At 68.1% G+C, this 102111-nt stretch carries 91 protein-coding genes, 1 tRNA gene and 3 pseudogenes; 47 read left to right on the top strand and 48 right to left on the bottom strand.

Features of this window, described 5'->3' with window-relative positions; all coding sequences use genetic code 11:
- Nucleotides 1-39 precede the first annotated feature (39 nt).
- On the bottom strand, nt 40-375 hold the full coding sequence (locus tag ACWF9G_RS22605) for an RNA polymerase-binding protein RbpA (protein ID WP_188827104.1): 336 nt from the start codon (nt 373-375) through the stop codon (nt 40-42).
- Between the two features lie 231 nt (nt 376-606).
- On the opposite strand from ACWF9G_RS22605, the gene ACWF9G_RS22600 reads away from it, so the two are divergent.
- Nucleotides 607-933 (top strand): hypothetical protein, encoded by a 327-nt coding sequence (locus ACWF9G_RS22600; protein WP_379307266.1) that lies wholly within the window; start codon nt 607-609, stop codon nt 931-933.
- A 46-nt stretch (nt 934-979) separates the two neighbouring features.
- Here ACWF9G_RS22600 and ACWF9G_RS22595 read toward each other — a convergent pair whose 3' ends face one another.
- Both ACWF9G_RS22595 and ACWF9G_RS22590 read right to left on the bottom strand, forming a co-directional pair.
- Nucleotides 980-2038 (bottom strand): hypothetical protein, encoded by a 1059-nt coding sequence (locus ACWF9G_RS22595; protein WP_452517646.1) that lies wholly within the window; start codon nt 2036-2038, stop codon nt 980-982.
- A gap of 110 nt (nt 2039-2148) precedes the next feature.
- Nucleotides 2149-3000, bottom strand: coding sequence for an SDR family oxidoreductase (locus tag ACWF9G_RS22590; protein ID WP_452517644.1), 852 nt, complete (start codon nt 2998-3000; stop codon nt 2149-2151).
- A gap of 109 nt (nt 3001-3109) precedes the next feature.
- Here ACWF9G_RS22590 and ACWF9G_RS22585 point away from each other — a divergent pair, with 109 nt between their 5' ends.
- Nucleotides 3110-3712, top strand: a complete 603-nt coding sequence (locus ACWF9G_RS22585; protein ID WP_452517642.1) for a TetR/AcrR family transcriptional regulator — start codon at nt 3110-3112, stop codon at nt 3710-3712.
- Here ACWF9G_RS22585 and mqo read toward each other — a convergent pair.
- The gene (gene mqo / locus ACWF9G_RS22580) at nt 3696-5135 is read right to left on the bottom strand and encodes a malate dehydrogenase (quinone) (RefSeq protein WP_452517640.1); all 1440 of its coding nucleotides are present in this window, start codon (nt 5133-5135) and stop codon (nt 3696-3698) included. The genes ACWF9G_RS22585 and mqo overlap by 17 nt on opposite strands.
- 90 nt (nt 5136-5225) lie before the next feature.
- Between mqo and ACWF9G_RS22575 the strand changes: the two genes are divergently transcribed.
- Nucleotides 5226-6128, top strand: a complete 903-nt coding sequence (locus ACWF9G_RS22575; protein WP_452517638.1) for a LysR family transcriptional regulator — start codon at nt 5226-5228, stop codon at nt 6126-6128.
- A gap of 6 nt (nt 6129-6134) precedes the next feature.
- Here ACWF9G_RS22575 and ACWF9G_RS22570 read toward each other — a convergent pair whose 3' ends face one another.
- The gene (locus tag ACWF9G_RS22570; protein WP_452517636.1) at nt 6135-6830 is read right to left on the bottom strand and encodes a M23 family metallopeptidase; all 696 of its coding nucleotides are present in this window, start codon (nt 6828-6830) and stop codon (nt 6135-6137) included.
- Nucleotides 6831-7092: 262 nt separating this feature from the next.
- Between ACWF9G_RS22570 and ACWF9G_RS22565 the strand changes: the two genes are divergently transcribed.
- Nucleotides 7093-7425 carry an ArsR/SmtB family transcription factor gene (locus ACWF9G_RS22565; protein ID WP_379307278.1) on the top strand — a complete coding sequence of 111 codons (333 nt, stop codon included), beginning with the start codon at nt 7093-7095 and terminating at the stop codon, nt 7423-7425.
- Here the strand turns inward: ACWF9G_RS22565 and ACWF9G_RS22560 are convergent.
- The gene (locus ACWF9G_RS22560) at nt 7407-8381 is read right to left on the bottom strand and encodes a glycosyltransferase family 9 protein (protein ID WP_452517633.1); all 975 of its coding nucleotides are present in this window, start codon (nt 8379-8381) and stop codon (nt 7407-7409) included. The two genes, ACWF9G_RS22565 and ACWF9G_RS22560, sit on opposite strands and share 19 nt — an antisense overlap.
- Before the next feature lie 162 nt (nt 8382-8543).
- Here ACWF9G_RS22560 and ACWF9G_RS22555 point away from each other — a divergent pair, with 162 nt between their 5' ends.
- Nucleotides 8544-9128, top strand: coding sequence for an HdeD family acid-resistance protein (locus ACWF9G_RS22555; RefSeq protein WP_379307282.1), 585 nt, complete (start codon nt 8544-8546; stop codon nt 9126-9128).
- A 78-nt stretch (nt 9129-9206) separates the two neighbouring features.
- Nucleotides 9207-9557, top strand: coding sequence for a hypothetical protein (locus tag ACWF9G_RS22550; RefSeq protein ID WP_379307284.1), 351 nt, complete (start codon nt 9207-9209; stop codon nt 9555-9557).
- 31 nt (nt 9558-9588) lie between these two features.
- Here the strand turns inward: ACWF9G_RS22550 and ACWF9G_RS22545 are convergent, their stop codons facing one another.
- From ACWF9G_RS22545 to ACWF9G_RS22535, 3 genes are all read right to left on the bottom strand, one after another.
- On the bottom strand, nt 9589-10389 hold the full coding sequence (locus ACWF9G_RS22545) for a HugZ family pyridoxamine 5'-phosphate oxidase (protein WP_452517631.1): 801 nt from the start codon (nt 10387-10389) through the stop codon (nt 9589-9591).
- Nucleotides 10386-11642, bottom strand: a complete 1257-nt coding sequence (locus ACWF9G_RS22540; RefSeq protein WP_452517629.1) for a lipase family alpha/beta hydrolase — start codon at nt 11640-11642, stop codon at nt 10386-10388. The genes ACWF9G_RS22545 and ACWF9G_RS22540 overlap by 4 nt, the downstream gene beginning before the upstream one ends.
- Before the next feature lie 214 nt (nt 11643-11856).
- Entirely contained in the window at nt 11857-12573 is a 717-nt protein-coding gene (locus ACWF9G_RS22535) for a metal-dependent hydrolase (protein ID WP_452517626.1), read from the bottom strand.
- Nucleotides 12574-12694: 121 nt separating this feature from the next.
- On the opposite strand from ACWF9G_RS22535, the gene ACWF9G_RS22530 reads away from it, so the two are divergent.
- Together ACWF9G_RS22530 and ACWF9G_RS22525 are read left to right on the top strand one after the other, a co-directional pair.
- On the top strand, nt 12695-13105 hold the full coding sequence (locus tag ACWF9G_RS22530) for a nitroreductase family deazaflavin-dependent oxidoreductase (RefSeq protein WP_452517624.1): 411 nt from the start codon (nt 12695-12697) through the stop codon (nt 13103-13105).
- 57 nt (nt 13106-13162) lie between these two features.
- Nucleotides 13163-13630, top strand: a complete 468-nt coding sequence (locus ACWF9G_RS22525) for an SRPBCC family protein (protein WP_452517623.1) — start codon at nt 13163-13165, stop codon at nt 13628-13630.
- 65 nt (nt 13631-13695) lie between these two features.
- Here ACWF9G_RS22525 and katG read toward each other — a convergent pair whose 3' ends face one another.
- The 13 genes from katG to ACWF9G_RS22460 all read right to left on the bottom strand — a co-directional run bounded on the left by katG (nt 13696) and on the right by ACWF9G_RS22460 (nt 26403).
- Nucleotides 13696-15924 carry a catalase/peroxidase HPI gene (katG, locus tag ACWF9G_RS22520; RefSeq protein ID WP_452517621.1) on the bottom strand — a complete coding sequence of 743 codons (2229 nt, stop codon included), beginning with the start codon at nt 15922-15924 and terminating at the stop codon, nt 13696-13698.
- A gap of 11 nt (nt 15925-15935) precedes the next feature.
- Nucleotides 15936-16370 carry a Fur family transcriptional regulator gene (locus ACWF9G_RS22515; RefSeq protein ID WP_378854658.1) on the bottom strand — a complete coding sequence of 145 codons (435 nt, stop codon included), beginning with the start codon at nt 16368-16370 and terminating at the stop codon, nt 15936-15938.
- Between the two features lie 127 nt (nt 16371-16497).
- The gene (locus ACWF9G_RS22510) at nt 16498-17103 is read right to left on the bottom strand and encodes a GTP-binding protein (RefSeq protein ID WP_379307298.1); all 606 of its coding nucleotides are present in this window, start codon (nt 17101-17103) and stop codon (nt 16498-16500) included.
- The gene (locus ACWF9G_RS22505; RefSeq protein WP_379307300.1) at nt 17084-17458 is read right to left on the bottom strand and encodes a DUF742 domain-containing protein; all 375 of its coding nucleotides are present in this window, start codon (nt 17456-17458) and stop codon (nt 17084-17086) included. Before ACWF9G_RS22505 ends, ACWF9G_RS22510 begins: the two co-directional genes overlap by 20 nt.
- 10 nt (nt 17459-17468) lie before the next feature.
- Nucleotides 17469-17876 (bottom strand): roadblock/LC7 domain-containing protein, encoded by a 408-nt coding sequence (locus ACWF9G_RS22500; protein WP_189022716.1) that lies wholly within the window; start codon nt 17874-17876, stop codon nt 17469-17471.
- A gap of 1 nt (nt 17877) precedes the next feature.
- Nucleotides 17878-20226: a nitrate- and nitrite sensing domain-containing protein gene (locus ACWF9G_RS22495; protein WP_452517618.1), complete on the bottom strand. Its 2349-nt coding sequence runs from the start codon at nt 20224-20226 to the stop codon at nt 17878-17880.
- Nucleotides 20227-20441: 215 nt separating this feature from the next.
- Complete coding sequence (locus tag ACWF9G_RS22490) at nt 20442-20849, bottom strand: DUF779 domain-containing protein (RefSeq protein ID WP_379307305.1); 408 nt, start codon at nt 20847-20849, stop codon at nt 20442-20444.
- Entirely contained in the window at nt 20849-22366 is a 1518-nt protein-coding gene (exaC, locus tag ACWF9G_RS22485) for an acetaldehyde dehydrogenase ExaC (RefSeq protein WP_452517614.1), read from the bottom strand. The genes ACWF9G_RS22490 and exaC overlap by 1 nt, the downstream gene beginning before the upstream one ends.
- 87 nt (nt 22367-22453) lie before the next feature.
- The gene (locus ACWF9G_RS22480) at nt 22454-23698 is read right to left on the bottom strand and encodes a transcriptional regulator (protein WP_452517612.1); all 1245 of its coding nucleotides are present in this window, start codon (nt 23696-23698) and stop codon (nt 22454-22456) included.
- Nucleotides 23699-23826: 128 nt separating this feature from the next.
- A complete protein-coding gene (locus ACWF9G_RS22475) occupies nt 23827-24147 on the bottom strand; it encodes a hypothetical protein (protein WP_379307311.1) in 321 nt (106 codons plus the stop codon).
- A 67-nt stretch (nt 24148-24214) separates the two neighbouring features.
- Nucleotides 24215-25369 (bottom strand): alkaline phosphatase family protein, encoded by a 1155-nt coding sequence (locus ACWF9G_RS22470; protein ID WP_452517610.1) that lies wholly within the window; start codon nt 25367-25369, stop codon nt 24215-24217.
- Entirely contained in the window at nt 25366-25683 is a 318-nt protein-coding gene (locus tag ACWF9G_RS22465; RefSeq protein WP_379307314.1) for a nuclear transport factor 2 family protein, read from the bottom strand. The genes ACWF9G_RS22470 and ACWF9G_RS22465 overlap by 4 nt, the downstream gene beginning before the upstream one ends.
- Nucleotides 25684-25779: 96 nt before the next feature.
- On the bottom strand, nt 25780-26403 hold the full coding sequence (locus ACWF9G_RS22460; protein ID WP_379307316.1) for a TetR/AcrR family transcriptional regulator: 624 nt from the start codon (nt 26401-26403) through the stop codon (nt 25780-25782).
- A 122-nt stretch (nt 26404-26525) separates the two neighbouring features.
- On the opposite strand from ACWF9G_RS22460, the gene ACWF9G_RS22455 reads away from it, so the two are divergent.
- A complete protein-coding gene (locus ACWF9G_RS22455; RefSeq protein WP_452517607.1) occupies nt 26526-27578 on the top strand; it encodes an NAD-dependent epimerase/dehydratase family protein in 1053 nt (350 codons plus the stop codon).
- Nucleotides 27579-27581: 3 nt separating this feature from the next.
- Here ACWF9G_RS22455 and ACWF9G_RS22450 read toward each other — a convergent pair whose 3' ends face one another.
- The 4 genes from ACWF9G_RS22450 to ACWF9G_RS22435 form a co-directional block, all read right to left on the bottom strand.
- On the bottom strand, nt 27582-29111 hold the full coding sequence (locus tag ACWF9G_RS22450) for a polyamine aminopropyltransferase (RefSeq protein ID WP_452517605.1): 1530 nt from the start codon (nt 29109-29111) through the stop codon (nt 27582-27584).
- On the bottom strand, nt 29111-29536 hold the full coding sequence (locus ACWF9G_RS22445; RefSeq protein WP_379307322.1) for a DUF350 domain-containing protein: 426 nt from the start codon (nt 29534-29536) through the stop codon (nt 29111-29113). The genes ACWF9G_RS22450 and ACWF9G_RS22445 overlap by 1 nt, the downstream gene beginning before the upstream one ends.
- 41 nt (nt 29537-29577) lie before the next feature.
- Complete coding sequence (locus ACWF9G_RS22440; RefSeq protein WP_452517603.1) at nt 29578-30015, bottom strand: DUF4247 domain-containing protein; 438 nt, start codon at nt 30013-30015, stop codon at nt 29578-29580.
- Nucleotides 30016-30155: 140 nt separating this feature from the next.
- Nucleotides 30156-31079 (bottom strand): LysR family transcriptional regulator, encoded by a 924-nt coding sequence (locus ACWF9G_RS22435; RefSeq protein WP_452517601.1) that lies wholly within the window; start codon nt 31077-31079, stop codon nt 30156-30158.
- A gap of 101 nt (nt 31080-31180) precedes the next feature.
- On the opposite strand from ACWF9G_RS22435, the gene ACWF9G_RS22430 reads away from it, so the two are divergent.
- Genes ACWF9G_RS22430 through ACWF9G_RS22420 form a run of 3 tightly spaced genes read left to right on the top strand, consistent with a single transcriptional unit; the run spans nt 31181 to nt 33809 of the window.
- Entirely contained in the window at nt 31181-32104 is a 924-nt protein-coding gene (locus ACWF9G_RS22430) for a zinc-binding dehydrogenase (RefSeq protein WP_452517600.1), read from the top strand.
- Complete coding sequence (locus ACWF9G_RS22425; RefSeq protein WP_452517598.1) at nt 32101-33069, top strand: alpha/beta hydrolase family protein; 969 nt, start codon at nt 32101-32103, stop codon at nt 33067-33069. The genes ACWF9G_RS22430 and ACWF9G_RS22425 overlap by 4 nt, the downstream gene beginning before the upstream one ends.
- A complete protein-coding gene (locus ACWF9G_RS22420) occupies nt 33066-33809 on the top strand; it encodes an SDR family oxidoreductase (RefSeq protein WP_452517596.1) in 744 nt (247 codons plus the stop codon). Before ACWF9G_RS22425 ends, ACWF9G_RS22420 begins: the two co-directional genes overlap by 4 nt.
- On the opposite strand, the gene ACWF9G_RS22415 is transcribed toward ACWF9G_RS22420, so the two are convergent.
- The 3 genes from ACWF9G_RS22415 to ACWF9G_RS22405 all read right to left on the bottom strand — a co-directional run bounded on the left by ACWF9G_RS22415 (nt 33797) and on the right by ACWF9G_RS22405 (nt 36487).
- Nucleotides 33797-34387 (bottom strand): class I SAM-dependent methyltransferase, encoded by a 591-nt coding sequence (locus ACWF9G_RS22415; protein WP_452517595.1) that lies wholly within the window; start codon nt 34385-34387, stop codon nt 33797-33799. The genes ACWF9G_RS22420 and ACWF9G_RS22415 overlap by 13 nt on opposite strands.
- A 71-nt stretch (nt 34388-34458) precedes the next feature.
- Nucleotides 34459-35073: an HAD family hydrolase gene (locus ACWF9G_RS22410; RefSeq protein ID WP_379307336.1), complete on the bottom strand. Its 615-nt coding sequence runs from the start codon at nt 35071-35073 to the stop codon at nt 34459-34461.
- Nucleotides 35074-35332: 259 nt separating this feature from the next.
- Nucleotides 35333-36487, bottom strand: coding sequence for an LLM class flavin-dependent oxidoreductase (locus tag ACWF9G_RS22405; protein ID WP_452517593.1), 1155 nt, complete (start codon nt 36485-36487; stop codon nt 35333-35335).
- Nucleotides 36488-36701: 214 nt separating this feature from the next.
- On the opposite strand from ACWF9G_RS22405, the gene ACWF9G_RS22400 reads away from it, so the two are divergent.
- The 9 genes from ACWF9G_RS22400 (at nt 36702) to ACWF9G_RS22360 (ending at nt 48063) form a co-directional block, all read left to right on the top strand.
- On the top strand, nt 36702-38201 hold the full coding sequence (locus tag ACWF9G_RS22400; RefSeq protein WP_379307340.1) for a flavin-containing monooxygenase: 1500 nt from the start codon (nt 36702-36704) through the stop codon (nt 38199-38201).
- Between the two features lie 178 nt (nt 38202-38379).
- On the top strand, nt 38380-39651 hold the full coding sequence (locus tag ACWF9G_RS22395; protein WP_452517591.1) for a hypothetical protein: 1272 nt from the start codon (nt 38380-38382) through the stop codon (nt 39649-39651).
- Nucleotides 39648-40622 (top strand): glutamate ABC transporter substrate-binding protein, encoded by a 975-nt coding sequence (locus ACWF9G_RS22390; RefSeq protein ID WP_379307344.1) that lies wholly within the window; start codon nt 39648-39650, stop codon nt 40620-40622. Before ACWF9G_RS22395 ends, ACWF9G_RS22390 begins: the two co-directional genes overlap by 4 nt.
- Complete coding sequence (locus tag ACWF9G_RS22385) at nt 40619-41791, top strand: hypothetical protein (protein WP_379307346.1); 1173 nt, start codon at nt 40619-40621, stop codon at nt 41789-41791. Before ACWF9G_RS22390 ends, ACWF9G_RS22385 begins: the two co-directional genes overlap by 4 nt.
- Nucleotides 41788-44181, top strand: coding sequence for a tetratricopeptide repeat protein (locus tag ACWF9G_RS22380; protein ID WP_452517588.1), 2394 nt, complete (start codon nt 41788-41790; stop codon nt 44179-44181). The genes ACWF9G_RS22385 and ACWF9G_RS22380 overlap by 4 nt, the downstream gene beginning before the upstream one ends.
- The gene (locus ACWF9G_RS22375; RefSeq protein ID WP_379307350.1) at nt 44178-45194 is read left to right on the top strand and encodes a PP2C family protein-serine/threonine phosphatase; all 1017 of its coding nucleotides are present in this window, start codon (nt 44178-44180) and stop codon (nt 45192-45194) included. Before ACWF9G_RS22380 ends, ACWF9G_RS22375 begins: the two co-directional genes overlap by 4 nt.
- Nucleotides 45191-46480 carry a vWA domain-containing protein gene (locus ACWF9G_RS22370; RefSeq protein WP_379084320.1) on the top strand — a complete coding sequence of 430 codons (1290 nt, stop codon included), beginning with the start codon at nt 45191-45193 and terminating at the stop codon, nt 46478-46480. The genes ACWF9G_RS22375 and ACWF9G_RS22370 overlap by 4 nt, the downstream gene beginning before the upstream one ends.
- A 1-nt stretch (nt 46481) precedes the next feature.
- The gene (locus tag ACWF9G_RS22365; RefSeq protein ID WP_379307352.1) at nt 46482-47174 is read left to right on the top strand and encodes an FHA domain-containing protein; all 693 of its coding nucleotides are present in this window, start codon (nt 46482-46484) and stop codon (nt 47172-47174) included.
- A 34-nt stretch (nt 47175-47208) separates the two neighbouring features.
- The gene (locus tag ACWF9G_RS22360) at nt 47209-48063 is read left to right on the top strand and encodes an SDR family oxidoreductase (RefSeq protein ID WP_452517586.1); all 855 of its coding nucleotides are present in this window, start codon (nt 47209-47211) and stop codon (nt 48061-48063) included.
- A gap of 19 nt (nt 48064-48082) precedes the next feature.
- Here the strand turns inward: ACWF9G_RS22360 and ACWF9G_RS22355 are convergent, their stop codons facing one another.
- Nucleotides 48083-49030, bottom strand: a complete 948-nt coding sequence (locus tag ACWF9G_RS22355; RefSeq protein WP_452517584.1) for a threonine/serine dehydratase — start codon at nt 49028-49030, stop codon at nt 48083-48085.
- A gap of 291 nt (nt 49031-49321) precedes the next feature.
- On the opposite strand from ACWF9G_RS22355, the gene ACWF9G_RS22350 reads away from it, so the two are divergent.
- From ACWF9G_RS22350 to thpD, 5 genes are all read left to right on the top strand, one after another.
- Nucleotides 49322-50035 (top strand): response regulator transcription factor, encoded by a 714-nt coding sequence (locus ACWF9G_RS22350; RefSeq protein WP_379307358.1) that lies wholly within the window; start codon nt 49322-49324, stop codon nt 50033-50035.
- 68 nt (nt 50036-50103) lie between these two features.
- The gene (gene ectA / locus ACWF9G_RS22345) at nt 50104-50655 is read left to right on the top strand and encodes a diaminobutyrate acetyltransferase (RefSeq protein ID WP_452517582.1); all 552 of its coding nucleotides are present in this window, start codon (nt 50104-50106) and stop codon (nt 50653-50655) included.
- The gene (gene ectB, locus ACWF9G_RS22340) at nt 50655-51923 is read left to right on the top strand and encodes a diaminobutyrate--2-oxoglutarate transaminase (RefSeq protein WP_452517650.1); all 1269 of its coding nucleotides are present in this window, start codon (nt 50655-50657) and stop codon (nt 51921-51923) included. The genes ectA and ectB overlap by 1 nt, the downstream gene beginning before the upstream one ends.
- Nucleotides 51920-52324, top strand: coding sequence for an ectoine synthase (locus ACWF9G_RS22335; RefSeq protein ID WP_189022653.1), 405 nt, complete (start codon nt 51920-51922; stop codon nt 52322-52324). Before ectB ends, ACWF9G_RS22335 begins: the two co-directional genes overlap by 4 nt.
- Nucleotides 52317-53231: an ectoine hydroxylase gene (thpD, locus tag ACWF9G_RS22330; RefSeq protein WP_379307364.1), complete on the top strand. Its 915-nt coding sequence runs from the start codon at nt 52317-52319 to the stop codon at nt 53229-53231. The genes ACWF9G_RS22335 and thpD overlap by 8 nt, the downstream gene beginning before the upstream one ends.
- Here the strand turns inward: thpD and ACWF9G_RS22325 are convergent.
- Complete coding sequence (locus ACWF9G_RS22325; RefSeq protein WP_452517580.1) at nt 53228-54652, bottom strand: hypothetical protein; 1425 nt, start codon at nt 54650-54652, stop codon at nt 53228-53230. The genes thpD and ACWF9G_RS22325 overlap by 4 nt on opposite strands.
- Before the next feature lie 204 nt (nt 54653-54856).
- Nucleotides 54857-55876, bottom strand: a complete 1020-nt coding sequence (locus ACWF9G_RS22320) for a hypothetical protein (protein ID WP_452517578.1) — start codon at nt 55874-55876, stop codon at nt 54857-54859.
- Between the two features lie 57 nt (nt 55877-55933).
- Between ACWF9G_RS22320 and ACWF9G_RS22315 the strand changes: the two genes are divergently transcribed.
- On the top strand, nt 55934-56365 hold the full coding sequence (locus ACWF9G_RS22315) for a MarR family winged helix-turn-helix transcriptional regulator (RefSeq protein ID WP_452517576.1): 432 nt from the start codon (nt 55934-55936) through the stop codon (nt 56363-56365).
- Between the two features lie 142 nt (nt 56366-56507).
- Nucleotides 56508-57782: a glycosyltransferase 87 family protein gene (locus ACWF9G_RS22310; RefSeq protein ID WP_452517575.1), complete on the top strand. Its 1275-nt coding sequence runs from the start codon at nt 56508-56510 to the stop codon at nt 57780-57782.
- A gap of 235 nt (nt 57783-58017) precedes the next feature.
- Here the strand turns inward: ACWF9G_RS22310 and ACWF9G_RS22305 are convergent.
- Nucleotides 58018-58102: transfer RNA gene (locus ACWF9G_RS22305), tRNA-Leu, on the bottom strand.
- A gap of 553 nt (nt 58103-58655) precedes the next feature.
- On the opposite strand from ACWF9G_RS22305, the gene ACWF9G_RS22300 reads away from it, so the two are divergent.
- From ACWF9G_RS22300 to ACWF9G_RS22285, 4 genes and pseudogenes are all read left to right on the top strand, one after another.
- Entirely contained in the window at nt 58656-59111 is a 456-nt protein-coding gene (locus ACWF9G_RS22300; protein ID WP_452517573.1) for a hypothetical protein, read from the top strand.
- 60 nt (nt 59112-59171) lie between these two features.
- Nucleotides 59172-59545: pseudogene (locus tag ACWF9G_RS22295) on the top strand (helix-turn-helix domain-containing protein); the annotation flags it as partial.
- 1499 nt (nt 59546-61044) lie between these two features.
- The gene (locus ACWF9G_RS22290) at nt 61045-61413 is read left to right on the top strand and encodes a tyrosine-type recombinase/integrase (protein WP_452517648.1); all 369 of its coding nucleotides are present in this window, start codon (nt 61045-61047) and stop codon (nt 61411-61413) included.
- A 69-nt stretch (nt 61414-61482) separates the two neighbouring features.
- Nucleotides 61483-61764 (top strand): hypothetical protein, encoded by a 282-nt coding sequence (locus ACWF9G_RS22285; RefSeq protein ID WP_452517571.1) that lies wholly within the window; start codon nt 61483-61485, stop codon nt 61762-61764.
- A gap of 209 nt (nt 61765-61973) precedes the next feature.
- On the opposite strand, the gene ACWF9G_RS22280 is transcribed toward ACWF9G_RS22285, so the two are convergent.
- Complete coding sequence (locus ACWF9G_RS22280; RefSeq protein WP_452517570.1) at nt 61974-62591, bottom strand: TetR/AcrR family transcriptional regulator; 618 nt, start codon at nt 62589-62591, stop codon at nt 61974-61976.
- Nucleotides 62592-62634: 43 nt separating this feature from the next.
- Here ACWF9G_RS22280 and ACWF9G_RS22275 point away from each other — a divergent pair, with 43 nt between their 5' ends.
- Both ACWF9G_RS22275 and ACWF9G_RS22270 read left to right on the top strand, forming a co-directional pair.
- Nucleotides 62635-63468, top strand: a complete 834-nt coding sequence (locus tag ACWF9G_RS22275; RefSeq protein WP_452517569.1) for an oxidoreductase — start codon at nt 62635-62637, stop codon at nt 63466-63468.
- Nucleotides 63469-63706: 238 nt separating this feature from the next.
- The gene (locus ACWF9G_RS22270; protein WP_452517567.1) at nt 63707-64246 is read left to right on the top strand and encodes a hypothetical protein; all 540 of its coding nucleotides are present in this window, start codon (nt 63707-63709) and stop codon (nt 64244-64246) included.
- 72 nt (nt 64247-64318) lie between these two features.
- On the opposite strand, the gene ACWF9G_RS22265 is transcribed toward ACWF9G_RS22270, so the two are convergent.
- Nucleotides 64319-66619 (bottom strand): hypothetical protein, encoded by a 2301-nt coding sequence (locus ACWF9G_RS22265; protein ID WP_452517566.1) that lies wholly within the window; start codon nt 66617-66619, stop codon nt 64319-64321.
- Nucleotides 66620-66728: 109 nt separating this feature from the next.
- Nucleotides 66729-67361, bottom strand: coding sequence for a class I SAM-dependent methyltransferase (locus tag ACWF9G_RS22260; protein WP_452517564.1), 633 nt, complete (start codon nt 67359-67361; stop codon nt 66729-66731).
- An 836-nt stretch (nt 67362-68197) separates the two neighbouring features.
- On the opposite strand from ACWF9G_RS22260, the gene ACWF9G_RS22255 reads away from it, so the two are divergent.
- Nucleotides 68198-69364 carry a LysM peptidoglycan-binding domain-containing protein gene (locus tag ACWF9G_RS22255; RefSeq protein ID WP_452517562.1) on the top strand — a complete coding sequence of 389 codons (1167 nt, stop codon included), beginning with the start codon at nt 68198-68200 and terminating at the stop codon, nt 69362-69364.
- Between the two features lie 126 nt (nt 69365-69490).
- Here ACWF9G_RS22255 and fbiC read toward each other — a convergent pair.
- From fbiC to ACWF9G_RS22230, 5 genes and pseudogenes are all read right to left on the bottom strand, one after another.
- Nucleotides 69491-70041, bottom strand: a pseudogene (fbiC, locus tag ACWF9G_RS22250) (7,8-didemethyl-8-hydroxy-5-deazariboflavin synthase); the annotation flags it as partial.
- A 431-nt stretch (nt 70042-70472) separates the two neighbouring features.
- Nucleotides 70473-71696 (bottom strand): hypothetical protein, encoded by a 1224-nt coding sequence (locus tag ACWF9G_RS22245; RefSeq protein WP_452517560.1) that lies wholly within the window; start codon nt 71694-71696, stop codon nt 70473-70475.
- Nucleotides 71697-71792: 96 nt separating this feature from the next.
- Nucleotides 71793-73829 carry a C39 family peptidase gene (locus ACWF9G_RS22240; protein WP_452517558.1) on the bottom strand — a complete coding sequence of 679 codons (2037 nt, stop codon included), beginning with the start codon at nt 73827-73829 and terminating at the stop codon, nt 71793-71795.
- 104 nt (nt 73830-73933) lie between these two features.
- Nucleotides 73934-77284, bottom strand: a complete 3351-nt coding sequence (locus ACWF9G_RS22235) for a DUF4185 domain-containing protein (protein WP_452517556.1) — start codon at nt 77282-77284, stop codon at nt 73934-73936.
- Between the two features lie 176 nt (nt 77285-77460).
- Complete coding sequence (locus tag ACWF9G_RS22230) at nt 77461-77601, bottom strand: hypothetical protein (protein WP_379307393.1); 141 nt, start codon at nt 77599-77601, stop codon at nt 77461-77463.
- Between the two features lie 281 nt (nt 77602-77882).
- Between ACWF9G_RS22230 and ACWF9G_RS22225 the strand changes: the two genes are divergently transcribed.
- From ACWF9G_RS22225 to ACWF9G_RS22185, 9 genes and pseudogenes are all read left to right on the top strand, one after another.
- Nucleotides 77883-79961 carry a transposase gene (locus tag ACWF9G_RS22225; protein WP_452517554.1) on the top strand — a complete coding sequence of 693 codons (2079 nt, stop codon included), beginning with the start codon at nt 77883-77885 and terminating at the stop codon, nt 79959-79961.
- Nucleotides 79958-83584, top strand: coding sequence for an nSTAND1 domain-containing NTPase (locus tag ACWF9G_RS22220; RefSeq protein ID WP_452517552.1), 3627 nt, complete (start codon nt 79958-79960; stop codon nt 83582-83584). Before ACWF9G_RS22225 ends, ACWF9G_RS22220 begins: the two co-directional genes overlap by 4 nt.
- A 351-nt stretch (nt 83585-83935) precedes the next feature.
- Entirely contained in the window at nt 83936-84298 is a 363-nt protein-coding gene (locus tag ACWF9G_RS22215) for a hypothetical protein (protein WP_452517550.1), read from the top strand.
- Between the two features lie 140 nt (nt 84299-84438).
- Complete coding sequence (locus ACWF9G_RS22210) at nt 84439-85128, top strand: IS30 family transposase (RefSeq protein ID WP_452517548.1); 690 nt, start codon at nt 84439-84441, stop codon at nt 85126-85128.
- Nucleotides 85129-85665: 537 nt separating this feature from the next.
- The gene (ltrA, locus tag ACWF9G_RS22205; protein WP_452517546.1) at nt 85666-86976 is read left to right on the top strand and encodes a group II intron reverse transcriptase/maturase; all 1311 of its coding nucleotides are present in this window, start codon (nt 85666-85668) and stop codon (nt 86974-86976) included.
- 270 nt (nt 86977-87246) lie between these two features.
- Nucleotides 87247-87648 (top strand): annotated as a pseudogene (locus ACWF9G_RS22200) (IS30 family transposase); the annotation flags it as partial.
- A gap of 838 nt (nt 87649-88486) precedes the next feature.
- A complete protein-coding gene (locus tag ACWF9G_RS22195; protein ID WP_452517544.1) occupies nt 88487-88855 on the top strand; it encodes a beta-ketoacyl synthase N-terminal-like domain-containing protein in 369 nt (122 codons plus the stop codon).
- A gap of 204 nt (nt 88856-89059) precedes the next feature.
- Complete coding sequence (locus ACWF9G_RS22190) at nt 89060-90295, top strand: pentapeptide repeat-containing protein (RefSeq protein WP_452517542.1); 1236 nt, start codon at nt 89060-89062, stop codon at nt 90293-90295.
- A gap of 119 nt (nt 90296-90414) precedes the next feature.
- Nucleotides 90415-90960, top strand: a complete 546-nt coding sequence (locus ACWF9G_RS22185) for an HD domain-containing protein (protein ID WP_452517540.1) — start codon at nt 90415-90417, stop codon at nt 90958-90960.
- Here the strand turns inward: ACWF9G_RS22185 and ACWF9G_RS22180 are convergent.
- The 7 genes from ACWF9G_RS22180 to ACWF9G_RS22150 form a co-directional block, all read right to left on the bottom strand.
- Nucleotides 90953-91240: an NUDIX hydrolase gene (locus ACWF9G_RS22180; protein ID WP_452517538.1), complete on the bottom strand. Its 288-nt coding sequence runs from the start codon at nt 91238-91240 to the stop codon at nt 90953-90955. The genes ACWF9G_RS22185 and ACWF9G_RS22180 overlap by 8 nt on opposite strands.
- 603 nt (nt 91241-91843) lie before the next feature.
- Nucleotides 91844-92974, bottom strand: a complete 1131-nt coding sequence (locus ACWF9G_RS22175; protein ID WP_452517537.1) for a GTP pyrophosphokinase — start codon at nt 92972-92974, stop codon at nt 91844-91846.
- Nucleotides 92975-93024: 50 nt separating this feature from the next.
- Entirely contained in the window at nt 93025-93480 is a 456-nt protein-coding gene (locus ACWF9G_RS22170; protein WP_452517535.1) for a tyrosine-type recombinase/integrase, read from the bottom strand.
- Nucleotides 93481-93838: 358 nt separating this feature from the next.
- Nucleotides 93839-94522, bottom strand: coding sequence for a hypothetical protein (locus tag ACWF9G_RS22165; protein WP_452517533.1), 684 nt, complete (start codon nt 94520-94522; stop codon nt 93839-93841).
- A 303-nt stretch (nt 94523-94825) separates the two neighbouring features.
- A complete protein-coding gene (locus tag ACWF9G_RS22160) occupies nt 94826-95581 on the bottom strand; it encodes a glycosyltransferase family 2 protein (RefSeq protein ID WP_452517531.1) in 756 nt (251 codons plus the stop codon).
- 278 nt (nt 95582-95859) lie between these two features.
- Nucleotides 95860-96306 carry a hypothetical protein gene (locus ACWF9G_RS22155; RefSeq protein ID WP_452517529.1) on the bottom strand — a complete coding sequence of 149 codons (447 nt, stop codon included), beginning with the start codon at nt 96304-96306 and terminating at the stop codon, nt 95860-95862.
- 95 nt (nt 96307-96401) lie between these two features.
- Nucleotides 96402-99443, bottom strand: a complete 3042-nt coding sequence (locus ACWF9G_RS22150) for an AfsR/SARP family transcriptional regulator (RefSeq protein WP_452517527.1) — start codon at nt 99441-99443, stop codon at nt 96402-96404.
- Between the two features lie 78 nt (nt 99444-99521).
- Between ACWF9G_RS22150 and ACWF9G_RS22145 the strand changes: the two genes are divergently transcribed.
- From ACWF9G_RS22145 to ACWF9G_RS22135, 3 genes are all read left to right on the top strand, one after another.
- Complete coding sequence (locus tag ACWF9G_RS22145) at nt 99522-100076, top strand: carboxymuconolactone decarboxylase family protein (RefSeq protein ID WP_379309837.1); 555 nt, start codon at nt 99522-99524, stop codon at nt 100074-100076.
- A gap of 105 nt (nt 100077-100181) precedes the next feature.
- Complete coding sequence (locus tag ACWF9G_RS22140) at nt 100182-100685, top strand: DoxX family protein (RefSeq protein WP_452517525.1); 504 nt, start codon at nt 100182-100184, stop codon at nt 100683-100685.
- Nucleotides 100686-100757: 72 nt separating this feature from the next.
- A complete protein-coding gene (locus ACWF9G_RS22135; RefSeq protein ID WP_452517523.1) occupies nt 100758-102068 on the top strand; it encodes an FAD-binding oxidoreductase in 1311 nt (436 codons plus the stop codon).
- Nucleotides 102069-102111: the final 43 nt, after the last annotated feature.

The raw sequence follows: 102111 nt of genomic DNA, 5'->3' as shown, positions 1-102111 counted from the left end.
GGTTCGGGAGGCGGCCTTCGCCGTTGTGGCGCTGGGCTCTTATCCGCGGCGGCGCGTCTTGAGAAGGTCGAGGCGCTCCTTGAGCAGCTCCTCGAGCTCTTCCTTGCTGCGCCGTTCCAGCAGCATGTCCCAGTGGGTGCGCGGCGGCTTGACCTTCTTGGTCTCCACCGTGGTGCCCTCCATGAGCTGCCCCTCCTGGCCGTTGCGGCACAGCCAGGTGGGCGGGATCTCCGCGTCGTCGGCGAACGGGACGTCGAACTCCTCACCGTTGTCGGTGCGGTAGCGGGCGATCCGGCGCGGGGCCAGGTCGTGGTCGCGATCGGTCTCGTAGCTCACCGCTCCGAGCCGACTGCCTCGGAGTACGCGATCTGCCATGTGTGCTCCCTGTCTTTGGCGGCTGGCGCCGCGGGTTCGCGGCTTCGGCGGTTCTCAGGCCCTGCGAACTGGTCGTGGTCCTACCGTTAACGCGCGGGACGTCTGAACTGTTCCATTGTAGTCGCAATGGTGATCTGACCGAGCGGGCCCTGAGCCGTCGGCCCGGCACCGTGCCCGCTCAGCGAGACCTGTGCCGCTGGATCGGGCATCGGGCCGATAGGGTTTCGCACCATGTCGCGCAGTCGCCTGCTGTCCTGCCTGTGGTGCGGGCGGGAGATCGTGGATTCGGAGTCGGGTCGCCGGCGTCGCTATTGCCGCCAGTCGTGCCGTCAACGGGCTTACGAGCACCGCACCAGCCTCAAGGGAACCGGGATTCCGGAGGACGCGGTGGTGCTGTCCGCGCAGGAAGCCTCGGATCTGGCCGACCGCTGGTTCGCCGCCCGGTGCGCAGCGGAAGACGTCGCCACGGCGGTGGCCGAAGGTGCCGAGCACGTCGAACTGGCCGAGCTCAGCGCCGCGCTGGTGAAGCTGGCCAGGGAAGCCGAACGGTTGCGCTGAATCCCCGTGGCGCCCAAGGCGAGTGGGCGACCAGGGGGATGGGCGGTCACGCTTCGGCGTGGCGATCTTCGACGGGGAACCCGGTCGAGGTCTCGCGGGCCCGCAGGTACACCGCCGTCACACCGCCCGCGACGAGCAGCGCGAGTGCTGTCGCCGCTCCGGCGGTCGCGAGGTCGGGGCTGGTCAGTGGCTGACCGCGCAGCGCCTGCCAGAACACCAGGGTGAGCAGCCCGAAGTAGCCGAGTACGGCGACGCCGAGCAGGGCGGCACGGACGGTTTCGGTGCGCAGCCAGCGATAGCGGGGTGCGAGGGCGACCAGGACGACGGCCAGCAGCAGCAACACCTGGATGCCGTGCAGGCCGACGAAATGCGGGATGCGCAGGTCACCGCCGGTGGTGCTCCAATGGGTGATCGGCATGGCGCCGACGCCGTCGCGCGCCGCGTCACCGTGCGCGCCGCCCGCTCGGACGGTGTGCCCGGCCATCAGGCCGACCACGGTGCCGTCGGACTGGCGGACCAGTTGCGGTCCGGTGAAGCCCATCAGATAGCCCAGCATCATGCCAGCCACCGCGAGCCACAGCCCGGCCTTCAAGGCGATCCTGGTCGGCCGGTCGGCCAGCTTCTGCCACGAGATGATCACCGCCAGGACGAGATTGGCGAGGAACAGACCGGGGACGCCGGAGGCGAACACCTGCTGGCCGATCTGGTTGACCGGGTCATCGGCGGTGTTGAAATGACTGAAGGTGCCGCGCGCGGCCTGCAGCGCGATGAAGCCGACATCGGCGATCCCGGTGACGGCGAAGACGGTGCCCAGCCACCAGGTGACCCGCCGCCCGCGATGCGGCAGCCGCAGGATCCACGCCAGCGTCACCCCGTAGAGCGCGAAGGCGAGCCCGAACTTGGCGGGCTTGAGCCACACCGATTCGCCGAGCAGCAGGCGGTCGTCGACCAGCATGCCGACGACCGACACGACCACGAGCCCGGCCATGAGGGCGGAGTTCACCAGCAGCGGGCCGTGCCAGGGTGCGCGGTCGGTCCCGTCGCGGACCGGTGCGGCGGGAACCCGGATGCGGGACAGGGTGCGGGAGAGATCGATCGTCGCCATGATTCGACGGTAGAAATCCGGTGTGCCGCACCGCCTCCCACTGCCGAACGGTTCGGCACCCGTACCCGGGTAGGGGCCTGCCCTACCCGGGTGCGGTCACGACGGGCTCGTCAGATTCCCAGGCGCCAGATGACCGCGTCGACCGCGCGCGGTGAGATGGTCGCGACGGCCTGCAGGATCCGGGTGTAGCGGGGGTAGAGCTCGATCGGCCGGGTCCGGATCGCGGTGCAGATCCAGTCGGCGGCCTGCTCGGCACTCAGCGCGGCCGACTGGTCGTAGGCGCCGGTGGGGGCGATCATCTCGGTGCGCACCAGCGGGAACCCGACCGTGGTGACATGCACACCGCGCGACCGGGTTTCGGCGCCGAGGCTGCGCCCGAACGCGCCGAGCGCGGCTTTGGACGCGTGGTAGGCGGTGAACATCGGCATCGTGCCCGCCGCGACACCCCAGGTGGCGACATTGACGACATGCCCGTTGCCTGCCTCGAGCATCGAGGGGAGCAGTCCCATGGTCAGCCGTGCCGCGCCGAAGTAGTTCAGCGCCATGGTCCGTTCGTAGTCGTGGAACCGATCGGTGGCATCGGCCGCGCGACGGCGGATCGACCGGCCCGCGTTGTTCACCAGGACGTCGACCGTGCCGTACTGCTCGAGCACGGTTTTGACCAGGTCGTCGACGTCGCCGGGCTCGGACAGATCGCAGGTGATGCTCTCGGCCACGCCGCCCGTCGCGCGCACCGCGTCGCGGACCTCGAGCAGGGGTTCGGCGGTCCGGGCGACCAGGATCAGCCGGGCGCCGTGGCGGCCCAGCGCGTGCGCGGCGGCGCGGCCCACCCCGGACGACGCGCCCGTCAGCAGGACGGTCTTGCCCGCGATCTCGTGCCGCTCGCCGAGTACGAGCCGCGCCACGGTACGCGGCAGCGCGGGCGGATTGAGCAGCAAGGACTGCGCGAGGCGGTCGAGCACGGGGACTCCTGGGCGTCGAAGGGGTTACCGATTCAATTTACTATCTAGTAAATTACAAACGGGTCAATTGAGTGTCAACCGGTGCGGCCGTGATGGTTGGATGGGTCGGGTGAGCACAGCTGGAACCAAAGGTGTCCCGCGCCCCGAGCGTGAGCAGCAGATCCTCGACGCCGCGGTCGCCGAGATCGGGCGAGTCGGCTACGCGGGCCTGTCACCTGCCGATGTCGCGCGGCGAGCCGGGGTGTCCAAGCCGCTGGTCTACACCTATTTCCAGTCCAAGGACGGGCTCTACATCGCCTGTGTCGAGCGCGCAGCCACCGTCATCTACGACGCGATCGAGACGGCCATCACCGGGGCGAGTGGCCTGAGCAAGGCCGAACGAACCCTCGACGCGCTCTTCGTCGCCCTCGCCCCGCGACCGCACGACTGGACCGTCGTCTTCGACCGTTCCCATCCCGACGAGGGCCCCGCCGCCGACGCCGTGCGCGCGGCCCGCCGTCGCATCGCCGCCCAGGCGGCCCGTGGCGTCGCCGACGCGCTCAGCGCGCTCGCCCTCACCGACCCCGACGACCTGTCCGCGCTCACCGATGTCTGGATGGGGTCGGTGACCTCGCTGGTCCTGTGGTGGCTGCGGCACCCCGAGCAGACGGCGGGCGAGATGAGCGCGCGCAGCCACCGCCTGATCGGGGCCCTCGTCAACGCGCCGCGCTGACCGGCGCTGTCTCCGGCAGCAGTTCCGCCAGCAGCGGCGACCACTCGTAGCGCCGTTCGGGGAAGCAGCGCTCCAGCAGGTCGCGCATGATCGACGGCGCGATCGAGGCGCCGGGGGAGGCGCCCAGCAGCCCGGCGACGGTGCCGTCGGCCCCGGTCACCAGTTCGGTGCCGAATTCGAGCACACCGCCTCGCCGGGGATCCGGCTTGACCAGCTGGGCGCGCTGCCCGGCCTGGATCAGCTCCCAGTCGCCGGGATCCGCGGTGGGATAGAAGCGCTGGAGCTGCGCGAACTTCCGGCGCCGCGACGCGAGCAGTTCGGTGATCAGGAAGCGGACCAGATCGAGATTCTGCAGACCGGCGGCCATCAGCGGCACGATGTTGTGCGGTCGCAGCGTGGTGAACAGGTCGGTCAGCTTGCCGTGGCGCAGCAGCCGCGTGCTGAAGGTGGCGTAGGGGCCGAACAGCAACGACGCGCTGCCGTCGACCTCGCGACGGTCCAGGTGCGGCACCGACATCGGCGGAGCGCCGAGTGCGGCCTGGCTGTAGACCTTCGCGTGGTGCTCGGCGACCACGTCGGGATTGTCGGTACGCAGGAACTGCGCGCCGAGTGGGAACACACCGTAGCCACGCACCTCCGGCAGCCCGGCCCGTTGCAGCAGCCGCAAGGCGTAGCCGCCCGCCCCGACGAACACGAACCGGGTGCGCACCCGAAAACGCCTGCCGCTGTCCAGGTCTCGTCCGCGCACGGTCCACAGCCCGTCCTTGCCGCGGGTGAGTCCGGTGATCTCGCGATGCAGCCGGACCGCATTGCCCGCCGCGGTCATCGTCGACAGCAGTGATCTGGTCAGCGCACCGAAGTCGACATCGGTGCCCGCGGTGTGCCGGGTGGCCGCCATCGCCTCGCCGTCGGCGCGGCCGCGCACGAGCAGTGGCGCCCACTCGGCGATGACGGCGCGGTCCTCGGTGTACTCCATACCGGCGAACGCGGGCTGGTCGCGCAGTGTCGCGTACCGCTGCCGCAGATAGGCGATGTCGTGATCGCCGAACACCACCGTCACGTGCGGGGTCGCCGTGACGAAGGTGGCCGGGGCGAGCTCGCCGCGGCGGGCCAGTGCCGACCAGAACCGCCGCGAGAGCCCGAACTGCTCGGCGATCCCGGCCGTTTTGCTGCCGTCGCGGGGATCGGGCATGTAGTTCAGCTCGCAGAGGCCCGAATGCCCGGTGCCCGCGTTGTTCCAAGGATGGCTGCTTTCGGCGGCGGGTTCGCCGAGCCGCTCGAACAGGGCGATCGACCAGTCCGGCGCGAGCGTGCTGAGCAGTGCGCCGAGCGTGGCGGACATGATGCCGCCGCCGATCAGCACGGCGTCGAGAACGTCGTCGCCACCGGCGGATTCGGGGTGGATGGGTGTCGTCTCGGTCATCGTCGAACCTCCCGTGAGCTGTGTACCGCCATCGTCACGCCACCGGGAGTGATCCGTCCAATACGGAATCGCCGACTATATGATCCGAATATGGATGATTCGGGCGACGGGGGAGCGCAAGCCCTGGCACCGCTGCTGGCGGCCTTCGAGGCGGCGGCCGACGAAGGGCACTTCACCAGGGCGGCGCAGCGGCTCGGGGTGCCACAGTCCTCGCTGAGCCGCCGGATCAAGACGATGGAACAGGCGCTGGGCGTGGCCCTGTTCCAGCCGGTCGGGCGCGGCGTGACGCTCACCCCGCAGGGGCGCGAGCTCTACGAACACACCCGTGGCCTGGTGCGCGCTCTCGGCGACGCGGTGCGCCGGGTGCGCGCCGACGCCGATCCCGACAGCGGTCTTGTCCGCTTCGGCTTCCCGCTCACCCTGGGCCCGGTGAGCATTCCGACGCTGCTGGCGCAGTTCCACACCAGGGCGCCGAGGATCCGGCTGCACCTGGTGCAGGCACACGGCGAGGCACTGGCCGAGCAGGTCCGTGACGGCCGGCTCGATCTGGCGGTAATGATCCCGCCGCCCGCCGATCTGCCGACGGTGCCGCTCGGCAGACAGCGCATCGACTTGCACGTGGCGCGCACGCACCCGCTGGCAGGCCGCACCCACATCGACCTCGCCGAACTGGCCGACGCCGCCTTCATCGCCAACCCGCCCAGCTATCAGCTGCGATCCCTGCTCGATACCTGGTGCGCCGCAGCGGGTTTCACGCCCCGGGTGCTGTTCGAGATCACCGAATTCGAGACCCTGCGCGAGCTGGTCGCGCTCGGTCTCGGCGTCGCGCTGCTGCCCGCCGCCGAGATACCGCATCCCGATCTCGCGGTCGTGCGCATCGATGGCGAACGCGACCGCGAGATCGGCCTGGTCTCGGGAGACCATGGGCCGACGCTCGCGGTCGCGCGGCTTCGGGATTTCCTGATCGCGCACACGGCGCGGATCAGTCTGTAGTGCGGATCAGTCCTGGGCGACACCGGCGTCGACGCCGCGGGCGGCGAGCCACGGGTGCGGGTCGATCGGGGCGCCGTAGAGGGAGCCGTCCGGCACGTGCACCTCGTAGTGCAGGTGGGGGCCGGTGGATTGGCCACGGTTACCGACGGTGGCGATGACGTCACCGGCGTTCACGTGCTGACCCGTCTCGACCAGGATCTCGTTGACGTGACCGAACACGCCGATGGTGCCGTCGTCCTGCTGGATGCGGACCCACAGGCCGAAGCCGGAGGCAGGGCCGGTCTCGATCACGGTACCGTCGGTGACGGCGAAGACGGGGGCGCCGATCGGGTCACCGAAGTCGATGCCGTTGTGCGACTCGCCCCAGCGGGCGCCGTAGTAGGAGGTCAGCCTGCCGTTGACCGGGCGGACGGTCTGCGGGCGCGGCGGCGGCGGGGGCGGCGCGATGACCGGCATCGGCGGCAGCTCGGGCAGCGCGAGGGCGACCGCTTCGCGGTGCTCTTCCCACGCGATCGGGGCCGAGGCCGGGGTCTCGCCCTGCGGGCCCTGGGCCTCGGCGGGGGTGTAGGCGACGAAACGGTACGGTGACTCGCCCGCGGTGATGGCCTGGGTGGCGCCCGCGGTGATGCTGGTGTCGGAGGTCGGGGTCTCGGGCTCACCGAAGGTGGCGACGGAGGTTCCCACGAGTGCGGACAAAGCCACCGCACCCGCGACAACGCCTCCCCAACGGCCGGCGAAGGCGTCGGAGACTCGAGCAGATAACGGGTTGGTCACGAACATATTTCGAACGTAGCGAAACCGTGATGTCGACGGCGAGTGATGTGGCTGTCATCACTGCAGGCTATAACCCCAGTTGATCTATAACAGCAGCATAACAAAAACGGAAATTCCGAGGATCGACCGGGAGGAATTCCCAGGTCGCAAGATCATTGCCGAATATCCCCGTCCGGAGGACACTGATTCAGTGGACACTAACGGAGTTCGGGCCATTACGGCCCTGTCCGACCCCACCCGGCGCGCGATCTTCGAGTCGTTACCGCAGGGCCCACGCTCGGTCGCCGACCTGGCCGCGGCCACCGGCATCACCAGCTCGGCGGCCTCGCAGCACCTGCGCGTGCTCCGCGAAGCGCACCTGGTCACCATGCGCCGCGACGGCAACCGCCACCTCTACTCCCTCGACCCCCGTGGCCTCAGCGACGCCCGCGACTATCTCGAGCAGTTCTGGCCGAGCGCGCTGGCCGCCCACGCGGCGGCACTGCGCGAAGCCACCGCCCCGGCTCAGCCCACCCGGCGATAACGCGACCGGGTCGAGTCCGCCCAGTCCTGCTTGTCCAGCTGCGCGTCCACGGCGGCCACCACCTCGGGCACGCCGATGCGCAGCAGACCCGGGTCCGGCGCGCGGCCCTCGGGATCGCCCACCTGTCCCGCCCACAACACCGCGTGCCTGCCCAGCAGGTGGGCGGGGGGCCCGCCCCGGCGCGGCGGCGTCGGCCCGAACAGCAGCACCGTGCGGGTGCCGAAGGCGGTCGCCAGATGCGCGACACCGGTGTCACCGCTGATCACCAGCGAGGATTCGGCCACCGTGGCGGCCAGATCGGTGAGGTTCTGCCTGCCTGCCAGCACCCGATCGTCGGGCAGGCCCGCCTGCGCGGCCACCTGGACGGCGATCTCGCGTTCGAACGGGTCGCCGGTGAGCACCACGTCCCGGCCGAGCACCAGCAGATGCCGCACCACGGCCGCGAACCGCTCCGGCGGCCACCGCCGGGCGGGAGCGCCCGCGCCGATGTGCACGACGACGCAGTCCCGGCGGCTCAGCGACGCCACCGGCGGCACCAGCCCGAGATTGCGGCGATCGGCCTCTATTCCCGCCGACTCCAGCAGCCGACACCACCGATCCACCACGTGCGCCTCCGGATCCCAGCGTGGACCCGCGAGCTTGGGGAGTGCGGGGGAGCGGTGGCCGATGATCCGGTCGGCGCCGGTATCGGCCAGCGCTCGCGCGCTCGCGCCGTCCGCGCCGTGCAGGTTCACCGCCAACTCGGGCGCAGGCCCGTCCCAGATCAGTGCGGCCGGATCGGCGGTGGGCACCAGTTCATCGACCGAGGAGATCAGATCGACGATCTGCTCCAATCGATGCGGCGCCGCCAGCACGATCTTGCTGCGTGGTTCGGCCCGGCGCAGAGCACGCAGAGCCGGGACCGCGGCGAGGAGATCACCGAGGCCCCGAGCTTGCAGCACGAGTACAACCGACACTTCCATGACCTACCCGGGAGCAGGGCAAGCCAAACGTTCGCGTGGGCAAGGACGTGGCGGCTGTCAAGGAACCCCCGCTCGGCGCGATGTCCGCGGTAGCGACACGGTCACGACCCCAGCTAATGTCCGGAAAACCAGAGCATGCGGGCATAACATCTCGTCATGACGACAAATACCGTGCCGGAGAGCCCGTTTTCGGCTCTTGCCAAGAAAACCTGGCAAACAATCCTGGTCACCGGCCTCCTCGCGGTGGTCCTCGGCATCATCGTGCTCGTGTGGCCCGATAAGACGCTGCTCGTGGCGGGCATTCTGTTCGGTATCTACATGGTTGTCAGCGGCATCTTCCAGTTGATCGCCGCGTTCACCCACCTGCCGAGCACCAGCTTCCGGGTGCTGTCCTTCATCAGTGGTGTGCTGTCGCTGATCATCGGTGTCTTCTGCTTCCGCGACGATCTCGCCTCGATCGTGCTGCTCGGTCTGTGGATCGGCATCAGCTGGCTGTTCCGTGGCGTCGCGATCCTGTTCGCCGCCATGTCGGAGAAGGGTGTTCCCGGCCGCGGCTGGCAGATCTTCTACGGCATCGTCAGCGCCATCGCCGGTGTCATCCTGATCGTGTGGCCGATCAGCTCGCTCACGACCCTCACCCTGGTCGTCGGCATCTTCCTGATCGTCATCGGCATCATGGAGATCATCACCGCCTTCGGCGTCCGCAAGGATTCGCGCGTGCTGGAGCAGCAGGGGCTCTGACGCCACGGAAAAGTTCGTCGGAAAACGGCCGACGCCTTCGGGCATCGGCCGCTTTCGGGTGAACTACGCTCGGCATTCATGGAATTCGTCTACAACCTGGTGGTTGTCACGCATTTGCTCGGGATGGCCGCCGTCGTCGGTGGCTTCGCCGCCTCGCGTCCTGTCGTGTCGGAGCTGATGGTCTGGGGCGCGCGTGCGCAGCTGGTCACCGGTGTGATCCTGGCGGGCCTTGCCTCGGGCGTCGATTCGCTCGACAAGGACCCGGACACGACCAAGCTGGCGGTGAAGCTGGCGATCTCGGTGATCGTGGTCGCGCTCGCCGAGATGGGCAGGGCCGATGCCAAGCGCGGCAAGCAGATCGACTGGATGACCGATGTCGCGGGCGGACTCGCGATCGTCAACGTGCTCGTCGCCGCGCTCTGGACCTGATCCTCCCAGCCCGGCAGGCCGGCCCCGCGGATCAGCCCGCCGCGCGGGCCCGGCGCGCCAGTTCGACCGTCGCCGACCGCAATTCGGAGATCTCCGACAGGGGTGCGGCATAGCCGACCCTGGTGCGAGCCACCCCGCGCGGGGTCTCGACCCGCAGTTCCAGCCCGTAGCGGTCGGCGCGTTCGCAGGAGGCCGCGGTCGCGTCGGGGAATCCGCCGAGTTGGTTGGCCATCGCCAGCAGCGCGTCGGCGTGGTCGGCGTTGAGGTGTGCGATGCCCGGCGCGGCCTGCGGCACGATCGGGTCCGGCTGCGCGTCCAGGTACTCCTGCGCCGAGGCCGAATCCATCCGCCCGTATCCGCCGACCCAGCGCACCCGCTGGACCCGCAGGATCCACAGCGTGAAATCGCTGTAGTCGATGTAGTACTTCGCGGCGGGGATGGCGGCCAGGTGCGCGGAGCGCGCGGCCTCGGCCTCGGCGCCCACCGGCTGCTCCACCACGCCCGCCAGGGTGATCCGGGTGCCCGCCAGCGGATCGGCCGGGATATCGGGCGTCACGATGGCGATGCTGGCGCGCGGATCGGCGGCCAGATTGCGGCCGTGCTCGGCCAGTCGCGAGACGCTCAGCACGGGCGCGCCGTCGAGCAGTCCGTACGTGATGAACGACGCCCACGGTGCACCGTCGGCCGTCAGGCTGGCCAGGGTGCCCGTATTCGTAGCCGCCGCAATCGTTCTGGCCTCCTCGGCCGCCGAGGGGCGGGCCTCGTTGGCCAGGGGAGCGGTCGGCAGCGGGATGGAGGGTGCGTCGCCGGGGTCGCCGTGGTCGAGAGTCATGGCCACAGCGTATCCACCCGGACTGCCTTGCGTGGGGTGCTCGACAGCCAGCTGTGCAATGCCGCGTAGACCACGTCGTGATTGAGCAGGCTGAAATGGTTCGCCTCGGGCACATGCAGGCTGTCGACGCCGTCGAAGCCGATCCGGCGGGCCCAGCCGCGACCCGAGCCGCTGCCGCTCAGCACCAGGCCGTCGCCCACGATCAGGCCGAGCGGATGCTTCGGGCTGCGGGTGAACGTCGCGGTGACGAAGTAGTGCTCGGCGCCGGCGATCAACGGCACCTCACGCACCGCTCGCGCCCGCAGGGCGTCGACGTCGAGATCGCGCCAGTCCTCGTCGACCAGGGAACCGTGGCGCAGGTCCCGGATGCCCGCGCTGCGCCTGCGTAGCAGTTTGCCCAGCGGACGGGTCTCGGGTAGCAGGTCGAACGCGGCCGCGGCGTAGTGGGCGAGCTGCTCCAGGGGAGCGCCGAGGTGTGGAGAGCCGAGGCACACCACCTGCCGGACCGCGCGCACCCACGCTTCGCCCGCCTCGTCGGCCTGATGGCACGCGCTGCGCGCGACCAGCCCGCCCATCGAATGGCCGATCAGGCAGATCTCGTGCACCGGCAGCGGCCAGGCCGCGACGAGCCGCGCCAGCAGGGCGCTGAGCTCAGCCGCGTTCTCGGAGATGTGCAGGCCCGAGTTGTACCGCACGAAAACCGGGGTGTAGCCGAGTTCGGTTTCCAGCCGTTCGCCGTAGGTGGGGCGCCCGCCGAGGCGCCACGCGTGCTCGGTCTCCACCAGTCCGTGCAGGTGCACGACCAGCCGGGTCGTCGGCACGGCGAAATGCGCGGCCAGCAGCTCGGGCGGTACCGGCGCGCCGTCGACGCGAAAGGTCATGGGGGAGGCCAGGATCGGTTCCTCGTCCGCGAGCGCGTCGCCGATCAGTCCCTGCACCGCGGCCAGGATGCCCGCGCCCCACACGGTGCGCGACGGTGCGGTGACACCGGGAACCTGGACCGCGCTCGCGACCTCGCCCACCACGAACCCGGTCCCGCCGACCACCGCGTACACGCCGTCGGTGATCGCGTCGTGCACGAGCTTCACCGGATCGGCGGCCGGGCCGACGCCCACCCGCACGGCCGCGAACACCCGATCGGAGATGGCGCGGTGGATGGCCGCTATCCCGTCGACCGCGCCGACGAACTCGTCGCCTGCCAGCCGCGTGAGCGCCTGTACTTCGGCCTGGGATTGGGGGAGCTGCTGGGTCACAGGGTTGAGAGTACAACTGTGCACTGAAAGGTGCTGGGCTTGGGGCGGCTTCGGGAAGATGCAGGGGTTCTCCCGCTCGTTTTCGTTATCGATCACAATCAACATGCCGATACTGCGATATGCGCATCTAACCATGTAAGTGTGCTCTGTCGAACTGCGGAAAGAAGACAAGGACGGCGGGGGAGGGCCCGCCGTCCTCACGAGCGATCGCCGATCACGGCCGATGCATGATCGCGTACCAGAGCGCACCCATCGTGCCGAGCACGAAAAGCGGAGAGATGACCCAGGTTTCGACCCGGTTCCCGGTCCGCTCGATCAACGGCACCCTGGTGCGCAGTGGGAACGGCCACAGCAGCCGGCAACCCCGATCGGTGAGGCAGTCGCCGAGCAGGTGCGCCAGACACCCCAGCCCGACACAGATCGGCAGCCACGCCGGCCGGTCGACGATCCAGTGGTCGACGGCGAAGGTGCCCGCCGTCGCGAGCACGATGACCGTCCCGTAGGTCCGCACGCTCTTGCCCGGCGGACACAGATGCAGCGACCGCACCGCCAGCGCGAGCAGGAAGAACACCAGGCTCAGCGTGAACGGCCTGCCGAGGTAGTGCTCCCCGGCCCAGGTGGCGGCGACCGCGGCCACCACGAACAGCAGCGAGTGGGTGCCGTGGCGATGACCGCCCGAGACCCAGGAGATGAACCGGCACAGGTGATGTGACACCGGGCCGAGCACATGCGAGATGGTTCCGCTGGGGTGATCCGCGTCCGGCAACAAGGCGGCACCCGCGGTGAGCAGGGTGCCCATGATCAATTCGGCGATCCCGAATCGTGTTGTGTCGCTGTCGAACAGGGGGAACGCGGCGACCGTGAGCGGGAGCGCCGCGGCGGTACCCGCCCAGGCCAGCGCGCCACTGGTCGCATGTGAATGTCCTAGCACCCCGCAACGTTAGAGGAGCTCACTACTTCGGCGCATATGCCGAGGCAGGCCGGTACGCGGGCGGGAATGCACGGCGTGTCCGGATGGTTGGCGCAGGAGACCGCACCGCGAAAGGACGAGGATGAGTGCATTCAACGACCAGGTGATCGCCGAGTTCCGGGCCAACGGTGGCCGGGTCGGCGGCCTGTTCGAGGGCCGCGACAACATGGTGATCATCACCACCACCGGCGCGAAGTCCGGTCGCGCGATCACCAATCCGCTGGTATTCCTGCCCGATGGCGAGCGCATCGTGCTGATCGCCTCCAACGGCGGCGCCGACAAGCACCCCGCGTGGTACCACAACCTGGTCGCCAACCCGGAGCTGACCGTGGAGCTGCCGACCGAAACCTTCACGGGCAAGGCCGAGCTCGTCGCCGACCCGGAGCGCACGGCGCTGTTCGACCGGATGGTCGAGCTGATGCCGGGCTTCGCGGAATACCGGGACAAGACCAGCAGGGAGATCCCCGTCTTCGCGGTGTCCAAGGTGAGTTAGTCGGCGGCTCGAGCGGAATGGTTGCCGGGGCAGGCGATCTGCTGGTTCGATCGCCCGGTGACCGAAACCATCGACGCGCCCCGCATCGTCCACGCCTCCCGCGAGATCGCGGCGAGCGCCGCCGCGATCTTCGAACTGATCGCCGACCCTGCCCAGCAGCCACGCTGGGACGGCAACGACAATCTCGCGGAAGCGAGCGCGGGCCAACGGGTCCGCGCCACCGGTGACGTCTTCACCACCACCCTCACCAACGGCGCCGATCGCGACAACCACATCGTCGAGTTCGAGGAGGGCCGCCGCATCGCCTGGAACCCGTCCGAGCGGGACAAGACCCCGCCCGGCCACCTGTGGCGGTGGGAGCTGGAGCCGATCGACGACACCAACACCCGGGTCACCCACACCTACGACTGGACCCAGCTGCACGACGAACTGCGTCAGGTGCGGGCCAGGGCGACCACCTCGGACAAGCTGCGGGCGTCGGTCGATCGGCTCGCCGAACTCGCCGAGGCCGACGCCACCGCGTGATCCGGGCCGCGAACGAAACACCCCGTGACTCGCACTGAGCCACGGGGTGTTTCGCTTCTGACGGGTCAGCCCAGATCGAACCGGTCCAGGTTGCTCACCTTGGTCCACGCGGCGACGAAGTCGTGCACGAACTTCTCCTTCGCGTCGTCGGTCGCGTAGGCCTCGGCCACGGCGCGCAGCTGCGAGTTCGAGCCGAACACCAGGTCGGCGCGGCTGCCGGTCCAGGTGACCGCACCGGTCGCGCGATCCTTGGCCTCGTAGGTGTCGTCGTCGGCGGCCGACGGCACCCACTCGATGCCCATGTCGAGCAGGTTGACGAAGTAGTCGTTCGTCAACGCGCCCGGCGTCGCGGTGAACACGCCGAGCGGCGAGGACTGGTAGTTCGCACCGAGCACGCGCAGACCACCGACCAGGACGGTCATCTCCGGTGCGCTCAGCGTCAGCAGGTTCGCCTTGTCGACGAGCAGGTACTCGGCGGGGATCCCGGCGTCCTTGGCGAGGTAGTTGCGGAACCCGTCGGCCTTGGGCTCGAGCGCCGAGAACGACTCGACGTCGGTCTGCTCCTGGCTGGCATCGCCGCGGCCCGGCGCGAACGGCACGCTCACGTCGTACCCGGCCGCCTTGGCCGCCTGCTCGACGCCGACCGCGCCACCGAGGACGACCAGATCCGCGAACGACACCTGGGCGCCGCCGTCGGCGTTGAACGTCGACTGGATGCCCTCGAGCGTCCGGACGACCTGCGCGAGCTCGTCGGGCTGGTTGACCTCCCAGCCCGCCTGCGGCTGCAGCCGGATCCGGCCGCCGTTGGCGCCGCCGCGCTTGTCGCTGCCACGGAACGACGAGGCCGCCGCCCACGCCGTCGACACCAGCTGCACGACGCTCAGGCCGGAGGCCTGGATCTGGCTCTTCAGCGTCGCGATCTCGGTGTCACCGATCAGCGGGCCGGTGTGCGCGGGCACCGGGTCCTGCCACAGCAGTTCCTCGGACGGCACCAGCGGGCCGAGGTAGCGCGCGACCGGACCCATGTCGCGGTGGGTGAGCTTGTACCAGGCGCGCGCGAACGCGTCGGTGAGCTCCTCCGGGTGCTCGAGCCAGCGCCGGGTGATCCGCTCGTAGATCGGGTCCATCCGCAGCGACAGGTCGGTGGTCAGCATGACCGGGGTGCGCTTCTTCGCCGGATCGAACGGGTCGGGCACGGTGTTCGCGCCCGCGCCGTCCTTCGGGATGTACTGGTGCGCGCCCGCCGGGCTCGCCGACAGCTCCCACTCGTACCCGTACAGGGTTTCCAGGAAGTTGTTGTCCCAGGTGATCGGGGTGCTGTTCCAGATGCCTTCCAGGCCGCTGGTGATCGCGTCGGCGCCGACGCCGGTGCCGAAGCCGCTCTTCCAGCCCAGGCCCTGCTGCTCGAGCGGGGCCGCCTCGGGCTCGGGACCGACGAGGTCGGCCGGACCGGCGCCGTGGGTCTTGCCGAAGGTGTGCCCGCCGACGATCAGCGCGGCGGTCTCCTCGTCGTTCATCGCCATCCGCGCGAAGGTCTCCCGGATGTCGATCGCGGCCTCGAGCGGATCCGGATTGCCGTTGGGGCCTTCCGGATTCACGTAGATCAGGCCCATCTGGACAGCGGCGAGCGGACGCTCGAGGTTGCGCTCACCGGAGTAGCGCTCGTCGCCGAGCCAGGTGCGCTCCGGACCCCAGTAGACGTCTTCTTCCGGCTCCCACGCGTCGACGCGGCCGCCACCGAAACCGAATGTCGGGAAGCCCATCGACTCGAGCGCGACATTGCCCGAGTACACGATGAGGTCGGCCCAGGACAGCTTCTTGCCGTACTTCTTCTTCACCGGCCACAGCAGGCGGCGGGCCTTGTCCAGGCTGGCATTGTCGGGCCAGCTGTTCAGCGGCGCGAACCGCTGCAGGCCCGCGCCGGCACCGCCGCGGCCGTCGCCGACGCGGTAGGTGCCCGCCGAGTGCCAGGCCATCCGGATGAACAGCGGTCCGTAGTGGCCGAAGTCGGCGGGCCACCAGGGCTGCGAGGTCGTCATGACCTGCTCGATGTCCTGCTTCACGGCGGCCAGGTCGAGGGTCGCGAATTCGGCCGCGTAGTCGTAGTCCTCGCCCATCGGGTTCGCCACCGGCGGGTTCTTCTGCAGGATCGTCAGGTTGAGCTGGTGCGGCCACCAGTCCCGGTTGCTGCCACGGGCGTCGGCGGACGCGAACGGGCGACGATCGGCGACGGGGCAACCATTTTCACCGGGTTCCGTGTTGGCTTCCGCGATAGGTGGATGTTCCTCGGGCACGGTGATTCCTTTCAGGAGAGTGATGGTGATGTCAGGCAGTCGGGGCAGCGGCCCCAGTAGATGACCTCGGCCTCGTCGACGACGAAACCGGTGTCATCGAGAGCGGTCAGACAGGGCGCATCGCCGACTGCGCAGTCGACATCGACAATCACGCCGCAGGATCGGCACACCAGGTGATGATGGTTGTCCCCGACCCGGGTCTCGTACCGGGCGACCGTGCCCATCGGCTGGATCCGCCGGAGCAGGCCGGCGGTGGTGAGCACACGCAGCACGTCGTAGACGGCTTGATGACTCACCGCGCCGAGGGTGTCTCGCACCCGGCTCAGGATGGTGTCGGTATCAGCATGCGGATGCTGGTGCACGGCGGTCAGCACCGCCAGGCGCGGCGAGGTGACGCGCAGCGAGGCCGCGCGGAGCATCCGCTCGAAGTCCGACGTGGTGGACACAGTCCAAATTATTACTCGTTCCAGATGGCAGCGGAAGCATTTCCGGGCAAGTCGGCCACAGCCGGATCGGCGCGGGAATCTGGAACCACAGAAGAATGACCGGGACCGCCCCCCGGTCGACCACTGCTCAGGTGGTCACCGGGGTGCGGGTGGCACGGGCGATGAGGTACTCGACGAGGTGGGTCAGCACCGCCTTCGCCGAGGGCCGGTCACGGGCGTCGCACAGCATGACCGGGGTGTTCGGATCGAGGTCGAGCGCGTCGCGGACCTCGTCGATCGTGTAGCGCGGCGCGCCCTCGAAGCAGTTCACCGCGATCAGGAACGGCAGCCCGCGCCGTTCGAAGAAGTCGACGGCCGCAAAGGAATTGCTCAGGCGCCGGGTGTCGGCGAGCACGATCGCGCCCAGCGCGCCGCGGCACAGCTCGTCCCAGAGGAACCAGAACCGGTCCTGGCCGGGGGTACCGAACAGATACAGCACGAGATCGCGGTCGATGGTGATGCGGCCGAAGTCCAGCGCGACCGTGGTCGTCGACTTCTGCTCCACCCCCGACAGGTCGTCGACGCCGGTGCTGACCTCGGTGATCAGCTCCTCGGTGCGCAGCGGCGCGATCTCGCTGATCGAGGAGACCATGGTGGTCTTGCCGACGCCGAAGCCGCCGGCGATGAGGATCTTCACCGAGGCGGCCAGGTGCTGCCCGTCCGGTGCTGTGGGGTCAAAGTTTTCGGATGCCATCCAGAACCGCTCGCAATATGTTGAGGTCTCCGGTGCCGGCCTCGGCCGCTACCGGAGCCCGGAAGATGAGGTGACCCTCGGCGATGAGATCACCGACGAGGATCTTGGTCACCGCCAGAGGAAGTTTCAGCACGGCCGAGACCTCGGCCACCGACTGCGGACGCTTGCACAACCGTGCGATCGTCGCGTACTCGGGTTCCGGTCGTCGCAAGGTGGGAGCGGGATGTACTGCCACCACCACCGTGAGCATGTCCAGGTCGTGCGCCGCACCCATGGTGCGGCCGCGGGTCACCGCGTACGGCCGGACGAGAGGTCCGGCCGCGTCGTCGAACCACGGATCGCCGAGTCGAGTCATGTGAGGCTTCCTATAGCTCCGCCAGTCCGTGCCGCGGCTCGGTCGACAGATAGCTGCCGACCCGCTGCACGGTGAGATTCATTTCGTAGGCGACCATGCCGAGATTCGCCGACTCGTTCGCTTGCAGGGCCAGGCAGGCGTTGTCGCCCGCGGAGGTGACGAACAGAACGGCGCGATCGAGCTCGATCACCGCTTGCCGCACGCCACCGCCGTCGAAGCGGCTGCCCGCGCTGCGCGCGAGACCGTAGAGGGTCGACGACATGGCGGCGAAGTGCTCGGCGTCCTCACGCTTCATCTGCGAGGACCGTCCGAGCAGCAGCCCGTCGGTGGACAGCACGACCGCGTAGCGGACCCCCGCCAGCCGGTCGACGAGATCGTCGAGCAGCCAGTTGAGATCACCTGGGTGGGGAGAGTTCACCTCAGCCTTCCTGTTCGTCCTGGTTCGATGTGGTCAGGGGCTTGCGCCCCTGCCTGGTGCCGTTCTCGATCGCGGACATGAGATCGCGCGCCTGTTCGGCCGTCCGTGGCCGCTCCGGCGCGCGGGGCGCTTCCTCGGCGGCGGGTTCTTCGGTGAGCTCGGGCGCCAGGTTCGTCTGCCGCTGGCGCCGCGGCAGGGCCGGACGCTCCTCGGAGCCGTTGGTCTGCGCGGCGGGCAGTTCGGGAGCGGGCGCCACCGGGCGCGGCGGGGTGGGCGGATCGGCGACGAGCGTGGCCACCGAGGTGGGCGCCGGTGCCGATTCGATCGCGGCGACCGGGGCGGGCTCGGGCGTCGGGGCCGGCAGCCCGCGCCGCAGCGGACCGGTCGTCACCGGCGGCATCATCGCGGTGTCGGAGTCACCGGCCAGCAGCGACAACGGGATGAGCACGATGGCGCGGATGCCGCCGTAGTCGGATTCGCTGAGCCGCACCGATACACCGTGCGCGGTGGACAGCCGGGCGACGACGAACAGGCCGAGTCGCGAGTCCGCGGACAGCGTGCCGACACCGAAGTCCGGCGGATCGGCCAGCATGGTGTTGTATTTGGCCAGGTCCTCGGGGCTCATGCCCATGCCCTGGTCGGTGATCTCGACGACCACGCCCTTGCCGACGATGTTGCCGCTCGCCTCCACCCGCGACTGCGGCGGGGAGAACGCCGTGGCGTTGTCGACGAGCTCGGCGAGCAGGTGCACGAGGTCGGCAACGACGGTGCCGACGACCTCCACCTCGGGCAGCTTGGTGACACGCACCCTGGCGTAGTCGAGCGTCTCGCCGATGGCGCTGCGCACGAGGTCCATCACCGGAACCGGCTTGCGCCACTGGCGACCTGGCCGCCCGCCGCCCAGGATGATCAGGTTCTCGGCATTGCGGCGTTCGCGGGTGGCGAGGTGGTCGAGCCGGAACAGGGTCTCCAGCAGCGCCGGGTCCTCCTGGCTGCGCTCGGCCTCGTCGAGGATCTCGAGCTGGCGGTGGACCACGATCTGGCTGCGGTGGGCGATATTGAGGAACACCGCGCGCACACCCTCCCGGGTGCGGGCCTCGTCGACGGCCGCGCGGATCGCGGCGGAGGCGGCGTGCTCGAAGGCCTTGGCGACCTGACCGATCTCGTCGCGGCCGAAGTCCAGCGTGGGGGCGGTGTCGGCGGCCTCGACGTCGCCACCGTCACGCAGGGTGCGCATGGTGGCGGGCAGCTGCTCGTCGGCGAGCTTCAGTGTCTCGGTGCGCAGGCGGCGCAGGCGGCGGATGATCCGGTTGGCCAGGATCACCGCGACCAGGAACACCAGCAGACTGAGCGCGAGCACACCGCCACCTGCCAGGGCCGCGTTGACCTCGGCCCGGTGCGCGGTGTCCTCGGCCAGCTTCTGCACGTGCCGGTTGTGCGCGCCGTACGCGTCCAGCAGGGCCCGGTTGACTTCGGCAGCCGCGCTCTGCCATTCGGGCATGCTCATCGGCAGTGCCGGGGCGGCACTCTGCCTGCTCGAGGTCCCGCTGCTCGGCGTCGCGGGCGTCGCGAAGCGCTGCATGATCGCCGCTTCCATCGCGGTGAGCTGCTGCCAATGCGCCGAGGCCATCAGCGCGGTGATCGCGGTGCGCCGGCTGTCGTCGAGCTCGGCCGCGATATTGGCGACCTCGACGTGATAAAAGCCGCTGAGGCGGATGAACTCGTCGACCGGGATGGACGTCGGGCCATCTGCCGTGACCATCTGCATGGCCAACGCGGTGCTGCGGGACATCCCCTCGGCGGCGTTGAGCATTCGAAAGCCCTCGGCGACGCCGGAGGCGACAATGGCGTCGGGGGCGGCGCGCTCGGCGACCTTGGTGCCCTCGGTGAAGACATCGAGCAAGCGGTTGTAGAACACGAACGCGTCCGAGGCGGGCAGCACTCCCGCGTCGGCGCCACCCCGGACTCCGGCCAGATGCGTTCCGAGGGTGGCGAATCCGCCCTTGTCGTCACCGATGTTGGAATCGTCGACCTCGCGGATGCCTGCCGAGATCTCGATCAGACCGCGGAAGGCGGCGTCGAGCCGGGCACGGGCCGGTCCGAGGGCGAGCTGGGCGTTCTCGTCGCCTGCCAGATGCGCCAGGGTGAGCTGGCGTTCGGACTGGACCGCTTCGATCAGCTCGCGGGTGTAGGGGACCGCCGCCTGCATCTCCGAAGCCCAGGTCTTGGCTTTGTTGCTCTCCTCGACCAGGTAGCCCGCCGTACCCACGCCGACCACCACCAGGGTGAGACTGGGAATGAGAGCGATCGCCAGAATCCGGGTACGAACACCGAGTCTCGCTAAGAACATCGCCATAACGTAACGGAATCGTTGCAGTCTTGCCCTGTGGGTCTCGCTGAGCGAGACGCGATTTGGTTTGTGCCCGAACGCATTTGCTATGCGCGCCGCCGACACGGAAAACGGCGAGCTCGCCCCGCCGGCTGAGCCGCGATGGCCCAGTCGGCGGGGGCTCGCCATGGCCTGGCAGTGCCGGGAAGGTCCAGCCAGGTCAGGTCGGTGCGCCGCTACAGCGTGCGGTCGGCGCCGGTTCGCGGGGGCGGTGCGGCCGCCAGCGCGGCGTTCTCCGCCGCGGTCAACTGCCTGGCGCGCAACACGAATCGCATGCCCTGGCCCGCTTCCAGCGATTCCGCGCTGGCCTGGCCGCGCACCGCGTCGACGGTGAGGTGGGTGTCTTTCCAGCATTCGAACTGCTCGGGGCTGATCCAGAACTCGGTGTGCCAGCTGAGCCTGCCGAGCAGGACGTCGGCCTTCTCGATCGGGAACTGCTTGGCGGACAGGCACACCGGCGCGATATCGGGGTCGCAGCCCTCGCCCGTCTGGCGGAACAGCACCGGGCCGTGGTCCTCGATCAGCCTGCGCAACAGCGTCTGTGCTCGTTCGGTGATCTCCACACGGTGGATGCGGTTCTGCATCAGAACATCCCGAGTTTCGTCGTCGAATAGCTGACCAGCACGTTCTTGGTCTGCTGGTAGTGCCCGAGCGTCATGGCGTGGTTCTCCCTGCCGAATCCCGACTTCTTGTAGCCGCCGAACGCGGCGTGCGCGGGGTAGGCGTGGTAGCAGTTGGTCCACACCCGGCCGGCCTTGAGGCCGCGGCCGAGTCGATGGGCGGTAGTGATATCGCGGGTCCACACGCCGGCGCCGAGGCCGTAGAGGGTGTCGTTGGCGATGCGGATCGCCTCGTCGGTGGTGTCGAAACGGGTCACCGCGACGACGGGGCCGAAGATCTCCTCCTGGAAGATCCGCATCGTGTTATCACCCTCGAAGACGGTGGGTTCGATGTAGTACCCACCCGGCAGGCCGTCGACCTTGCGTGCTTCCCCTCCAGTCAGCACGCGGGCGCCTTCGGCTCTGCCGATGTCCAGGTAGGACAGGATCTTCTCGTACTGGTCGTTGCCTGCCTGCGCGCCGATCATCGTCTCGGTGTCGAGTGGATGACCGGACACGACGGCCTCGGTGCGGGCGATGCAGCGGGCGAGGAACTCGTCGTAGATCGACGAGTGGATCAGCGCCCGCGACGGACACGTGCACACCTCTCCCTGGTTCAGGGCGAACATCACGAAGCCCTCGATCGCCTTGTCGAGGTAGTCGTCGTCGGCGGCCAGCACATCGGGCAGGAAGATGTTGGGGCTCTTGCCGCCCAGTTCCAGCGTCACCGGGATGATGTTCTCGCCGGCGTACTGCATGATCAGCCTGCCGGTGGTGGTCTCGCCGGTGAAGGCGATCTTGGCCACCCGCGGACTCTGCGCCAGCGGTTTGCCCGCTTCGACACCGAAACCGTTGACCACGTTGAGGACTCCGGGCGGTAGTAGATCCGCGATCAGCTCCACCACCAGCAGCAGCGAGGCCGGCGTCTGTTCGGCGGGTTTGATCACCACGCAGTTGCCCGCGGCCAGCGCGGGAGCCAGTTTCCAGGCCGCCATCAGGATCGGGAAGTTCCACGGGATGATCTGCCCGACGACGCCGAGCGGCTCGTGGAAGTGATAGGCGACGGTATCGGGATCGATCTGCGAGATCCCGCCCTCCTGGGCCCGCAGGACGCCGGCGAAGTAGCGGAAGTGGTCGACCGCCAGCGGCAGGTCGGCGGCCAGCGTCTCGCGGACGGGCTTGCCGTTGTCCCAGGTCTCGGCGACCGCCAGCGGTTCGATGCTGTTCTCGATCCGGTCGGCGATCTTGTTCAGGATGTCGGCCCGCTCGGCGACCGGGGTCGCGGCCCAGCGGTCGGTGACCCGGTGCGCGGCCTCGAGTGCCATGTCGATATCGGCGGCGGTGGATCTGGCCACCGCGCAGAAGATCTCGCCGTCGACGGGGGAGGTGTTGTCGAAGTAGCGGCCTTCGATGGGGGCGGCCCAGTCACCTCCGATGAAGTTGTCGTACCGGGCGGCATAGCTGACTATGCCGGTATCCGATCCGGGTTTGCCGTAGATCATGCGCCTCGCTCCTCGCGACCCGTGCGTGGTGGAACACACTATGGTCGGCGAAGGTTGGTACGAGGTTGGTGAGCGCGTGTGCGCAGGTCAGCCCCGGCGCGCGGTGTAGAGACGGGCGGTGACGACGGCCCGGCGGACGTCCTCGCGTGGCAGCAGGCGCAGGGCGTGCTCGTGCACGGCGACATCGCCGGGGCAGCGCTGGCCGAACGCGACCGCGTGTTCGGCGCGGTCGCTGCCGAGCACCGCGTTGCGGATGCCGACATCGAGGTGGGCCCGCCACTGTTCGACGCCGGGCAGGTCCGAACCGGGCAGCAGCGGACCGCGATACAGCCACAGTGCCGAGGTGAGATCGCCGCCCTCGATGGCCGCGAGCAGGTCCACCGCATCGCAGGACACGGGTCCGGTGAGCATGTAGCGCCGGTTGGCGATCTCGCCGCGGGTGGCCCGGCGCAGATGCGAGACATCGGCTTTGAGCGTGTTCAGCGACACCGCCCGGTCACCGTAGACCGCGGCATGCAGCTGTTCGGGCGTATAGCCCTCGGGTTCCAGCGCCAGCAGGGCCAGGATCTCGAGCTGCCTCGGTGGCAGCGGAACCGGCCTGCCGTCGCGCAGCAGCCGTGCGGCGCCGAGGCATTCGAGCCGGACGCCCGGTGCTGGGGTCGGCGCTTCGGCGCGCAGCATCGTCTCCACCGCGGTCACCAGCGCGCGCACGGAGGTCATCACCATCGGATGCGACCGTTCCCAGCTCGAGGACAGGTCGAGGACGCCGACCTGCCTGCCGTCGGGGCCGTGGATGGGCGCGGAATAGCAGACCCAGCCGTGCAGGGCGGCGACCAGATGTTCGGCGGAGAACACGGTGACGGCCTTGTCGTCGTGCAACGCGAGCGACAATCCGTTGGTGCCCATATGGCTTTCGTCCCAGACGCCGCCCGGCGCGAAGTTCACCTGTTCGCCCTGGCGGCGCAGGGTGCGATCGCCCGCGGTCCACAAGATGGTGCCCGATTCGTCACTGACGACAGCGAGATAGCCGGAGTCCTCGGCGATTCCGCGCAGCTGACCCGCGAGTTCGGTGACCGGCCTGCGCAGCGGCGACTCCGACCAGCGGTCGCTGATGTCGTCGAAACCGGGGGCGACGGTCTGGGCTGGGTCCACCGTGTTCAGCGAGCGCTGCCACGACTTGGCCACCTCCTCGCGCACCGGGCCGGTGTCGCGTGGCAACTGCAGGGGGCGCGACGGCGCCGCGAGCCGGTTCCACTGCTGTTCGAGCGCGCCACGATAGTCCGCGAGCCGGTCCGGCCTGGGCGATCCGGCGATCGGGTCGTGTGCGCCCACGTTCACTCCCTGCTCGTCGGTGGCGCTTTCCTGTCTATCAGCTGCGCCACCGGTCTGTGCGCCGATTGCCGCAGGACGGCCAGGTCACCGGCGCATGCCCTGTCGTGGCGGCTTGACGCCGCCGCCGGCTACTTGTTCAGGAACAGGCCGGCGATGTCGGCGTTCTTGATCGGGGTGTCGATATTGCGCTGGCCCGCGCACAGCAGGTCGACCTGCACGATCATCGAGTCGACCAGGGTGCCCGCCGGTTCGTTGTCGGTGCCGTTGCGCTCCTTGATCGCCTTGGTGATGGTGATCCGCTTGGTGTCGGCCTCCTGGTTGACGTACTCGCGGCACGGAGTGTCGCCACCCTGGTTGAGCACCCGCTCGACCTCGGCGCAGCCGCTCGCCAGGACCGCCAGGACCGCGACGCCGACGGCGAGCGCGCCGGTTCGGGTGGTGGCGTGCATGATTCCTCCTGGAGTGTTCGCCGAGCGCGGTTGCGCGTCGAGTGGCCTACAGACTAGGCGGTACGGCTCAGGTGCGGTGGATCCGCAGCGGAACGAGCTGTTCGGCGGCGGTCAGTGAGCCGTGGTGGCCGACCATCATCGACTGCAACGGCTCGGCTCCGGTGCGCACAACGCCACCGTCACCGCACGCGATGACGACTAGATCGCCGATGCGGGCCGCGGCGTCGGCGGTGACCCGCGGCCCGAACCAGCCTGCCTCGATCGCCTCGGCGCGGGTCTTGACCAGGAAGTCGCCCCCGAGCGACCCGATCCAGGTGTCTTCGACGGTGGCGCTCGCGCCCTCGGCGGTATAGACGTGGCGGGCGCGCGGTTCGCCCCCGAGCGTCACCACACCCTCCGACAGGTACGGGTGGGTGTCGAAGTCGATCCGGTCGACGAGCTCGACCATGCCGTGGTCGGCGGTGACGATCAGCGCCGTGCGTTCGGGCAGTCGCGCGGCGAGTTCGGCGGCGATCCGGTCGGCGTTGGCGAGTTCGAACCGCCAGGCCCGCGAGGCGGGGCCGCGAGCGTGACCGGTGGTGTCGAGATCCGCGTGATAGGTGTAGACCAGGGTTTTCGGCGCCGAGGTGATCGCCTGCAGCACACCGTCGACGAGATCGCCGACCGAGAAGGTCGGCCGGAAACCGCCGCCGCGCCAGCCCGCCTTGGTCAGGCCGGAGCCGTCCTGGTAGCCGGGCGCGACCTGGATCGCGGCGATCCCGGCCGCGGTGGCGCGCTGGAAGACGGTGGGCTGCGGCTGGATTCGGTCGGGCGGGAACGCGGTCAGCGCGTCGACCTTCGGGCCGTCGCCGATGAGGGTCCAGCGCAGCGTATTGAACAGCCGTTCCTCGTCGGGCAGGCGCAGCAGGTAGCCGACGACGCCGTGCTCGCCAGGCGGCAGGCCGGTCCCGAGGGTGGTGAGGCTGGTGGCGGTGGTGCTCGGGAACCCCGCGGTCATCGTCCCCGGCGGCAGGCTCGACAGGAACGGCGCGGCATCGGCATTGGCGGCCAGTGCCTGCGCGCCCAGTCCGTCGATGAGCAGCACGCACACCCGATCGACATCGAGACCGAGGGCGAGCCGGTCGGTTTCGCCGTCGACGCCGAGACAGGCGAGCACGGAGGGAAGCAGATCGGCGAGGGAGCCCTGGCCGTACCGCGGGGTCAGCAAGTGATTGTCGTTCACGCCTGTCCGGTTTCGAATCGGCTGATCAGCCCGTCGCGCACGACGAACCGCCAGGTGGTGCGCATCGAGCCCCAACGGCTGTTGGTGTAGTCGGCGGTCAGTTCCAGGCCGTCCGCGTCGACCGACTCGACCTCCAGACGCCCGTTGCTGCTGAAGATCTCGGCTTCGGTCCACTGCGCGAGATTGCGTTCCACGCCGTCGTCGGACATGGTCGCGTCCTCGGTCAGCACGCCGTAGAAGCGGCCGGTGTCCTGGGCGTTGAGCGCGTCGACGAACACTTCGACCACGGGATCGAGTTTCGCGGTGGCAGACATCGGGTCTCCTGCTCGAGGTGGGCACACGAGGGAAATGTGGTGCTACCCACTGTAGGTGAGCGCGTGGGGCCGGCAGGGGGAATAGGCGACGGCGCGTCAGGCGCCGGGGCGGGGCGGGGCGATGAGGTCGGTGAACGCGCGCATGATCGCGTCGACCAGCTCGGGCGCCTGCGTGCCGAGCTGTTCGCTGCGCTTCTCTAGTTGTCCGTCCAGCCACAGCGAGGCCAGGCCGTGCGCCAGCCCCCACCAGGCGACCGCGAGGGTTTCGGCGCGGTCCGCGGGCAGCACGCCGGCCGCGACCGCCTCGATGACGGTGTCGTCGAGGATCTGGAACGCGGCGTCGGCGGCGGTGTGCGCGTCGGGGTGCTTGTCGGGCTCGGACAGCTCGGGCCGGAACATCAGCCGGAACTGCGCCGGATGCTCGCGGGAGAACCGCACGTAGGCATCGGCGAGATCGGTCAGCGCGCCCAGTGGTGTGGTCGCCGCGGCCGTGGCCGCGGCGAGGTCGGCGGCGAGCTGCTGGAAACCGTCGACCGACAGCGCCGACAACAGCGCGGCGCGGTCCGCGAAGTGGTGATAGGGCGCGCCGCTGCTGACCCCGGCCTCGCGGGCGACGCGGCGCAGGCTCACGGCCGCGAGGCCTTCGCTCTCGATCAGGCGCAGGCAGGCGTCCATCAACGTCGCCCGCAGGTCGCCGTGGTGGTATCTGGTGCGCTTCACCCTCCGAGCGTATGCGAGCACCCGGCGAGAATCCGCACTGGACAGAAAATCTATGCAGTGTTTAGATTAACTGAGCACCGCTCAGATGTGCGGTCTCCACCGTAGGACGAAGGGTTGACACCATGACCACACGGGTACTCGTCACCGGCGCGACAGGTTTCGTGGCCGGCCACTGCATCGCCGAACTGCTGGAGCACGGCTACGCCGTCCGTGGCACCGTGCGCGACCTCGACGCACATGCCAAGCGCGCCCACCTGACCGAGCTCGCCCGCCGCACCGGCGGTGAGCTCGAGTTCGTCGCCGCCACGCTCGACGACGACACCGGCTGGGTCGAGGCGGTGACGGGTTGCGACGCGGTGCTGCACGTCGCCTCGCCGTTCCCGTCCGCGCCGCCGGACGACGAGCAGGCCCTGATCGGCCCCGCCGTCGACGGCACCCTGCGGGTGCTGCGCGCCGCCGCGGCGGCCAGGGTGCGGCGCGTCGTGCTCACCTCGTCGGTGGCCGCGGTCGCCTACGGCCACGACGTGGACGAGGTGCGCACCGAGGCCGACTGGTCGGTCGTCGACCGTATCCCGGCGTATCAGAAGAGCAAGACCCTTGCCGAGCGCGCCGCCTGGGAGTTCGTCGAATCACTCGGCGGCGACATGGAACTCGTCGCGGTGAATCCGGGAATGGTGCTCGGTCCGTTGCTCGACGCGACGACCAGCACCTCGCACGAGCCGATCCGCCGTCTGCTCAACCGCGATGTGCCGGGGTCGGTGCGTACCGGATGGACGCCGGTCGACGTCCGTGACCTGGCCGTCGCGCATCGGCTGGCGATGGAAGTGCCTGCGGCGGTGGGCAATCGGTACATCTGCGCGGCCGATCCGCTGTGGATGGGCGACCTCGCCCGGCTGCTGGCACGTGACTACGACCCGCAGGGCTTCCGGGTGCCGACCCGGGTACTGCCGAACTGGCTGGTCCGCCTGGTCGCGGTGTTCGACAAGGGCGTCCGGCTGACGGTGCCGGTCCTGGGCCGCACCGAATACGTCAGCGCCGAGAAGGCGCGGCGGGAACTGGGCTGGACGATGCGCCCGATCGAGGACACGATCCGCGACACCGCCGACAGCCTGATCGCCTTCGGCCTGGTCAGCGCGCCCGATGGCCGCCGGACCACGCACGCCGCCGCCGTGTGAGCGTCACCGCCATTCCTGGCGTTGCAGGTCCTGGATCACCGGGCGCATGAGGGTCGACACCTCGGGATCGACCGCGCGGCGATCCGGCGGGAACACGGTGGCCGCGGTGAGGGTGTGATCGTCGAGGGAACGCAGTGGGCCGGGGGAGCGCAGCGCCGGTGCCGGGCTCTGCCCGGTCGCGGCGAGGATGAAACCCCAGTCGCCGAAGCTCGGAACGTCCACGTGGTACGGCGTCGTGCGCAGCCCGGCCGACCGGAGGGTGGCGTCGATGGTCCAGAAGGAGCGCGGCGCGAAGAACGGTGACCCGGACTGCACCACCATGCGGGCGCCGGGCGCCAGCACATTCGCGGTCATCGCGTAGAACTCCCGCGAGTACAGCTTGGCGACCGAGGTCTGGTCCGGGTCGGGCAGGTCGACGATCACCGCGTCGAAAAGCCCTGGCGCGCCGCGCAACCAGGTGAACGCGTCGGCGGTGACGACCCGCACGCGCGGGTCGTCGAAGGAGCGCTGGTTGAGCGTGGTCAGGCGTTCGTCGGTACGGGCGAGCTCGATCATCGCCGGGTCGAGTTCGACCAGCGTCACCTGGACGACGTCCGGGTAGCGCAGGATCTCGCGCAGCGCCAGGCCGTCGCCGCCGCCGAGGACCAGCACCGAACGACGCGCGCCCGCGAGCACCGGATGCACCAGCGCCTCGTGATAGCGATATTCGTCGACCGAGGAGAACTGCAGCCCACCGTTGAGATAGAGGCGGGTATCGGTGGTGCCGAACGGGGAGAACGATTCGGTGAGCACGATCTGCTGGTACGGCGTGCGTGTCTGCCAGACGATCGGATGCGCGAACAGCGCCTGCTGCGCGGTCGCCTCGAACCGGTCGGCGTAGAGGTAGGTCCCGGTGAGCCCGCAGGCCACGACCACGGTGGCGGCGACCAGAACGTGCCGGGCCGCGCGCGTCATCTGGGCGCGAAAGAAGAAGAACGCCAACGCCAGTCCGGCGACGGCATTGACCACGCCGACAACGAGACTGCCGCGGATCTGCCCGAACACCGGCAGCAACAGGAACGGGAACGCCAGCCCGCCCAACAGCGCACCGACGTAGTCGGCGGCGAACAGATCGGCGACCGCGCCACTGGCCTCCTGCTTGCGGACCTGCTGGAGCAACTCCATCAGCAGCGGGATCTCGGCCCCGATCAGCATCCCGATCACGGCCGCGGCCAGCACCAGCATGCCGGTATAGACGTTGAGCCAGGCATAGCTGGCGTAGAGCGCCGCCACCGACAGCCCGCCGATCACGGCCAGCGCCAGCTCGACCGCGACGAACGCGGCGGCCGCGTGGCGGCGCAACGGTTTCGCGGCGAGCGCGCCGACACCCATCGCGCACACCATCACGCTCAGCGTGATCGAGGCCTGTGCCGCGGTGTCACCGATCAGGTAGCTGCCGAGGGTGACCAGCGACAGCTCGTACACCAGACCGCAGGCGGCGCAAATGAACACGGTCGCCAGCAGCGCCGCCCTGGCCAGGCGGTGCACGGGCATCAGGTGAGGCCCGCGGCCACCACCAGCGCGACCGCGACGTGCGCCGACGCCGTGACCCACACCGCGGGATGCGGTTCCGGATCGGCGACGACGGCCCGGAAATCACCGGGGGTGAGCGCGTCGAGCAGCACGAACGCCAGCGCCATCGCCGCGAGGCCGATCACGCCGTAGATCGCGCTGGCCAGCAGCGCCTGCGCGATCTTGCCCTCGGAGGTCCAGATGGCGGTGGCCACGATGATGCCGACGCCGAACAGGTTCGAGGCGAGCAGGATCGCGGCATTGCGGTTGCGTTCCAGCCAGATCTGGGCGCGCAGGTCGCCGGGCGTGAGCAGGTCGACGATGCCGAAACCGACAGCCATCAACACGATTCCCACCGCGGAATAGGCGAGCGCGGCGCCCGCGTCCGCCGCCAGGTCGGCGAGCATGAGGTCCTCCTGTGCTGTGTGAGGCGAGCCGCCTCGATGAACTACTTGCCGCCGTTGTCGCTGCCGCCGCCGCGGAAATCCCCCGCCGCGGAGCCGCTGTTCCAGCCGTAGGTGCTGGTGTGCGAATGGTGGCGGCGGGTGCCGTTGGCGAGACTGTCGACCAGCACGAGCGATCCGCCCGCGTGCGGTGACACCGCGACGAGATCGTTGTCGAAGCGCAGGTAGTGGTTGTCGCCGGTGTTGCGGCGGTCGCGCGGGTCGGTGGCCTTGGCGATCGCGGCGGCGACGGCGGCCGGTGCGGCGGCCGCGGTGAACGCGAGCCCGTCGTTGACCTGGTCGAGCTGGCGGGCACGCTGGTAGCGCTCGGCCACGAATTCGCGCGGATCTTTGTCGCGGGTCACCGCGACTACCACGATCACGGCGACGATGGCAACGACCACGGCGACGATGCCAGCCACGATCCATCTGGTGCGATTCATCGTCACCGCGGCGCCCCGGAACCGGTGCGCCGCACGACTGTCGGCGATGCGCTGATGAGAAACCCTCCCCGTGAAAAACTGGCCGGACTGTATCACCCGGTGCGCCCGCGGCGAAAACCGTTCCGCCCGCGGCGCGGTGGCTACGCCTCGGCGGGCAACCAGTCGCTGGCCGGATCGTAGTCGAGCCACCGCCGTTCGCCCGCTGTCCGGACCAAGGCAGTGAGCAGGGCTTCGAGCTGCGGCGGTTCAGGGCGGGAGCGCCAGATCAGCGACCACGCGTAGAGCGGCGTCGGATCGACCAGTGGGATCGCGCGGACGCCGGGGATCTCCGGTGCAGGCACGTCCGCGGGCAGCAGCACGAAGCCGCGCGGGTCGGCCGCCAGCACGGAAAGCATCGGCGCCAGGCCGAGATTCGGGGTGACGCGATGCTCTGCGATACCGAATCGGTCCGCGAAACGGGCCAGGAAATCGAGGCGGTCCAGCGTGGCAGGGGTGTGCAGGACGCTGCCGCGCAATCGGTCGGGGCGCAGTTCGGTCGCCGTGGCCAGCGGATGGTCGGCGCTGACGAGCACGTCGACCGGTTCCAGGCGGATCAGGCGATGGGTGAGGCCCGCGGGCAGGGGCGGGTGGACCCGGCCGAATCCGGCGTCGATGTCACCGTGGGTGAGGGCGGCGGCGACGGCGGGCAGATCGCGCCCGTGGCCGGGTTCCAGCGGCGGCGCGCCCGGCGCGGTCGCGATCCCGGCGAGGGTGCGCAGCGGCGCGTAGAGATGTCCCCAGACATCGACGCGCAAGGGACGCTGCTCCGCCTGTAGCGCGGCGACGGCACGGTCGTTCGCTTCGAGGATTTCCTGTGCGCCCGGCAGGAAGCGGACACCGTCGCCGGTGAGCCGCACCCCGTGATGGTCGCGGTCGAGGAGCCGGACGCCGAGGGTCGATTCCAGCCGCGCCACCCGTTTGGACAGCGCTTGCTGGCTGAGCCCCAGGGCCGCGGCGGCATGGCCGAAATGCCGTTCCTCGGCGACGAACACGAAGGCACGCACGGTCGCCAGATCCAGATCCACGGTCGTCGACTGTAGCCGTACCCAGCGGCGACAACCGATCGTTGTCGGGATGACCGCCGGGTTGTTGGCCGATCGGGCCCGCGCGGCGGTTACCTCGGGGCATGCAGCGTTTGATTCCGACCGGCGATCCGGAGCGACCGGTCGCGTTCACCGAGGCGGCCGAACCGGTGCCGCGCTCCGACGAGGCGCTGGTGCGCGTCGAAGCCTTCGCCCCGAACCGCGGCGAGACGTTCCTGCTGGAGAATCCGCACCCGGATCTGTTGCCCGGCAAGGACGTCGCCGGGCTGGTCGTGCAGGCCGCGGCCGACGGGTCGGGTCCGCGGATAGGGTCACGGGTGGTCGGTCATCCGCCGCTGGGTGGCTGGGCCGATTACGTCGCGGTGCCGACCGATGCGCTCGCCGTGCTGCCCGACGCGCTCGACGCGGTGAGGGCGGCGGCCCTGCCGCTGGCCGGGATCACGGCCGTGCGCCTGCTCCGCGCGGCGGGCGCCGTGCAGGGTGCGCGGATATTGCTGACCGGGGCGTCCGGCGGGGTGGGGCACTACGTCACCGAACTGGCCGCGGGTGCGGGAGCCGAGGTCACCGCGGTGACGGCGACGCCGGAACGCGGCAGCAGGCTGTCGGCACTCGGCGCCGCCCACGTGGTGCACGACATCGCGGACGCGCCAGGCCAGTTCGACCTCGTGCTCGAGTCGACCGGCGGTTCCGCGGTGGCGGCGTGCCTGGCCCGGCTCCGGCCCGGCGGCACCCTGATCTGGTTCGGGCAGGCCGCCCGCATCCCGGCGACGCTGAACTTCTTCGACTTCTTCGCCGGTCCCGAAAACGCGACGATCCGCCACTTCCACTACGCGGGTGGACCATACGGCGGCGATCTCGGCACCCTGGTGCGGTTGGTGGCCGAGGGCAGGTTGCATCCGGAAATCGGGCTGGTCGCCGACTGGTCCGAGACGGCGCGTGCGCTCGTCGACCTGCGGGAACGCCGGGTGCGCGGCAAAGCCGTGCTGACCACGAGCTCCACCCGATGAGCGCCGAATTGGTCGAGGCGCTGTTCAGCCGGGCCACCGGTGCCGGTATCGATCCGCACGACTACCGGAGGACCTGCGCCGAGATCGCCACGCCCGCCGACTGGGCACCGGCGTGTGCGGCGGCCGCGGCCAGGTACCGGACAGCACCGGGTTCGGCGATCACCCGCGGCCACCATCTCCTGATGGCGGCCAGCTGGTCGCACCTGGCGACACTCGTTCCCGACGAGAACCACGTGGCCCATGCCGAAGCGGCGGACTCCGCTGCCGAACAAGGCTTTTCCCTGCTGGAACCGACAGCGCGACGGATCACCGGTCCCGATTTCACCGGCATCCTTCGCGGGCCCGCCGATGCGGCGGGCACGGTGATCGTGGTGCCCGGCCTCGACTCGAGCAAGGACGAATTCCACGTCCTCGCCGACGCGCTCCTCGCGCGGGGCATCGCGGTCTTCGCCATGGACGGTCCCGGGCAAGGCGCCCGCATCGGAGAATCGACCCTCACCAGTGACTATCCCGCGGTCATCGGCGCGGCGATCGACGCTCTCGGTGTCGCACGGGTCGGCGTCGTCGGGCTGAGTCTCGGCGGCTACTACACCGCGGCAGCCGCGGCGCGGGACCCGCGCATCATCGTGGCCGCCACGGTGAGCGGGCCCTACCGACTGGACTGGTCGACCCTGCCCGACCCGGTGCGTGACCTGATGACCCGTCGCGCCGGATCACTCTCGGCCGCCGCATCGTTCGCCGCCACCGTGGACCTCACCGAACGCGCACCGATGCTGCGCTGCCCGCTCCTGGTTGTCGACGGCGGAGACGACCACATCCCCGGCGTCGCCGACGGCGCGGCACTGGCCGACCACGCCCCGAACGGGCGCTATCTGCGCGTCCCCGGCGGCGATCACCTCGTCGGCAACAACCAGCAGGCCTGGCTCCCCGCCGTCGCCGACCATCTCACCGGAGGACTCGCATGAACCGCTACACCGACAGGATCGCCCTCGTCACCGGTGGCACCAGCGGCATGGGCCTGGCCACCGCCCGCCGGCTGATCGAGGAAGGCGCGCAGGTCGTCGTCACCGGCCGCACCGAAGACCGGGTGCGCGTCGCTGCGGCCGAATTGGGCCCGCAGGCAACCGGTATCGCCGCCGACACCGCGGACCTCACCGCCCTGGATGCGCTGACCGAGGCGATCGCCACCCGCTTCGGTCGCCTCGATCTGGTCTTCGCCAATGCGGGCACCGGCACCTTCGCACCGTTCCCCGACATCACCGAGGACACCTTCGACCACGCCGTCACCGTCAACTTCAAAGGCGTCTTCTTCACCGTCCAGAAGACCCTGCCGCTGCTCACGGCGGGCGCGTCCGTCGTCCTCAACGCCTCCTGGACCTTGCACCGCGCCGACAGCGCCCTGACCCTCTACGCGGCGACGAAAGCCGCCGTGCACAACCTGGCCCGCACCCTGGCCACCGAACTCGGCCCGCGCGGAATCAGGGTGAACTCGATCAGCCCCGGCTACATCGACACCCCGATGTCCGCGGGCGCGATGAGCGAAGACTTCGCGGCGATGGCGGCGGGCCGGGTGGTGGCCGGCCGTTTCGGCGCGGCCGACGAGATAGCCGCTCTTGTCGCTTTCCTCGGATCCGCCGACGCGTCCTATGTGAACGGGCAGGACATCATCGTCGACGGCGGTTTGGTGGCGGCCTACCCGAGCTGACGCGGGCGGCGCCACAGCAGGGTGTACCGCCACAGGAGACGGCGGCGGATCTGCGCGCCGGGCAGCAATTCGCCGGCCACCGAACGGATCTCGGACAGAGTTTCCCGCGGGTCGCGCACGGCGGCACCGGGTCCGCCGAGTTCGCGACGCCGCCACCAGTCCAGGCCCCGGATGGCGGGCAGCAACGGCAGATAGTGGAAGTCGGTGAGGGGATGCATCTTCCACAGACCGACCACCGCGAGGGTGCCGCCGGGTGCGACCAGGTGGCGTAGCGCCGCGATGCCGTCGCGGATCGGGACGTGGTGCAGGGTCGCGACCGCGGTGACCATGTCGAAGGTGTCGTCGAGCTCACGGAAGTCGGCCTGCTCGAGATGCACATTGTGCGCAGGCGGTGCGGTGGCGATCACCTTGTCGTCGATGTCGACGCCGAGGACGGTGTCACAGCGGGTGGCGAGCTTGCGGGCGAGCAGTCCGTCGCCGCAACCGATGTCGAGTGCGGTGCGGGCCTCGGCCGGGACCTGCTCGAGAATCCAGGGGTGGTATTGCGTGTTGTGATTCCAGTAGGGGTCCGTCGACATGCCACGACAACGGGCGGGAGCGTGGCGAGGTTCCGGGCCGCGAACCTGGCCGCGCGCAGGTGGTTCCGGTCCTATCCGCGGCCCGCCGCGTAGCCGGCCAGCCAATCGGGGAACTGGGTGAGGTCGTCGAGGACGACATCGGCGCCGGCGGCCCGCAATCCGTCGGCGTCGTAGGGGCCCGTCGTCACACCTACCGCGAGTACCTCGGCGGCCTTGGCGCCGCGCATGTCCCCGGCGTGATCGCCGACGAAGACGTGGGCGGATTCGGCTCGCAGGACGTCGGCCTTGCCGGTGGACCACAGGTCACCGGCGAGACGGTCGATCGTCCAGCCGAGATGGTCGATGTGCAGTCGCGCGTTCGGCTCGAACTTGCCGGTGACCACCAGCGTGCGTCCGCCGCCCGCGCGCACCGTGTCGAGCGCGGCGGTCGCGCCGGGCAGCGCGGGGATGTGCGGGACGACATCGGGGTAGAGCGCGCGGAACCGGGTGACCAGGTGGGGGATCAGGTCGTCGGGGGCGCCCGCGTCGGCGAGCAGGGTGGCCAGCGGCGGCCCGAGGTGATCGGCGAAGTGGCTGCCCACCATCGGCAGATCGAACTCGCGCGCGAGGGTGTCGATCGCCAGGGCGACACCGGGACGCGAGTCGATGAGGGTCATGTCGAGATCGAAGCCGACGGTGAGGGTCACGAGACCGAGCGTATCGCCGACGCTGCCGACCCCCTGGTGACGGGCTGATTCACGTGGAACGCCGGATGCACTCGATGCCGAAAACGCTTGGGGGAGTGCGGTTGTGTGATGCATGGCGTGCATCACTGCACCGATGGCCGGAAGTATGGCGATTCAAAGGCGAGCACGGCGACGCCAGGTCACCGTCCCGTTCGGCGGTTCGGCAGGGCGGAATGCACGGTCACCAGCAGTGGCTGCCACCGTGCATCGACTGCCAGGTTCAGCTACTGGCCGCCGCTGTGAACGGCGCCACCACCGGCACCGCGGCGGGCCGGGACGGGTGCCGCCACACGCCCTTGCGCTCCAGAATCGGCAGCACACCCTCCCCGAACCAGTACGCCTCCTCCAGATGCGGGTACCCGGACAGGATGAAATGGTCGATCCCGAGCGCGGCGTACTCGAGCAGCCGCTCGGCCACCTCCGCGTGCGAGCCGACCAGCGCCGTCCCCGCGCCGCCACGGACCAGACCGACCCCGGCCCACAGATTGGGGGCGATCTCGAGCCCGTCGGTGCGCCCGTTGTGCAGCTGCGCCATCCGGCGCTGACCCTCGGACTCGCTGTTGGCGAGGCTGGCCTGCACCCGCGCGATCTCGCCCGGCGCGATGCCGGCCAGCAGCCGGTCGGCCTCCGCCCACGCCTCGGCGGCGGTGTCGCGGCTGATCACGTGGATGCGCAGGCCGAAGTCGACGGTGCGGCCCTCGACCGCGGCCAGACCCCGGATCCAGTCGACCTTCTTGGCCACCGCGTCTAGGGGTTCGCCCCAGGTCAGATAGGTGTCGGCGTATCGGGCGGCTACCGGGCCCGCCGGGCCGGAGGAGCCGCCGAAGAACACCGGCGGAACAGGGTTGGGCCGGGCGCTGAGCACCGCGTCGCGCACCCGCAGGTGCTCACCGGTGAAACTGATCGGCTCGGTCGACTCCCACAGTTCGCGCACGATGTGCAGGAACTCTCCGGTGCGGGCGTAGCGCTGCGCCTTGTCCAGGAAGTCGCCGTAGGCCTGCTGCTCGCGCGGCTCGCCACCGGTGACGACATTGAGCAGCAGCCTGCCGCCGGAATGCCGCTGGAAGGTCGCCGCCATCTGCGCCGCCAGGGTGGGACTGACCAGGCCGGGACGCAGCGCCACCAGGAACTTCAGCGTCTCACTGGTCTGCACCAGCATGGCGGTGGTCAGCCAGGCGTCCTCGCACCACGCGCCGGTCGGGGTCAGCACGCCCTCGAAGCCGTTGTCCTCGGCCGCGGCCGTGAGCTGGTTCAGGTAGCGCAGCGTGGCCGGGCGATCGCCGGACATGAAGCTGCCGTGTCCGCCGGCGACCAGCCCGCGCGAATCGCCATACGTGGGCAGGAACCAGTGGAACGACAGTCCGCGCTCGGTCATGTCCGCCTTTTCGTCGCAGTGATGGGAGTCGGTTATCGACTCTGACCGGCGAAGGCGGCGGCGTCACGGATTCGGATCACCGTGCGCGCAACCCCCGACACGCCACGGCGCGACCGAATCGAACTAGACGTAACTATGCGAAACACGTAATCTTGCCGGAGGCTCGGGCGACGATGCGCGAGCGGCGACGGACCCTACGAAACGAGTTTCCTCAATGACGCGGCATGTCGACGTACTGATCATCGGCGCTGGCCTGTCCGGAATCGGCACGGCTTGTCACCTCACCCGCGAGCAGACCGGACGCAGCTACGCGATCCTGGAGCGCCGCGAGAACATCGGTGGCACCTGGGACCTGTTCAAGTACCCCGGCATCCGCTCCGACTCGGACATGCTGACCTTCGGCTTCGGGTTCCGTCCCTGGATCGGCACGAAGGTGCTCGCCGACGGCGCCAGCATCAGGCAGTACGTGGAGGACACCGCCAAGGAGTACGGCGTCACCGACCACATCACCTTCGGCCGCAAGGTCGTCACCGCCGACTTCGACCGCGCCTCGGCCGTGTGGACCGTGACCGCCCTGATCGAGGCGACCGGCGAGACCGAGACCTGGACCGCCAACTTCCTGGTCGGCGCCAGCGGCTACTACAACTACGACGAGGGCTACCAGCCGACCTTCCCCGGTCAGGACGACTTCCAGGGCAGGATCGTGCACCCGCAGCACTGGCCCGAGGACCTGGACTACAAGGGCAAGAAGGTCGTCGTCATCGGTTCCGGCGCCACCGCGATCACGCTGATCCCGTCGATGGCCGACGACGCCGCGCACGTCACCATGCTGCAGCGTTCGCCCACCTGGATCCAGGCGCTGCCCTCCGAGGACCCGGTCGCGGTCGGCTTCAAGAAGTCGCGCGTGCCCGACCAGATCGCCTATAAGATCGGCCGCGCTCGCAATATCGCCCTGCAGCGTGCGAGCTTCCAGCTCTCGCGCACCAACCCCGAGCTGGCCAAGAAGCTGATGCTGACCCAGGTGCGGCTGCAGGTCGGCAAGAACGTGGACCTGCGCCACTTCACCCCGAGCTACAACCCGTGGGATCAGCGCCTGTGCGTGGTGCCCAACGGCGACCTGTTCAAGGTGCTCAAGAGCGGCAAGGCCGACATCGTCACCGACCGCATCGCGAAGTTCACCGAGAAGGGCATCCTGACCGAGTCCGGCCAGGAGCTCGAGGCCGACATCATCGTCACCGCCACCGGCCTGAACGTGCAGATGCTCGGCGGCATCACCATGAGCATCGACGACGAGCCGTTGAAGTTCAACGAGACCGTCGCCTACAAGAGCGTCCTGTACTCCGACATCCCGAACTTCCTGATGATCATCGGCTACACCAACGCGTCCTGGACGCTGAAGGCCGACCTCGCCGCCGCCTACCTGTGCCGCGTCCTGAACATCATGCGCGACCGCGGCTACACGACCTTCGAGGTGCACGCCAACCCCGAGGACATCGCCGACGAGTCGCTGATGGGTGGCGCGCTCACCTCGGGCTACATCCAGCGCGGCAACGACGCGATGCCGCGTCAGGGTGCCCGTGGCGCCTGGAAGCTGGTCAACAACTACTACCGTGACCGCACGCTGATGCACAAGGCGCCGATCGAGGACGGCGTCCTGCGATTCAGCAAGGTCGGCACCGCCGTGAAGCCGGGCGAGAAGGTCGCGGGCGCGTGACCTAGCGCGTTACGTCGAACCTGACAGGGTCCGTCACACCATCGGTGTGGCGGACCCTGTCGCATCGACGGGCCCGATCCGCTTGTGCGGAGCCGATTTCGGTCGCCCGGGCGAATTGTCAGTGCCTCCCGTACTATCGCGATCGAAGACACCGCCCGGGGAGATGAAGGAGGACGGTGTGGGATCTCGCCTACCGGCGACCATCCGTGACGCGGGGATGTGGCTGCGGCGTTTCGCCGCCACGACACCGGGTGTGCTCGGTGTGGTGCTCGTGGTGATCACGGTGGCCTGCGTGCTCGCCGGACTGACTGCGGGACAACAGCTCGACGCGAAGGCCGGGCGGACCGAACAGGTGCTGGACCGGACCGAGCCGCTGGCGTTCGCCGCGCAAAGCCTCTACGTCTCGCTGTCGGCGGCCGATGCCGGTGCGGCGACCGCGTTCTTGTCCGGTGGCATCGAATCACCGCAGGTGCGTGACACCTACGAGCAGTCGCTCGCCGAAGCCGCTGCGGCACTGGCGGAAGCGACAGCGGGCGCGACCGACGCGCAGACCAGGGCGATCGTCGCCCGGATCGCCGCCGACCTGCCGACCTACACCGGTCTGGTGGAGACCGCCCGCGCGAACAACCGGCAGGGCTTCCCCGTCGGCTCCGCCTATCTGCGGCAGGCCTCTGACCTGATGCAGACCTCGTTGCTGCCCAACGCCGAACAGCTCAACAAGGCCCGCTTCGCCGCGGTGCGCGAGGACCAGCACCGCATCGGGGCACTTCCGTGGACCACGATCGTGCTCCTGCTGCTCGTCCTTGGCGCCTGCGCCGTCGGTTCGGTGGTGCTGCTGCGCCGCACCAACCGGCTGGTGAACGCCGGTGTCGCCCTGGCCGCGGCCGCCGCGCTGCTTGCCGTGCTGTGGTCGGTGGGCGCCACGCTGACCGCCGCGCACCTGCTCGACACCGGCGACTCGGGTGCCGGTGCGCGCGTGGAGAACCTGGCGGGCGCCCGCATCCTGGCCCAGCAGGCCCGCACCGACGAAACGCTGGCCCTGATCACGCGCGGCGACATCACCGCACCCGAAGCGTCCTTCCACACCCACACCACCGACCTGGAACAGCGCCTCACCGCCGCGGGCGCGGCCGACTCCGAAGCGGGCCGCGCACTGACGAATTGGACCGCGGGTCACAACGCCCAGCGCACCGCCTACGAGAAGGCCGACTACACCGGCGCCGTCACCCAGGCGATCGGCACCGGCCCCGACAGCTCGGCCACCAGCTTCGCCCGCCTCGACCACGAACTCCGCGACGCCCTCGCCCAGGCCCGCACCGACCTGCGCGACGGCGTCGACGCCGCCGGAACCACCTTCACCCTCAGCCCCTTCGGCACGCTGATCCTCCTGCTGGCCGCCGCGGGCGCGGTGATCACCGGCCTGTGGCCCCGAATCAAGGAGTTCCTGTGAGCACGCGGCGTCCCTTGCTGATGGCGGCGCTGGCCGCGGCGGTCGTGCTGGTCGCCGGTTGTGGTGGCGCACCGGAGCCGTCGACGATTCCGGCCACTGCCGTCGCGCCGCCGCTGCCCGGTGCGGAGGCCATCACGTCGGCGCCGGCCGCAGAAGGCACTGGTGGCTGCGATACCGAGGCGACCCTGGCTCCCACAGGCAGGCCGCAGCCTGGCGCGATGCCTGCCGGGTCGTCGATGGCGGCGATCGTCGCGAACGGCAGGCTGCGGGTCGGCGTCGATCAGAACACCTACATGTTCGGCTTCCGCAATCCGTCCACCGGACGGCTCGAAGGCTTCGACATCGACCTGGCGCGCGAGATCGCGCGCGACCTGTTCGGTGATCCCGACAAGATCGAACTGCGCTCTGTCGCCGCCGCCGACCGGATCCCGCTGCTGCGGGAGAAGAAGGTCGACATGATCGTGCGTACCTTCTCGGCGACCTGCGAACGCCGCCGCGACGTCGATTTCTCCAGCGTCTACTACCGTGCGGCGCAACGCATCGCGGCACCGAAGGGGGCGGGGATCACGAACGCCGCGGGCCTGGCGGGCAAGCGGGTGTGTGTCACCAAGGGCACCACGGCGGCCGCGCCGCTGTTCTCGCTGCCGACGCCGCCCAGTGTGCTGGGCGTGACCAACTGGACCGATTGCCTGGTCGCCCTGCAGCAGGGCACGGTCGACGCGATCAGCGGCGACGAGCCGATCCTCGCGGGACTGGTCGCCCAGGACCGCAACCTGGAGCTGGTCGGCGACCAGATCGGCACCGGCGCCTACGCGGTCGGCGTGCCGAAGGGCAGCGACGACCTGGTCCGGTTCGTCAACGGCGTGCTCGACCGTGCCCGCACCGACGGCACCTGGCAGCGGATCTACCAGCAGCACCTGGCGGTACTCGGCCCGTCGCCGGGCCCGCCGGTGCCCCGGTACGCGGGATGACCTGGCCGATGCTCGGCATCGTCGAGATCGATCGCGAACTGACAGCGCGCACAGCGGAATTGGCGACCGTGACGACGACGCTGCTGGAACTGGACCGCCACCCCGGCCTTACCCTGGTCCGCCGGTACCCGCCGACGGGGGAGACCGCGCGGCGCTGGGCGCCGGTGGAGAAGGCGCTCGGCGAACTCTGGGAGGACCTGGGCCGGGTGCGCGCCATCGTGTCCGAGGCCGAGCAGATCCGCGGCGGGCGCGGCCGGGTCGACGATCGCGCCCGCGCCCGTCTCACCGAACTGCTGCGCGGCCGCCCGCACGAGATCGCCCGCATCCCGATTCCGCTGGCCCAGCGTGGACTCACCGGTCCCGCCGAAACGATCGTGACCGTCGGCATCGCGGACTCACTGGAGCGCATGCGCGCCGCGTTCGCCTTCGTCGCGCCGTTCGCCGAGGAGGTCGAGGCGGTGGACCGGCAGGTCATCGGCGCGCTCGCCCCGCTGCAGCAGCGCGTCGAGCAGGCGCACGGCGCGCTGGACGCGGCGGCCGAACCGCTGGCGGCACTGTTGAGCCGGGCGGGAACGGACCCGCTCGGTTTCGCGCCGGGCGAGGTCACGGCCGCACTCGCCGCGCTCACCGCACTGGTCGAGACCGAATCGGCCCGGCATGCCGAGCATCTCGCGGTCGCGGCCGATCTGCCCGGCGCGGTCGAGACCCTGCGCAGGCAACTGACCGGGCTCGACGAGCTGCAGCGCCGCGCCGACGAGACGGTCGCGCAGGCCGAACACAAAGTCGCCACGGGCGAACTACCCGGCGGCGGCGAACCGGCGGCGCGACTGCGCGCCGAGCTCGACACGCTCGGCCCGCACCCCACCCGCCCGACGGTGGAGTACCTCCTGGCCTTGCGTGCCCGCGCCACCCAGGCGGGCGAAACCACGACGCGGCGAGAGGAATTGGCGCGTGGCCTGCTGGACCGGCGGGCCGAACTCCGCGGCAGGCTCACCGCCTACCGCGCCAAGGCAGCACGTCTGGGCGTCAGCGAGAACCGTGACGTGCTCGCCGCCGACCGCATCGCCGCGGGCCTGCTCAGCCGGACACCATGCGATCTGGCCGCAGTAACCCGGGCGGTCGCGGACTATCGTTCGATCATCGGGGAGAAAGCGGGGCGGACAGCATGACCTGTAGTGAACCGGGGTGCGGCGGCGCCGTCGAAGACGGCTACTGTGCCGTCTGCGGCACCGCCCCCGTGGCGAGCGCGCCACTGCCGAGCCCGGCGCCCGCGTCCAACGGCGGCCGGTCCTCGCGCACCACCGCCCTGCCGCGCAACGGCACCCCGCCACCGGCGCCCGGCGTGTGCGCCGAACCCGGTTGCGGCGGAACGATCGCCGACGGCTACTGCGAAACCTGCGGTACCGCCCCGACCGCCACCGCCGTGTACAGCCCCTCCGCGCCGACGGTGAGCGCGAGCGGACGCACGTCGAGCCGCTCGGTGCGCACCCACCGCTCCGGGTCGGCCCGCTCGGCCGCGCGCGGCAGGCTCGGCGCCGGCCTGGTCGAGGTGCCGCCGGTGCCGCGCGTCGACCCGGCCACGGCCGTGCTCACCGACCCTCAGGTCCCCGAATCCGATCGCTACTGCGGCAAATGCGACAAGCCGGTCGGCCGCAGCCACGACGGCGTGCCCGGCCGTACCGCCGGATTCTGCCCGCACTGCGGCACCCGCTACTCGTTCGTGCCGCGGCTGCGCGCAGGCGATCTGGTGGGCGGGCAGTACGAGGTGGCCGGCGCGCTCGCGCACGGCGGTCTCGGCTGGATCTACCTGGCCGTCGACCATCGGGTCAACAAGCGCTGGGTGGTCCTCAAGGGCCTCATCGACACCGGTGACAGCGACGCCTTGGCAGCGGCACTGGCCGAGCGCCGGTTCCTGGCCGAGGTCGACCACCCCAACATCGTCAAGATCCACAACTTCACCGAACACGCCGACACCGACGGCGAGCCGGTCGGCTACATCGTCATGGCCTACGTCGGCGGCACCTCGCTCAAGCAGATCCTGCGCAAGCACCGCGCCGAGAACGACAGCTACCTGCCGCCGGCCCAGGCCATCGCCTACGTGCTCGAAATGCTGCCCGCGCTGGGCTATCTGCACGCCCGCGGCTGGGCGTACTGCGATTTCAAGCCCGACAACGTGATGCAGACCGAGGAACGACTCGAGCTGATCGACCTCGGTGCCGTCATCTCGATGGACGACCGCACCAGCCCGATCTACGGCACCCTGGGCTATCAGGCACCCGAGATCGCCGAGACCGGGCCCACCGTGGCCACCGAGGTCTACACCGCGGGCCGCACCCTGGCCGTGCTGATGATGCGGGTGGCCTCGGCCGACGGCAAGCTCGGCCCACTGCCGACCCCCGACACCGAACCGCTTCTCGCCCAGCATGATTCGCTGCACCGATTTCTGCTGCGGGCCACCGACGACGAGCCGCTGGCCCGCTTCGGCTCGATGTCGGAGATGGCCGATCAGCTCACCGGCGTGCTGCGGGAGGTGCTGGCCACCGGCGACGGCATCCCGCGTCCCGGTATGTCGAGCTCGTTCGGCCCGGCCCGCGCGGTCTTCGGCATCGACAGCACCACACCCGAACCCCCCGCGCTCATCACCGGCCTGCCAGCCCCGCTGGTCGATCCGGGCGACAGCGGCGCCGCGCTGCTGGCCACCACCGACGCGGCGACCCCCGCGGAACTGGAGGCGGCGCTGACCGCGGGCCTGCGCGCGGTGGTCACCGGCTCCGGTGAGTCGGTGGAGATTCCGCTGCGCCTGGTCCGCGCCGAACTGGAAGCAGGCGAACCCGAGGCCGCCCTGGCCCGCCTGGACGCACTGGCCGAGGAGTTGGAGTACGACTGGCGCCGGGTCTGGTACCGCGCCGAGGCAGCCTTGCTGACCGGCGACCATGCCACCGCCGCGGCCGATTTCGAGGCCGTCTACGCCGCACTGCCCGGCGAGCCCGCCCCCAAACTCGCGTTGGCGGCCGCGCTGGAACTCGGGGCCGAAGGCGACGAGGCCGCCCTGCGCCGCGCGCTCGCTCTCTACGAGCTGGTGTGGCGCACCGACCACACCTACCTCTCCGCTGCCTTCGGCGCCGCCCGCCTGCGCCGCACGGCAGGCGACCGGACCGGCGCGGTGACAGTTCTCGACCAGGTGGACCGCACGTCGTCGATGTTCACCGAGGCCAGAGTCTCCGCCGTCGAAACCCTGCTGGCGCGCCGAGACCCGGCCGACCTGGACGAGACACTGCTGCGCGAGGCGGGTGAGCGGGTCGAACGGCTGAGCCTGGACTCGCGCGCCCGCACCGCCCAGGTACGCATGCATGTGCTGGAGGCGGCACTGAACTGGATCCGGTCGGGGCAGCGACCGAGCGCGGCAGGCAAGCTGTTGGACGTGGAATTCACCGAGCAGGGAGTGCGGACGGGGTTGGAACGATGCTTGCGGACATTGGCTCGGGAAGCCGACGACATGTGGACCCGGTTCGCGCTGGTGGATCAGGCGAACGCGGTGCGGCCGAGGACCACGCTGTGAGCGCGCCCGGTTGTCCGGACTGCGCGGGATCGGCCAGGGCGGGGCACCGCTTCTGCGAGGGGTGCGGCCGCGAGCTCGGCGTGCGCAAAGTCGCGCTGCCGATCCACGATCCGGCCACGGTGCCGCAGTGCTCGACCTGTGGGGAACGACGCTACGAGGGCGGCCGCTGCGTGCAGTGCGGCAGCCCGAAACCGGTTCCCGATCGATTCGAGGACGATCTCGGCACGGTGTACATCCTCACCGACCGCGGAATCAGTCACTCCCGCAACGAGGACGCCGTCGCCGCGGCCGTCCGTGACGGCGACGGCACGCGCGTCATCGTCGTCAGCGACGGCGTGTCCACCTCCCAGGACCCGCAGGCCGCCTCCGGCACGGCGGCCAGGTCCGGTGTCGACGCGGCACTGGCCGCGCTCGCCGACGGCCGCTCCGCGCAGGACAGCGCGATGGCGGGCCTGGCGACCGCGACCGCGGCCGTGCGCGGGATGTCCCGCTCGAGCGAATACGCGCCCTCGTGCACGTATGTGTCGGCGATCGTGCGCGAGACCCCGGAGGGCACCGAGATCACCGTCGCCAATGTCGGTGACAGCCGCGCCTTCTGGCTCGCGGCGGGCGACCCCACCGCTTCGCGCAGGCTCAGCGTCGACGACTCCTGGGCCCAGGCGCTCGTCGACGCGGGCGCCCTCGACGAGGAAGCCGCCATGCACGACCCCCGCGCGCACACCCTGCTGCGCTGGCTCGGCGCCGACGGCGGGGAAGCGCCGTGGTCGGCACACTGCCTGCAGCGCATGGTCGCCACCGAACCGGGCACCCTGCTGCTGTGCAGTGACGGCCTGTGGAACTACCTGCCCGACGCCGTCGCGCTGGCAGGCTTCACCGTCGAGACCTCACCGCAGGCCGCTGCCCGCGCGCTCGCCGACTTCGCCTTGAACAGCGGCGGCAGCGACAACATCACGGTCGCGCTGGCCCCTGTGCCCGCGCCCGGCGCCGTCACGCACGATCCAGGAGTGTCATGAGTTCTACAGGGACCGAAGGTATTTCGATCGCCGTCGACCAGAACGAGTTCCTCGCCGAAGGGGCGAGCGTGGTGGACGCAGTGCTGACGGTGACCACCGGCCCCGAGCTCGCCGTCGCCGCGACCCCGCCACCGCGGCTGGAGATCCTGATCATCGACTGCTCGGGCTCGATGGGCAACAAGCGCAAGTTCGAGAACGCGCGCAACGCCACCCGCACCGCCCTCGACGAGATCCCCGACGGCACCGCGTTCGCGATCATCGAGGGCACCGAACAGGCCAGGATGATCTACCCCACCAAGGGCATGTCGGCCCCCGCCGACCGCGGCAACCGCAGTGCGGCCCGCCGGGCACTGGACCGGCTGCGTCCCGACGGCGGCACCGCCATGGGTTCGTGGCTGGCGCTGGCCCGCCAGGTCGCCGCGGCCCACCCCGGCGCGCAGGCGCACGCCATCCTGCTCACCGACGGCAAGAACGAGCACGAGTCGCCGGAGCAGCTGACCACCGAACTCGACCGTGCCGAAGGCCTTTTCGTCTGCGACTGCCGCGGTGTCGGCGACGACTGGATGGCCGCCGACCTGCACAAGATCTCCTCGAAGCTGTCCGGCGACGCCGACATGGTCGCCGACCCCAAGGACCTGGCCGCCGACTTCGCGAAGATGATGCGCTCCTCGGTCGCCCGCGTGATCCCCGAGCTGACCTTGAAGGTGTGGACCCCGGCCGGCGCGCGGGTCAGGATGGTCAAGCAGGTCTCGCCGGTCCTGGAAGACCTCACCGCCCGCCGTGCCGACACCGGCCCGCAGGTGGGGGAGTACCCGCTCTCGTCCTGGGCGGCCGAGGAACGCGAATACCACGTGCAGATCGAACTGGAACCGGCCGCGCCCGGCCGCGAGAAGCTGGCCGCCCGGCTCAGCGTGCTGGCGGGCGACGACGTTCTCGGCCAGGGACTCGTGCGCGCGGTGTGGACCACCGACACCACGCTGTCCACCCGGATCAGCACCCGCGTCGCCCACTACACCGGACAGGTCGAACTGGCCCAGGCCGTGCAGGAGGGTCTGGCGGCCCGCCGCAGCGGTGACCTGACCACCGCCACCGCGAAGCTGCGGCGCGCGGTGGAACTGGCGGCCGCCTCGGGCCACGAATCCACCGCCAAGCTGCTGCGCGGCGTGGTGGAGGTCGACGACCGCGACGGCACGGTCAAGCTGCGCGGCGAGGTCGCCGCCGCCGACGAACTCGCACTCGACATCCGCTCGACCAAGACGGCGCGGGTCCGGCCGGAGGGTTCCTGACATGCCGGTCTGCGCGGACGGACATCTGTCGCAGTCGATCGACTACTGCGATGTGTGCGGGTCCGCCCTGGACGGCGCCCCGGCGCCGGATCAGGCCGGCCTGCGGCTGTGCCCGTCCTGCGTGACACCGACCAGCGGGCGGTTCTGCGAGGTCTGCGGCCACGATTCGGCCCTGCCCGCGCCCCCGCAGGCAGCGCGATCCGCACCCGTCGAGCACCGCGGTGCGGACCCGACCGTTCTCCGGACTCCCGGCCCGGACGAGGTCCACCCGACCGACAGCGCGGCGCCGGTCTGGGTCGCGCGCGTCTTCGCCGACCGCGACTTCTACGTCCGGGTCCGTGCGCGCAAGGGCCCCGATGCCGAGCGCGTCGATTTCCCCGACTTCTATCCCGAGCGCCGGATCATGTTGCGCGGCAACCAGTTCCTGATCGGGAAGCGGTCGGCATCGCAGGGGATCGTGCCAGAGATCGACCTCGGGATCGCGCCGGTCGACATCGGGGTGTCGCGCGCGCATGCGATGATCCAGGTGGATCCGGGCGGTGGGCTCACCATCACCGACCTCGGCTCCACCAACGGGACCAGCCTGGACGGCGCCGACGCGCCGATCACACCCCAGGTCGCGGTCGCGCTGCGCGACGGCAGCCGGATCCATGTCGGCGGCTGGACCACCATCGCGATCGGCACCGGGCCATAGACGTATCTGTTCACCAAACCGTAGGGTCGGGACCATGACGAAGTTCGACGGGAAGACCTGCCTGATCACGGGCGCCGCCAGCGGACTCGGCCGCGCCACCGCGTTCGCGGCCGCCGCCAAGGGCGCTGCCCTCGTGCTCACCGACATCACCGCGGACGCACTCGACGAGACGGCCGCCGAACTGCGCGCCACCGGCGCGACGGTGCAGCTGGCCCACGCCGCCGACGTCAGCGACCATTCGGCCGTCGTCGGCCTGGCCGCGCACACCTTCGAGGCGGTGCGTCACGTCGACATCGTCATGAATGTCGCGGGCATCGCCACCTGGGGCACCGTCGACAAGCTCACCCACCAGCAGTGGCGCCGCACCGTCGATATCAACCTGATGGGCCCGATCCACGTCATCGAGGAGTTCGTCCCGCCGATGATCGCGGCCAAGCGCGGCGGCCATCTGGTCAACGTGTCCTCCGCGGCCGGCCTGTTCGGTCTGCCCTGGCACGCGCCCTACAGCGCCACCAAGTTCGGTCTGCGTGGCGTCTCGGAGGTCCTGCGATTCGACCTGCGCCGCCACAAGATCGGCGTCAGCCTGGTCTGCCCCGGCGCGATGGCGACCCCGATGGTCGACAGCCTCGACATCGCCGGCGTCGACCGTGACAGCGCCGCCCTGCAGAAGGCGATGAGGCTGTTCCTGCGCCACGCCGTCACCCCCGAGCAGGCCGCCGCCGCCGTCGTCAAGGGCGTCGAACGCAACCGCTACTGGGTCTACACCTCCCGCGACATCCACCTCGCCCACTGGGGCCAGCGCTACTTCCCCTTCGGCTACACACTCGCCATGCGCGGCCTCAACTCGGCGATGACCAACTACGCCACCAAGAACGAACTGGTCCGCTGACGGGTCGAGACCGCGCGGTCTAACGGACCAGGTCCGAGGGGTCGGTATTGGCTCCGCACAGGATGACGCACACCCGCTCGCCCGGCTCGGGTCGATAGGCGGCGCCCGAACCGGTGTCGAGCAGGGCCGCCATCGCGGTGGCCGCACCGTACTCGACCGCGATGCGATGCTCGTCCCAGAGCTGCCTGCGGGCACGGCGGATCAGGTCGTCCCCGACCAGCACCGAGCGCACACTGTCGTGCTGTGCGGTAGCCAGCGCCATCGCCGAGACATGCGGCGCGCCGAGGGAATCGGCCGCGACCGAGTCGACGGCGACGTCGACGGGCCTGCCCGCCTCGAGCGCCGCATTCAGCGACCGGCAGTTCTCGGGCTCGACCGCCACCGTGCGAATCCCCGCGTGCTGCGCGGCGATCGCCGTTCCGGTGAACAGGCCGCCCCCGCCGACCGCGACCAGCACCGTGTCGAGATCGGGCACCCGCGCGTGGATCTCGCGCATGAGTGTGCCCGCGCCCGCGGCGATCAGCGGATGGTCGAAGGCGTGCGAGAAGAGCGCGCCGCTGGTGGCGGCGAACTCCTGGCATGCCGCCAGCGCCTGCTTGTACTCCGGACCGATCAGTCGCACCTCGGCGCCGTAGTCACGCAATCGACGGATCTTCACCGGGGGAGCCGTGTCGGGCAGGAACACCGTCGCGGACACCCCCGCCTCGCGCGCGGCCCACGCGCACGCCAGCCCCGCGTTGCCGCCTGAGGCGATCGTCACACCGGCCGCGGGTAGCGTCCCCGCCGCCGCGTGCGCGCGCACGAAATTCTGCGCGCCGCGCGCCTTGAACGTGCCCGTGAACTGCAGGAACTCCAGCGCGAACCACAGCGGATCGGCGCCGGGAGCGGCCGGTGCGACGGTGACAGGACGGACCAGCCCGTCGATCCGCACGGCGGCCGCTTCGATGTCGTCATAGGTCGGTGTCACCACTCGACTATGCCACCGCGACGGGCCCGCGGACCGCGCTTCGGATCGGGCGCTGACCGGGCGAATTGTTACGGCGGGTTTACGCTGCCCCAACCCTGGGTACATAACGGATCGGTAACGAGCTCGAAGACGGGATGTCGTGTCGGTCTGGGGACGCGAACTCCCCAGGTGATCCGGCGCACGTCCCGGCGTGTCAGCAAAGGATGTGCACATGAGCGAGCGCAACGAGCGGTGGAACAACACAGCCGCCTCGGCGGTCATGCCCGAACCCAGCCACAGCGGGGTGCGGGCATGAGCGCGAACTTGATGATCGTGGACGACGACGTCCAGATGCGCGGCGATCTGCGCCGCGCGATGGAAGATGAAGGCTATGCCGTCGCCGAGGCGGGTGTCCCCGAGGACGCCCTGGATCGGCTGCGGATCGACGGCCCGCCCGACCTGATGATCGTGGACCTGATGCGGGGCGAGACCGACGGCTTCGACTGCATCAGGGAGATCCGCCGCGATCACGACGTGCCGATCATCGTGATCAGCACCCGGTACGACACCCACGACGTCGTCGCGGCCCTGGAAGCGGGCGCCGACGACTTCGTCAGCAAGCCGTTCGAGATCAAGGAGATCACCGCACGGATGCGCGCGCTGCGCCGCCGTGCCCGGATCACCGCCGATCGCGACACCACCCCGGAGGCCGTGCTCGACGCGCATCCGGACGCGCCACTGATCCTGGCCGCCGACGCGGGCGCGGTCCGCCGCGGCGCCGAGGAGATCCACCTCACGGTCACCGAATTCCGGTTGCTGTGCGAACTCGCCGAAACCCCCGGCCGCGTGCTCAGTCGCGCCGTGCTGCTCGAAAGAGTATGGGACCAGGGCTTTTTCGGTGACGAGCGGATCGTCGACGTCCACGTGCGCAGGCTGCGCACCAAGATCGAACGCGACCCGTCCGACCCGCGCATCGTCGTCACCGTGCGTGGACTCGGTTATCGGCTCGATCCGCAATCGCAGTAAAAGACTCGTCATACAACTGCAAAGAGCTCGACACAAAGACCGCAAAGTCTGTTCGACACTGTGGATGTATGCCTTCGTCCACCATGTCCAGCGAATCCGCTACCGCCCCTGCGGTTCTCGGTGCGGAACCGACACTGCGACCCCCACGACTGGGTGACGGAGCCCAGCTGTGGCGGATCGCCCGCGACTCGCAGGTGCTCGACGTCAACTCCAGTTACGCCTACCTGCTGTGGTGTCGCGATTTCGCCGCGACGTCGATCGTCGCCGACTGCGACGGTCGCGCCGTGGGATTCGTCATCGGCTACGTCCGCCCCGAAGCGCCGGACACCGTGTTCGTCTGGCAGATCGCCGTCGACGCCGAGTTCCGCGGCCGCGGCCTGGCCGCCGGGATCCTGCACGCGCTGCTGGATTCCGTGGCACCCGCGGGCATCACCACCCTGGAAACCACGATCTCACCCGGCAACACCGCCTCCCAGGCGCTGTTCGCCGCGGTGGCCCGAGAGCGCGGTGCGGGTTTGCGCACCGTCTCTTTGTTCGAAACGCACGATTTCCCCGATTCACACGAGGCCGAGCAGCTGTATGTCATCGCACCCGCTCAGCGCCAGGAGGAACGACGATGATCACGACCACCGACACCAGCATCTTCGAGGCGATGGAATCGAATGTGCGGGGATACTGCCGTGACTGGCCTGCCGTCTTCGCCACCGCCGAGGGCGCCTGGCTGCGCGACGAGGAGGGTCGCGAATACCTCGACTTCTTCGCCGGCGCAGGCGCGCTGAACTACGGCCACAACAACCCGGTGCTCAAGCGGGCGCTGCTGGACTACGTGGCGAGCAACGGCATCACCCACGGTCTCGACATGTCGACCGTCGCCAAACGTGAACTGCTGGAGACCATCCGCGACACGCTGCTGTCGCCGCGTGGCCTCGACTACAAGGTGCAGTTCCCCGGCCCCACCGGCGCCAACGCGGTCGAGGCCGCGCTCAAGCTGGCCCGCAAGGTCACCGGCCGCAAGACGGTGCTCAGCTTCACCAACGCCTTCCACGGCATGACCCTCGGCGCGCTGTCGGTGACCGGCAACGCCGCCAAGCGGGCCGGTGCCGGTGTGCCGCTCGAGCACGCCACCCCGATGCCGTACGACGGCTACTTCGACAACACCATCGAGGACTTCGGCTGGATGCAGCGCGTCCTCGACGACAGCTCCTCCGGTTTCGACCGGCCCGCCGCGGTGATCGTGGAGACGGTGCAGGGCGAGGGCGGCGTCAACCTGGCCCGCGCGGAATGGCTGCGTCATCTGGCCGGACTGTGCGCCTCGCGCGACATCCTGCTCATCGTCGACGACGTCCAGATGGGCTGCGGCCGCACCGGCCCGTTCTTCTCCTTCGAGATCGCCGGCATCACCCCCGACATCGTCACCCTGTCCAAGTCGATCGGCGGCTACGGCCTGCCGATGGCGCTGGTGCTGCTCAAGCCCGAGCACGACCAGTGGGCGCCGGGTGAGCACAACGGCACCTTCCGCGGCAACAACCCCGCCTTCGTCACCGCGACGGCCGCCCTGCGCGAGTACTGGTCCGACGACCGCCTCGCCCAGCACACCGCCGCCAACGGCGAATACATCGCCAGGAAGCTGTCCACCGTCGCCGATCGCTACGAGGGTGTGAGCACCCGCGGCCGCGGCATGGTGCACGGCATCGTCTTCGACGACCCGTCGCAGGCGGGCAAGGTGTGCCGCACCGCGTTCGAGCAGGGTCTGCTGGTGGAGACCTCGGGGTCGATGGACGAGGTGGTGAAGCTGTTGCCGCCGTTGACACTCGGCAGCGACGAGCTCGACCGCGGCCTGTCCGTGCTGTCGGCCTCGATCGACGCCGTCTGCGGAGGTGCCGCATGATCGTGCGCACCACCGCCGAGATCACCGGCACCGACCGTGATGTGGCAGGCCCCGGCTGGCGCAGCAAGCGCATCGTGCTCGCGGGCGACCGGGTCGGGTTCTCCTTCCACGAGACCACGATCGAGGCAGGGACCGTCCACGAGTTCCACTACCAGAACCATGTCGAAGCGGTCTGGCTGATCGAGGGCGAGGGCAGTCTGCTCGATCTCGACAACCAGACCGTCCACCAGCTCGGACCGGGCTCGATGTACCTGCTCGACGGTCACGAACGTCATCAGGTGAACGCGCGCACCCGGTTGCGGATGCTGTGTGTGTTCAATCCGCCGGTCACCGGCCGCGAAATACACGATGAGAACGGGGTGTATCCGCTCGTCGTCGAGGAGGAGGCAGCAAGTGTCTGATCGGTCCGACCGCTACCCGACCCGGCTGACCGAGCCCGCACCGCATCTCGAGCGCACCGACCCCACCGTGTGGGGCCGGATCACCTCGCCCGAGCTGACGGGGTTCGACGCCAACGGCTACGCGACGATCCCCGACCTGCTCAGCCCCGACGAGGTGGCGGCGTTCGGTGCGGAGGTCGGTCATCTCGCCGCCGATCCCGTGCTCTACGGCGACGAGCGGGTCGTGGTGGAACCGGTCGCCGGGCAGGTGCGTTCGGTGTTCCAGGTGCACCAGCTCAGCAAGCCGATCGCGGAGCTGCTGACCGAATCGCGGATCGTCGGCCTCGCCGAGCAGATCCTCGGTTCGGCGGTGTACCTGCACCAGAGCCGGGTGAACTACATGCCCGGCTTCGGCGGGAGCGGATTCGGCTGGCACTCGGATTTCGAGACCTGGCACGCCGAGGACGGCATGCCCGCGCCGCGGGCGGTGAGTCTGTCGATCGCGCTGACCGACAACTTCCCGTTCAACGGCAGTCTCATGCTGATGCCCGGCTCGCACCGCACCTTCGTGCCGTGCCTGGGTGAGACGCCCGACAGCCACTATCGGGAGTCGTTGCAGGAGCAGCGGATCGGGGTGCCGACGAACGACGACGTCACCTTCCTCGCCGCCCGCTTCGGCATCACCCAGTTCACCGGGCGAGCCGGTTCGGCGCTGCTGTTCGATTCGAACATGATGCACGGTTCGTCGAACAACATCACGCCGTTCCCGCGGTCGAACATCTTCCTGGTGTTCAACAGCGTGGAGAACGCGCTGGCCGAGCCGTACGCGGCGCCCCGGCGCAGGCCGGCGCACATCGCGGCCCGCGAGGTCACCCCGGTGCGCGAGGTGCCGGAAGCGGTGGCCGCGCTGGCGGATCAGGCGCGCTAGCGCGCAAGTTCGGTGAGGGAGGCCGCGGCCCGCGGATCATCGTGGGCCGCGGCCTTCCACCAGTGTTCGGCCCCCGCGCGGTCACCCGCGCGCAACAGCAGCACGCCGAGGTCGTAGGCGGCGCCGCTGTGTCCTGCTTCGGCGGCCTGGGTCAGCAGGGTGCGCGCCGAATCGTGTTCACCGCGTTCGTTCATCGCGGTCCCGAGGTCGTAGAGCGCACGCCCGAATCCCTGCCCGCCGGACGTCTGCGGCGCGCGCAGGGTCGGCGGTGCGATGCCGGGCGCGGTGTCGACAAGAGGATCGGGTGCGATGGGAGGAGGAGCCACCGGTGCGTGGCTCGCTGTCCGGAGCTCGGGCGGGACAGGCGTCTGGGGATCGGACGGCAGGACGGTCGGTGCGCTGGACGCAGGTGGCATGACTACCGGCGCCGAGGGACGTCCCTGCATGACGGCTGGTGCCGAGGGCGGGGGCGGCACGTCTGGTGTCGGTGGAACCGGCTGCATGGCGGCAGGTTCCGGGGGAGCATGTGGTACCGGGGTCTGCAGCGAAGCAACGGGCGTCACGGCGGCTGGAGCCGAGGGAGCATGCGGCATCGGGGTTTGCAGCGGAGCAGCGGGCGCCACGGCGGCTGTGGCCGGGGGAACAGGCGGCACCGGGATCTGAAGCGGAGCAACGGGCGCCATGGTGGGTGGGGCCGGGGCTGTCGGCGGCCTGGAGGCCGAATCCGACGAACCGGCAGGCGTGGCGGCCGAATCCGGCGAACTCGCAGACATGGCGGCCGAAACCGGGAAATCGGCGAGCATGGCGGCCGTGATCGCCGGCGTGGGCGGCATCGTCACCGGCGCGAAAGGCGTATGCGGCGTGGCGGCCTGGATCGACGGGGCCGCGGTCGACACGGGTGGCGGCACGAACGGCGCGGGATCCGGCGCCGGAGCCGTGGTCAGTTCCACGACGAGCTCGTTGAAATCCGGTGTGCCGGGCCCGGTACTGCACCACAGCGTCGCCGCGCGCCCGGGCAGCAGGTCGACGACCAATCCGTAGTTGCCGGTCCAGGACTGCTGTGTCCCGGACTCTGCCACCCAGACCGGGGTGAGGGTGAACAGCGCCTCGGGCCCGTCCGCGGTCACCGGGATGTCGACCCCGGCGGCGAGGGCGTCGTACCAGATGTCGACGCCCTGCAACGATTTCCCGCTGAGGTGGATATGCGCGTCCTGCACGGTGAGACCGAGACCGAGACCGGAGACCTCGACGGGTGGCATCACCGACACCGCCCGCAATCGCACCACGGTCGTGCCCTCGGGTAGTGCCTCGGCGTACATCGGATACACGGCGGCGCCACACCAGTCGATCGGGTCGGCGCTGGTATAGCGCTGTTCGAGCGGGATCGGATCACCAGCAGGTTGCGCGCCGGGATCATTCATCGGTCCAGCCCACCCTTTCCGCGTTCGACCCCCCAATGCGGCGTCTGGCGCTGGCCGCGGTGCGCGCTACACCGTACTCGTGTCTACGCGATACCGCGACCCTTTCCGTGCAACGCCCCCGCGAACCGGCTGACCTGAATCCGGATCGCGGATCCGGATGGTCGGCAACGGGATTCGCCGGGGCACGTGGCCGGTCGATCTGGGCTAGACGGCGACCGATTCGCCGATCTCCTCCTCGACCGCGGCGGGCGCGACCGGCTCGGGCGCGTTGCGCGCCTCGTGCCGTCCGGCGACAACGATCAGCACCACGCCGACCGCGAGCCACGCGAACAGTCCGAGCAGCCGCGCCCCGAACCCGGCGGCAGTGTCGAAGTAGAGCAGGCTGCGCAACCCCTCGACGAAGTCGGCGCCGTTCCAGAACGAATGCAGCGCACCGAAGAACCCGTTCTGCAGCTGCGGCCCGTAGACACCGCCCGAGGTGGTGAAGTTCAGCATCACGAACAGCGTGATGAGCGCGAGCGTGGTCCAGCGCTTCAGGAAGGTGTGCAACCCGATGCCGATCAGGATGATGCCCGCACTGTAGAGCCAAGCGATACCGAACACGGCGGCGTAATCGTGGTCGATCACACCGAACACCGGTCCGGCGACGAGGACGCCGATGAGGCTCACCACCAGCGCGGTGACCACGCCGACCGCCGCGCGCACCCGCATTCGCAATATCGCGCCCGCGGCGCCGATCACCGCGACGCTGCCGTAGGCGCCGACGCTCAACGCGACCAGCAGGAAGAACAGCCCCTGCCCGGTGGGATCCCCACCGGCCTTCGTGGTCACATCGGTGACGACCAGCGGCACACCCTGATGATCGGACACCTGGCGGAAGACCACCTCGGCCGCCATGGCGCTGGTATCGGACCCCGCCGTGGCGACGAGCAGCTCGGGACGCTGCGCGTCGGGCACATACGCGGCGACGAGGTCGCGGTTGTCCAGCGCGTCGATCGCCGCCTGGCGAGTGGGCACCGTGATGATGTCGACGCCGTCACCGGCTTTGTCCTTCATCGTCTGCGCCAGCACCATCGACTCCGGGGCGTCACCGACGACGGCCAGCTCGAGATGGTTCGGCGTCGGCTGGTGGAACGCGCCGAGATACGCGAAGGCCATGCCGAGGCACATCAGCAACGGAGTCAGCAGATGCCCGGCGACGTGCCGGAGCTGGGTGCGAGTCATCGCGGAGAATCTCCAAACAGTTGGTAAATGCAACTATAATTGTTGTAGCATACAACTATGAATGCGCGAGACACAAGAGCCGACGCCGTCGACGCCATCCAGCGGGAGCTCACCGCCTTCGCCCGGCGCGCCCGCGGCCGCGCCGCCGAACTGCACCCCGAGCTGAGCCTGGTCGCCTACAGCATCCTCGACCTGATCCTGGAGCGCGGCGGCTGCCAGGCCACCGACCTGGCCGAACAGTTCCTGCTCGACAAATCGACGGTCAGCAGGCAGGTCGGTGCGCTGGAGAAGCTCGGCTACCTCGAACGCGAGGTCGACCCAGGCAACCGGCGCAACCACATCCTGCATGCCACCGCGCAGGGGAGGGTGGTCGCCAAGGAGGCCGAGCGCCGCCGCCGGGAGGCCTTCACCGCCCGCTTCGCCGACTGGACCGACGCCGATGTCGAGGCGATGGCGTCCTATCTCATCCGCTACAACCGCGGCGACTGACCGGCATCCCCGCAGACCCCACGGTCGACCCCGGCAACGCCGCGACCATGCCCGATCGGGCATCCGGCTGGCTATTACGCACGTGACCGCCGCCGCCGGGCGATGACGCGGTATAGCACGCGAGTCGGTATAGTCGCCGCGGATGAGTAGTGACACCACCCACCCTGTGCAGCAGCGTTCCCCACGCCCGATCAATCGAGCATGGTGGCTGGTGCCGGTGTTGCTCACCGTTGTCTCGATCACGTGCGTGCGCATCCCGCTCTGGCCGTTCGAGCAGTATTCCGGCGGTTTCATCGACCTGCAGGTGTATCGCCTCGGCATCGAAGCCATGCGTGACGGCGCCGACATGTACGGCCAGCTGCCCAAGACCTCCGCCGGGATCGGCCTGCCGTTCATCTATCCGCCGTTCGCCGCGATCGCACTCGCGCCCTTCGCTCTGCTGTCCTGGAGTGCGGCGAAAGTCCTCTATGTCGTGGCGTCGATCGCCGCGCTCGGCTGGACCCTGTTCCTCGTCGCCCGGCGCTACCACCGCGAGAGCCGTCAGGCCGCGCTGCTGGTGACCGCGTGCGCGCTGCCCGCGGCGATGCTGCTGGAACCGGTGCGATCGACCATCGACTTCGGCCAGGTCAACCTGCTGCTGATGGTGCTCGTCGCCACCGACTGCCTGCTCCCTAAGACCCGCTACCCACGCGGCATGCTCATCGGCCTCGCCGCCGCGATCAAGCTGACCCCCGCCGCGTTCGTCCTGTTCTTCCTGGTCCGCAAGGACTACAAGGCCGCCGCCACCGCCGCCGCCACCGGCGCGATCGCCACGATCGCCTCCTTCGCGCTGCTCCCCGGCGAATCCACCCGCTACTGGTTCGGCGGCCTCGGCAACGTCTCCGGCCTGAGCGGCTCGGCCTTCCACACCAACCAGTCCATCCAGGCCGTCCTGGCCCGCCTGCACGTCACCGGACTCCCGTTCGACGCCCTCTGGCTCGTCTTCGGCGCCCTCCTGCTCGTCCTCGTCGTCGCGGCCATGCGCAAGGCCGCCGACGCCCCCGCGATCGCCCTGGCCCTCAACGCGGTCTTCACCCTCCTGCTCTCACCCATCTCGTGGTCGCACCACTGGGTCTGGATCGCCCCCGCCCTCCTCGCCATCGTCTGCCACGCCCGCACCCTCCCCGCGAGCAGCGCCCGCGGCTGGTACGCCACGGCCGTCGCAGTAGCCGCCGTGTTCGTCATAGCCCCCCACAGCTTCCTCCCCGACGGCGAACACCGAGAGACCTCCTGGTCGTGGTGGCAACACCTCGTCGGCGACACCTACGTCTGGCTGGCGGTCGCTTTGGTTGCCCTTTTCTTGCTCACTGGGCGGCGGCCTGCGGCCAATACGGCGGCGGAGTCCGCCAAGATTGAGGAGCCCGCCCGCGCTGCCTAGCGGGGGGAGGGTCGTACAGAGGGTGTGGTCGGGACGGGCCCGTCCATCGTGGGCATAACGGAGAAGCCTCGGACCCGCGCGGCTCGTCCCGTGCACCCTCTCCCGCCGCACGGCCGATCGCCGACCCCAGGCAAGAGCGGAGGGCTTTGTCCCTGCGGTCGTCGGCGTTGCCACGAGGGCGGATGTTGTGTGGATACGAAGAAGGCCCCGATCATGTGATCGGGGCCTTCTTTTGTGTCCGGAGGGGGACTTGAACCCCCACGCCCTAATACGGGCACTAGCACCTCAAGCTAGCGCGTCTGCCATTCCGCCACCCGGACTTGCTGGTGTGCCAAAAGATTATCCGACACGGTGACGGAAACCAAATCGCCTAGGTGACCTGCCGTTTTGTCGCATCGATCGCGATGATTCCAGCGGGCGATCCCGGCCTCACGAAGCTCTGCGATGGGTGCGGGAGTGTGTGGCGGACGATGTGATCTTGGTCGCGGAGCCGGTGGCTGAGCAGTGAGAGTCGACGAGACTGTGGCGAGATGGCTCTCGGTAGCTTGCTTCTCGCTGAGGACCTGTCCAGTCCAGGATGCTACGAGCTGCGGATCGGTCCCGCCTCGAGTGCCTGTCGGTGGGTCCCAAGTTTTCGGTTCTGTTCGGTGAGGACGCGTCGGGTCGCCTCAACTTCGGGATTGTTCGGTGGTTGCGCTTCGGCGAGGGTTGCCAGCGAGTGTTCGATGCGTTCCGGTGCAAAGGTTTGTGCCAGCCAGTGATCGAGCGGGCCGACGATCTGGCCTTCGCGGAGGTAGGCGGTAGGGGAGCGGTCGATCTTGTTGGCAATCGCGTACTCGGAGGGGTAGCGGCAACAGGGTCGGGTTCGAGCCGGTGGAGTCGCTTGCCCTCAGCGGCCTTGCCTGGGTGTGGATGTGGGCCGGCGTCGGCCAGCTGGTATCCGTAGGGTGGTCGGCCGCCGAGATAGCGTCCTTCGATCCAGGCTTGTGCGGCCATGGCGGCGCGGACGCGGATTTTGATGCGGTTGCGTTCACCTTTGGACATGCCGCCGAAGACGGACATGATCAGGCCGTGTGCTTCGGAGTCAGGGTCGATCGGTCCGCCGACTTCGGGCACCCAGAGTTCGACGCCGTAGTGGACGAATACGGGGAAGATGAGTCCGAACTGGTTGCCGTAGAAGGCGCGTTGGGTTCGCCGATGACGACGGCGTCGAACCCGCGGTCCGGGTCGCGGAGCAGTTCGAGGAGTCTGCTGGCTTCCGGGCGTCGTTTCCAGGGGATGGATCGTGATTGGCCGATGTCGAAGAACTCGGCAACGATCCGGCCGTGATCCGGTGGAAACACGGCCTACGAAGGCAAAGTTCTCAAGAGTCATGGGTGCTCCTAAGGGATGTCCCGTAAGTCGTTGAGCGGCAACGCTATCGTGTCACCGGTGGCGATCTCGGCAGCCGACCCGGTGATGGTCGAGTTGTTCTCCGGCCTGCGGCCACGCACGTTCGCTCGCTGATCACCCAGTTGCGGCGCGAGGGCGCCGACCGGCCTTTACGAGACCGACCCTGGTTCGAAGACCGTGCGCTGCTGGTGGCCACCTACTGGCGGACCAACCTCACCATGCGTCAACTCGCGGCGGTGTTCGGAGTGTCGAAGTCGGCCGCGGCCCGAGTGATCGAGGACCTTGGACCGGCGTTGGCGCTACGTCTCCGCGCCCGATTTCCGCGTGGCGCGGTGTTGATCGTGGACGGAACCCTTGTCCCGAACCGTGATCCACTTTCGATGCCCAAAGCGCCATTGTTCGTCCCACTCCCGATCTCACTGATTCGGCAACTGACAGTGCGCCATCAGGTTTCGTCGTTCTCGATGTTGCTCCACACCCACCTGCAGTGTTCGGTGAAGCCGAGGGCCTGACGTCGAGTTCATCCTTCGTTGGTCCCGATGCCACAGATCTCGGGCAGTACACGCTTCACGGCGAAAGCTCAGCAACGGCTGAGACCACTTCAGGTGATGCACCGACGCCCCCTGATGACGGCGAGGCAAAGGTAGCGGGACGAAGCCGTCTCGGACTGTCTCGTCGTACGCTCAGGCCGGTCCGACGTCTGCTCAACCTCGACTCACTGCCGACGCAGGACAGCACTTTTCGTCTGCCTGCGGATGAATGGCTCGCCGCAGGACACCGCAATCTATTGATCGGCGACGCTGGCTCAGGCAAATCCAGTCTGCTGCGGTTCGTGGCGTTGGAACTACTCAATCCTGCGCCACAGTCCACATCGTTGCAACAATCACACGGTGGGGGACTGCCGGTGTGGCTGCCCTTCGGGTTCCTGTGTCGACACCTGGCGGAGAGCTCGGGGCCAAGGTTCGGACCGCAACCGGCCGCAACACGCCCAAGGTCGCCCGTGAACGCTCGCGCGGGGGTCCAGCCCAACCGCCACGGTCGGCGACTCCTCCACTCACTTCCCACTTCCGGGCATCCCGGTCGACTTCCTGGGCTCGTGTGTTCGGGTCTCAGCCTCGAACAGCGCGCGGCTGCTGGGGGCCCATGAACATCCGCAAATGCCGCATACCGCGCGTCTCGGCGACAGATGTCCTGATCAAGTGACAGATACGGTGGTCGGCCACAACTGGCACCCCGACGAGCGCGGTCAACTAGGCTGCACCATAATCGAACGTATGTGCGAATCTGTGCGACCCTACGTGCGCACTGGGCAGTGGACGGAGCCGTCGCCCCGGTTCTGTCCGAACGGGCATCGGCTCGGGGCTGGACGTTCGCTCGTCACCGCGATGCCGTGTCGTCGGATCGGCGGACATCACCGCGTCCACACGTGCTTGGCCTGTGGTGCGACCACCTACAGCCCGCCCGCGCACAACGACTGCGAGCACTGAGACGGCGGGGTTTGTCGGCCCTGTGCTGGGTTGGGTTGCGCATTCAGGGGGCTGGTTCACCGCCTGCCCGACAAGGCCTGCCCTTCACGCGCAGAGGCTCACAGGTCAAGGGTGGACGAATGTCCATCAGCGCAGCTGACGCGTATGCGCCCTCGAGGTGTGAGGGGCGCGGGATCACAATGCAGGCCAACCCAGTACAGGGCCACCTTCGCCGCCTGCACGGCGTCGCGGATCGGTGAAGTGTCGGGATGCCGCGTCGGAGACATCGACACCGCCACGTGGACGTGGACCGTTCGCCGCCGGACGACACCTGGCCCGGGCGGGCTCGACGACAAGGGGCACCAGGGGTAGCCGCCATCGATACGTCCCCCTGATCGAGGAAAATTCGGCAACTGGTTCGCGACCGTATCGCCGCGGTCGGCGAGAACAACACGAACGCGCGATTGTTTGTCGGCTCGCGTGGTGGACGGATCGCGACGGGGGTTCTGCGGGATGCTACCCATTGGGATGAGGTCGTGGAGAAGCTCGGCTATGAACATCTGCGCCGTCACGACCTCCGGCATACCGGGCTGACGTGGATGGCTGACGCCGGGGTGAGTTTGCACGTGCTCCAGAAGATCGCCGGGCACGCCGACAGCCGAACCACAGAGCGATACCTCCACCCGGATCGGCGGGAGGTCACCGACGCCGGCGACAAGCTCTCCAGCCACCTGCGGCCCCGTTCTGGTCCCGGCCAGCGTGGCACGCTGTAGATCAGAGCCGCGTCGGGTCGGCCGAATACCTGGCGTGCCGATCTGGTGGGGGTGGCATAGGCTGCGGCGGTGCCCAGGCTCATGGTCTCCAACCCCTTTGCGGAGAAAATGCTCACGGTTTGGATCGAACCGTGGGGTCGGGATTACTGGATGCGGCCGGGAGACGTCTTCACTGTCGAATTCGCGGGGCGCGACAACTCCGAACAGGAGGATGATGATCCACCATTCGAGGTGTCGTGGCTAGATGGCGGAATCGTGGTCGGGCCGGTGGCCGAAAGCATTGTGCGCGACGGGAACGGCCTCGAACTCGAGTGCGGCCACCAGCGGCCTGTCGACCTCGACGGCCGGTAGCTCGAGTCCACATCCAGGCTGATCGAGAACGCGCAGCGGTCCGCCACGAATATCCGCTACCGACTGCGGCGTAGTTGTCGCGGGTGCCGCCGTATGCGCGGATAGTTCTTGTGCCACGGCAGGATCCGGCGACATCGACGTACGCCGCGATCAGTCCCAGGTCAGTGGCTTGAACGCGCCCAGCCCAGGTCACGACACCCTCGCGCTGATCAACCCACTGTTCGGGCGTTGGCGCTCAGGCCGGGCAGGACCAACGTGAGCCAGCGTTCGCGTGCGACGAGGGGCTGATCGATCGGAGCGGTGGAGAACAGCAGGTAGATGTCGCCGACGGTGACGTCGGAGTGGACCTTTCCGTCGGCTTGTCCGGCGCGGATGAGCGTGGCCAGTGCGGTACCGGCGCGCTGTTCGTCGGCCTGTACTCGGAGATCGGCGCCGAGGGTCTGCGCCGCTGCTTTGGCGGCATGGTTGGTGGCCGAAACCTCAACGACCCGCCGCAAAAACGCCGTGATCTCCCAGGTGGCGTCCGCGCCGCCCGCGACACGATCGCGCGCCGCTTCGGCATCGTCGGCGACCTGGGCCACGTATTCGGCCACGATGGCAGTGACAAGGTCGGCTTTGGTCGGGAAATGGCGGTACAGGGTGCCGACGGCGACCCCGGCCGCGGTCGCGATCTCGTTCATACCCACATCAGGTCCGCGCGTGGTGATCTGCTCACGCGCGGCGGACAAGATCTTGCGGCGATTGCGGATCGCGTCGGCGCGCTGCGGTCTGGCCTCGGTCATGAACTTCTCCCACAGGTCCTTGCATGAAGATGAATACTCGTTCATGATAGAACATGAATTATCATTCATTTTACCGTCAGGAGCCGACATGACCGACAAGATCGCCCTAGTCACCGGAGCCTCCTCCGGAATCGGCGAAGCCACCGCCCGCAAACTCGCCACCCTCGGCTACACCGTCTACGGCGCCGCCCGCCGCACCGACCGGCTACAGAAACTGGCCGCCGACGGGATCCGCCCGCTGGCCATGGACGTCACCGACGAAGCCTCCGTGCGCGCCGGTATCGAACACATCGTCGCCGAGACCGGCCGCATCGACGTGCTGGTCAACAACGCCGGATACGGCTCCTACGGCGCGGTCGAGGACGTACCGCTCGACGAGGCTCGCTACCAGTTCGAGGTCAACGTATTCGGGGCCGCGCGCCTGGCCCAGCTCGCACTGCCGCACATGCGCGAACAGCGCAGCGGCACCATCGTCAACATCACCTCCATGGGCGGCAAGATCTACACCCCGCTCGGCGGCTGGTACCACGGCACCAAATTCGCCCTCGAAGGCCTCAGCGACTGCCTGCGGCTCGAGGCCAAGCCCTTCGGCGTCGACGTTGTCGTCATCGAGCCCGGCGGTATCCGCACCGAGTGGGGCGGCATCGCCGCTGATCACCTGCGCAAGGTCTCCGGCGACGGCGCCTACTCGGCCCAGGCCACAGCGGTGGCCGCCTCATTGGGCCCGGAGGCCACCATCGCCCGCCTTAGTTCCCCGCCGGAGGTGATCGCCGACGCGATCGGCAAGGCTGTCACCGCCCGCCGACCCAAGACCCGCTACCAGGTCGGGTTCGGTTCCCGACCGCTGATCTTCCTGAAATGGCTGCTGCCCGACCGTGCCTTCGACGTACTTATCAAGCGCGCCACCGGCATCCGCGACTGAACGCGAGCCACAGCCGCCGCCGCCGCCAGTCGTAACGCCACTTGGCACGTGCGTCGGTCGGCCACCAGCCATCTGAGCGCAAGATCACCCCCTCGGCTGCCAGGACAGCCTGGGAACTCCCACCGACAACGCTGGGGAACTAGCCAGGACGACCTTGTTGCAGTTCGAGCCAATCCGAGTCCGAGAAGTGCCCGTGCGCGCGGGGACCTGCAGCCTCGATCCGAGATCACGTTCGGTCGTGCACGGGCAGATCGAGCGGCTAAAGCTCCACCGTCCACATGTAGTTCTCGATGAAGGGCTCGACGAAACGCATCGGGACACGCAGGTTCGGGCAGGCCCGAGCTGTGGCGCTCAGCGCTCCGTAGGCCTCGCGCAGGTCGTACTCGTGGTTCTTACGCCACAGCTCGTGTTAGGGAGTGTCGGGTGCAGCGATGGCCATCAGTTCTGGCGCGCGTTCGGCCCAGCACCCCCACTGCCGCGACTTCCCCGTGATCGCCACGACATCGGCCGTGACGGCAAGAGCGGCCTGTGGGTCACCGACCGCACTGCCACAGAGGATCGCGCTACCTTCGCCGTCGCTATCGCGCCGTCGATGATGGTGCAGGACGTGCACGGCAAACTCCTCGGCGCGGCACCCAGCTCCGACGGCAGCATTTGGGTCACCACCGCAAACAAGGCCGAGGGAGCACCAGGAGAATTCGACGATCGAGTCGTGCAAATTCCGCGCCCCTGGATGTCTTGCCGGCGGGAAGACAGTAGGTGGTTGTCCGAGAACTGACTCGTCCGCGGACGCCGCGCCACGAGCGACTCCTCGGTTTTCGCGTTTCCGTGTTTAGAGGCCAGGCTCAGCTCAAGCGTCGACAAGATCGCGGTCGGGAAGGGGTGCGGCAATGGCGTCGGGCGGGTTGTGACCGCGGCGGCGGGTTCGGATGTAGAGCCATTGCAGGACTGCCAGGCCTGCCAGACCGGCGACAGCTGTCGCGGCGCCGATCTTCCAGCCCGGTGGGCGCCACGTCAGTTCGAGGACAGCGTTGTCGGTGCCGGCGGGGATGTTGACGGCGGTGATCGATTTCGCGACATTCGTGATCGGGATCGGCGTACCGTCGAGCGTCGCTCGGTAGCCGGGCCAGGCGAGGCGTGCGAACACGATCCGGCCGCCGTCGGGTGAGCTGACTCGCAGCGTGCTCGTCATGTCGGCTTCGGTGAGCGAGGTGGCCGACACCCCGCGCAGGTCGGAGACTCGGCCATTGGCCGTCGATACCGCGCCACGATCGCGTTCCAGCACCCAGATGTAGCGCTCGTGATCCGGGTAGCGGACGAAATGCCATCCGGTGGGCGCGGGTTGGTTGCCCGCCTCGGGGAACAGTGCCTTTTGCAGCACCACCCGATCGAGCAGCATCAGATCGACCAGGGTCCGCCCGGTTGTTGATTCGGGTGCGAACATGCGGCGATAGGCGTCGGGGCACACGCTCGAATCCCATCGCATGCAGAGCATTTCACCGAAATAGAAGTGCCCGGTCGGGGTGTAGCCGTTCACGTAGTCGAGCTCGAGCGACTTGGCGTAGTTGCCGAACACCAGGGATCCGTACGCGCCGTCGAGGCTCTTGTCACCGGGCTGCAGCAGCGCGCGGTCGGCGAGCTGGATCGTCGATCCGGGCAGGTCGGGGAACGCCGCCTTGGCATCGGCACGGCTGGTCGGCAGGTTGTAGGACATGATGTTGGGCAGTGCGTGATCGACCTGATAGAAGGCGATCGGAAACATCACCGCGATGGTCGCCACGCACGCGGCCGCAGTGCTCCGGTGCCGGGCAAGCCAGAGGACACCCGCGCCTGCTGCGGCGACGAACCCCGCGGCCACACCATGGATGATCCAGTCGGCGGGATCGGCAGAGGCGGTGCGAACCCATAGCAAGCCGATCAGCACGCCGGCGGCGATGCCGCGCGCCCGCGCATTGCCAGTGGTGCCGAAGCGTCCCACCAGCACACAGACCAGGACCAGCAAGCCGATCGCGAGCATCGGAAGAACCCGGGCGGGCCACCGGAGCGGGCCGATGGTGCCGGGGCCTGCCGTCCACATCAGCATCATGATCGTGAACAGGGCGACCGTGGTGAGCTCACGCCAGCAGCGGCGAGCGCGGTCCCAGTCGACGAACGCCAGGATCGGGACGAGGAACCACGCGACGTAGGTGAGCGGGAACGGCTGGATGTAGCCCCACCACGTGGTGAACGCCGGTGACACCGTCGGCAGGCTCGCGTTGAGGGATTCCGACCACGGCACCGCGAGGAAATTGTCGTTGTTGATCTGCGCCGTACCGCGCCAGGTGACTTTCGCCGAGAGCATCGAGGGGAGAAAGGTGAGCAACCCGGCCAGGCCCGCGCACGCCGCCACGGCCGTCAGCCGGAGGACCGATTGCCAGGCGCCCCGGGAGACCAGTTCGCCGACAGCGATGGCGAACAGCATCAGCACGGCCTCGACGGCGGGGAAGATGTACTGCGTCGAGATCGTCAGATACAGGAAGACGAAGACGGGGATCGGCCCGCCGTCGCCGCGGGTGTAGCGCACGGCCGAGGCCCAGGCCATCAGCATCCAGGCGGTTCCGGTCAGCGCCGTCATCCAGCTGGCCTGGTCGAAGAAGAGGAAGAATCCGGACAGCGGGAACGCGACACCGGCGACGGCGCTCCATGCGGGGGCGGCTCGATAAACCAGGCAGATCCGGTAGATGCCCAGCGCGCACAGAATCGAGAACACCAGCTTGACGACAGTGGCGTAGGCGGCCATGTTGTCCACCGACGGCGCGATGACGTCGATCAGCAGCTGAACCGGGTTGAACAGACCCGCGTCGTCCATGGTGTTGTTGCCCGACATCCACTGGTTGGGCCACAGCGCGGGGAAATCGCCCGCGCGCAAGGAGCGCCCGAGCCCGACCCACAGTCCGGTGTACTGGGATTCGGTGTCGTCGAGGTAGTAGTGGCGGGGGTCGGCCAGCAGCACCGCCAGATATCCGACGATCGTGCCGACGACGGTGACGATCCCCCAGCGAATCGTTTCGGATCGGGAAAACGGTTCTCCGGCTTCGTCTTCGCGGGATTGGGAGCCAGTGGGGTCAGCAGCCGTGATCGGTACTGCTCTGTCGGTCACGCAGCAGACCATACAGCGCCGGGCGGCACTCGGCAGGGTATGCGATTCCAGGGCCGCGACCGGCGCCGTTGCGGTGTAGCGGTCCGTTCCGGACTGCCGGTCGCGAGCTCGCGGGCGGCGGTCAGAAGGCCGATCTGACGTGTGCCTGCGGGTGCGGAGTGAGCACACACAGTTGCTCGCGGCCGCCGGCGATGAGGCTGGTCGACGCGACGTGGGTGGCATAGTGCGTGAGTGTCCGGTCGAGGGTTTCGCGAGTGAATCGGTGCGCCTGAGCGCCTTCGCCCGCGTCGGTGAACCGGCCCGACAAACGCGCGAGTGTCCGGTTGGAACTGGTGGTGAGATTGCGGATCGGTTCGGCGATGATCACCTGCTTGCGGGCGGCCTCGAGCATTCGCTGGACTATCGGTTCGGGCTCGGGCAGGAAGTGGTACAGGCTGGCCTGCATGACGACGTAGTCGGCGCGGGGGAGCGCGGTGTCTTCCCTGAGGTTCCAGACGAGGCCGTTTCCGCCCGCCGAGACGAGCCGGGCGATGAAGCGTTCGTTGATGTCGAAACCCGTGTAGCGGACCGACTTTCCGCGCAGGTACCGGGTGTAGAGGGTAGCCGGGCCGCAGCATAGGTCGAGGACCTCGGCTTCGTCGGGGATCAACGCGGCGATCGCTTCGAATCGGGCTCCGTAGTGGCGGCCGTAGAGCCCGCGCATGAGGAGGTTGTAGAGAGATGTGTGCCGATAGATGACGCTGGTAGTGCTCACAGATTTTCCTGCTCGGTGTGACTGCGTGATTGCGCTGCCGACGGCCTGGGGGCGACGGCAGTCGCGAACGGTGTGTGTCGTCAGAATTTGTGAGTTGATCTGGAGAGACGGTCGGTGGCGGCTGGCGAGGCGCGTGAGGTCAGGATGTCGACGGTCGGTCACGAGCCCCAACGTTCGAGGGGAAGCGCGGGCGACCGTGACGACATCGAATTGACGGCGGCGTCGACCCGACGGCTGCTGTCGGCAGCGGCTACTGGTGGTCGCGTTGAGTGGACGGTTACGTAGGGAACGGTCGGCCAGGACAGGAGCTCATCGGCGCGAGGTTCTCATCGCGCTGTGGCCGGAGAGGCCGCACACAACGATATTGCGGGCGGCGGTTTGCGGCAACGCGAAGAGGCTCGATGGTCGTTCTCGGCCGGTGCCCTTGTGCCGCAGACTGCCGGTCCTGTGGCCGGAGCCGTTCTACTACCTCGGGGCGCGCCGCCAGCCGGACTATCCGTGTGTAGATTCCGCTAATCATCGCAACGACGACCGCGGCGAGCGGCGTGGCCAGGACCAGCAGGTCCACCCAGCAGCGCCCGAACCTGTTGCGGCTGGCGTTGTTTCGGATGCAAGCCAAGCGATCAGCTGTGACATCTTCGCAGCCGTGAACCGACAAGACCCCACGGGCGATCGCCGTGCCCCGGCTGTCGCCCCGCAGGGCCCGGCTGCTCGTCGCGGCCCGTCCTGCCGCGACGGTGTCGATATCGGCGCAATTTTCGAGTACTCCACCACTCGGGACGGTTTTGCCTGGTAATGGAATCGTCGATGCTGATCCCGAGGACGAGAGGTCGATCATGGCTATCCGCTACACGGTTGCTGCACGTGACACCATGTCGGCGCTGGCCGGCCGCTTCTACGGCGAATCGTCGCTCTATCCGGTGATCGCGATCGCGAACCGGATCGCCGACCCGAACGTGATCAGGGTCGGTCAGGTGCTCATCGTTCCCGGGCTCACCGCCACCCACACAGTGGTCGCAGGCGACACACTGTCCGGTCTGGCCGAGCGGTTCTATGGCGACCGCGCGCGGTTTCCGCTGATCGCGGCCGCCAACAAGCTCGCCGACCCGAACACGATCACCGTCGGGCAGACCCTGATCATCCCCGACCTGACCCTCGCCAAGCACACACTGTTCTGCGTGCCCGGCACGTGGGAAGCCGTCGCCGCCGCCAACGCCAACCCGGGCGGAATCAGCCCGTCGGACCCCATCGGCATGCTGACCGGCATCACCAACGCCCTCGACCCGCAATGGTTCGACATCGAATACGTGAACTATCCCGCCAGTTTCGGACCCGTCCCCGGCGGCGGCGACGCCCTGCTCGACGCTCTGGGCCGACCGTCCTACCGCGCCTCCCGCGACATGGGCATCGCCGAACTGACCAGATTGATCAACGCGCACGACGGGTCGTTCGGCCTGCTCGGCTACAGCCAGGGCGGGGCAGTGGTCTCGCTGGTCGGTCGCGACATCGTGTCCGGTTCACTGCAGGGCCGACGCGGCGACTGCCACTGGGTACACGCCCTCGCCTCACCGCATCGCGGGTTGGGCCGCACCTTCCATCTCGGCAATTCCCTCGCCTACCAAGGCATCTCGGGCGACAACATCACCGAAACCCACCCCATCGACTGGTTCGACTACTGCCTGCCCGGCGACATCTACGGCAACGCCAACATCGCGGGCACCTACTTGAAACAGGCCTACGACATCGCCACCGAATTCACCCTCACCGACCCGGTCGCCATGATCACCGGGATCGCCGAACACATTGTCGACTGGGCGAACTCAGGAATGCTGGGACCGATCGACCCCGCCCGCCTGTTCGCCACCGCGGTGGACCTCAACAACTTCCTGCGCGACTTCCCCCACGACAAATACGGAATCTGGGACATCATTCCCGACCGCACCGCACTCGCCCACTCGGCCGCTCACCTCAACTACTGGGGACCACGCATCGCACCGGCCTGACGGTGCACGGCTGTCGGCGGGCTGATCCACCGACAGCCACACGCGCCGGCTCAGTCCACGCTCCGGACCGCTGAAACCGGCGCTCACCCCACGGAGATCGGCAGCGACGTGCCCTTGGGGTGTCTCGTACACCGTGGTGCGTTCCCGCAGCGGTCGCCCGATTCGGCCGCGATCTCGGTCAGCTCCGCCACCGTTTTCGCCGAGCCGTGCGGGGAACCTGCCATGCGAGAAATGGTTTCCTCCATCAGCGTTCCGCCGAGAGCGCCTGGTTTCACCCAACTGGTCTGGATGTTGTCGATGCGCCCGTGCAGCATCGGGCCAGGGCGTGCACGGCGCGGTTGTCGCGATTGGTGGGGCCGGGCCGCGCCCGCCAGGTACAGTAGTGCGCCCTGGTGGACGAAGGGCAGCGGCACGAACTCGGCGAAACCGCGTCTCGTCCTGGATTCCGCGCAGCACGCGCAGGTGCCCAACCCAGTGGCGGGGATTGTCGACGTGGCCGTACATCATTGTCGAACTTGTGCGGATGCCGAGGGAATGCGCGGTGGTGATCACTCGATCCACGCCGAGGTAGGCAGTTTGCCCTTGGTGAGGACCCAGCGCACTTCGTCGTCGAGGATCGGCGGCGGTGCCGGGGATGGTGTGTCGAGACCGGCTTCCTTCAACGTGGTCAGCGGATCAGCCCCCTTGCAAACCGTTGCGCACGAACGACTCCTCGTGCTCCCCGCGCGAGCGGGGATGAGCCATCGCATCCGAAATGCGCGGCCGAGCGGCTGTGTCCCCGAGGCGAGTGCTTATGCGACAGCAGAGTGTCAACGGCTCCTGATCAGCCGATCGTGATCGAGATCCGTTGGGACAGTTGGTGTGCGTAGTGGTCGAGTGCCCCTCCGGACACAGAGTTTTTGCCACGTCATGCTCCTGACCTGCGATTATGAACGTTGGGTAGGCAGCGTATTCGAGTCGAACAAGACGTGAAACCGCAGGCAGGGCCCATGGGGGTTCAACTCGGGTCAGGCTGAGAAAGCCTTGAGGATTTGACAGTTTCCGGGCGCATCATGGGTGGTCCCCACCACGGATGTCGGCCCATGGTCCGCCATGGCAAGCCTCTCCTCTAGGCACACCGATCAGAGGTGGACTCAGTTGGGCGTGTGCGGGACTCGTCCGCGTACGACTCGTAGCGGGGTTTGCTGCCTTGGCTGGCGGTTATTGCGGCGGCGCCTATGAGTCGGCCGAGTTCGGTGTAGGCAGCGAATTGCCCCTCGCCGAACCATTGGTCCGAGGTGCTGTCGTGCGGGAATACCGGGTTCTCGGCCGCATACGATCTGAGCCAGTAGCCGCATTGGTCCCAGAGCACCGCTTTGGCAACGATGAGCTGGCCGATGAGATGTTCTCCATGTTTGTCGAGCCCGCTCGCGGTCGGGTACTCGATCTCTCCCACGACGACGGCGCCCTTTGTCAGGCGAGCGTTGAGGGCTCCGAATGCCGTCTCGGGCTCGAGCCCCTTTCCTGTTCCCGGCGCAAGATCCTCTGGAGCGTAGGGACCCCTGGAATCCGGGAGTGTGATCTTCACACCGAGTTCGAACTCGGCAAGGCGCAGTGCTTGCGCCAGCGTTTCGGCGGTAGGCCCGTGATCGCCAGTCGCGTCGATGCAGTAGATCACCCGGGGGTCGACCCCGGGCACGCGGTACCCCTTTCGCCAGCTCCGCTGATGATCCTCTCGAGGCTGATCTTCTTGGCGCGGCCCGGTTTCGACTACCGGCTCCCACTGGTCGGGAGTCCTGACGGACGACCACTGCACCCAACGCGTGATCGCCGTCCCGATTCCCCACACCGCGACCACAATCGCGGGAACAAGCGCGCAGAATTTCACGGTGGCGGCCACCGCGGCGCTGATGCGCCAGACCGACGATGAGCCTGCGTCCGGCAGTGCGATCAGCAGCAGCGTGTTCTCAGCCGCATCCGCGAGCGCCGCGATGATCGTGGCTGCGACACCGAAGGCCGCCAGACGCTTGCCAGACGCCGTCCAAGCCAGGAACCAGGCGGTGAGCGATGCCGCGGCCAGGACAACGGTATAGCCGACAATGACGCCGAAATCGGCATAGATCGCATCCCTGAGCCCGACCGGAAGATCGCTCTTCGCAGCATCATTGAGCTGAATCTCGACGAGATCGTTCGGGCTTGCGCGCCCGAAGAGGGACACCGCCAGGATAAATCCGGGCGCTAGAACCACCGCCAGCCCGGTCAGGAACAAAGCCCGATCACGCCTAAGCTTCGGAGGAAGCTCCGCAAGGCGCTGCGAAAGATGCCTCGAAAGAAGAGATTCATCGGACTTCATGGCTGCTCCTCGATGGTGGCCGTCGCTCGCCGAAAGCCCGGGTGCGGGCGGGTGCCGACGGATCGGCAAGCCGTCGCACGGCGGCCCTCGGGCGGCCTATAGGCCGAACCCGGGGATCTGGAGCTTGCGACCGACCTCCGCAACCCCGTCTACCAGGGAACGGCCGCCGATCTGCGGCCAGCCGTTGCCGTCGTTGCCGAGGAGCTGGATCCAGATGTCGGTTACGCGCTCTTCGATTTCGGTGCGCTGGCGGACGTCGTTGTGCGCAGGAGGCGGCGCGAACCCGGCGATACCCAGGTGCTGGCCGATGGTGGCGACGGCGTCGACGAGCGTGCGTCCGCCGATCTGTGGCCAGCCTCTTCCGTCGAAGCCGAGGAACTGGATCCAGATGTCGAGGACGCGGTCGTTGGTGTTGGTGCGTTGGGGGACGTCGTTGTGCGCGGGCGGCGGCGCGAACCCGGCGATGCCCAGGTGCTGGCCGATGGTGGCGACGGCGTCGACGAGCGTGCGTCCGCCGATTTGTGGCCAGCCTCTGCCCTCGTTGCCGACGAGCTGGATCCAGATGTCGGAGAGGCGCTCGTCGATGTCGGTGCGTTGGAGGACGTCGTTGTGCGCGGGAGGCGGCGCGAACCCGGCGATACCCAGGTGCTGGCCGATGGTGGCAACGGCGTCGACGAGCGTGCGCCCGCCGATCTGCGGCAAGCCACTGCCGTCGGTGCCGAGGAGCTGGTGCCAGATATCGGGTGTGCCTATTTTCACGCCGTAGGGATCTTTGAAAGCCAGTTCCCATGTGATCGGGCCGATGTGCCCGTGGGGGCGCAGTCCCGCGGCCTGCTGGTACTCGATGGCGCGGAGCCTGGTCTGCTCCCCGTATGCCCCGTCGACGGCCACGCCCGCCTTCAGTTGCCAGCGGCGGAGCCCCTCGATCCATGCGGCTGGTTCTCCCGCACGGCCGGAGATCGACTCCCGCGGGCCCTCGAACGGCCCGTAGTAGTAGCCGGCCGGCAGCGGGAACGCGTCCAGCTCGGGCGGGGGGCTGCCTGCTGCGGCCGCGTAGCCTTTGGGCGGGATCAGGGTGGCCATCTGCTCGAACGAGCACCAGTAGCCGTAGGGCTCGAAACCCGAGTCGGCGACCCAGAACGCGCGGGGGCCGCCGCCATCGGCATACCCCATGATCGCGATGTAGTGGAAGACGGTCCCGCCGCGATACTGAGGGCTTGTAGACCCGCGGACGCCGCGGGGGTAGTTGCCCGGTGGGGCGACGATGTTGGCCACGACGCCGTAGCCGCTGTCGATGCTGTGCTTGACGTTGTCCCACAGCTTCTGGGCCTGCTGGGGGAGCGCCGGGTCATTCGGCATCTGCGAGACTCGGTAGTCCGCCCCAGGAAGGTACCTGTTGAGAACGGGCGCGATCAGCCCGATATGGTCCGTTCCTTCTTGGTCGGTGCCCATCTCTGACCCAAGGACGCTCTCGAGGATCAAGTCCCCGGTGCGGGCGAGGATCACCGTCTGGGACGATGCCGGGCCGCAGTTGAATTCGGTGTCCTGGATGACTTGGGTGCGTGGGTACGGAAGGCGTTTCTCAATCTCGCTGCCGTTGGGCAGCAGGGCCGACCCGAGGAGGAGGCAGCGGTTCCAGCGGTCGGTACGGTCCGCCAGGCCTGTGAGGCCGCCGTTGACCGCTCTTGTCGCGCCTTCGATGTCGCGCGCTTCGGAGAGTGCGTTGAGCTGGGGCCGTTCCACCGTCCAGTAGTACGTCGCCGCCAGGAACCCCCACCTCGGCTCGCCGACCAGCGCGGGGTTCGCCGTGAACTGGTCAGCGGCCGGGGCGTGGCCCTTGCGTTGGGCCCACTCGCCGAACCGCCGGTAATGGCCTCTGCCGGTGAGCTGGATAGGCCCGCGGCCTTTGAACCGGCGCCCGTCGCCAGGCTGGGTGTTCCCCAGGTCCAGCCGCCCCTCGTAGGCGTGGCCGTCGGCGATCTCCTCCATGTGCCGCAGCCCGCCGGACTCGTGGCCGACCTGCGCGCACCACATCGCCGCCCGCTCGACGGTGTTGCAATCGGCGGCGGCGAGCGCCTCGTTGAACGGCCTTACGAGCCTTTCGTACTCGGTCATCGGCAGGCCGTTGCCCATGGCCCTAGCTAGCGTTTGCGTGTCCATTGCGTAGCTCCTATATCGGCAAGAATCCGTTTCAGCTCCTGGGCAGGCAATCCCGAAAAGTTCAGCGGACGGGAAATCTATGGGACTGGAATCTTGAAGTGCATTGCACGGTATGGCCATCCGTCGGCGGTCTTCCATTGCGACACCAGCAGGTGTACGCCGGCATCGAGGGTGGATCCGGGGATGATGCACGGGCCGTACAGTTGCGCGACCCTGTCATTGCCCTCTTCTCCCCATGCCGACCCGCGAATGGGTGTCGTCTTCGGTACCAGGTAGAGGTTGTCGGTGGGAGTGTCGAGCAGGCGCAGGTCGATGTCGTAGCCACCGGTGGTGGAGGCGTCGAAGTTGACCAGAACCCATTTGTTCTGGATCTTGCGTAGGCACATCTCGCCGAACTTTTCCGCGGAGGGCTGGCTTTCGAGTACCGGTGTCGGTGGGTTTCCCCAGTTCCAGCTGCCGTCGCGCCAACCCCAGCCGATATAGGCGCCGGGATCGGTGATCCGGTCCTGGCGGACGCGGCGCAAGATGATCCCCCTGTCGCGTTGGAATCCGGTGGAGAAGACGTACACCCACCCGTCGTCGTCGCGTTCCCAGGTCCACAGCTGCGCGAACCCGTTGTGCAGGCCGGCGTCGAACTGGGCACCGGTGTGCCGCCAGGACTTTCCGTTGTCGCTCGATGTCCAGATCTCGGTCCGCACCACGTTGCCGAGGCCCTGGTTGATCATCACGTGCAGGTAGATGTCCTGGCCGATGGTGATGACGTCGGAGGGCAACGCCGTCGTGCCGTCCACATGGTCGTAGGGCCACAGTTGCTGGGCGTAGTTCGGATCCGGTCCCGCGGCTTGGTGCCACACGATTCCGTTGTCCAAATTCGTGGTGTCCGAGTACAACGCGACCGGCGCGCGCCAGTCGTCACTGCCGACCATCGGGTCGCGGAAGGTGTCGCCGAAGACGGCGAGAATCCGGCCCGAGGGTGTCCGGGTCATCACCCCGAGATCGGTTGCGGCCATACCGAACTGGTCGGTGTGACCAGGCCCTGTCGCGTTGGTGATCTTGCGTGCGCCGGTAAGGACGGCAGTAGGGACAGTCAACCGCCAGCCGTCCTTGATGACGCCATACCACTCGCCTGCGTAGACGTGGCCGGTGACCGGCCAGCCCTTGGCCTGCTGCATCGCGGTCGCAGCGTCGCGGGTGGCGTCGTCGTACACGCTGGTCTGTGCGATTCCGAGGGTGGCCTGCCAGCGCCGCAAGCCGTCCTTCGATGCTTGCGGCTCGTTGCCGAACCTGTTCGACCATGACTCCTGCGGCCCGGACAGGGGACCCCAGTAGTGCCCGTTCGGTAGTGGGAAACGGTCGGGGTCGTCGGGGATGGCCGCGTACTGCTTTGCCGCGGCGAGGACGACGTCGTAAGGAAAGGTGTCGGGGACGTCCCAATGGGTGCCGTCCTTGAAGCCCCTCAGTTTCACCGAGCCGTAGGTGTAATTGTTGTGGCTGGAGACGCCATGCATGTCGTTTCCGACACCGGCGATGTCGACCCGCTCGATCGGGATGTGGTGTTCCTTGGATACTTTGGCGATGGTGAAGGCCACCATGTCGAGCATCTTGTCGTGCTCGAGCCACACGGAGCGCTTCTTCGGGTTCGATTCGACATTGGGGCTTGGACTGGTGGTCCACCGTGGAATCGCGCCGGAGGTCCCGACGAGGGCGATATGCACTGATACCTGGTTCTCGTCGTTCACGCCGCGCACCGGAACGCTCCAAGAGGCGTTCTTCGTGGAGACTGTTTGGATGATGTGGTTGTCGTCGACGATGTAGTGATACGACCCGTCCCGTCTGGCCGCTTGACCGTCGGCAACGATTTCGGCGCGGCTGATCCAGTCCTGATTCTCGGTGGTGTGCAAGTAGATCCGCTTGTACGGGCCATGCCCTGAGCGGGAGCCCGGCCCGGCGTGCCAGGCGATGTCGTAGCCGTCGGGTTCCCGCACCGAAATCGAGCCGGGAACGACGACCGGGTCTGGGGTAACGGGTTGGGCGGCGTATTGCCATTGCCCGAAGTCGGCGGTGAGGGTGTCGTTGACGTCGACGTTGATCCCAGAGACCTTGACGTTGTCGCGCGGGTGAATGAGCCGCTGGAACAAGCAGGCGTGCTCGGAGATCGTGCCCAGCGGCCGACCGCCCAGCCAAGTGTTGGGTTGCCACAGGAAGCGTTTTCCGCTGCCGTCGCGGCACATGCCGACGACGTCGTCCTCGACCGCCCAATCGCACGCCAAATACTTGCAATACGCGCCGACGCGTTCCTTGCCCAGCACCGACGCAGCGCCGCGCAGATAATGGGTTGCCATGCTGTTCCACTCCGACAGCGACAGATCGTCGTCGATGGAGAAGAAGATCGGCGCCTCGGCCGGGCCGCCGCAGTGCCGGTGCCACGCGTCGGCGGCCTCGGCGTCGGCGACACCGCCGTCGAACCCGCGGCGCCAATCGGCGGTGGCGTTCTTTCCCTTCTGCCAGTTGCTGACGAGGGGCATCTTCAGGTCGAGATACCCTGCGGCTTCCTCGGGAGTGAGTTTCTTGTTGATCAGGCCGCGTTCAGGTGAGTCCACCAGGTAGCGAACAGCCCCGTGGTATCCGTCGGCCTTCACTGCCTGAGCCCCGGGGCGCGCCGCAGCGTGGTCGACCAGCTGCATCCTCGATGGTCGCTCCCCGAGCGAGGCGCTGGTGAATCCCGCGCGCCATGTCGCCGGGCCGATCAGTCCATCGGGGGTCAACCCGTTCGCGAACTGAACCGTACGCGCCGCGTCGGCGGTGGCCTGGTCGTAAACACCGGTCTGCGGCAGGCCCCGCGCCTGCTGCCAGCGCTTCAAGCCCGCGATCCACTCAGGCCGTTCGCTGCCGTGACGCCCGGAGATCGACGAGGCGGGGCCCTCCAGCGGCCCGTAGAAGAACCCGCGCGGCAGCGGAAATGCCTCCGGGCCGGACCCGTCCGTGCCGGGGCCGGGCTGCATGCCGGGGTCGACCGCACCCTGGAGGAAATCCTGCGGATTCCTCGCTTCACCGCCGACGCGCCCGGGCGGGCCCCACACCTCGAAATGCAAATGAGGACCGGTGGATTGGCCCTCCGACCCCACGCTCGCGATCTGTTCGCCCTCCCGGACCCGATCGCCCCGCTTCACCAGGATGGTCGCATGACCCATATGCCCGAAGATCAGATCCACACCCCGGTTGTCCTGTGCATCCAGCCACACCCAGTTTCCGAATCCCGACACCGACCCCGGCGGGCGTTCGGCACCCTCGACGACCACACCGTCCACCGGTGCGAAGATCGGAGTGCCGGCCGGTGCGGCGAGATCGATGCCGTCATGATCCGGCCGCTGTGGCGTTCGAAAGCCCGAGGAAACCCGGAACGCGCTGTGCACGGGCCTGGTGGTCATGGAAGCCTCCTCGCTTCGTCGGGTACAACGATCTGGCCACTGTCCGAGGCTCTGATTGTCGTAGCCAGGGGCCATGATGACGCGGGTAGTCCACTACGCGAATTACTCGACGGTCTGATCGTTCGCTGATACCACCGAAGGCGTACTGTCGAGCGGGCACCGAACGGCCATTTCCGTCATTTCCCGATGAAGTTGTAGACGTCGACTGATTCCGCCGCCGGCGTTGATGTGGAACGGGCCTTGGCGTCATCGAACTTCTTCATGATTCCCCGATCCGCCAGAACGGATTTCAGTCCTGCTATGGCGATGTCACCCATATTTCCCGGTCGCGGCGTCGACTCCGCATCGGGGCGAGGAACGCGGGTGGGCTGGAAGAGAGTGACGGTGGCGGTCCGATGCCGGACCGGGGGCCAAGGCCCTGGCGGGAAGATCGGAGGCCGTGGCGGCAGCACCTGCTGCCGCGGGTCGACCGGATCGAACTTCGGTTCGCTACGTCGAGCAGTATCGGCACGGGGCGTCGCCCCAGTGTCACTCGGGTGGCCCAGGCCTTCACGTGTGGGGTGGGGTGTGAGCCGATGCATCCGGTCATGGCGGCACGATGTGCGCCAGCCAACGTTCGACGATCGTTCCTGAAGTCTTTTTGCAACAGAAAGGTATTGCTGTGAAGGCCCGTGAGCACGGCAGCGTGTACGCGGCGCTCGAGCGTGGCCGCATCGACGTGGACCGGTGGCGGCGAGCGCTGACGAGGGTGCCGCTGCCCTGGGCGGCGGATGGACGGCTGGTGCTGGCAGTGGACATCACGTGCTGGTTGCGGCCCGAAGCGCGTACCTGCCCGCAACCGATCTTGTGTCACACCTACGGCCGGGCCGAGAACACTCACCAGATGATCCCGGGCTGGCCGTACTCGGTGGTGTGCGCGCTGGAAACCGGCCGCGGCTCCTGGACCGCGCCGTTGGACGCGGTCCGCTTGGCGCCCGGCGACGACACGCCACAGTCACCGCCGCCCAACTGCGGGCCGTATGCCGGTCACTGTGCAACGCGGCGAATCCTGCGGGTGCGGGATCGTCAGACCGAGCCGGCCCGTTCCTCGGTGGACGAACGGAACATCGCCGCCGATGCCGGGCAGGTTCCGCAATGCGCGGGAATAGTGCCCGGGGAAGTTTCGAGTAGTCGGCTACTCTACGCCGCGACTACGTCGAAACCCTATTGTGAACTCGGTGCTAGATACGTTCTGATGCTGTTCACGCCGGCGCTGCGCCCCGGCGTGCCAGGTGTTCTTGGCGGAATCCGGATCGAGTGTTTGGGCATGAACGACGATTTCTGGGACGACCTTCTCGCGCATACTCGGCAGCGGGTCCTGGTACCGGTCGTGGGGCCCGACGTGACCAGGGTCGATATCGGCAATGTCGATCAAACGTTCACCACGCTCATCGGCCAACGCCTCGCTCGACGCTGGAACCTCGCTGTGCCACCCGGACCGACCACCATGGACGAGGCGGTGGCGGCGTTCGTGCGCGAGCGCGGCCAAGACGAGATCGAGCGGTTGTATCGCGTCATCAACGACATCATCGTGGAAGTCGATCCCGAGCCCGGTGATGCGCTTCGCAGCCTCGCTGCGATCGATGACCTGCGCTTGTTCGTGAGCACGACGCCCGACCGGGTGCTCGCGAAGGCAGTGAACACGGTCCGCTACCAGGGTAGGTCAAGCGTACGAGAGATCTCATTCTCCCCCAATCAATCCACCAACGAACAGTCGCGAAACGCGCGACCGGCCGCGGCCACCGATACCGTCATTCTGAATTTGTACGGTCAAGCGGCTTCGACGCCGCAGTTCGCGATCCACGAAGAAGACCGGCTCGAGTGGCTGCACGCGCTGCTCAGTGAGAAGGCGAGCCTTCCCGACTGGGTCAGCTTTCAACTGAAAGAGCATCCGCTGCTCTTCATCGGCTGTGAGATCCCCGACTGGCTCGGGCGTTTCCTGTTACGGATGTCCAGCAACACCCGGCTGTCCCTGGAACGCATTCCGTTCTTTCTCGCCGGCTGCTCGGCGTCACGAGAATCTTCCCTGTCGAGTTTCTTCGCGACATACTGCCGTAAGACGCTGGTCCAGCAACTGGACATCGAACCGGCCACCTTCGTCGACGAATTACACGCTCGCTGGCTCCGGCAGGTCGCGCCCAGGCACCACGATGAGGTCGGCGCGGCCGATCCTTCGCCTCCGGACGCACCGACGATCTTCATCAGTTACATGCGCGAGGACGCGGACGCGGCGCGGCGGGTGTGCGACGCGATCACGAGCCTGGGCGGGGACGTGTGGTTCGACGAGCGACGGATCTGTCCAGGAGACGCGTGGGAACACGAGGTTCTGAGCGGCATCCGTCGGACAGTCCGCCTGTTCGTCCCGATAATTTCCATGAATACCGAGCACGCGGACGAAGGTTACGTTTTCCGAGAATGGTACGAGGCGGCCGATCGCGCCCGCTCCATTCCGAGCCGCCGCTTCATCGTGCCCGTGGTCATCGACGACAACTACGATGACGACCCGAGCCGCTACCGGCAGATACCAGAGTCTTTCGGACGCCTGCACTTCGGTAGTGCGCCCGGCGGCGAGCCGGATGCGGGGCTCACCGCCATGCTGAAAGATGAAATCCGTGCGATGCGGCGGACAGCGGCGTGACTCCCGGAACGAGAGCTGGACAACTCGACGACGAGAACCCGTGGCCGGGGCTGGCGTCGTTCGAGGAGAACGGGCAGGCGTTCTTCTTCGGGCGCGACCGAGAGGCACAGTCCCTGCTGATCCACGTGCGCGATGCCCCGGTCACGGTCTTGTACGGGCGGTCCGGACTCGGGAAGACGTCGCTGCTGCGAGCCGGCCTCTTTCCCGCACTGCGCGACGAGAACTACCTGCCGATCTACATCCGCTTGGATCTCACACCGAACGCGGCGACACTGTCTCGCCAGCTGCACCGATCAGTACGCAACTCGATCCGGGCCGATGCGCCCGATGCGATGCTGCCTCTCGACGATGAATCGCTCTGGGAGTACCTGCATCGCAAGGACTTCGAACTCTGGAGTGCGCAGAACTATCCGCTCACGCCGGTGATCGTTCTTGACCAGTTCGAGGAACTCTTCACCCGCGGTGAGCGCGTCCCGGATCTCGTACGGGAATTCATGCACGACCTCGGCGACCTCGCCGAGAACCGGATTTCCGACGATGTGGCCGCCCGGATCGACAACGATGAGGCCGAGGCAGGCCGGTTCCGGTTGCGGTCGCAGAATTTCAAGTTGCTGATCACGTTGCGGGAGGACTTTCTTCCCAACCTCGAGGAGTGGTGCCCACTGATTCCCGCGCTGGGACGGTCCCGGATGCGGCTGCTTCCCTTTCGCGCGGACGCGGCGTTCGATGCGGTCCGCAAGCCGTCGGGTCACCTGATCACCGATGCTCTCGCACACCGGGTGGTCGGCATCATCGCCGGTGAGGACCTGCACCTCGGCCGGGATGCGTCCTTGATCGATGTCCTCGGCGATCTCGCCGCTTCGGACGTGGAGCCCGCGCTGCTGAGCCTGTTCTGCCGCGAGCTGAACGAAGAGCGGAAGCGGCGTGGGCGGGCGCACTTCGACGAACAGCTGGTCGCGGATGCCCAACGCGACATTCTGTCGAACTACTACGTGTCGTGCGTGCGTGATCTGTCACCGCGTGTCGCGGAATTCATCGAGTCGGAACTGATCACCGAGAAGGGTTTTCGCGACAGCTATGCCCGTGAGGACGCGGTGCCGTCACGGCTGACCGGCGACGAACTCGATCGGCTGATCGGCTCACGCCTGGTGCGACTCGAGGAATACCACGGAGCGCAGCGGATAGAACTGACGCACGATGTGCTCACCGGCGTCGTGCGCGAACACCGCGACCGGCGCCGCTCCGAAGTCGAGCGCGCCGCCCACGCCGCCCACGCGGCCCACGCGGAAAAGGAGAAGCAAGCCCTCTTGGTCGCTGCCGCCCAGCGCGAGGCCGAACTGGATGATGAGCGGCGAGCAGGACGGCGATTCCGGCGGATGTCGGCCGTCCTGGCCGTGGTGTGCCTGGTGTCGGTCGTGCTGGCTGTCCTGGCCGTCCTCAATTGGTACTCGGCCACCGACGCCCGCAACGATGCCGCTGACCGCAGCAAAGAGGCGCTCGCCGGGCGCCTGACCTCGCAGGCACAGTCGATGCTGGCCGGCGGCCAGCCTGGCAGCGAGTTGGCGGCTCTCAACAAACTTCTTGCCGCACAGAATATCTCGACGAATCCCGACCTCGGTGCGCTGCTGACGACCTTGCGGAACGAAGCACGCCTGCACAAGATCATCGACCTGGATGCGAAGGGCGGTGTGCTCAGCGCCGACGGTCGGCGGATTGTCACGCGCACACCGTCCGGAATCGAACTGGTGGACACGGAGACGGGGAACCCGCTCGGGGAGCCCTTCGTCGCCGACGGCAAGGTCATGGCGGTGAGCCCGGATGGGCGGTATCTCGCCGTGAGCGACCGGGACAGGATCATTCAGGTCTGGGACTCGACGACGGGCAAGCCGAGCGGACAACCTTTGACGGACAGTGCGGGTTGGATGCGAGCCGCTGTCGTCAGCCCGGATGGAAACCGGGTCGCCGCAGGCTACGGAGATCACGCACGTCTGTGGGATGCCCGGACCGGGCGGCAGATAGGGCCAGCGATGGGTGAACCTGGTACAGAGGTTCAGGCTCTGGCGTTCAGCCCGGATGGGAATCGCTTGGCGTCCGCCGGTGCAGCGAAGACTGTCAAGCTCTGGGACGCCCACAGCGGCGCGGCACTCAGGGAAACGGCACCCGCCGGCGACCCCCGCGTCAAAAACGCCGAAGCGATATTGAGTCTGAGCTTCAGTCCCGACGGCCACTTCATCGCCGCCGGCGGCAACACCATCGGCGTCGGTCCATTGGCGAGCGCAGGCACACCGTTGCGGATCTGGAACACCGAGACCGGCGCAGCAGTCGCGAACCCGGTGACCGGCAACTTCGGCGCCGTCGTGTCGGTGGCATTCAGCCCGGAGGGGGGCCGGATCGTCACCGGCGGCGACGACAAGACTGTGCGACTATGGGACCCCGACACCGGTCAGCAGGTCGGCGATCCACTCAGACTCAATACGGCCGTCCGGCACGTCGCTTTCACCCCTGACGGTAATCGGATCGTTGCGGTAGCCGACGATACCGGCCAGATATTCCGAGCCGATCCCGACTCCGCGCTGCCCAGCAAGGTAGGCGGCAGCCGGGCGGTGGAGCAGGCGATGCCGGATTCCCGCCTGGTCATAGACACCGATCGTCCGCAGATCGTCATCTTTCGCGACGGTGTGCTGCAACGGTTGAATGCCGACACCGGCGAACGAGTTGGGGTCGTGATCGTTTCCGAGGCGCTCCGCGGAGGTATGCAGATCTCTTTCAGCCCGGATGAGCGCTGGCTCGCAGTGGTGGGCCGCGACAACGATGTCCGCGTCCTGGATGCAGAGAACGGCCGCCAGCGCGGCGCGCCGATGAAGGGGCACACCGACACGTTGAATACCGTGGAGTTCAGCCCGGACGGGAAGACCCTCGCAACGGGCAGCGGGGACAAGGCAATCAGGCTCTGGGACTGGGCGACGGGGTATCAGATCGGCGAACCGTTGACAGGCCACGAGAACGGCGTGGATGAGATCGTATTCAGCGAGGACGGGCGCCGTCTGTACTCCCGCAGCTCCGATTCCGTACGGATCTGGGATACCACAACAAGGCAACCGGTCGGCAAGGCGATCGAGGGCTTCGTCACGGGAATGGCGCTCCGCGACGACAATCAGCGCATCGCGGTCGCAGACGGCCTGACGATCCGACAATGGGACACCGAAAGTGGCAACGTCGTCGGCGAGCCTTTCGAAGGCCACGACGAGAAACTCGATTCGATCAGCTACAGCCCCGACGGCAGATACCTCGTCTCCGCGTCCACGGACCACACAGTGCGGTTCTGGGATGCCGACACCGGACGTCAGATCGGCGAACCGATCGTCACCGCACCACTCGGCCCGACCCCGCTTGTCGATTTCAGCGAGGATGGGCGTCGAGTCTTCGTATTTGCCCAGAGAGTCGCCTTGGACGAAGCCTCTCCCTTTGAAGGCGGTGGGATCTGGCAGCTACCGGCGCCCGCCGCATGGCGGGACGCGATCTGCGACAAACTCACCTCGAATCCCAGCGACGAGCTCTGGAAGAACTGGGTTTCGAACGACATTCCGTACTCCGAGCTGTGCCGAGGCAAACCCCAGGGCTGATCCATTGTGTCGCACCGAGACCGCTCGTTCCGACTACCGCCAGCGTGATATCAACGTTTGCCGCAGCGTCCTCCCAGACCATGCGCCGACGGGCAGGTCGGCCCGGTGGACTTCCCGTGCGGACCACGACTACCGCGCATAGCGCGAGATAGCAGATGACGCACACTGATTCACCTGCTGGTCGGGCAGACGAATTCTGGATCGCGCTCCGATCAAGTCGCCGTGATGCGGCCGCAGCCAGGCATGAGTTCACCCGACGTGACGCCGTTCGGGACGAGATAGTCCACGATGGGTGGACCGGCACAGCTTGGATTCCAGCAATCGTCGCAACATCTCTGGAAGGAAGTTGCGATGGCTGGCCCGAAGTACACCAAGGCGCAGAAGGACAAGTTCTTCGACCTGCTTGACCGCGGTGGAACGGTACGAGCGGCGGCCGACGCGGCCGGTGTGAACCGGGACGCGGCCTACACGTGGTTGCGGCAGGCCGGGTTGTCGATGCGCAGGGCTGCGCCTCGGATCTACACCGAGCAGGAGAAGGAGACGTTCTTCCGCTTGCTGGCCGAGCGGAAGAACGTTTCTGCGGTGGCTCGCGAGCTCGGCTTCACCCGGGTCACCTGCTACAAGTGTGCACATCAAGCGGGGATTTTCGCGAGCGAGGACCGGAAGGTAAACCCCGTCGGGAGGAATTTCTCCGGCTACGCGCGGAAGGGCTGACCCGCGCCGAAGCCGCCGGACGCGTTGGGGCGGACAAGCGTTCAGCGGCTGACTGGGACAAGGGAATCACGATCATCAACCGGGGCCGCGTCTGTCCTGACGGCCGGGTAGTGCGCTGTCCCGAGTCGATACCATCGGGCGTGAAATCCCCACGCACAGTAGCGGTTTTCGGCGGCAGGGTCGATCTCGACCGAGTCGAGAAGGTGATCCATCCGCGCTATCTCGGCCTGATTGAGCGTGAGCAGGTCAGCGATCTGCGTCGAGCAGGCTGGACGATCCGCGACATCGCCACCGAGATGGGCCGATCAGCCTCGACGATCAGCCGGGAACTGCGGCGCAACACCGTGTCCGAACGTGGGTATCTTCCGCACTCGGCGCATCGGGAACCGGTTGCCCGAAGGGCACGACCACGGCCGGTGAAGCTGGTCGCCGACACGAAGTTGCGAACCTACGTGCAGGAGAAACTATCCAAGAAGTGGTCACCTCAGCAGATCAGCCACAGACTGATCAAGGACTTCCCCGACTCACCGGAGATGCGCGTGAGCACCGAGACGATCTACCAGGCGATCTACGTTCATGCGCGCGGTGAGCTCAAGCAGGAGCTGGGCCGGCAGCTGCGCTGCGGCCGGTCCACTCGCAAACCTCACCGGGCGCCTGACGCGCGGCGGCCTCGTTTCATCGACCCGATGGATGCAATCGCCGAGCGGCCGGCCGATATCGACACCAGAGCCGTTCCTGGCCACTGGGAAGGCGATTTGGTGCGCCACGAGGCGCTGCATTACCGAGCGGAGGTGAGAGACCTGCGCCGTTGTGCTGTCGCAGCAGCATAACGAAGCTGGGGGCAGCCCGAGCCGGGAGACGCCGGTGAGGGTGGCAAGCAGCCCCGACAACGACGGGACGGGCCAGCACTACCGGATGGTCTGGGTCCGGCAAGCAAGAGGAGAAGGTGTACGCGAGGAACCAGTGTTCTAACGCCTCTCAAGTCTCCCGCCAGCTCCAAACCCGGTGGATTCGGGCTGGTCTGCGATGCGCACCAACACCTTTCGCGGGAGTTGGGAACTCCGGGATCGGTTTAGGTCGCCGGTTCCGGAGGCCACGGTGAATGCCTGCGGCGTAGCCGTGGCGATATCGCAGGGGCATAGCTGGGCACCTCACTCCTCGATCGGTTTGCAGTGAACGTGGGAACCGCCGTGCGGCTTCCTGTCCGTGCGCTCCAGCCAGGAGCGCGCGGGCCGGTTGACGCGTCGTCCGTCTACGGCCGCGTGGTGGGGCGGAGGGGCCGTAGTAGTCCGAGCGGGGGAAAGCCTCGTACATGGCGAAGGGCCCCAGCGGATTTGACGCAACTTCGAGCAGAGGAGGAGTCGCTGGTGAATACCGGCGAACCGGCATGGCCCGATCCTGATCGGGCGGCATGGCGGGTACGACAGATGCAACGCAAGCTGCACCACTGGGCGGTCGAGGATTCGGGCCGCCTCTTCGATGACGTGTTCAACCTCGTCCATCACCCGGATTTCCTCACCGTCGCGTGGGAACGGGTGCAGGGAAACAAGGGTGCTCGCTCGGCCGGTGTCGACCGGCTGGCACCGGCATCCATCGTCGGGGACCAGGAGATCGTGACGTTTCTGGGCCAGGTCCGAGAGCAAGTGAAGGCTCGGACGTTCACACCACTTCCGGTGCGGGAAAGACTCATTCCCAAACCGGGAAGCGGCAAGCTCAGGCGACTCGGTATCCCTACCGCGATGGACCGCACGGTGCAGGCATCGTTGTTGCTGGTGTTGGAGCCGATCTTCGAGGCGGATTTCGAACCGGTTTCCTACGGTTTCCGCCCGCGGCGTCGTGCTCAGGACGCGATCGCCGAGATCCACGCTTTCGGGACCCGGAATTATCACTGGGTCTTCGAGGCCGATATCGCGGCGTGTTTCGACGAGCTGGCCCACTCCGCGATCATGGAGCGGGTCCGCACACGCATCGTCGATAAACGTGTTCTGGCCCTGATCAGGGCGTTCCTGAAGTCGGGCATCATGTCCGGCGACGGGATGGTCAGGAACTCCGACACAGGCACACCCCAAGGCGGCATACTCTCACCGCTGCTGGCCAACATCGCTCTAACCGTGTTGGACGCGCATTTCGTCGCGAAATGGGAGTCCCACACGACTCCCTATCAGCGCGAGGCGCACCGCAAACGCGGCGGTGCCACCTATCGAATTGTCCGCTACGCAGACGATTTCGTGATCATGGTGGCTGGAACCGAAGCGCACGCGGAAGCGCTATGGGACGAAGTCGCGCAGGTGATCGCCCCGTTGGGGCTACGCCTGTCGATCGAGAAGTCCCGGGTATGCCACCTGGACGAGGGGTTCGACTTCCTCGGGTTCCGCATCCAGCGGCGCCGGAAGAAGGGAACCATCAAGATGAGTGTCTACACCTACCCGTCGAAGAAGGCGCTGGCCTCGATCACGGCGAAGGTGCGGGCGCTCACGAACAAGGCACGCCATCACGGCCTCGCTGACCTTCTCGGACGCCTCAACCCGGTGCTTCGAGGATGGTGTGCGTATTTCCGCCACGGTGTGTCAAAGCGACGTTCGGGTATCTCGATGCCTTCGCCTGGCATCGAGTCACTCAATGGTTGCTCAAGCGGCACAAGCGAATCACGTGGGCGGAGCTCTACCGGCGGTTCCTGACCGGCAGGCCAGGCAACCGTCCGGCAGCAGACGGGATCGTCATGTTCGACACCACCACGGTCGCGGTCACCCGCTATCGGTGGCGGGCGAACAACATCCCCACACCATGGTCAGGCACTGCGGGAACGACCGTTCCCGCATAGCAGTGGCAATCCGTGGAGCGCCGGATGCGATGAGAGTCGCACGTCCGGTGCGGAGGGCGGGCCGGGGAAACGGACCAGGAGCAATCCTGGCACCGCGCCCCGGTCCGACCCCTACGTGATCGGCGCCGCCAACAGGTCCGCTATCGCGACGCTGGTCGAACGGACAAGCCGCTTCGTCATGCTCGGACACCTCGGCCGCAACCGCAGCGCCGAGACCGTCCGGGACAGCCTCATCGCCGCCGTTACCAGTTTGCCGACCAGTCTGCACAGGACGCTGACCTGGGACCAAGGCGCGGTAATGGCCGAACACCGCGCCTTCAGCATCGCGGCCGACATGAAAGTCTACTTCTGCGACCCCGGCTCACCATGGCAGCGCGGCACCAACGAGAACACCAATGGCCTTCTGCGTCAGTACCTTCCGAAGGGCACCGATCTCTCCCGGCACGACCCTCGACTCCTTCGAGCCGTCGCGGACGAGCTCAACGGACGTCCGAGGAAGTCCTTGGACTGGGATACACCCGCCGAATGACTGGCTGCTTTACTGGAAGCGTCATAACCTCGATCGTTGCGACGATTGCTGGAATCCAAGCGGCGTGGTGACGAATCATCTCGTTCTACCGGCGCGGCGAAAGACGCCGTGATGTCGGTCCTGACACGTCTCAGGCCCCGACGCCTGGACCGCCGGGTCGGCCGCTTCGGCACGCAGAACTCGGAAGTCGATGAACGGCCAGGGCGCTGGCCGCAGCTGATCAGTCTGGCCGCAGGCGCGCCGGCGGAGAGGACACCGACCGGACAACCCTGTAGCCGCTGGGAACCTCCCCGGGGTCGCGGGCGTCGAGGTAGTCGTGGACGAGCACGAGGTGATCGACCGCCAGGCATTGACCGCGCGAGCGATTTGGCTCGACCGGGGCGGAGTTGCCAAGAGTCGTGGTGTGGCCGCGGTCGCGGCCAAGGCACTGACCACCCGGCGGGTGGCCGATTCGTGCGCGAAAGGTTCTGGGTCAGTCGAATTTCGTGTGTCGGTCAGAGTGTGAGTCGTCGATGGCGCCGTTTGAAGACCCGTCGGATCGCGGCCGCTACCCAGACGCTCACCAGCGCGGCCAACATTACACAGACCGGGTACGCGCCGAACTTGTCTGGGCTTGCTGGCATCACCGCAATGCCCAACAAGGTTGCTAGAACCGCCACGAGCAGGGCTGTCCAACAACCGAGGATACGTCGAGCGGGCTGGGCGGGGGTGGCAAAGGTCTCCTGGATCGGGGTGACGAGTGCGAGCGTCGCCAGCCCCGCAGCGCCGAAACCAGGGCCCGAGGCGTTCGGCGCCGACGCGGGCGCACCGGCCGGGTTGCAGCCTAGTGGTTCCCGCGATGGTTGAGCGCACCGGCCGCGACATCGCCGTCGTCGGGATCGGCGCGGTGTTTCCCGGTGCGCCGAACGCCCAGGTGTTCTGGCGAAACATCATGGCGGGCTGCCCGTCGCCGCGATCGGCGGACTCGGTCGTCCTCGTCGGCGGTGCTGATGCCCGGCACACCGGTTCGGTTGACCATGCATCCAAAAATGGGAATGCTGCACCGCAGTCGGCGGTGCAGCGTCCTTGGCCATCCCCCGCTCAAGCTGGGGACGGGCGCCCGCCTCCCCAGGCCCCGCGGCAGCGAAACTACCAGCGCGCTGTGCAGACCGAGAATCATCGCGACTGCTTGGACTCCGGTCATCAAGTCCTCCGGTCTGGACAGTGACAGCAGTGCCGAACACGACGGCTGCGGCCGCGAGCATCGGCCGTCGGGGTCGGGCCTATCTCCTGGGCCCGTCGGGCGATTGGGCAGGGTTGGTCGGAGGTGTCAACGTCATCGCGTGCATCAGCTTGGACAGACGAAGCGAGGACACGCCGAGCAAGACGACGATCTGGAGACGCTGTGTACTGGGCCTCCAGAATTGACAGGATGAGCCAAAACGAGCAAAGCCAACCAGCCCGTGCAGGGCGCGAGGACGCTCGGCCAGGCGGCCAGGACGCGAACGAAGACGGGCCGACGGCGCTGCGTCAAAGCGGCCGATCTGCGCGACGTAGGAGAGGGTTGATCCCGCGGCAGTCCGGCGTGGAGCCGGTGTGGTGGTTCCGTGAGATTGTCCTGGTGTTCGGGCTCGCAGTGATCGTCTTCGCAGCACAGTTGTATATCGACACACAGCGCGAGACGCGCGAGCGAGAACTGGCACAGAATCAGTTTGCCCAGTCGCTGCGAATTGAGAACCTCCGCTTCGTGCGCGAACGATCATCTCCCGATCCGAACCTGCCGAGGCCATTTAAAGGGTTTGACCTTTACCAGCAGGATCTCGCCGGTCTCCAACTGGAGTACGCACGCCTTAACGAGGCGGACCTCCGTTCTGCCAACCTCTTCTTGGTCGAACTCCGCCGCGCAATCCTCTCCGGGGCGGACCTTCGTGGCGCGGACCTCAGGATGGCGGATCTCTTCGGCGCGAATCTCCGCAGCGCGGACCTCTCCGGCGCGGACCTGAGTCGCGCCAACCTCGTCGGTGCGGACCTCACCCACGGGATCCTTGTCGACGTGAACCTCAGCAGCGCGAAACTAAATGCGCCCGATACCCCAGGCGCGGCTCGCCTAGGTGCAAACCTCACCCAGGCGAACCTTTCGGGCGCGAACCTCTCCGACGCGGACCTCGGCTTTGCGGACCTCACCCAGGCGAACCTTTCGGGCGCGAACCTCTCCGACGCGGGCTTCACCCAGGCGAACCTTTCGGGCGCGAACCTCTCCGACGCGGGCCTCACCCAGGCGAACCTTTCGGGCGCGAACCTCTCCGACGCGGACCTCGGCTTTGCGGACCTCACCCATGCGAACCTTTCGGGCGCGAACCTCTCCGACGCGGGCCTCTTCGGCACGAATCTCCACAGCGCGAACCTCTCCGACGCGGACCTGAGTCGCGCCAACCACGACTATGTGATCCTCACCCAAACGAACCTTTCGGGCGCGAACCTCTCCGACACGGACCTCATCCGAGCGAACCTTTCGGGCGCGAACCTCTCCGACGCGGACCTCACCCACGCTGAGCTCTCCGGAGCACTACTCACGAACGCGACGCTCGATGGTGCAAACCTGAATAGCATCCGCTACGACAACACCACTCGATGGCCCGAAGGCTTCACTCCGCCACCTAGCCGGTAAGGAACGTTGCCGCCAGAGGCTCTTGAGAAAACACCCCCCCAGCCCTGGTCCTGGTGAAGACTGGGGTTCTGAGCGGCGAAGAACACTCGTATCTGCCCCGGCTCGATACCGTGGAGAGCATGACCGTCGATCTCGTTGTCTGGGCCGAGGAAGTCGCCCGAGTGTGCCTGCGTGACCTTCCGCGCCGACTCCAACACGTCGAGGGTGTGGCGCGTCGCGCGGCAACGGTGGCCGACGCGGTCGACGATCCAGCGCTGCTTGTCGCGGCGGCCTGGCTACACGACATCGGGTACAGTGCCCAGCTGGCGACGACGGGGTTCCATCCGGTGGATGGTGCCGAGTTCCTTCGCACTGAAGGCGCGCCGCACAGGCTGTGCGCGCTTGTCACCAATCATTCGTGTGCGTGTGTTGAAGCCCGCCGGCGCGGAATTCCCCTGCTGTGGGAGGACGAGCCGGCGCTGCGGGACGCCCTGCGGTGGGCGGACATGTCCACAAGGCAGGCGGGTGAGCCGACGGACGTTCGGAGCCGGATCGCGGAAGTTCTCGAACGGTACGGGCCTGATCACGTCGTGTCGGCATCAGTCGCGGAGTCGGCGCCGCAGTTGGTCGCTGCCGTCGAACGTACACAGGTGGCCGCCCGGCTCGCTGGCGTCGAGGTCAAGTGAAATAGGGCGACGCAGCTTCCAATCCTCGTTCGATCCGTAAGCTGATCGACGGGTGGACGTTGAGCGAGTCTGCCGCGGCGGGCGTGACCCACAAAACTTCCTTGGACTCCTCGCTGGTGCGCAGCGATCCGCCGATGGGTCGTGCACGGAAGCAGATCGAGAACTCCTGCCGGACCTCGCCGTCGTCGTAGGCGATGACGTGCTCCGGGTTGGAGAAAACCCCAACGAGGTCGGTGACCTCCACACTGATGTCGGTCTCCTCGAGGACCTCACGGGCCACGGCCTCGCTGACTGTCTCGCCAGCCTCAAGTCGGCCACCAGGTATGGCGTACCGGTCGTTGCTGTTCGCCGGATCATCAAGATTCGGCCCGAGTCGTCTAGCACCACCGCGCTGACCGCCACCTTGATGGCGTTCGGCCGCGGTGCTGCCGGGTCATGGAAGTAGTCGGTTCGTCCCATTGCCGTCGTCCTCCGTCGCGGTTGCCCACACGACTCAAACTAGTCATGTACGTGTCGAACAGGTTGCCGGCGGGCAGTTGGCGGATATGCATCGCAGGGCGTGGGCGCCGGGGAGGCCGTAGGCGTGCATGTTGACGATCATCTCGTCGTCGAATCGGAAGAACCCGCAGCGATCGAACCCACAATCTGCTGGTAGCTAGTGGATTCGATCGGTACTGTCATTGGGCAACGGGGTGACTACCGGGCCGCGGCCGACCGGTCAGTGCAGGGTGGCGGCAGGTGACCGGTGGCCAATGCCACGGTGAGGTCAAACAGCCGCAGCCAGTCCCAATCCGTGGCGGCAGAGGTGAGGGCCGGTCGGGCCGGGTGCAGCCGTCGTAGCGCGTCGACTCGGCGGCGGCACTGACATGACCGGCCTGGGCGTTTAGTCTCCTGCCAAACCCGAGGGCTCTCCGACATTCTCTACTACTTCGCGCCAGATCTCTGCCCAGTACTTGGGCAATTCGGGTCCGTACGCGTTAAGCGCTAACGGCGAGTCTCCCTGTTTCCGGGAACTGTATGCTTGTCCAACCAGGCAGGTCTGGAGGAAGAAGACGCTTATGCCGCGTGGTGCGGGCCTGGGCTCACCTCGGCGTCGGGATTTCTGCGCCGACCAAAGTTTCGCAAATTCGACAATCTGCTCGCGATATGCTGAAAGTGTCTCGATGACTGTCGCAATGTCTGAAACTCCAAATGATTCGATTTCAGCTACGCGCCGCGAAATGTACCTTCCTTCAATTCTCGAATCAAGGGGTGCATTAATGGCCTGCGCTACGCGAGTATCTAGTTCGCGCAGGAATGCCGTCCTGAGCATTGCTCGAACGCTTAGTTGATCAATTTCAATGGGAGGTTCGGTGTCGGTTGAATTTGATGAATCGGCCTCTATCTCCTCGGCGACTTGCTCTTCGAGTGTGCCGAGGGTATCGCGGATGTTGACAAATTCGTCATCTGCCATCTCTAGAAGCCCGGCGAGGCGGGAGAATTTTCTCTTCATTTCCGTCGGGAGCGAGCCGTTTGCCTTGTAGCCCAAGTCGTGCTCAATCTCTGCCCAGGCGTGCTGAAGAATCGATCGAATCTGAATCTCGAACACCCTCCCCTTGAACCGCTCGTACTCGACAAGTGTTTCGCGTGTCTCGCCGAGTTTGGCGATATAGTGAAGCGAAAGATATCCAAATCTGTCGGGGTCAAGAATTTTTCGCTTATCGACCGAGTTCTCCGGGTCGATGGCGAACTCTGGAATGAGTGCATTCGCGACTCGGTCGACTTCATCGGTAAAGTACGTAATTACCCTAATTCCTAGCAGATCGGTCAACTCGGCGACGCTGGAATACTTTCCCTCACGGTTCGCGATCTTCTTATCCGCGGATTCTTTTGTTTTCACTCTGTATGTCACGCTATGGACTTGAATACCAGCCCTGTTTAATAGCTCGGATATCAGGCGTTCCAGTGAAATTCCGAAACTTTCGAGACTTTCGGTCGCAGTATCAAAGTCGCCCGAGTTGTCCGCGATAGGCATTCCGCAATAGTACTACTCGCCTCACCTTGGGGCTGCGGAACGTAGATGAGCTACAGCTGATCTCCGAATATTGCCCGCTTGTGTGCGTCGCGAGCACGCTCGCTGGCAACGGAGGCGCCGTATCGGCCGAGCATCTGCCTGGACCGCCAGCCCGCCAGCATCATCAGGTCCTGTTCCTGACCGCCGTTCGCGAGCCAGTTGTGTGCGAAGAAGTGCCGGAACTGGTGCGGGTGCAGGTGGCCGATACCTGCGTTGACGGCGCGACGATCGATCATCTGCTGGACTCCCGACTTGGTGATCGGCCCGAAGCGACTGAGCCAAAGTTCTGGTCGGTCGTTGGCTGCCTGCGGGTGTCGGGCTCGCATTCGCAGATAGCGACGCAACGCGGTGCGCGTCTTGTCACCGAAGGGGAGTAGGCGCGGCAAGGCGATGAGGCCAATGGGAGTTGCGGCGACTGGAGTGCGCTGGCCCACGAAAACGACGGGTGTCGGCCGATCGGTGCTCATCGCAGCTAGAGGAGTTCGGCACCCCGACACCCTACGGCCAGACCCCGACACAGCGGAGCCGATGCAATACCGACAGAGCGGCGGCGTCACCTGATTGACGGCACAGTCGGAGGCGAAGCGGCCGTGCGTGTTGGTCGGCTGAAGGTGAGTATCTCCGCGCGCCCGGTCCGGCCCGGGGGAGATGGGCCGGACCGGCATGCGCTCGGGTAACGGCCTGGGCGGGCCAGCACATGCTCACCCGGTACGAGTGCTTCGCACACTACGCCGGGCAGCGCCCAGTGCGCCTCCCGACCGCACACCTGGCGTTGGCTCTGGGCGTACCCTGCCCCAAGTGCGTCACCCCGCCAACGCTGTTGCTTCAGAGGACCGGGCGGGGATGGGTCAGCTTGCTGAGAAAGGTGTACTTCGACAGGTGGCTCGGCTCCGCCGGGATCGGTTGTTCTGCCAGGTGGCGGATGGTCCAGCGGCGGAGGGAGCCGAGTTCATCGATCATCTCGCTACGGCGGTCACGTTCGCTGCCACGGGACCGGAGGTATTCGATCTCGAGCTGCTGGAGTGCCGTGCCGGGATGCTCTGGGAATACGCAGCGGTCGGCCATGATCGAGTAGATGTGTCCGGTGTTGACGCTTTCGACGTTGTTGTCGAACCAGGTACGGGTGAACTCCCCGAGGTAGCTGACGTCGAGGCCTAGGCGTCGGTGCAGGTAGGACTGCATCTGCGCGATGTCGGTGTGTTCCTCAGGGACAATGTTTTTGGTTTCGAAGCGGGCGAATCCGTCCTGTGTGAACCGTTTGCGTTTGATGACGTGACCGCCCGCCCGGCGGGGGATGAACGATGCGTACCCGCAGTCGGCCGAGGTCGGTCCGGTGACCTCGAACATGTAGTTGTGGAACTGCCCCATCTCGAAGGCGTTGGCGAACTCGGGTCGCAGGTACTCCGGTTCCCCGCAGCCGATCTCCTCGGCAATGCCCCGGGTGAGCGTGTCGATGTCGATGTCGATGTCGATGTCGGGGTCGAGGGTGAACTTGTGCTCGTACTCCACCCCGGCGTCGATGGTGAAGTACCAGCACTCGTGGCTGCCACTGTGGCCGAGAACTCCGGCAGCCGGTACACGACTTCGGCCAGGACCGCCGCCGAGGGCTCCTTCGTTGTGGCGCGGCTGATCTCGGCGAAGCTGAAGACGTGGGCGATCTCGCCGACGGGTGGAGGAGCCCCGCCTCGTCGTTGATGCGGGAGGGCACGTACACCAACCACCCAGCACTGCTGCCGGAGGTCTGCGCTGAGAACGGCCAGCGGCATCGATTCTCGCCGCGCCGCTCCCTCGACGCCGGTCGTGTTGGAGCGCTCAAGCAGCTGAGAACCGGTGTGACGGTAAGAAGAGTGAGGGCTGGTCTGCTCGGCCCAGTTGACCATGGCGGTTGCATAGCCCGGTCTGGCTGTCACCGGCTGCACTTGGAACATGATGTCGCTGGGGAGGTTCTCTCCCGGTGTCCGGTAGCGGGTGTGCCAGGTGCCGGTGAGCAGCCAGCAGGATGCGTATGCCATGGTCGACCCCCAGGGTCAGTCGCGGGTGGTGAGGCGGCGGGCGGAGTTGAGTGCGACAAGCGCAGCGAGACGGATACCGAGGAACGCGAAGGCGGCAGGGACGAGGATGCGCCGCCAGCCGGTGCGGGCGGGTGCGGACGTAGAACAAGGCGGCGCTGCGGTGGTGGTGCCACAGGGACCGGTTGCGCCGGAACTTGCCGGACTGTCCGCCGTGGTGGGTGACCCAGGCAGGGCCGGACAGGACGGTGGTGTAGCCGTTCTCGCGCAGGCGCCAGGCGAGGTCGGCGTCTTCGAGATACATCCAGTAGCGGGGGTCGAAGCCACGCATCTGCTCCCACAGAGGGCGTTTCATCATCAAGGAGCAGCCCGAGACCCAGTCGACGATCTGGTCGGCGTCGGGGCGGCCGATGGCGGGGCCGAAGTATTCGGCGCTGGCGGAGTTGCTGCCGGGCCGCAGCACGCTCATGATCGCGTGGCGGGCGGCGAGGGTCGTGGAGGGAAAGCGTCGGCCGTTGGGGTAGGGCTCGCCGGCCGGAGTCTGGATGCGGGTCCCCACGACGCCGATCTGTGGGTCGGCGAGGGTGGCGATATGGGCGTCGAGGGCCTTTCCTGCGTCATGCGGGGCCGCCCGACCATGTCGACCACGTGTCGCCGGTTGCGCCCGGGTTCAGTGCAGCAGTGCCGTGCGTTGACCGTAATACGCTGTCCGCCAGGACAATCAATACCGGCCAATTGTTCAGGACTGTGTCGCGGTGAAGCCGATCCACATCGCCGACCACCCACATGCCTGGGAGAACAGGGCGGTCAGCACACCGCGCAGAACGAGTGCGAAGCCTAGTTCGCGGCCCGCCGCGACCATTCGCCGTTCGAGCGCCATCGCTTGGATCCCGTTGGCAGCAGAATCGCGACCAGAGCCAGCTTCACGCGCGTGGCGAGTATCTCGAATTCGGGTTCGAGCAGCATCCCGCTGCCCGCCAGACCCGCGAGGCCGACCCAGATCGGCAGATGCAGTCGGCCGATGTCGCGCAGCATCTGCGCGGTCGTCACCCGCCGGGTCGGCCACAGCAGGGCCGAATGGTCGCCGACCAGCACTGCGCCCAGCCCGACGACCAGCGCTGCCAGGTGGACGAACATCGCGAGGCGATGCAGTTCCGGACTCACATCCAAGCGGCTCGACACCCAGATCGCGGCCGCGAGAAGCCCGCCCGCCGACAGCGTTGCGAGCGCCACCGCACCGCCACTCCGGCTCGCCGCCGCTGCTTTCCCGACGTCGATTGACATGACGCCTCGTCCTCTCCCTCAGGCAGACCACGTATGTCAGCCAGTGGAACAGGCGCCCGCGTTGATCTCCGCAGGTTCGGTCAACCGTCCGTCAATCAGCCCAAGCCGTCGAGGAATTCGCGAACGTCCTCGGCGTCGGGAACCTGTAGCGCCCGCCACCCGGCCAAGGCCCGCCGAGCGTGGTGGCGGGCGAGATCGGTGTCGCCGAGATCGTGGTGGGTCCGCGCGAGGCCCTCCTCGGCCCGTGCTTGCTCGGACCGGTTGCCGTGGTTCTCGGCCAGCCGCAGCGCGGCGGTGTGGTCGGCGAGCGCCCGCTGCGGATCGCCTGCCGCCCTGGCGGTTTCGCCGAGGCCGTTGATCGCGGCCGCGCGATCATGGTGGTCGCCGAGCTCTTCGTACAGTTCCGCGGCCTGCCTGTGATGGTCGAAGGCCGGGCCGATCCGGCCGTCGCGGCGGTAGACCAACCCGATGTGATCGAGCACCAAGGCTTCACCGCGCCGGTTGCCCAGCTCGCGGTGCAGGGTGAGGGCTCGGCTCAGGTGGTCGGCGGCCGCCGCGGGCATGCCGCACCGATCGAGGATGACGCCGAGGTTGCCGAGCACGTGCGCCTCGCCGACCCGGTTGCCCACCGCGTGGGTGAGTTCGAGAGCGCGGCCGAAAAGCTCTCTGGCCGACTCGAAGTCGCGGCGACGTGAGGCGACGTTGCCCAGGGTGTTGTAGGCGCGGGCCTCCTCGTAGGCTATGCCGGTCGCCCGGCATAGCCCGACGGCCCGCCGGGACAGCGCTTCGGCCTCGTCGTAATCCCCGCGGCGCCACGCGGTCCAGCCGAGATCGGTGAGAGCGCGGGCTTCGCATGTCCGATCGCCGAGGCGGCGGCCCGCCTGAAGCGCGGCGCCGTGCAGGATGGCCGCATCGGAGTGGCGGGAGTTGCCGTCCAGGTAGGGCCGCAGGGTGGTCGCCAAATCGCCGACCCGCGTCGGCCATTCGCAGCAGGCTGCGGTGGCGGTCGCTGCGACGAGGTTCTCGCGTTCGGTGTCGAGCCAGCGCGCCGCCGCGGTCTCGTCCGGAAATTCCGTAATCGCGCGGGCCGGCTCCGGCAGTTCCGGGCGCTGGTCGGCGCCGTAGGGGAAGAGCAGATCGATAGCGGCGCGAGCGTGGTGCAGGTAGTGCTCGAAGAGCCCGGCGGTGGCGGCTCGCCGCACGTCGGTGTCCTCCGCGACCGTCGCTGTGCTGTGGGCGAATTCGCGCAGCAGATCGTGGAAGGTGTAGCGGCCGACTTCGTGCTGGGCGAGCATGTGCGCGTCCAGCAGGTCTTCGAGGTAGTCTTCCGCCTCGTACACCGAGAGGCCTGCGAGCGCGGCCGCGGCGTGCGGCTCGATATCTCGTCCGGGATGCAGACCGAGTAGCCGGAACATCCGTTGCTGGGCGGGGGCAAGCTGCTCGTAGGAGAGCGTGAAGGCTGCCGCGACACCGCGGTCGGCGGTGGCGAGTTCGGCGAGCCTGCGCCGTTCGTCGCGTAGCCGGTCGGCCAGGTATTCGACGCTCCAGCGCGGTCGGTGGTGCAGCCGTGCCGCGGCGATGCGCACGGCGAGCGGCAGAAAACCGCAGAGCTGGAGCACATCGAGGACAGCGAGCGGTTCCGCGTCGGCGCGTGCCCCGACAATCCGGCCGAACAGCGCGATGGCATCCTCGGCGGGCAGCGGATCCAGCGAAAAGGACCGGGCGCCATCGAGATCGATCAGTCGGCGTCTGCTGGTGATCAGCAGCAGGCTGGACGAAGCGCCGGGCAGCAACGGCCGGACGTGTTCGGCGTCGAGGGCGTTGTCGAGCACCACGACCACGGAGCGGGCGGCGAGTTCTGCCCGCCACAGCGCGCCGCGGTCCGCATCGGACGCCGGGATGCGTTCGGCGGGAACGCCCAACTGGCGCAGCAGGACTTCCAGCGCCGCACCCGGCTCGACCGGATGGCTGCCCGGGGTATGGCCTTGCAGATCGACGAAGAGCCGTCCGTCGGCGAACAGATCGCCGAGCCGATGCGCGGTGTGAATCGCCAAGGTGGTCTTGCCGATTCCGGCCATGCCGTCGAGCACCACGATGGTTGCGGACGGTCCGTCGCCCGCGTCCCGGCCGGTGAGCCGGTCGAGTTCGTCGGTGCGTCCGGCGAAGTCGGGGATGTCGTAGGGGAGGAAATCGGGACGGCGCGCGATAGGCGGCGACGTCTCCGCATCGTGGATATCGATCGTGTTGCCGCCGTGCGGTTTCGCGGCGACGGGACGGTGGATCTTCACGCTGACCGGTTCGGTCGATGCCTCGGCTCCGGCGGGACCGTCGACGACGGTGGCGGCGTGCGGTTCGGCAAGGGCGGTGTCGATCGGCGCGGCTTGGGGAAGCATCAACGCCCGATCATCCTGGAGTACCGCCTGTTCCAGCGCCAGAAACGCGCGGCCGGGGTCCAGCCCTTGCGTGTCGGCCAGCGCCGTGCGGAAGGCGCGGGCGGCGGCGAGTGCATCGGCTTGCCGACCGGATCGGTGCAGGGCGAGGACCAACTGGGCGTGCAGCCGCTCCCGCAGCGGATCGGCCGCAGCGTGGGCGACGAGTTCGTCGAGGATCTCCGCGTGCCTGCCGAGCGTGAGCTCCAGCTCGAGCAGACGCTCCATGGCGCCGAGCCGCTTCTCCCGCAGTCGAATTCTGGCTCCCGCCACGTAGTCGGCGTTCACGTCGGCGAGCGCCTCGCCGTGCCACAGTGCCAATGCGGCGCGCAGCGTGCACACGGCAGCCCGCGGATCGGTCGCCGCGCTCGCTCGCCCGCGTGCGACCAGGTCGGTGAACTCGGTGAGGTCGAGCTGACCCGGCCCGGGTTTCAGCACATAGCCCGCGGTGCCGCGCGTCTGCAGCAGCTCCGCCGCGCCCACTTGGCGCAGCACCCGGCGGATGGCGGTGATCGCGGCGTGGATCTGCGAACGCGCGGTGTCGGGCGGCCGCACGCCCCACACGGCGTCGGTGATCTGCTCGGCGCTGAGCACCTGGCCCGCGTGCAGCAGGAGATAAGCCAGGACGGCCCGGTGTCGCGGTGCGGTGCCCGTCAGCGCGGTGCCGTTCACGGTGATGTCGACAGCACCGAGAACCCTGAACCGCATACCTTCTCCCGCCTCCTATCGAGCACCCATAGCGGAGGCATCGCGAATCTATCAACTCGGCGGCACAGAGTAGTCGCCATGCCAGGACTTCCTCTCATCGAACCGGAGATCGCCGCGGGCCCGACCGCGGCATTGTTCGACGCGGCGCAGGAGCTGTGCGGCCTCACGCCCAATCTGATCAAGACGATCGGCAACAGTCCGCCCGCGCTGCGCGGCTACGTCGAATTGTCGAAAGCATTGCGCGACAGCGCAATCGCCGAGGCAACGCGGGCCAGGATCGCGGTACTCGTCGCCCAGGAGAACCGCTGCGACTACATGCTGTCCGCCCATAGCTTTCTCGGTACCCGCGTGAGTGGTCTCACCGATCGGGAGGCCGCCGCCGCGCGTTCCGGTGTCGCCGCCGATGCGAAAGCCGCTGCGCTGCTGGCCTTCGCGAGCGCCGTGGTCCGCGGCCGTGGCGCCGTCACCGACGCCGAACTCGCCGCCGCGCAGGAAACGCTTACCGCCGCCGAGCTCGTCGAGGCGGTCGCGCAGGTCGCTCTCGGCGTCTTCGGTAACTACGTGGCGCTGGTCGGGCGGGTCGCCAACGACTGGCCGCTCGTCCGTCACGACGTCCGGCCGGACGAGTCCTGAACCGCCGATTTCCCGCTCTTGTCACAGTCTTCCGCCCCGTCTCGTCATACCGGTACGGGGCGGCCACCCACCGAAAGATCCGAAACTCCGAAAGGAACACTGACCATGAGTACACACATCGCGACCCCGGACTCGCTGCCCGGCGCAACCCCGGCGCACGGCGTGCGGGCACTGATCGACTCCGTCGCAGGCACCACTGCGGCATCGCGCACCAAGTTCGCTGTCTTCGCCGCGACCACCGGCCTGGTGCTGACCGAGTCGGTGGTGGGCGCGTACTGGGATCTGGCCCGCATCCCGTACGTCGAGGAGACCTTCGCCGGGCTGCGCTACCCGATGTACTTCGCGACGATCCTCGGTGTGGCCAAGGTCGCCGCAGTCGCCGCATTGGTGGTGCCGGGATTTCCGCGGCTCAAAGAATGGGCTTACGCCGGACTGTTCTTCGTCTACGCCGGTGCGGCCGCCTCCCATCTCGCGGTCGGCGATCCGACCCCCAACACGGTGTCCCCGCTGGTCTTCGCGGGGCTGACGCTGGCCTCCTGGGCGCTGCGCGCCCCGGCCCAGCGCGACCCGAAGCCGTTGTCCCGCGCGCTGAAGTTCCGTCGCGCCTAGTTCCGGTGGGGGCGCGGTCTCGGCGACCGCGCCCCGCACGATTCGTCTACTACTGAAAGTTGAGAAAAGACAATGTCTTTCGAAGTTCTGCGCGACGCGGTGCGTGGCCGGGTGCTGCTCCCAGGTGACGGGGGATTCGACGGAGCCGCGCGGCCGTGGAACATCACGGTCAGCCAGCCGGTGGCCGCGGTGGTGGAGGCGGCCGACGCCGCCGACGTGGCCGCCGTCGTCACCCATGCGGCGCGGGCGGGTGTGCCCGTGGTGGCGCAGCCGACCGGACATGGTGCGGCAGGCGGGATCTCGGAAGCGATCCTGCTGCGCACCGGGCGGCTCGACGGCGTCGAGATCGACGCCGAACGGCGGATCGCGAAGGTCGGCGCGGGCGCGCAATGGGGTGCGGTGCAGGCCGCGGCCGGTACGCACGGGCTCACCGGACTGGCGGGCAGCAATCCGGTGGTCGGCGTGACCGGCTACACGCTCGGCGGTGGCCTGAGCTGGTTCGGTCGCAAGTACGGCTGGGCGTCGGATGCGGTGCGCGCCTTCGACATAGTCGACGCGACCGGTGCCGCGGCGCGGGTGACGGCCGACGACGATCCCGAGCTGTTCTGGGCGTTGCGCGGCGGCGGAGGCGATTTCGCCGTGGTGACCGGACTGGAGTTCGACCTGTTCCCGGCGCCCGGGCTCTACGGCGGCCGGGTGATGTGGCCCGGCACCCGCACCGCGGCGGTGTTCGAGCTGTTCCTGCAGCTCACCTCGGACGCGCCCGCGGAACTGTCGGTGTGGTTCCACCGCTTCCAATTCCCGGACGCGCCGCCGATGGTTGCGCTGGACGCCGCCTACCTGGGCGACGCGGAAGAGGGCCGGGCGCTGCTCGCCGCGCTGGACGCGATCGGCGGCGCCGTCACGGATACGCGCGGCGCGCTGGCGGTGGCCGACCTCGGCGCCATCACCGCCGAGCCCACCGATCCGAGCCCCTCGCTGTCCCGCGCCGAAATGCTCACGGCACTCGACGACGCGGTCGTCAAGACCGTGCTGGAAGGCCCGGTCGCCCCGCTGGTCGACATCCAGATCCGCCACCTCGGCGCCGCATTGGCCGCCACCCGCCTCGGCGGCGGCGCCCGCGGTCCCGTCGCCGAGCCCTACCTGCTGTATCTGCTCGGCCTCGGCCTGCCGCACCTCGCCGACGCGGTCAAGGGCCGCCGTCGCGAGATCGTCGACGCGCTCGGCGGCAGCATCACCGGCCGCAAGCCCTACACCTTCCTCACCCCGGAGGAGACCGCGGCGAGCGCGTTCGACGCGGGGACGCTGGCCAGGTTGGGGGAGATCAAGCGGGCGCGGGATCCGCAGGGGGTGATCCGGTCGAACTACCCGGTGCTCGGATAGGACTCGGCGCCGAGCGACCGCAAGCCGGAGACCCTTGTGGCTC

Source organism: Nocardia sp. NPDC055029 (assembly GCF_053608525.1).
The sequence above is the reverse complement of the archived record's forward strand: the minus strand, read 5'-3'. Positions and strand labels throughout refer to the sequence as shown.

Coding starts and splice junctions, on each gene's coding strand:
- ACWF9G_RS22605 (WP_188827104.1), bottom strand. CDS start 375: ATGGCAGATCGCGTACTCCGAGGCAGTCGGCTCGGAGCGGTGAGCTAC.
- ACWF9G_RS22600 (WP_379307266.1), top strand. CDS start 607: ATGTCGCGCAGTCGCCTGCTGTCCTGCCTGTGGTGCGGGCGGGAGATC.
- ACWF9G_RS22595 (WP_452517646.1), bottom strand. CDS start 2,038: ATGGCGACGATCGATCTCTCCCGCACCCTGTCCCGCATCCGGGTTCCC.
- mqo (WP_452517640.1), bottom strand. CDS start 5,135: ATGACCGAGACGACACCCATCCACCCCGAATCCGCCGGTGGCGACGAC.
- ACWF9G_RS22575 (WP_452517638.1), top strand. CDS start 5,226: ATGGATGATTCGGGCGACGGGGGAGCGCAAGCCCTGGCACCGCTGCTG.
- ACWF9G_RS22555 (WP_379307282.1), top strand. CDS start 8,544: ATGACGACAAATACCGTGCCGGAGAGCCCGTTTTCGGCTCTTGCCAAG.
- ACWF9G_RS22550 (WP_379307284.1), top strand. CDS start 9,207: ATGGAATTCGTCTACAACCTGGTGGTTGTCACGCATTTGCTCGGGATG.
- ACWF9G_RS22545 (WP_452517631.1), bottom strand. CDS start 10,389: ATGACTCTCGACCACGGCGACCCCGGCGACGCACCCTCCATCCCGCTG.
- ACWF9G_RS22530 (WP_452517624.1), top strand. CDS start 12,695: ATGAGTGCATTCAACGACCAGGTGATCGCCGAGTTCCGGGCCAACGGT.
- ACWF9G_RS22510 (WP_379307298.1), bottom strand. CDS start 17,103: ATGGCATCCGAAAACTTTGACCCCACAGCACCGGACGGGCAGCACCTG.
- ACWF9G_RS22505 (WP_379307300.1), bottom strand. CDS start 17,458: ATGACTCGACTCGGCGATCCGTGGTTCGACGACGCGGCCGGACCTCTC.
- ACWF9G_RS22495 (WP_452517618.1), bottom strand. CDS start 20,226: ATGTTCTTAGCGAGACTCGGTGTTCGTACCCGGATTCTGGCGATCGCT.
- ACWF9G_RS22490 (WP_379307305.1), bottom strand. CDS start 20,849: ATGCAGAACCGCATCCACCGTGTGGAGATCACCGAACGAGCACAGACG.
- exaC (WP_452517614.1), bottom strand. CDS start 22,366: ATGATCTACGGCAAACCCGGATCGGATACCGGCATAGTCAGCTATGCC.
- ACWF9G_RS22475 (WP_379307311.1), bottom strand. CDS start 24,147: ATGCACGCCACCACCCGAACCGGCGCGCTCGCCGTCGGCGTCGCGGTC.
- ACWF9G_RS22465 (WP_379307314.1), bottom strand. CDS start 25,683: ATGTCTGCCACCGCGAAACTCGATCCCGTGGTCGAAGTGTTCGTCGAC.
- ACWF9G_RS22455 (WP_452517607.1), top strand. CDS start 26,526: ATGACCACACGGGTACTCGTCACCGGCGCGACAGGTTTCGTGGCCGGC.
- ACWF9G_RS22450 (WP_452517605.1), bottom strand. CDS start 29,111: ATGCCCGTGCACCGCCTGGCCAGGGCGGCGCTGCTGGCGACCGTGTTC.
- ACWF9G_RS22445 (WP_379307322.1), bottom strand. CDS start 29,536: ATGCTCGCCGACCTGGCGGCGGACGCGGGCGCCGCGCTCGCCTATTCC.
- ACWF9G_RS22440 (WP_452517603.1), bottom strand. CDS start 30,015: ATGAATCGCACCAGATGGATCGTGGCTGGCATCGTCGCCGTGGTCGTT.
- ACWF9G_RS22430 (WP_452517600.1), top strand. CDS start 31,181: ATGCAGCGTTTGATTCCGACCGGCGATCCGGAGCGACCGGTCGCGTTC.
- ACWF9G_RS22425 (WP_452517598.1), top strand. CDS start 32,101: ATGAGCGCCGAATTGGTCGAGGCGCTGTTCAGCCGGGCCACCGGTGCC.
- ACWF9G_RS22420 (WP_452517596.1), top strand. CDS start 33,066: ATGAACCGCTACACCGACAGGATCGCCCTCGTCACCGGTGGCACCAGC.
- ACWF9G_RS22415 (WP_452517595.1), bottom strand. CDS start 34,387: ATGTCGACGGACCCCTACTGGAATCACAACACGCAATACCACCCCTGG.
- ACWF9G_RS22405 (WP_452517593.1), bottom strand. CDS start 36,487: ATGACCGAGCGCGGACTGTCGTTCCACTGGTTCCTGCCCACGTATGGC.
- ACWF9G_RS22400 (WP_379307340.1), top strand. CDS start 36,702: ATGACGCGGCATGTCGACGTACTGATCATCGGCGCTGGCCTGTCCGGA.
- ACWF9G_RS22385 (WP_379307346.1), top strand. CDS start 40,619: ATGACCTGGCCGATGCTCGGCATCGTCGAGATCGATCGCGAACTGACA.
- ACWF9G_RS22380 (WP_452517588.1), top strand. CDS start 41,788: ATGACCTGTAGTGAACCGGGGTGCGGCGGCGCCGTCGAAGACGGCTAC.
- ACWF9G_RS22370 (WP_379084320.1), top strand. CDS start 45,191: ATGAGTTCTACAGGGACCGAAGGTATTTCGATCGCCGTCGACCAGAAC.
- ACWF9G_RS22365 (WP_379307352.1), top strand. CDS start 46,482: ATGCCGGTCTGCGCGGACGGACATCTGTCGCAGTCGATCGACTACTGC.
- ACWF9G_RS22360 (WP_452517586.1), top strand. CDS start 47,209: ATGACGAAGTTCGACGGGAAGACCTGCCTGATCACGGGCGCCGCCAGC.
- ACWF9G_RS22350 (WP_379307358.1), top strand. CDS start 49,322: ATGAGCGCGAACTTGATGATCGTGGACGACGACGTCCAGATGCGCGGC.
- ectA (WP_452517582.1), top strand. CDS start 50,104: ATGCCTTCGTCCACCATGTCCAGCGAATCCGCTACCGCCCCTGCGGTT.
- ACWF9G_RS22335 (WP_189022653.1), top strand. CDS start 51,920: ATGATCGTGCGCACCACCGCCGAGATCACCGGCACCGACCGTGATGTG.
- ACWF9G_RS22325 (WP_452517580.1), bottom strand. CDS start 54,652: ATGAATGATCCCGGCGCGCAACCTGCTGGTGATCCGATCCCGCTCGAA.
- ACWF9G_RS22320 (WP_452517578.1), bottom strand. CDS start 55,876: ATGACTCGCACCCAGCTCCGGCACGTCGCCGGGCATCTGCTGACTCCG.
- ACWF9G_RS22315 (WP_452517576.1), top strand. CDS start 55,934: ATGAATGCGCGAGACACAAGAGCCGACGCCGTCGACGCCATCCAGCGG.
- ACWF9G_RS22310 (WP_452517575.1), top strand. CDS start 56,508: ATGAGTAGTGACACCACCCACCCTGTGCAGCAGCGTTCCCCACGCCCG.
- ACWF9G_RS22280 (WP_452517570.1), bottom strand. CDS start 62,591: ATGAACGAGTATTCATCTTCATGCAAGGACCTGTGGGAGAAGTTCATG.
- ACWF9G_RS22275 (WP_452517569.1), top strand. CDS start 62,635: ATGACCGACAAGATCGCCCTAGTCACCGGAGCCTCCTCCGGAATCGGC.
- ACWF9G_RS22265 (WP_452517566.1), bottom strand. CDS start 66,619: ATGGTCTGCTGCGTGACCGACAGAGCAGTACCGATCACGGCTGCTGAC.
- ACWF9G_RS22255 (WP_452517562.1), top strand. CDS start 68,198: ATGGCTATCCGCTACACGGTTGCTGCACGTGACACCATGTCGGCGCTG.
- ACWF9G_RS22245 (WP_452517560.1), bottom strand. CDS start 71,696: ATGAAGTCCGATGAATCTCTTCTTTCGAGGCATCTTTCGCAGCGCCTT.
- ACWF9G_RS22240 (WP_452517558.1), bottom strand. CDS start 73,829: ATGGGCAACGGCCTGCCGATGACCGAGTACGAAAGGCTCGTAAGGCCG.
- ACWF9G_RS22235 (WP_452517556.1), bottom strand. CDS start 77,284: ATGACCACCAGGCCCGTGCACAGCGCGTTCCGGGTTTCCTCGGGCTTT.
- ACWF9G_RS22230 (WP_379307393.1), bottom strand. CDS start 77,601: ATGGGTGACATCGCCATAGCAGGACTGAAATCCGTTCTGGCGGATCGG.
- ACWF9G_RS22225 (WP_452517554.1), top strand. CDS start 77,883: ATGTGCGCCAGCCAACGTTCGACGATCGTTCCTGAAGTCTTTTTGCAA.
- ACWF9G_RS22215 (WP_452517550.1), top strand. CDS start 83,936: ATGGCTGGCCCGAAGTACACCAAGGCGCAGAAGGACAAGTTCTTCGAC.
- ACWF9G_RS22195 (WP_452517544.1), top strand. CDS start 88,487: ATGGTTGAGCGCACCGGCCGCGACATCGCCGTCGTCGGGATCGGCGCG.
- ACWF9G_RS22190 (WP_452517542.1), top strand. CDS start 89,060: ATGAGCCAAAACGAGCAAAGCCAACCAGCCCGTGCAGGGCGCGAGGAC.
- ACWF9G_RS22185 (WP_452517540.1), top strand. CDS start 90,415: ATGACCGTCGATCTCGTTGTCTGGGCCGAGGAAGTCGCCCGAGTGTGC.
- ACWF9G_RS22175 (WP_452517537.1), bottom strand. CDS start 92,974: ATGCCTATCGCGGACAACTCGGGCGACTTTGATACTGCGACCGAAAGT.
- ACWF9G_RS22170 (WP_452517535.1), bottom strand. CDS start 93,480: ATGAGCACCGATCGGCCGACACCCGTCGTTTTCGTGGGCCAGCGCACT.
- ACWF9G_RS22155 (WP_452517529.1), bottom strand. CDS start 96,306: ATGTCAATCGACGTCGGGAAAGCAGCGGCGGCGAGCCGGAGTGGCGGT.
- ACWF9G_RS22150 (WP_452517527.1), bottom strand. CDS start 99,443: ATGCGGTTCAGGGTTCTCGGTGCTGTCGACATCACCGTGAACGGCACC.
- ACWF9G_RS22145 (WP_379309837.1), top strand. CDS start 99,522: ATGCCAGGACTTCCTCTCATCGAACCGGAGATCGCCGCGGGCCCGACC.
- ACWF9G_RS22140 (WP_452517525.1), top strand. CDS start 100,182: ATGAGTACACACATCGCGACCCCGGACTCGCTGCCCGGCGCAACCCCG.
- ACWF9G_RS22135 (WP_452517523.1), top strand. CDS start 100,758: ATGTCTTTCGAAGTTCTGCGCGACGCGGTGCGTGGCCGGGTGCTGCTC.